At 68.3% G+C, this 86,301-nt stretch carries 81 protein-coding genes and 2 pseudogenes (1 of these 83 running past the window's edge); 29 read left to right on the top strand and 54 right to left on the bottom strand.

Annotation, left to right across the window (positions count from 1 at the left end):
• The first annotated feature begins 203 nt into the window (after positions 1-203).
• From EJO71_RS15825 to lptD, 4 genes are read left to right on the top strand one after another with little or no spacing between them, the layout of a single operon-like run.
• Positions 204-1,280: a hypothetical protein gene (locus EJO71_RS15825; RefSeq protein ID WP_125949176.1), complete on the top strand. Its 1,077-nt coding sequence runs from the start codon at positions 204-206 to the stop codon at positions 1,278-1,280.
• An 18-nt stretch (positions 1,281-1,298) separates the two neighbouring features.
• Entirely contained in the window at positions 1,299-2,060 is a 762-nt protein-coding gene (locus EJO71_RS15820) for a nuclease-related domain-containing protein (protein ID WP_125949177.1), read from the top strand.
• Between the two features lie 4 nt (positions 2,061-2,064).
• Positions 2,065-2,754: a response regulator transcription factor gene (locus EJO71_RS15815; protein WP_125949178.1), complete on the top strand. Its 690-nt coding sequence runs from the start codon at positions 2,065-2,067 to the stop codon at positions 2,752-2,754.
• 39 nt (positions 2,755-2,793) lie between these two features.
• Entirely contained in the window at positions 2,794-5,178 is a 2,385-nt protein-coding gene (gene lptD / locus EJO71_RS15810; RefSeq protein ID WP_125949179.1) for an LPS assembly protein LptD, read from the top strand.
• 16 nt (positions 5,179-5,194) lie between these two features.
• Here lptD and EJO71_RS15805 read toward each other — a convergent pair whose 3' ends face one another.
• The 12 genes from EJO71_RS15805 to nac all read right to left on the bottom strand — a co-directional run bounded on the left by EJO71_RS15805 (position 5,195) and on the right by nac (position 14,973).
• A complete protein-coding gene (locus EJO71_RS15805) occupies positions 5,195-6,037 on the bottom strand; it encodes an ABC transporter substrate-binding protein (protein WP_125949180.1) in 843 nt (280 codons plus the stop codon).
• 47 nt (positions 6,038-6,084) lie between these two features.
• Complete coding sequence (locus EJO71_RS15800) at positions 6,085-6,819, bottom strand: amino acid ABC transporter ATP-binding protein (protein WP_125949623.1); 735 nt, start codon at positions 6,817-6,819, stop codon at positions 6,085-6,087.
• 32 nt (positions 6,820-6,851) lie between these two features.
• Positions 6,852-7,610 carry an amino acid ABC transporter permease gene (locus tag EJO71_RS15795; RefSeq protein WP_125949181.1) on the bottom strand — a complete coding sequence of 253 codons (759 nt, stop codon included), beginning with the start codon at positions 7,608-7,610 and terminating at the stop codon, positions 6,852-6,854.
• Positions 7,611-7,625: 15 nt separating this feature from the next.
• Positions 7,626-8,327 (bottom strand): amino acid ABC transporter permease, encoded by a 702-nt coding sequence (locus tag EJO71_RS15790; RefSeq protein WP_125949182.1) that lies wholly within the window; start codon positions 8,325-8,327, stop codon positions 7,626-7,628.
• 45 nt (positions 8,328-8,372) lie between these two features.
• Positions 8,373-9,125, bottom strand: a complete 753-nt coding sequence (locus EJO71_RS15785; protein ID WP_125949183.1) for an SDR family oxidoreductase — start codon at positions 9,123-9,125, stop codon at positions 8,373-8,375.
• Between the two features lie 165 nt (positions 9,126-9,290).
• Entirely contained in the window at positions 9,291-10,055 is a 765-nt protein-coding gene (locus EJO71_RS15780; protein WP_125949184.1) for a 5-oxoprolinase subunit PxpA, read from the bottom strand.
• A gap of 22 nt (positions 10,056-10,077) precedes the next feature.
• On the bottom strand, positions 10,078-10,458 hold the full coding sequence (locus tag EJO71_RS15775; RefSeq protein ID WP_125949185.1) for an acetyl-CoA carboxylase biotin carboxyl carrier protein subunit: 381 nt from the start codon (positions 10,456-10,458) through the stop codon (positions 10,078-10,080).
• A 5-nt stretch (positions 10,459-10,463) separates the two neighbouring features.
• Positions 10,464-11,453: a biotin-dependent carboxyltransferase family protein gene (locus tag EJO71_RS15770; protein ID WP_125949186.1), complete on the bottom strand. Its 990-nt coding sequence runs from the start codon at positions 11,451-11,453 to the stop codon at positions 10,464-10,466.
• Positions 11,450-12,106 (bottom strand): 5-oxoprolinase subunit PxpB, encoded by a 657-nt coding sequence (pxpB, locus tag EJO71_RS15765; RefSeq protein ID WP_125949187.1) that lies wholly within the window; start codon positions 12,104-12,106, stop codon positions 11,450-11,452. The genes EJO71_RS15770 and pxpB overlap by 4 nt, the downstream gene beginning before the upstream one ends.
• The gene (gene accC / locus EJO71_RS15760; RefSeq protein WP_125949188.1) at positions 12,103-13,455 is read right to left on the bottom strand and encodes an acetyl-CoA carboxylase biotin carboxylase subunit; all 1,353 of its coding nucleotides are present in this window, start codon (positions 13,453-13,455) and stop codon (positions 12,103-12,105) included. The genes pxpB and accC overlap by 4 nt, the downstream gene beginning before the upstream one ends.
• 13 nt (positions 13,456-13,468) lie before the next feature.
• Complete coding sequence (locus EJO71_RS15755; protein WP_125949189.1) at positions 13,469-13,906, bottom strand: acetyl-CoA carboxylase biotin carboxyl carrier protein subunit; 438 nt, start codon at positions 13,904-13,906, stop codon at positions 13,469-13,471.
• A 128-nt stretch (positions 13,907-14,034) separates the two neighbouring features.
• A complete protein-coding gene (gene nac / locus EJO71_RS15750) occupies positions 14,035-14,973 on the bottom strand; it encodes a nitrogen assimilation transcriptional regulator NAC (RefSeq protein ID WP_093209927.1) in 939 nt (312 codons plus the stop codon).
• Between the two features lie 143 nt (positions 14,974-15,116).
• Here nac and EJO71_RS15745 point away from each other — a divergent pair, with 143 nt between their 5' ends.
• Together EJO71_RS15745 and EJO71_RS15740 are read left to right on the top strand one after the other, a co-directional pair.
• Complete coding sequence (locus EJO71_RS15745) at positions 15,117-16,355, top strand: aspartate transaminase (protein ID WP_125949190.1); 1,239 nt, start codon at positions 15,117-15,119, stop codon at positions 16,353-16,355.
• A gap of 24 nt (positions 16,356-16,379) precedes the next feature.
• The gene (locus EJO71_RS15740; RefSeq protein ID WP_125949191.1) at positions 16,380-17,051 is read left to right on the top strand and encodes an RraA family protein; all 672 of its coding nucleotides are present in this window, start codon (positions 16,380-16,382) and stop codon (positions 17,049-17,051) included.
• Between the two features lie 113 nt (positions 17,052-17,164).
• Here the strand turns inward: EJO71_RS15740 and EJO71_RS15730 are convergent, their stop codons facing one another.
• Positions 17,165-18,100: a LysR family transcriptional regulator gene (locus EJO71_RS15730; protein WP_125949192.1), complete on the bottom strand. Its 936-nt coding sequence runs from the start codon at positions 18,098-18,100 to the stop codon at positions 17,165-17,167.
• Positions 18,101-18,208: 108 nt separating this feature from the next.
• Between EJO71_RS15730 and EJO71_RS15725 the strand changes: the two genes are divergently transcribed.
• From EJO71_RS15725 to EJO71_RS15710, 4 genes are read left to right on the top strand one after another with little or no spacing between them, the layout of a single operon-like run.
• Positions 18,209-19,147 (top strand): dihydrodipicolinate synthase family protein, encoded by a 939-nt coding sequence (locus tag EJO71_RS15725; protein ID WP_125949193.1) that lies wholly within the window; start codon positions 18,209-18,211, stop codon positions 19,145-19,147.
• A 49-nt stretch (positions 19,148-19,196) separates the two neighbouring features.
• Positions 19,197-20,168, top strand: a complete 972-nt coding sequence (locus EJO71_RS15720) for a tripartite tricarboxylate transporter substrate binding protein (RefSeq protein ID WP_125949194.1) — start codon at positions 19,197-19,199, stop codon at positions 20,166-20,168.
• Positions 20,158-20,868, top strand: coding sequence for an SDR family oxidoreductase (locus tag EJO71_RS15715; protein WP_125949195.1), 711 nt, complete (start codon positions 20,158-20,160; stop codon positions 20,866-20,868). Before EJO71_RS15720 ends, EJO71_RS15715 begins: the two co-directional genes overlap by 11 nt.
• 33 nt (positions 20,869-20,901) lie before the next feature.
• The gene (locus EJO71_RS15710) at positions 20,902-22,068 is read left to right on the top strand and encodes a mandelate racemase/muconate lactonizing enzyme family protein (RefSeq protein ID WP_125949196.1); all 1,167 of its coding nucleotides are present in this window, start codon (positions 20,902-20,904) and stop codon (positions 22,066-22,068) included.
• A 114-nt stretch (positions 22,069-22,182) separates the two neighbouring features.
• Here the strand turns inward: EJO71_RS15710 and EJO71_RS15705 are convergent, their stop codons facing one another.
• Entirely contained in the window at positions 22,183-23,169 is a 987-nt protein-coding gene (locus tag EJO71_RS15705) for a tripartite tricarboxylate transporter substrate-binding protein (protein ID WP_125949197.1), read from the bottom strand.
• A 188-nt stretch (positions 23,170-23,357) separates the two neighbouring features.
• On the opposite strand from EJO71_RS15705, the gene EJO71_RS15700 reads away from it, so the two are divergent.
• A complete protein-coding gene (locus tag EJO71_RS15700; protein WP_125949198.1) occupies positions 23,358-23,906 on the top strand; it encodes a MarR family transcriptional regulator in 549 nt (182 codons plus the stop codon).
• Position 23,907: 1 nt separating this feature from the next.
• Here the strand turns inward: EJO71_RS15700 and EJO71_RS15695 are convergent, their stop codons facing one another.
• Positions 23,908-24,255, bottom strand: coding sequence for a FlxA-like family protein (locus tag EJO71_RS15695; protein WP_164546824.1), 348 nt, complete (start codon positions 24,253-24,255; stop codon positions 23,908-23,910).
• Between the two features lie 145 nt (positions 24,256-24,400).
• Between EJO71_RS15695 and EJO71_RS15690 the strand changes: the two genes are divergently transcribed.
• Positions 24,401-24,847 carry a universal stress protein gene (locus tag EJO71_RS15690; RefSeq protein WP_125949200.1) on the top strand — a complete coding sequence of 149 codons (447 nt, stop codon included), beginning with the start codon at positions 24,401-24,403 and terminating at the stop codon, positions 24,845-24,847.
• 232 nt (positions 24,848-25,079) lie between these two features.
• On the opposite strand, the gene EJO71_RS15685 is transcribed toward EJO71_RS15690, so the two are convergent.
• From EJO71_RS15685 to EJO71_RS15615, 16 genes are all read right to left on the bottom strand, one after another.
• A complete protein-coding gene (locus tag EJO71_RS15685; protein ID WP_125949201.1) occupies positions 25,080-25,928 on the bottom strand; it encodes a DUF1826 domain-containing protein in 849 nt (282 codons plus the stop codon).
• Positions 25,918-26,262 (bottom strand): hypothetical protein, encoded by a 345-nt coding sequence (locus EJO71_RS15680; protein ID WP_125949202.1) that lies wholly within the window; start codon positions 26,260-26,262, stop codon positions 25,918-25,920. Before EJO71_RS15680 ends, EJO71_RS15685 begins: the two co-directional genes overlap by 11 nt.
• Positions 26,263-26,682: 420 nt before the next feature.
• Positions 26,683-27,513, bottom strand: a complete 831-nt coding sequence (locus tag EJO71_RS15675; RefSeq protein ID WP_240651408.1) for a TorF family putative porin — start codon at positions 27,511-27,513, stop codon at positions 26,683-26,685.
• A gap of 193 nt (positions 27,514-27,706) precedes the next feature.
• Positions 27,707-28,399 carry a two-component system response regulator KdpE gene (gene kdpE / locus EJO71_RS15670; RefSeq protein ID WP_125949204.1) on the bottom strand — a complete coding sequence of 231 codons (693 nt, stop codon included), beginning with the start codon at positions 28,397-28,399 and terminating at the stop codon, positions 27,707-27,709.
• Between the two features lie 5 nt (positions 28,400-28,404).
• Complete coding sequence (locus tag EJO71_RS15665) at positions 28,405-31,143, bottom strand: DUF4118 domain-containing protein (RefSeq protein WP_125949205.1); 2,739 nt, start codon at positions 31,141-31,143, stop codon at positions 28,405-28,407.
• Between the two features lie 18 nt (positions 31,144-31,161).
• Entirely contained in the window at positions 31,162-31,332 is a 171-nt protein-coding gene (locus EJO71_RS34345) for a hypothetical protein (RefSeq protein WP_164546823.1), read from the bottom strand.
• A gap of 130 nt (positions 31,333-31,462) precedes the next feature.
• The gene (gene kdpC, locus EJO71_RS15660; protein ID WP_125949206.1) at positions 31,463-32,035 is read right to left on the bottom strand and encodes a potassium-transporting ATPase subunit KdpC; all 573 of its coding nucleotides are present in this window, start codon (positions 32,033-32,035) and stop codon (positions 31,463-31,465) included.
• A 13-nt stretch (positions 32,036-32,048) separates the two neighbouring features.
• The gene (gene kdpB / locus EJO71_RS15655) at positions 32,049-34,148 is read right to left on the bottom strand and encodes a potassium-transporting ATPase subunit KdpB (RefSeq protein ID WP_125949207.1); all 2,100 of its coding nucleotides are present in this window, start codon (positions 34,146-34,148) and stop codon (positions 32,049-32,051) included.
• A gap of 10 nt (positions 34,149-34,158) precedes the next feature.
• Positions 34,159-35,964: a potassium-transporting ATPase subunit KdpA gene (gene kdpA, locus EJO71_RS15650; RefSeq protein ID WP_125949208.1), complete on the bottom strand. Its 1,806-nt coding sequence runs from the start codon at positions 35,962-35,964 to the stop codon at positions 34,159-34,161.
• Positions 35,965-35,966: 2 nt separating this feature from the next.
• Entirely contained in the window at positions 35,967-36,065 is a 99-nt protein-coding gene (gene kdpF / locus EJO71_RS15645; RefSeq protein ID WP_125949209.1) for a K(+)-transporting ATPase subunit F, read from the bottom strand.
• Positions 36,066-36,428: 363 nt separating this feature from the next.
• On the bottom strand, positions 36,429-37,289 hold the full coding sequence (locus tag EJO71_RS15640) for an isocitrate lyase/PEP mutase family protein (RefSeq protein WP_125949210.1): 861 nt from the start codon (positions 37,287-37,289) through the stop codon (positions 36,429-36,431).
• A 23-nt stretch (positions 37,290-37,312) separates the two neighbouring features.
• On the bottom strand, positions 37,313-38,509 hold the full coding sequence (gene prpF / locus EJO71_RS15635) for a 2-methylaconitate cis-trans isomerase PrpF (RefSeq protein ID WP_125949211.1): 1,197 nt from the start codon (positions 38,507-38,509) through the stop codon (positions 37,313-37,315).
• A 22-nt stretch (positions 38,510-38,531) separates the two neighbouring features.
• Complete coding sequence (acnD, locus tag EJO71_RS15630; protein WP_125949212.1) at positions 38,532-41,156, bottom strand: Fe/S-dependent 2-methylisocitrate dehydratase AcnD; 2,625 nt, start codon at positions 41,154-41,156, stop codon at positions 38,532-38,534.
• A gap of 41 nt (positions 41,157-41,197) precedes the next feature.
• Complete coding sequence (locus EJO71_RS15625; RefSeq protein ID WP_125949213.1) at positions 41,198-42,181, bottom strand: tripartite tricarboxylate transporter substrate binding protein; 984 nt, start codon at positions 42,179-42,181, stop codon at positions 41,198-41,200.
• Positions 42,182-42,321: 140 nt separating this feature from the next.
• Complete coding sequence (gene prpC, locus EJO71_RS15620) at positions 42,322-43,485, bottom strand: 2-methylcitrate synthase (RefSeq protein ID WP_125949214.1); 1,164 nt, start codon at positions 43,483-43,485, stop codon at positions 42,322-42,324.
• A complete protein-coding gene (locus tag EJO71_RS15615) occupies positions 43,482-43,883 on the bottom strand; it encodes a hotdog domain-containing protein (protein ID WP_125949215.1) in 402 nt (133 codons plus the stop codon). Before EJO71_RS15615 ends, prpC begins: the two co-directional genes overlap by 4 nt.
• Before the next feature lie 144 nt (positions 43,884-44,027).
• On the opposite strand from EJO71_RS15615, the gene EJO71_RS15610 reads away from it, so the two are divergent.
• The gene (locus tag EJO71_RS15610) at positions 44,028-45,449 is read left to right on the top strand and encodes a short-chain fatty acyl-CoA regulator family protein (RefSeq protein WP_125949216.1); all 1,422 of its coding nucleotides are present in this window, start codon (positions 44,028-44,030) and stop codon (positions 45,447-45,449) included.
• Positions 45,450-45,458: 9 nt separating this feature from the next.
• Here EJO71_RS15610 and EJO71_RS15605 read toward each other — a convergent pair whose 3' ends face one another.
• Together EJO71_RS15605 and EJO71_RS15600 are read right to left on the bottom strand one after the other, a co-directional pair.
• Positions 45,459-47,009 (bottom strand): amidase family protein, encoded by a 1,551-nt coding sequence (locus EJO71_RS15605; protein ID WP_125949217.1) that lies wholly within the window; start codon positions 47,007-47,009, stop codon positions 45,459-45,461.
• On the bottom strand, positions 47,009-47,974 hold the full coding sequence (locus EJO71_RS15600) for a tripartite tricarboxylate transporter substrate binding protein (protein WP_240651409.1): 966 nt from the start codon (positions 47,972-47,974) through the stop codon (positions 47,009-47,011). Before EJO71_RS15600 ends, EJO71_RS15605 begins: the two co-directional genes overlap by 1 nt.
• Positions 47,975-48,172: 198 nt before the next feature.
• Here EJO71_RS15600 and EJO71_RS15595 point away from each other — a divergent pair, with 198 nt between their 5' ends.
• The gene (locus EJO71_RS15595) at positions 48,173-49,087 is read left to right on the top strand and encodes a LysR family transcriptional regulator (protein ID WP_125949219.1); all 915 of its coding nucleotides are present in this window, start codon (positions 48,173-48,175) and stop codon (positions 49,085-49,087) included.
• 4 nt (positions 49,088-49,091) lie between these two features.
• On the opposite strand, the gene EJO71_RS15590 is transcribed toward EJO71_RS15595, so the two are convergent.
• The 5 genes and pseudogenes from EJO71_RS15590 to EJO71_RS15575 form a co-directional block, all read right to left on the bottom strand.
• On the bottom strand, positions 49,092-50,327 hold the full coding sequence (locus EJO71_RS15590; RefSeq protein ID WP_125949220.1) for a dienelactone hydrolase family protein: 1,236 nt from the start codon (positions 50,325-50,327) through the stop codon (positions 49,092-49,094).
• Between the two features lie 43 nt (positions 50,328-50,370).
• Positions 50,371-50,895 (bottom strand): flavin reductase family protein, encoded by a 525-nt coding sequence (locus EJO71_RS34760; RefSeq protein WP_240651410.1) that lies wholly within the window; start codon positions 50,893-50,895, stop codon positions 50,371-50,373.
• Positions 50,890-52,104, bottom strand: a pseudogene (locus EJO71_RS35015) (styrene monooxygenase/indole monooxygenase family protein); the annotation flags it as partial. The pseudogene EJO71_RS35015 and the gene EJO71_RS34760, both read right to left, overlap by 6 nt.
• Before the next feature lie 14 nt (positions 52,105-52,118).
• Positions 52,119-53,357 (bottom strand): styrene monooxygenase/indole monooxygenase family protein, encoded by a 1,239-nt coding sequence (locus EJO71_RS15580; protein ID WP_125949222.1) that lies wholly within the window; start codon positions 53,355-53,357, stop codon positions 52,119-52,121.
• Positions 53,358-53,391: 34 nt separating this feature from the next.
• A complete protein-coding gene (locus EJO71_RS15575; RefSeq protein WP_125949223.1) occupies positions 53,392-54,183 on the bottom strand; it encodes an SDR family oxidoreductase in 792 nt (263 codons plus the stop codon).
• Between the two features lie 189 nt (positions 54,184-54,372).
• Between EJO71_RS15575 and EJO71_RS15570 the strand changes: the two genes are divergently transcribed.
• Complete coding sequence (locus tag EJO71_RS15570) at positions 54,373-55,380, top strand: AraC family transcriptional regulator (RefSeq protein WP_125949224.1); 1,008 nt, start codon at positions 54,373-54,375, stop codon at positions 55,378-55,380.
• 43 nt (positions 55,381-55,423) lie between these two features.
• Here EJO71_RS15570 and EJO71_RS15565 read toward each other — a convergent pair whose 3' ends face one another.
• From EJO71_RS15565 to EJO71_RS34750, 8 genes and pseudogenes are all read right to left on the bottom strand, one after another.
• A complete protein-coding gene (locus EJO71_RS15565) occupies positions 55,424-56,080 on the bottom strand; it encodes a Crp/Fnr family transcriptional regulator (RefSeq protein ID WP_125949225.1) in 657 nt (218 codons plus the stop codon).
• A gap of 53 nt (positions 56,081-56,133) precedes the next feature.
• The gene (locus EJO71_RS15560; protein ID WP_125949226.1) at positions 56,134-56,916 is read right to left on the bottom strand and encodes a Crp/Fnr family transcriptional regulator; all 783 of its coding nucleotides are present in this window, start codon (positions 56,914-56,916) and stop codon (positions 56,134-56,136) included.
• A 94-nt stretch (positions 56,917-57,010) separates the two neighbouring features.
• Positions 57,011-61,723 carry an S-layer family protein gene (locus tag EJO71_RS15555; RefSeq protein WP_125949227.1) on the bottom strand — a complete coding sequence of 1,571 codons (4,713 nt, stop codon included), beginning with the start codon at positions 61,721-61,723 and terminating at the stop codon, positions 57,011-57,013.
• Positions 61,724-61,817: 94 nt separating this feature from the next.
• On the bottom strand, positions 61,818-63,221 hold the full coding sequence (locus EJO71_RS15550; protein ID WP_125949228.1) for a CsgG/HfaB family protein: 1,404 nt from the start codon (positions 63,219-63,221) through the stop codon (positions 61,818-61,820).
• 28 nt (positions 63,222-63,249) lie between these two features.
• On the bottom strand, positions 63,250-63,792 hold the full coding sequence (locus EJO71_RS15545) for a hypothetical protein (protein ID WP_125949229.1): 543 nt from the start codon (positions 63,790-63,792) through the stop codon (positions 63,250-63,252).
• A 53-nt stretch (positions 63,793-63,845) separates the two neighbouring features.
• A complete protein-coding gene (locus tag EJO71_RS15540; protein WP_125949230.1) occupies positions 63,846-64,121 on the bottom strand; it encodes a hypothetical protein in 276 nt (91 codons plus the stop codon).
• Positions 64,118-65,563: an EAL domain-containing protein gene (locus EJO71_RS15535; RefSeq protein WP_125949231.1), complete on the bottom strand. Its 1,446-nt coding sequence runs from the start codon at positions 65,561-65,563 to the stop codon at positions 64,118-64,120. The genes EJO71_RS15540 and EJO71_RS15535 overlap by 4 nt, the downstream gene beginning before the upstream one ends.
• Positions 65,564-66,111: 548 nt before the next feature.
• Positions 66,112-66,261 (bottom strand): annotated as a pseudogene (locus EJO71_RS34750) (NAD-dependent dehydratase); the annotation flags it as partial.
• A 57-nt stretch (positions 66,262-66,318) separates the two neighbouring features.
• Here EJO71_RS34750 and EJO71_RS34955 point away from each other — a divergent pair.
• Positions 66,319-66,444 (top strand): hypothetical protein, encoded by a 126-nt coding sequence (locus EJO71_RS34955; RefSeq protein ID WP_276311661.1) that lies wholly within the window; start codon positions 66,319-66,321, stop codon positions 66,442-66,444.
• Between the two features lie 16 nt (positions 66,445-66,460).
• On the opposite strand, the gene EJO71_RS15520 is transcribed toward EJO71_RS34955, so the two are convergent.
• Positions 66,461-67,840 (bottom strand): heavy metal sensor histidine kinase, encoded by a 1,380-nt coding sequence (locus tag EJO71_RS15520; protein WP_171022543.1) that lies wholly within the window; start codon positions 67,838-67,840, stop codon positions 66,461-66,463.
• On the bottom strand, positions 67,837-68,520 hold the full coding sequence (locus tag EJO71_RS15515; protein WP_125949232.1) for a heavy metal response regulator transcription factor: 684 nt from the start codon (positions 68,518-68,520) through the stop codon (positions 67,837-67,839). Before EJO71_RS15515 ends, EJO71_RS15520 begins: the two co-directional genes overlap by 4 nt.
• Before the next feature lie 195 nt (positions 68,521-68,715).
• On the opposite strand from EJO71_RS15515, the gene EJO71_RS34950 reads away from it, so the two are divergent.
• The 10 genes from EJO71_RS34950 to EJO71_RS15470 all read left to right on the top strand — a co-directional run bounded on the left by EJO71_RS34950 (position 68,716) and on the right by EJO71_RS15470 (position 76,357).
• Positions 68,716-68,841, top strand: coding sequence for a hypothetical protein (locus tag EJO71_RS34950; protein WP_276311662.1), 126 nt, complete (start codon positions 68,716-68,718; stop codon positions 68,839-68,841).
• A 45-nt stretch (positions 68,842-68,886) separates the two neighbouring features.
• Complete coding sequence (locus EJO71_RS15510) at positions 68,887-69,315, top strand: hypothetical protein (protein ID WP_125949233.1); 429 nt, start codon at positions 68,887-68,889, stop codon at positions 69,313-69,315.
• 116 nt (positions 69,316-69,431) lie between these two features.
• Entirely contained in the window at positions 69,432-69,740 is a 309-nt protein-coding gene (locus EJO71_RS15505) for a hypothetical protein (protein WP_125949234.1), read from the top strand.
• A complete protein-coding gene (locus EJO71_RS15500; protein ID WP_125949235.1) occupies positions 69,737-71,155 on the top strand; it encodes a TolC family protein in 1,419 nt (472 codons plus the stop codon). Before EJO71_RS15505 ends, EJO71_RS15500 begins: the two co-directional genes overlap by 4 nt.
• A 30-nt stretch (positions 71,156-71,185) precedes the next feature.
• Positions 71,186-72,601, top strand: coding sequence for a copper oxidase (locus EJO71_RS15495; protein ID WP_125949236.1), 1,416 nt, complete (start codon positions 71,186-71,188; stop codon positions 72,599-72,601).
• A gap of 43 nt (positions 72,602-72,644) precedes the next feature.
• Complete coding sequence (locus tag EJO71_RS15490; protein ID WP_125949237.1) at positions 72,645-73,130, top strand: cupredoxin family protein; 486 nt, start codon at positions 72,645-72,647, stop codon at positions 73,128-73,130.
• Between the two features lie 36 nt (positions 73,131-73,166).
• The gene (locus EJO71_RS15485) at positions 73,167-73,502 is read left to right on the top strand and encodes a copper-binding protein (RefSeq protein WP_125949238.1); all 336 of its coding nucleotides are present in this window, start codon (positions 73,167-73,169) and stop codon (positions 73,500-73,502) included.
• Positions 73,503-73,549: 47 nt separating this feature from the next.
• The gene (locus EJO71_RS15480) at positions 73,550-73,750 is read left to right on the top strand and encodes a hypothetical protein (RefSeq protein ID WP_125949239.1); all 201 of its coding nucleotides are present in this window, start codon (positions 73,550-73,552) and stop codon (positions 73,748-73,750) included.
• A gap of 96 nt (positions 73,751-73,846) precedes the next feature.
• The gene (locus EJO71_RS15475; protein WP_125949240.1) at positions 73,847-74,038 is read left to right on the top strand and encodes a heavy-metal-associated domain-containing protein; all 192 of its coding nucleotides are present in this window, start codon (positions 73,847-73,849) and stop codon (positions 74,036-74,038) included.
• A gap of 54 nt (positions 74,039-74,092) precedes the next feature.
• Positions 74,093-76,357 carry a copper-translocating P-type ATPase gene (locus tag EJO71_RS15470; protein ID WP_125949241.1) on the top strand — a complete coding sequence of 755 codons (2,265 nt, stop codon included), beginning with the start codon at positions 74,093-74,095 and terminating at the stop codon, positions 76,355-76,357.
• Here the strand turns inward: EJO71_RS15470 and EJO71_RS15465 are convergent.
• The 5 genes from EJO71_RS15465 to EJO71_RS15445 all read right to left on the bottom strand — a co-directional run bounded on the left by EJO71_RS15465 (position 76,345) and on the right by EJO71_RS15445 (position 81,654).
• A complete protein-coding gene (locus EJO71_RS15465; RefSeq protein WP_164546825.1) occupies positions 76,345-77,571 on the bottom strand; it encodes a porin in 1,227 nt (408 codons plus the stop codon). The genes EJO71_RS15470 and EJO71_RS15465 overlap by 13 nt on opposite strands.
• Before the next feature lie 97 nt (positions 77,572-77,668).
• Positions 77,669-78,640, bottom strand: coding sequence for a quinone oxidoreductase (locus EJO71_RS15460; RefSeq protein ID WP_125949243.1), 972 nt, complete (start codon positions 78,638-78,640; stop codon positions 77,669-77,671).
• A 44-nt stretch (positions 78,641-78,684) separates the two neighbouring features.
• The gene (locus EJO71_RS15455; RefSeq protein ID WP_125949244.1) at positions 78,685-79,656 is read right to left on the bottom strand and encodes a tripartite tricarboxylate transporter substrate binding protein; all 972 of its coding nucleotides are present in this window, start codon (positions 79,654-79,656) and stop codon (positions 78,685-78,687) included.
• A 41-nt stretch (positions 79,657-79,697) separates the two neighbouring features.
• Positions 79,698-80,756 carry a 3-keto-5-aminohexanoate cleavage protein gene (locus tag EJO71_RS15450; RefSeq protein WP_125949245.1) on the bottom strand — a complete coding sequence of 353 codons (1,059 nt, stop codon included), beginning with the start codon at positions 80,754-80,756 and terminating at the stop codon, positions 79,698-79,700.
• Positions 80,757-80,805: 49 nt separating this feature from the next.
• Positions 80,806-81,654, bottom strand: coding sequence for a TauD/TfdA family dioxygenase (locus EJO71_RS15445; RefSeq protein ID WP_125949246.1), 849 nt, complete (start codon positions 81,652-81,654; stop codon positions 80,806-80,808).
• 226 nt (positions 81,655-81,880) lie between these two features.
• Between EJO71_RS15445 and EJO71_RS15440 the strand changes: the two genes are divergently transcribed.
• Positions 81,881-82,930, top strand: coding sequence for an AraC family transcriptional regulator (locus EJO71_RS15440; protein WP_125949247.1), 1,050 nt, complete (start codon positions 81,881-81,883; stop codon positions 82,928-82,930).
• A 37-nt stretch (positions 82,931-82,967) separates the two neighbouring features.
• Here the strand turns inward: EJO71_RS15440 and EJO71_RS15435 are convergent, their stop codons facing one another.
• Positions 82,968-83,615, bottom strand: coding sequence for a PAS domain-containing protein (locus EJO71_RS15435; RefSeq protein WP_125949248.1), 648 nt, complete (start codon positions 83,613-83,615; stop codon positions 82,968-82,970).
• A 135-nt stretch (positions 83,616-83,750) separates the two neighbouring features.
• Here EJO71_RS15435 and EJO71_RS15430 point away from each other — a divergent pair, with 135 nt between their 5' ends.
• Both EJO71_RS15430 and EJO71_RS15425 read left to right on the top strand, forming a co-directional pair.
• Entirely contained in the window at positions 83,751-85,493 is a 1,743-nt protein-coding gene (locus EJO71_RS15430; protein ID WP_125949249.1) for an ABC transporter permease subunit, read from the top strand.
• 2 nt (positions 85,494-85,495) lie between these two features.
• Positions 85,496-86,301, top strand: partial view of a nitrate/sulfonate/bicarbonate ABC transporter ATP-binding protein gene (locus EJO71_RS15425; protein WP_125949250.1) — the 5' portion only. 550 nt of this gene lie beyond the right edge of the window; the window shows 806 of its 1,356 coding nt (coding positions 1-806); the start codon lies at positions 85,496-85,498; its stop codon lies off the right edge, out of view.

Raw genomic sequence — 86,301 nt, 5'->3', positions numbered from 1 at the left:
TCAGGTCTGATGCGGCCGCTCGGTATCGACCGGCTGCATGCATGGTTTCGCCCAATTCGGGAGGAATTTGGTGGTTCGGCCGTGTCGCGCATGGAGTGTTGTGCGCGCACATCACACCCGTGTGCGGGGCTGTTGCACGGTCCTTCAAATTTCTCCCAGATCGCCTGAAAAGATCCGCTCATGACGAAGCTGGAGACCCTGGTGTGACGCGCTCACGAATCCTGATGGCGGCGCTGTGCGGCGCACTGGCCATCGCATGCGCCAGCACGAGCATCGCGATGGTCCATTCGACCTCGGTGCTCGCGGCAGGCATGTTCGTGGACCACAAGGCGCGCACGCGCGCGCAGGCCGACGCGGGCACGCAATCGTGGTGGGCCGGTTTCGAGGACCCGGCAATGAACGGGCTGATGGCTGCATCGCGCGGAAGCAATGCGGAAGCGGGCATTGCCGCGACGTACATCGCGCTCAAGGTAAAGACGCTGGAACTCGTCTACCTCGAGAACACGCGCGCGGCCGTCGAGCGGCAAGCTGCTCTTCTCAAGGGCAACGCGCTGCCGCACGACGACTTCGAAAAGCAGCTCGCACAACGCCAGGCCGGCGCGCAGGCCACCATCGGCAAGCTGCAGGCCCAGCGCGCGAGCTACATCGCATACCTGGCCAGGCAGTGCCGCATGTCGGAAGCCGCGCTCGAAGAGATGCTTGCCGACGCGCTGCAGGACAAGTCGTTGCCCCGCTTCGCGGCCGAGGTGCCACGCGAACTGCCGATGACGGTGCTTGCCAACAGGAACGACATCAACCTGGCGGCCGCGCTCTACGACGCCGATCCATCCGCGATGCCCACGGGCTCCATCGACGCGGCAGTCGACGAGGCGCAGGACATCGAAGTGCCCGGCAAGCCCCTCTACGCGCATGCGGTCGCGCAGGCACGCGAGCAGGTCGCCGAGGCGCTTCGCCGCCTGCAGATGCAGAGCGACATCGCCAACACAGCGTACGCGCGCGTCGTGAATGCGCGAGAGTCCTTCGAGGCGTCGAAGCTGCGCCGCGATCGTGGCGAGATTTCCGAAATGCAGCTCATGGAGGACTTCCAGGGCCTGCTGCTCGATCTGCACGTGCTGGCCGCGGCCAACGGCGAGCTGGCGCTCGCATGGGTCGTGCTCATGGGAAGCATCGGAAGCGGCGCATCGATCGACACCGTCGCCGACCTGCGGACCGGAGAGAGCGGGCAAGCCGATCAATTGCCGTTTCTGCACAATGTCTCCCGAAAGTTGCGCAATCCTTGAGTTCCGAAGGAGCCCTACATGACCACTGCCCTGCACAAAGTCCCGGCCCGCCCCGTGCTCACGCTGGCCGGCCACGGACACAAGAAGCCGGACCCCGCCGCGCCCGCGCGCCGCGTCTGCACCTCCCCGGAAAGCGAATCCGCGAGCAGCACCGCGACCGCGCTGGCGGTCCAGCAGCTCGCTGCCGCGTTCCAGCCCGCCTTCGGACGCATGCACGTGCTGCGCGACCTCGTCATCCCGATGTACGAAGGCAGCGCCGTCCCCACCGCCCGCTTCGACGTGGCGCTGGTGTGCGAGGCCGGCGTGTACCTGTTCGAGGTGAAGGGCTGGCGCAACGCCGTGGTGTATCGCAAGACCTCGGCCCACACGGTGCCGCGCTGGTTCCTGCGCCAGCACGGGCATTCGCTGGCGCGCGAGGTGAAAGACCCGGCCTGGCAGTGCGGCCGCAAGACCACCCACCTGCGCAGCCTGGTGCCGTCCGACCTGCGGGTGCAGTACTTCGTGCTGCTGCCCTTCGAGGGCGTCGAGCTCGAAGGCGTGATGCCCAGCGTCGTCATCACGCCGCAGGACCTGCCCTACATCGCGCGCGTGGCGCGCAACAACGGGCGTACCGACCAGGGCTACCCGATGCTCGACGCCGCCGGCATCGACGGCACGCTGCGGTTGTTGACCGACCTCCAGGGCGACCTGACGGTGGACGACCACATGAGGAACTGCCGCGACAGGGGCCCCCAGGCCCCGGCCGGGTCGCTGCACCCGGGCTCGCTGAAGCTGCAGTGAAGCGATGAGCCGCATCCTGCTGGTGGAGGAAGGAGACGACGCGGCCTCGATGCTGCGGGACGAACTGCACCGCGCCGGACACGAGGTCGAGCACATCGACGACGGCGCCGTCGCGCTGCACCGCATCCTCACCTCGCCGCCCGCGCTCACGCTGCTCGACGTCGAACTGCCGCACATCAGCGGCCTGCAGATCCTGGAGAAGATCCGCGCGCGCAGCGACCACCCGATCATCATGCTGACGGCGCTCGCGCAGGAGACCGACCGGCTGCGCGGCTTCGAGCTCGGCGCGGACGACTACGTGTGCAAGCCCTTCTCGCCGAGGGAAGTGGCCGTGCGCATCCACACGGTGCTGCGCCGCTATGCGCAGCGCCACCGCATCGCGCGGCCCGCCATGCCGATCACCTTCGGCGCCGTGCGCGGCTGCGCGATCCTCGACGGGCACTACCTGCCGCTGACGCGCCGCGAATCGCTGCTGCTGCGCGCGCTCTCGCAGGAGCCTGGGCGGGTGCTGACGCGCTCGAAGCTGCTCGAAGCCGCATTCCCCGAGGCGCTGGACGTCAACGAGCGCGTGGTCGACACGCACATCAAGAACCTCAGGAAGAAGCTGGCCACCGTCTCGGCCGCGCACGACTGGATCCGCTCCGTGTACGGCGTCGGCTTCGCATGGGAATCGCAGGCCAGGCAGGACGCCTGAGCGGACGCCGGCATCCTTTTCGGACATCTCTCTTCTCACATGAAACTACGCTGGCGCGGTTTTCCGCTGCCGCCGATGGTGCTGCTTTCGCTGCTCATGCTGCGCGCGCAGACGGCCACGGCACAGGATGCATGGATCGAGGCGCCGCTCACGCTGCGCCGCACGCCCGAGCTGGTCGAGACCATCCCGCCGGCCGAACGCGGCATGCGCCCGAGCATCGTCGACGGCGACCGGCTCAGCGGGCGCCCCGACCTCGAAGTAACGGTCGAGGGCAATGCCTCGCTGCGGCGCGGCGATACGCGCATCACCGCCGACCGGCTCGAGTACCAGCCGCCCGGCGACACGGCCACCGCCACCGGCAACGTGCACCTCAACCAGGCCGGCAACGTGTACGAGGGCCCCGAGCTGCACCTGAAGGTCGAGAGCTTCGAGGGCTTCTTCGACCACGTTCGCTACACGCTGCTGGCCAATGGCGGCCATGGCGAGGCCGAGCGCATCGACTTCGTCGATCCGAAGGTGTCGGTGGCGCGGCACGCCACCTACACCACCTGCCTGCGCGACAACCGTCCGGGCTGGATGCCCGCGTGGATGCTCACCGCGGTCGCCATGACCACCGACAGCGACACCAACCTGGCGACCGCCGCCGACGCGCAGATCACCTTCCTGGGCGTGACCACGCCTTCGATACCGTCGGTGAGCTTTCCGCTGAGCAACGCGCGGCAGACCGGCCTGCTGCCGCCGGTGATCGGCTACGACACCACCAACGGCTTCGAGTACCTGCAGCCCTGGTACTGGAACATCGCGCCCAACCGCGACCTCACGCTGTACCCGGAGCTCATGACCAGCCGCGGCATCAACGTCGGCACCGAGTTCCGCTACCTGGAGAAGGGCTACAACGGCCAGATCCGCGTCGACGAGATGCCCGCCGACAGCCTGCGCGACCGCAACCGCTGGGGCCTGTGGGCCAAGCACAACCAGCAGTTCGATCCCAAGCCCTTCGGGCTCGATTCGCTGAGCACCTCGTTCAACATCAACCGCGTGAGCGACGACGACTACTGGCGCGACTTCTCGCACTCGCCCACGCTGACCTCGCGCACGCTCACCAACGAGGTCGACCTCAACTGGAGCAAGGGCGACTGGAGCGGCCAGGCACGCACCCTCTCCTACCAGACGCTGCAGTACGCAGCCTCGCCGATCACGCCCTCGTACAACCGCGTGCCGCAGATCACGGCCAACTACAACAAGTACGACTGGCACGGCTTCGACGTGTCGGGCACGCTGGACTACTCGCGCTTCGAGGTCGACTCGGCCTACTCGCCCACGCTCAACGGCATCAAGCAGCCCAACGGCGAGCGCATGGTGGGCAACCTGCAGATCAGCCGGCCGTGGATCACGCCGGGCGGCTACGTGATTCCGAAGCTGCTGCTGCACACGGCCTCCTACCAGCTCGACTCGGCGCTGGCCAGCGGCGCGACCTCCATCAGCAGCGTGGTGCCGACCTTGAGCCTGGACAGCGGCCTGGTGTTCGAGCGCGACACCAGCCTGTTCGGACGCGCATGGCGCCAGACGCTGGAACCGCGCGCCTTCTACGTGCGCACGCCCTACCGCGACCAGAGCCAGCTGCCGGTGTACGACACGGCCGCCAACGACATCAGCTTCGCCACGCTGTACACCGAGAACGCGTTCTCGGGCAACGACCGCATCTCGGACACCAACACGCTGACCACGGGCGTGACCACGCGCCTGATCGATCCTGCAACCGGCGCCGAGTCGGCCCGCTTCGGCATCGCACAACGCTTCCGCTTCAGCGACCAGAACGTCACGCTGCCGGGCGGCACCGCCGTGACCGACCGCTCGGGCGACTTCATCCTCGGCGGGCAGGTGCACTGGAGCCCGAAATGGAGCGTGGACGGCCTGGCCCAGTACAACATGGACACCGGCAAGAGCACGCGCGACGCGCTCACCCTGCGCTTCACGCCCGCGCCGTACCACACGCTCACCGCCGCCGTCCGCTACCAGGCCGACAGCAGCACGACCGCGAATGACGGCACGAAGACGGTGGACTTCAACTGGCAGTGGCCGCTGAGCGAGCTGACGCGGGGACTCCTCGGCAACAAGTCGCCCTCGGACCCGGGGCGCTGGTATGCGGTGGGGCGGCTGAGCTACAGCCTGCACGACCGCGCGATGTCGGACAGCCTGATCGGCGCCGAATACAACGCCTGCTGCTGGGTGGGCCGCATCGTGCTCGAACGCCTCGTCTCGGGCCGCACCAGCCCCGACACGCGGCTGATGTTCCAGATCCAGTTCAACGGCTTCGGCAACATCGGATCGAACCCGACGAGCACGCTGCTGCAGAACATCCAGGGCTACCAGCCGTTGAACCCGCAGACGCCGGAACCGAGCCGCTTCACGAACTACGACTAGAGCGACCCAAGCCGGATCAGGGCAGCATCTCGAACTTGAGCTCGGCCAGCGGCGTGACCTTCTCCTCGCGCGTCATCTTGTACTCGGTGTTCGGGCCCAGCCACTTGGCCCAGATGCGGTCGAGCTCGCCCGATTTCTCCAGCGCATAGAGGGCGGCGTTCACCTTGGACAGCAGCACGGGCTCGTCCTTCTTCATGCCGATGCCCACGGGCTGCAGCACCATCGGGTCCTTGATCATCTTCAGCGCCACGCCTTCGGTCTTCGACTGGTTGACCAGCTTGGTGATGGTCATGGTGTTGGCGACCATGCCGACCGACTTGTTCTGCTGCACCGCCATGAAGGCCGAGCCCGTGTCCTGGAAGGTGACCGGCTCGGAGCCGTTCATCTTGATCGACAGCTCGGAAGTGGAGCCCTTGGTCGAGCTCAGGCGCTTGCCCTTGAAGTCGGCCTTGGCGGTGCCGGGGTCCGAAGCCTTCACGGCCAGCATCTCCTTGGCCACGTAGTACGGGTCGCTGAACTGGATCTGCTCGCCGCGGCTCTTGGTGTAGGCGAGATTGGCGACGGTCACGTCGACGCGGCCGAGCTTCACTTCGGGCACGCGGGCCTCCACCGACAGCGGCGTGACCTTTGCGGTGAGGCCCAGCTCCTTGGCCAGCGCGTTGCACAGGTCGACGTCGTGGCCCACCATCTCGCGCGTCTTGGGGTCGGGTGCGGCAAAGGGAGGAACGTCGGCGAAGGTGCCGCACCTGAGTTCCTTGCGCTGGCTGATGTCGCTCCACTGGTCGGCATGCGCCAGCAGGGACGCCGCGCTGAGACAGGCGCCGATGGTGGCGAGGCGGAAGACGGTCTTGTTCGACATGGTGGACTCCTGGGAGATTGCGAAGAGGTGAACGACGGGGACTGGACTCAGTGGGCGCGCAGGTCCGACAGGAAGCGCTGCGCGCGCGGATGCTGCGGGCTGCCGAAGAAAGTGGCGGGGTCGGCCTTCTCGAGGATGCGGCCCGCGTCCATGAACCAGACGCGGTCTGCCACCTCGCGGGCGAAGTTCATCTCGTGCGTGACGCACATCATGGTCATGCCGTCGTTGGCCAGCCCGCGCATCACCGACAGCACCTCGCCCACCATCTCGGGGTCGAGCGCGCTGGTGGGTTCGTCGAACAGCATGGCCGGCGGCTCCATCGCCAGCGCGCGAGCGATCGCCACGCGTTGCTGCTGCCCGCCCGAGAGCTGCGCCGGGTATGCGCCCGCCTTGTTCGACAGCCCGACGCGTTCGAGCAGCTGACCGGCCTTGGCCTTCGCATCGGCGCGCTTCACGCCGAGCACGCGCATCGGCGAGAGCATGATGTTCTCCATCACCGAAAGATGCGGGAACAGGTTGAAGCTCTGGAACACGAAGCCGATGCGGCTGCGCAGCTTGTTCAGCGCCGCGCTGCGCATGGGCGCATGGATGTCCTGGCCGTCGAAAAGCAGCTGCCCCGACTTCACTTCCTCCAGGCGGTTCACGGTGCGGATCAGCGTGGACTTTCCGGAACCCGAGGGACCGCAGACCACCACGACCTCGCCCTTCTTCACTTCGGCGTTGATGTCGGCCAGCGCCTGGTAGTCGCCGTACCACTTGTTGATGTTGGAGAACAGGATCATGGTGTCGTCCTTGGCGGGATATGGAGCGGGCGTCATGGCTGGGTCACCACCGGAGCCGGGAGCGGCACGCCGTCCTCGGCTGCCTTGGCCGGCGCGGCGCCGAGCCGCTTGTGCGCGATGCGCCGCTCCAGCCATTGCGCCAGTTGCGTCAGGCTGAAGCAGACCACGTAGTACGTCATCGCGAGGATGAAGAACACCTGGAAGGGCTTGGTCAGCAGCTGGTTGTTGATCTGGTTGGCCGCGAAGGTGAGTTCCTGCACGTTGATCACGTAGCCCAGCGTGGTCTCCTTGACGGTGGAGATGAACTGGCTCAGCATGCTCGGCAGCATGTTGTAGAGCGCCTGCGGCAGGATCACGAACCACATGGTGCCCAGGTGGCTGTGGCCCAGCGCGCGCGCCGCCTCGGTCTGCCCCTTCGGCAGGGCCTGGATGCCGGCGCGCACCACCTCCGAGAGATAGGCGCCTTCGTAGATCACCAGCGTGCACAGCATGGTGGTGAAGCCCGACACGTCGCGCCCGATGAGCAGCGGCACCAGGAAGTAGACCCACAGGATCACCATCAGCAGCGGCACGCCGCGCACCACGTACACCAGCACGGTGGCGGGCCAGCGCAGCAGGCGCCAGGGCGACAGCCGCGCCAGCGCGAGCAGCACCGACAGCGGAAAGGCCAGCACGATGCCCAGCACCGACAGAATGAGGGTGGCGACGATGCCGCCGAGCGGCCCGTTGGGATACTGGCCGACCAGCAGCAACAGCCAGTTGTCGCGGAGGATTTCGAAGACGCTGAACATGATGATGGCTCCCGCTTATCTCGCGCCCACGATGCGGTAGCGCCGCGACAGCCATCCGCCCACGGCCATGATGAGCAGCGAGCACACGAGGTAGAGCACCGTGGCCACGCTGTAGACCTCGAAGGTGCGGAAGCTCTGGCTCTCGATTTCCTTCACCGCGTGCGTCAGCTCGGCCACGCCGATGGCCATGGCCAGGCTGCTGTTCTTGAAGAGCGACACGCTGTGGTTGACCAGCGCCGGCACCGCGTTGCGGATGGCCTGCGGCAGCATCACGTGGCGCATCGAGCCGATGTAGCCGTGGCCGAGCGCGCGCGCGGCTTCGGCCTGGCCCGCCGGAATGGCGCGCAGGCCCGAGCGCATGTCCTCGCTGAAGTAGGCCGCCTGGCACAGCCCGAGCGCGACGATGGACAGGAGCCGCTCCGCGTTGTTGACCGACAGCCAGCCCTGCAGCGCATCGGGCAGCAGGCTGAAGATGCCGAAGTACCAGAACATGAGCTGCACCAGCGTGGGCACGTTGCGGTGATACGAGACATAGCCGGCCACGACGCGCTCGGCGATGCGGTTCGGCGTGAGCCGCACCACCAGCAGCACGACGGCCATGGTCATCGCCAGAAGCCAGGAGCCGGCCGCGATCCTCAGCGTCTCCAGCATGCCGTGCAGCAGCATGTCGCCGAACTCCGGCTTCAGCAGGATCGCCAGCAGGTCGAAATCTTTCATGCGCCGGTTCCTTTGCCTTGCCTGGATCGATTGCGTTCGCGCCGCTCAGGCCTGTGGCGCTTCGGGCCGCGTGGTCGAAAGGCCGCCGGGCACCTGCAGCGTCGGCGTGATTTCCATGTGGCCCACGTTCACCGCGATGGGCGCCGAGATGGCGAAGGCGATGGCGTTGGCGATGTCTTCCGCCTGCGGCAGCTCGAAGCCTTCGACGAAGCGCTTGTAGGTCTCTTCGGAATCGCCGTGCACGTGCGCGAAGATGTCGGTGGCCACGCGTCCCGGGCAGATCTCGGTGACGCGCACGCGCTTGCCGAAGCAGTCGATGCGCAGCTGGCGCGACAGCATGCTCACCGCCGCCTTGGTCGCGTGATAGGTGCTGTTGCCGCCGAAGTTGTAGGCCGCTGCAATGGAGCTGATGTTGACCACGTGGCCGCGATCGCGCGCCGCCATGCCGGGCACCACGAGCCGGCACAGGTGCAGCACGGCGCGCAGGTTGACGTCCACCAGCAGGTCGATGCCTTCGGCGTCGGCCTTGAGGATGGAGCCGGGCCGGTCCACGCCGGCGTTGTTGACCAGCACGTCGAACTCGACCTCCTTCGCGAGGCGGGTGATGCCGGCGAGGTCGCTCACGTCGATGGCGTGCGGAATGCAACCGGTGCGCGCGGCGAGGTCGGCCAGCTTGTCGGCGCTGCGCGCGAGCGCGTGCACCTTCAGTCCTTCCTTGCTCAGGCGCTCGACGACGGCGGCGCCGATGCCCGAGGAGGCTCCGGTCACCAGTGCGGTCTTGTAGTCGGAAAACGGCATGTCGGTTTCTTTCATCAGGTGGCAGATGGCTGCCTGGAATTCACTGTAGCCAGCGCCTGTTCGCGGCGCCAAGACGGATTGGCTGTGGAGCGATAAGCCCCCCTTATGTCGCCCGGCATCTGTGCATATGGCCAAGGGTAAGCACCATGTTCGTGCCCCGGCGCATCAGGCCGATTGCCTGGAGATGGGCACCACGCGCCCCGCTTGCTCGACCACCCCACGCACGGCGCGCGCCAGTTCGACGGCGCCGGGCGTGTCGCCGTGCAGCAGGATCGAATGCACGCGCATCGGGATCTTCCTGCCGGTGCTGCTGGTGACGGTGCCTTCCTCGAGAAGCTGACGCACGCGCGCCAGCACCGTGTCGCGCTCGTGGATGACGGCGCCGGGCAGCTTGCGCGGCACCAGCAGGCCGTCGTCGTCGCAGGCGCGGTCGGCGAGGAAGGTCCTGCGCACGCGCAGGCCGCAGCGCTCGGCCGCGCCCTCGATGGCGCGGCTGGCGGAGGTGCTGACGGTGAGCCAGGGATCGAAGTCGGCCACGGCGCGCACCAGCGGCTCGGCCAGCGCGGCGTCGGCGGCGGCCATGTTGCCGAGCGCACCGTGGAAGCTCATGTGCGTCATGCGATGGCCGGCGGTGCGGGCCATGCCGTCGAGCGCGCTGAGCTGGTAGAGCACGCAGGCCACCAGCTCCTTCGTCTCCATCTGCATCTGCCGGCGGCCGAAGCCCACCAGGTCGGGAAAGCCCACGTGCGCGCCCACGTCCACGCCGCGCTGGCGCGCCATGCGAACGGTGCGGTCCATGATGAGCGGGTCGCCGGCGTGGAAGCCGCAGGCCACGTTGGCGGAGGAGACGATGTCGAGCAGCGCTTCGTCCTCGCCCATGCGCCAGGGGCCGAAGCCTTCGCCGAGGTCTGCGTTCAGGTCGATGTCCATCGTGGTGTCCTTCTCTTGTTCGTCAAAGCGGGTGCAGCTCGAGCAGCGGCGTGCCGTAGCCGACGGCTGCGCCATCGGCCACATGGACGCCATCGACGATGCCGGCCTGCGGCGCGGCCACCGGCAGCAGCAGTGGGCCAATCTTCAGCAGGCCGACGGTCTGGCCGGCTTCCACGCGCGCGCCGATACGGACCAGCGGCACGGTCGCGAGCGGGTGGCCGTGCAGGAAGACGCCGAGCGAGGGGGCCTTGACCGGCACGGGCCCGACCTCTTCCTCCTCCGGCAGCTCGACGATCTCGTCGCCCCGGCGTTCGAGGCGCAGCGTGCCCTGCGGCGTGCGCAGCTCGAGCAGGCCGATGTCGGTGCCTTTCAGCCATGCGGTGAGTCGGGAAACGTCCTGCATGCCGGTCAGTTCCTGGCGGCGGGCGCGCCGCGATGCAGTTCCACCATGCGCGCCACCTTGTCGAGCCACGCCCGCACCTCGTCGAGCGCGTCCAGCGCCTCGTCCCAGGTGGTCTCGATGAAACGCACGCGGCTGCCGATGGGCGCCTGCCCGAGGCGCCACATGTCGGCCTCGATCACGGTGCCGAACTTGGGGTAGCCGCCCGAGGGCTGGGCGTCGCGCATCTGGATGATGGGCTGCCCGCTGTGCGGCACCTGGATCACGCCGGGCACGATGCCGTGGGAGCGCAACTCCATCGGCGCGATGGGCCGCAGCGCCTCGCCGTCGAGCCGGTAGCCGTAGCGGTCGCTCTGCGGCGTGATCTTCCATTCGCCGGCCCAGAAAGCCTCGCGCGAGGCCGGCTCGAAGGCCATGTACTCGGCGGCGGGCAGAACGCGCACGGCCGCGATGCCATCGCGCTCCAGCGGCAGCGCGAGCACGGGCGGCACGAGGCCGAAGCCGGTGCGGCATGCGCTGCCCGCGCCGGCGGCGCGAAGCAGGTCGCCCCGGCGCAGCGCGCGCCCCTCGTGGCCGCCGAAGGCGCCGCGCAGCTGGGTGCTGCGCGAGCCCAGCACCTCGGGCACGTCGATGCCGCCGGCCACGCACAGCACGGCGCGACTGCCGCGCTGCGCGCCGCCCTGCGGCAGGCCCAGCGTGAGCACTTGGCCGGCGCGCGCCTGGTGCACCCACCACGGCAGCAGGGGCTGGTCGTCGAGCCGGGCGGCGCAGTCGGCACCGGTGAGCGCGAAGGCGCAGTCCTCGTCGAAAAGGAGCTTGAACGGGAACACCGGAATCTCGACGGCAGCCGCGCCGAGCGCATTGCCCAGCAGCAGGTTGCCTGCGGCCAGCGCGAGGTTGTCCATGGCGCCCGAAGTGCCCACGCCCCAGCGCAGGCTGCCGGTGCGGCCCAGGTCCTGCACGGTGGCGAGCGCGGCGGACGAAAGGATCTCGATCATCGGACGATGCCCTCCACGCGGAAGCGGATCATGTCGCCCGGCTGCAGCATCGCGGGCGGGTCTTGCGCCGGGTCGAAGAACACCATCGAGGTGCTGCCGATGGTGTTCCAGCCGCTGGGGCCGGCCGATGCCGACACGCCCGTCTGCGCGCCGCCGATCGACACCGCGCCGCCCGGGATGCTCAGCACCGGCACCTTGCGCCGGGGCGTGGCGATGCGCGGGTCCATGCCGCCGAGATAGCAGTAGCCCGGGTGGCTGCCGAGCGCGTACACCGGGTAGAGCGGCGCGCTGTGCAGCTCGACGATGGCGTCGATGCCCAGGCCCGTGTGCGCCATCACGTCCGCCATGTGCGGGCCGCCTTCGCCGCCGTAGACCACCGGCAGCTCGACCACGCGGCCTTCGCGCGGCATGGCGGTGGCGGCGCTCCAGGCTTCGCACAGGCGCGCGCGCAACGCGTCGAGCTGGCGCGGCGCGCGCGTGAAGGTGAGCATCAGGTTGTTCATGCCCGGCACGGCCTCGCGCACCTCGGGCCAGGTCTCGGCCTCGTGCGCCAGCGCCCAGATGCGCTGCTGCGACGGCAGGTTCATGTCGCCGGGCGCCTCGAACAGCAGCGCGGTGGTGCCCAGGGGACTGATGGATGGTGCTGCGGTCACGCCGCGCTCCTTTGCTGTAGCCAGCGTTCGAGATGATGGATGTCGACACCGCCGGCGGCAAAGCCCTCGTCGCGCAGCAGCGCGCGGTGCAGCGGCACGTTGGTGGCGATGCCTTCCACGCGCGTCTCGGCCAGCGCGAGGCGCATGCGGTCGAGTGCGTCGGCGCGGCTGTCGCCGTGCACGACGAGCTTGGCGATCATCGAGTCGTAGTACGGCGGCACGCGGTAGCCGGCGCCCGCGTGCGAATCGACGCGCACGCCGAAGCCGCCGGGCACCTGCCAGCCGGTGATGCGGCCCGGCGCTGGCGCGAAGGTGTCGGGGTTCTCGGCGTTGATGCGGCACTCGATGGCATGGCCCTGGCAGCGCACGTCGGCCTGCACGATCGACAAACGCTCGCCGCGCACCATGCGCAGCTGCTGCTGCACGATGTCGATGCCGGCGGTCATCTCGGTCACCGGGTGCTCGACCTGCAGGCGCGTGTTCATCTCGATGAAATAGAAAGCGCCCTTCTCGTACAAGAACTCGAACGTGCCGACGCCGCAGTAGCCGATCTGCCGGCAGGCGGCCGCGCAGCGCTCGCCCACCTCGGCCATCAGCGCGTCGTCGATGCCCGGCGCGGGCGCTTCCTCGATCACCTTCTGGTGGCGGCGCTGCAGCGAGCAGTCGCGGCTGCCAAGCCATACGGCGTTGCCGTGGCTGTCGGCCAGCACCTGGATCTCGACATGGCGCGGATGCAGCAAAAACTTCTCGATGTAGACCTCGGGGTTGCCGAAGGCCTGTCGCGCCTCCTCGCGCGTGAGGGCCATGGCGTCGAGCAGCGCGGCCTCTTCGTGCACCACGCGCATGCCGCGACCGCCGCCGCCGCCTGCGGCCTTCACGATCACCGGATAGCCGATGTCGCGCGCCAGGGCCAGCACGGCGGCCGCGTCGTCCGGTAGCGCCTCGTCGGGGCCGGGCACGCAAGGCACGCCGGCCTTGCGCATCGCGCGCTTGGCCGAGACCTTGTCGCCCATGGTGCGGATGCAGGCTGCGCTGGGTCCGACGAACACGAGGCCGGCCTGCTCGACGCGCTCGGCGAAACCCGCGTTCTCCGAGAGAAAGCCGTAGCCGGGATGAATGGCTTGCGCCCCGCTCACCTCGGCGGCGAACAGGATGGCGGACTGGTTGAGATAGCTCAGGCCCGGTGCCGCCGGCCCGATGCACAGCGCCTGGTCGGCCTGCGCGACGTACATCGCCTCGCGGTCGGCCTCCGAGTACACGGCCACCGTGCGCAGGCCCAGGCCCCGGCAGGCGCGCTGGATGCGCAAGGCGATTTCGCCGCGGTTGGCAATGAGCACGGTGTCGAACATCGCGCCTGCCCTCTCATGCGAAGCGGAACAGGGGCTGCCCTGCTTCCACTTCCTGGCCCGATCGCACGAGCACCTGCTGCACAGCGCCTCCGCGGTCGGCGCGGACTTCGTTGAACATCTTCATCGCCTCGATCACGCACAGCAGCTGGCCGGCCTCGATAGCCTGCCCCGGTTGCACGAAGGGCGGTTCGCCGGGCGCGGGCTGCAGGTGCACCACGCCGAACAGCGGTGCAAGGCAGTCGGCGCTGGCGGGTGCCGGCGCCGCTGCTTCTTCTTCAACGGTTCCTCTCGCGGCCCTGCGCGCGGCGGCCGGCTTTCGCGCAGCGGGCGCGGCGCCCAGCGCGGACAGCCTCACCAGCCGCAGCGTGCTGCCGTTCTCGCTGTACTCCAGTTCCGCCAGGTCCGATGCGGCCAAAGCGTCGATGAGCGTCTTGATCTGTTCCTGCTTCATGCCGATGGCTGTGAGGGCCGACGCGCTCCGCGAACGCGTGACGGCATGCATGAAAGGTAACGGGCCGCGGGCCCGAAGCCAAAGACGGTTTGGCTGTGCCGGGATAAGAGCGGCTTATGACGCCGGCTTCAGGGCAGCGCGGCGATCTCTGGCTCGGGCGTCGACGCGACGGTGCCGGCCAGGTCGGCCACCAGTTCGAGCAGGATGTCCTTCACCGCCTGCGCGGGCTCCGACAGCGGCAGGTGGTCTGACTGGCACAGCGCCAGCGGCGCCTCGATGACCGGGTCGACGATGGGGAACTGCCATGCCCCGCAGCTCGCGACCACCTCGCGCGCCATCGACGCCGGCAGGATGGTCGCGCCCAGCCCGTCGGCAATGGCCGCCGTGAGAGTGAAGGCCGATTCGATCTCCGCCACCACGCGCGGCACCATACCCGCGCGCACGAAGGCCGCGTCCACCAGCTTGCGCACCACGTTGTAGGGGCGCGGCAAGAAGAGCTCGATGTCGCGCAGGTCGGCCAGCTTCACCGGCTGCGAGGGCGCGGGCATCGACGCCGGACCGACCAGAAAGAGCGGCTCCTTGAGCAGCGGCAGGAAAGTCAGCCCGTGGATGGCCTTGTCGCCGTACAGCACGGCCAGGTCCATGCGGCCGTTCATGATGAGCTCGCTCAGCGTGGTGCCGTAGTTCTCGTTCAGGTAGAGCAGGATGCCCGGGTGGCGCGCCCGCACGGTGCGCAGCAGCGGCAGCGACAGCGCCGACGCGGCCGTGCCGGGCGCGAGCCCCACCGACACCTGGCCCGAGAGCCCTTCGCCGGCCGCCTCCATGTCGACGCGGGCCTGCTCGCACTGGCGCAGGATGATCTGCGCATGGCGGTAGAGCACCTTGCCGGCCTCGGTGGGCGTCACGCCGCGCTTGGTGCGCACCAGCAGTTGCTGGCGCACCTCGCCTTCGAGCGTGGCCAGTTGCTGGCTCAGCGCGGGCTGGGCGATGAAAAGAACCTCGGCCGCCTGCGTAAGGCTTCCGATGTCCACGATCTTCACGAAATATTTGAGGCGTCGCAGGTTCACGCCTTGTCCCCAAGCAAAAGCCAAGCCTAGCACCGGGCCTGCGCGGCGGATATGGGTGCTCACCATGAGTCATAAGCTGCGCCTATACGACCAGTGCAATCTCGTCTTGGCCTCGCCGCTTCGATGTGCGTACCGTTCGGTCCATGCAAGCCACTACCTCCAGCGCTGACTCCAACGTTGCCTCCCGCATTGCCGCCCGCGTGCGGCGCATCAAGCCCTCGCCCAGCACCTCGGCCGCCGACCGCGCCAACGAACTGCGCAGGCAGGGCAAGTCGATCGTGAACCTCGTGGTGGGCGAGCCCGACTTCGACACGCCCGCCCACATCCGCCAGGCCGCGGCCGCCGCCATCGAGCGCGGCGCCACCCGCTACACACTGATGGCGGGCACCGTGGAACTGCGAGAGGCCATCGTCGCCAAGCTGGAGCGCGAGAACGGCCTGCGCTACGCGATGAACGAGATCATCGCCACCAGCGGCGCGAAGAGCGCGATCTACAACGCCTTCGCGATCACGCTGGAGCCGGGCGACGAGGTGATCATTCCCGCGCCGTACTGGGTGTCGTACCCCGACATGGTGCTGGCCTGCGAGGGCACGCCCGTCACCGTGCCCTGCCCCGAGGCGAACGGCTTCAAGCTGACGCCCGCGCAGCTCGAGGCCGCCATCACGCCGCGCACGCGCTGGTTGCTGATCAACTCGCCGAGCAATCCGACCGGCGCGAGCTACACGGCCGCCGAATACCGCGCGCTGGCCGAAGTGCTTGAACGCCATCCGCAGGTGATGGTGATGACCGACGAGATCTACGAGCACATCCGCTTCGACGACGAGCCGCTGCCGCACATCCTCGCCGTGGCGCCTTCGCTGCGCGATCGCACGCTGATCGTGAACGGCGTCTCCAAGACCTACGCGATGACGGGCTGGCGCATCGGCTACGCGGCCGGGCCGGTGGATCTCATCAAGGCGCTGGACACGCTGCTGTCGCAGTCCACCGGCAACTGCTGCTCGGTGAGCCAGGCGGCCGCTGCGGCAGCGCTGAATGGCGACCAGAGCTTCGTGACCGAGAGCGTGGCCGTGTACAGGCAGCGGCGCGACTGCACGCTGGCACTCGTCAACGCCATTCCCGGCCTGAGCTGTGCCACGCCGCCCGGCGCCTTCTACCTGTACATCAACTGCGGCGGCCTCATCAGCAAGACCACGCCGCAGGGCAAGCGCCTGGAAGAAGACGGCGACGTGGTGATGTACCTGCTCGAAAGCGAAGGCGTGGCCGTGGTCGCGGGCACGGCTTACGGCCTGTCGCCCTACTTCCGTCTTTCCATCGCCACTTCGATCGAGACGCTGGAAGAAGGCGGCAAGCGCATCGCGCGCGCCGTGGCCGCGCTGCGCTGAAGATTCAACGAAGAGGACAAGCCCATGCCCTACAAAGCCATCCGCAAGAACCCCTCGGCCCCGCAAGTAGCGCCGGCCATCCTCGCCGCGCTGCAGGACATCCCGGTCGCTGCGCTAAGCGACAACCTGCACCGCAATATCGGCAGCGTGGGCCTGCAGCCCTATCACCGCCCCGGCCACAAGACCATGGCGGGTACGGCCGTCACCGTGAAGACGCGCGGTGGCGACAACCTCACTCCCATGCGCGCCTTCGAGTTCTGCCGGCCCGGCGACGTGCTGGTGATCGATGCGGGCGGCGACGTCACCAACGCGGTCATCGGCGGCATCCTGTCGTTCTATACCGCGACCATCGGCACCGCGGGCCTGGTGCTCGACGGCGCGATCCGCGACGTGGCCGAGATCCGCGAGCGCGACTACCCGGTGTATGCGCGCGGCGTGAACCACCGCGGCCCGTACAAGGACGGCCCCGGCGAGATCAACGTGCCGGTGTCGGTGGGCGGCATGATCGTGAACCCGGGCGACATCGTGGTGGGCGACCAGGACGGTCTGCTGGCCTTCTCGCCCGACGAGGCCGAACTGCTGATCGAGAAGGCGCGCGCGCATCTGGAGACGGAAGCGCGCACCATCCAGGCGATGAAGGAAGGCCGGTGGGACCGCAGCTTCCTCGACGCGCTCGAAGCGCGCTGCATGAACTAGAACTCCCCTAGGCTTCGCGCACTTCGTGTCGCTGCGCCTACCCCCTCGCCGGGGGCGACACCTGCGGCCCGGCAAAGCCGGTTCCGCGGTGTCCCGCGAACAAGCGGTGCCAATCAGGCGGCTGAGGTGCTTTCGCTGACCAGCGCCCACAGCGCCTCGGCCACCGGCGCCATCTGCGCCTGCTGGCGGTACAGCCGGATGTCCACCGGCACGCGCCAGCCGCCCGCGCCGGCGTCCGTCAGCGCACCACTGCGCAGGTCGTCGGCCACCAGGCTCATCGGCAGCCACGCGAGGCCGCGGCCTTCTAGCGCCATGGTGCGCAGCAGCGCGGCATGGTGGGCCGTGAAGACGATCGACAGTGACGCGGCGAAGTCCTTGCCGAACTCGCTGTCCTGCATGGCCCGCATGATCCTGCCCAGCCCCGAGGCCTCGCTGTAGGCCAGCACGGCGGGCGACTGGCCGACGCCCAGCGCATGCAGCGGCGCGCCGCTCGCATCGGGCGCGCTCACAGGCACCAGCACGTCTTCGCTCAAACGCTGGACCGGGTAGCCGGTGTCGTCGAGCCGGCCCGGCGCGCCCGCGTGCCCATGGCACAGCACGAACTGCACGCGGCGCTGCAGCATCAGGTCTTCGCAGGCGTAGGAGCTGTCGGAAACGGTCTGGATCGGGCCCGTGCTCAGCCGCGATTCCACGCTGCCCAGCCAGCGCGGAAAGAAGGTCAGCGACAGCACATGCGTGGCGGCGAAGCTCAGGCTGGCGGCGTCGAGGTCGTGCGCGGCGCGGGCCTTGATGCGAGCGGCCTCGAGCCCGGCGAGCACTTCCTGCAGCAGCGGCTGAAAGCGCTTGCCCGCCGCCGTGAGCGCGGTGGGGTGCCCGCTGCGGTCGAACAGGTCGACACCCACCCACTCTTCCAGCGACCGGATGTGGCGGCTGAAGGCCGGCTGCGCGATGGAGCGCGCCTGCGCGGCACGCGAGAAATTGCCGGTCTCGGCGAGGGCCAGGAAATCTTCCAGCCATTCGAGGTCGAGCGGTCGATTGCCGGGGCCCATGCGCAGCGCGATTGAATAGTTGTATGCGATTCGAGTATTGGACGGCCCGCGCCCCGCCGGCAAAAGATGCACCCATTCCTGCAACTTGAACCATCACGGAGACACAGCATGCCTTCCATCGCGAATTATCGCGGGATCATCCCCGCCATTTCCTGCCCCTTCACGAACGACCACCGCATCGACGAGCCGGCGCTGCGCAAGCTGGCCTCGTGGCTGGTCGGTCATGACGGCGTGGTGGCGATCATGACCAACGGCCACACCGGCGAGGTGTTCTCGCTGACGCCTTCGGAGCGCGCCGAGGTGACGCGCATCGTCGCCGACGAGCTGCGCGGCCGCATGCCGGTAATTTCGTCGATCGTCTGCGAAGGACTGGCCGAGGCTGCCGAGCACGCCCGCGCCGCGCAGGCAGCAGGCGCGGTGGCGCTGGACGTGATGCCGCCGCACCACTGGCTGCGCTTCGGCTTCACGCCCGGCCACGCGCTGCAGTACTTCGAGGCCATCCACCGCGCCGCGCCGGAGCTGGACCTGGTCTGCCACGTGTATCCGGCATGGACGCGCGCCTCGTACTCGTCGCAACTGCTGGCCGAGCTGGCGCGCCTGCCCTACCTGCAGGCCTTCAAGGTGGGCCAGCGCGACATGAACAAGTACGCCCGCGACATCCAGGCGATCCGCGAGGCCGATGCCTCGAAGGCCATCCTCACCTGCCACGACGAATACCTGCTGGCCTCCATGGTCCAGGGCGTGGACGGCGCGCTGGTCGGCTTCGCGACCTTCATCCCGCAACTGATCATCGACCTGTGGAACGCGGTGAAGGCCGGCGACCTGAAGAAGGCGATGGCGGTGCAGGCGCTCATCACGCCGCTGAAAGATGCCGTGTACGGCGGCGGCGAACCCACCGGCGAGGCGCATGCGCGCATGAAGGGCGGCATGTACCTGGCCGGCGTGCTCGAGAACGCCACGGTGCGCCCGCCCACCGAGGCGCCGAGCGCGCGCGAGATGGACGCGCTGCGCGCGGCCGTCGAGCAAGCCGGGCTGTCGAAGCGCTGAGCCCACGGGCCATGGCGCCCGATCGAGAAAACACAAGGAGACAAGAGACATGCAACGCAAGCACTTCCTGCGCGCCACGCTGGCCGCCCTCGCGCTGGCCGCCGTATCGACCGCCGGCTTCGCCCAGAACTGGCCCAGCCGCCCGGTGCGCATGGTGATCCCGTTTCCGCCGGGCGGCACGCTCGACACCATCGGCCGCCTGCTGGCGCAGAAGCTCGGCGAGCAGACGGGCCAGACCTTCATCGTGGAGAACCGCGCGGGCGGCAACGGCGTGATCGGCGCGGACGTGGTGTCGAAGGCGCCGGCCGACGGCTACACGCTGCTGTTCAACGCCTCGACCTTCACCACCGCGCCGATGACCATGAAGTCGGTGCCGTACGAGGTGGTGCGCGACTTCACCCCGGTGGCGTTGGTGGCGAAGGCGCCGCTGTCGGTGGCCGTCAACAAGAACCTGCCGGTGAGCGACGTGAAGTCGCTCATCGCGTACGCCAAGGCGCACCCGGGCAAGATGACCTTCGCGGTGGGTTCCATCGGATCGGCCGGACATCTGTCGACCGAGCTGCTCAAGCGCGCGGGCGGCGGGCTCGACTACCTGATCGTGCCGTACAAGGGCACGGCGCCCGCGTTCCAGGACCTGATCGGCGGGCAGATCGACGGCTTCATCGACCCCATCCTAGGCTCGCTGCAGTATCACAAGAGCGGCATGCTGAAGGTGATCGCCGTGACCTCGGCCACGCGCGCCACCAGCCTGCCGAACGTGCCCACGGTGGGTGAAAGCATTCCGGGCTACGAGTTCTACAGCTGGTACGGCCTCTGGGGCCCGGCGAAACTGCCGCCGGCCATCACGCAGCGGCTGAACGCCGAGGTCAACAAGGCGCTGGGCACCGACATGCGCGAGACGCTGAATGCACAGGGCCTGCTGCTGACGCCGGGCAGCGTCGATGACTTCGCGAAGTTCCAGGCCGAAGACATGGCGCGCTCGAAGAAGATCATCGTGGAGGGCAACATCCATGTCGAATGAGGCCACCACGGCGCCGCATGCGGTGGTGACGGGCAGCAGCGGCGGCATCGGCCGCGCCATCGCCTCGCATCTGCTGGAAGCGGGCTGGCGCGTGAGCGGCGTCGACCTTGCACCGCCGACGCTTTCCTCCCACGCTGGTTTCACGCACGCAGCCGTGGACCTGTGCGACACCGGTGCCATCGCGCGCGCAGCCGCTGCACTCCAGGACGCCGATGCACTGGTGCACGCAGCCGGCGTGCTGCGCGTCGGTGAACTGGGCTCGCTCGACCACGCAGGCGGCGAGCTCATGTGGCGCCTGCACGTCGACGCGGCCACGCGCCTGGCCGACGCGCTCGTGCCCGCGATGGCCGCGCGCGGCAGGGGCCGTGTGGTGTTCGTCGGCAGTCGCGTCGCGCAGGGCCTGCCCGGTCGCGGCCAGTACGCCGCGACCAAGGCCGCGCTGATCGCGCTCGCGCGAAGCTGGGCGGCAGAGGTCGCGGCGCAGGGCGTGACCGTCAACGTGGTGTCGCCCGGCGCGACGCAGACCTCGATGCTGCAGGACCCGGCCCGCGCGGGCAGCGCGCCGCGCATGCCGCCGATCGGCCGGCTGATCCAGCCCGGGGAGATCGCCGCGCTCGTGGGCTTTCTTCTCTCGCCGCAGGCAGCGGCCATCACGGGGCAGGACGTCGCCATCTGCGGCGGCTCGTCGCTGCACCGCTGAATTTTTCACTCCCTCTCACCCCGGAACCCGACCATGAAAATCGTCAACATCCTCGAATCCACCCGCCCCATCAAGTCGGACATCCGCAACGCCTACATCGACTTCTCGAAGATGACCCTGAGCCTCGTGGCCGTGGTCACCGACGTGATCCGCGACGGCAAGCCCGTCGTCGGCTACGGCTTCAACTCCAATGGCCGCTACGGCCAGGGCGGCCTGATCCGCGAGCGCTTCCTGCCTCGCCTGCTGGAGGCCGAGCCCGCGTCGCTGCTCGACGAGACCGGCGACAACCTCGATCCGCACAGGATCTGGGCCCGCATGATGATCAACGAGAAGCCCGGCGGCCACGGCGAGCGCTCGGTGGCCGTGGGCACCATCGACATGGCCGTGTGGGACGCCACCGCCAAGATCGCAGGCAAGCCGCTCTACCAGCTGCTGGCCGAGCGCTACGGCACCGGCAAGCCCGACCCGCGCGTGTTCGTCTACGCGGCCGGCGGCTACTACTACCCCGGCAAGGGCCTCGAAGGCCTGCAGCGCGAGATGACCAGCTACCTGGAGCGCGGCTACTCGGTGGTGAAGATGAAGATCGGCGGCGCCTCGCTCGCCGAAGACTGCGAGCGCATCGAGTCGGTGCTGAAGATCCTCGGCCCCGGCCAGCAGCTCGCGGTGGACGCCAACGGCCGCTTCGACCTGCAGACGGCCGTCGACTACGGCCGCGCGCTATCGCAATACCCGCTCTTCTGGTACGAGGAAGCCGGCGACCCGCTCGACTACGAGCTGCAGGCCAAGCTCGGCGAGGTGTACGCCGGCCCGATGGCCACGGGCGAGAACCTCTTCTCGATGCAGGACGCGCGCAACCTCATCCGCCACGGCGGCATGCGCCCCGACCGCGACTGGCTGCAGTTCGACTGCGCGCTGAGCTACGGCCTCGTGGAGTACCTGCGCACGCTCGACATGCTGAAGGAGAACGGCTGGTCGCCCTCGCGCTGCATTCCGCACGGCGGCCACCAGATGTCGCTGGCCATCGCGGCCGGCCTCGGTCTCGGCGGCAACGAGAGCTACCCCGACCTGTTCCAGCCCTACGGCGGCTTCCCCGACGGCGTGAAGGTCGACAACGGCTACGTCACCCTGCCGCCGCTGCCCGGCATCGGCTTCGAAGGCAAAGCCGATCTCATCGCCGAGATGCGAGCCCTCGCCGCCTGAACAGGCCCGGTCCATTCGCAGGACACCGCGGAACCGGCTCCGCCGGGCCGCAGGTGTCGCCCCCGGCGAGGGGGTAGGCGAAGCGACACGAAGTGCGCGAAGCCTGGGGGAGTATCAAGGCTGGAAGCCTGAGCGGCGAACCACCGGCTCCCACTGCGCGCGATAGGTCTTCAGCATCTGCGCGGTCTCGGCCGCGTTGCTGACCACCGGCGTGATGAAGAGCGCGTCGGCCGCCTTCTGCAGGCCCGGGTCTTTCATGACGTCGCGGATCGAGTTGGCCAGCAACTGCACCCTGGCCGGCGCCATCGAGCTGGGCGCGAAGAAGGTGTTCCAGCCGTCGGCGTCGATCTTCATGCCGGCCTCGCGGAAGATCGGGATGTTGGGCGCGAAGCTCGCGCGCTTCTTGCCCGAGGTGGCGAGGATGCGGATCTTGCCGGCCACGTGCTGCGGATAGAGCGAGTCGAGCGTGTCGATGGCGATCGGCAGGCTGCCGCCGCTCAGGTCGGCCGCCAGCGGCGCCGAGCCGCCGTAGCCCTTGATCTGCGGCTGCACGCTAAGCGCGTCGCCCACCATCAGGCCGAAGAAGTGAGGCAGGCTGCCGGTGGCGGGCACGCCGAACACGGCCTCTTCCGGATGCGCCCAGAGCCGGCCCACCAGGAACATCGCTCGGTCGAGCTGGAGCTTCTGGCCGACCGCCAGCGCGAAGTCGTAGCTGCTGACCTGCGAGACGGGCACGAAGTCCTTGTCGGGGTCGTAGCCCGCGTCCTTGAACACCAGCGGCGCGACCACCATCACGGCGGGGTTGCCCAGCATCAGCACGTTCTGTCCTGCGGACGCGCGCTTCACTTCCTTGGCCGCGAGCCGTCCGCCCTCGCCCGGGCGGTTCTCCACGCTCACCGCGACGCCGAGCTTCGGCCCGAGCCGCTCGGCGATCAGCCGCGCGATGCGGTCGGTGCTGCCGCCCGGCGCGTAGCCGACCACGAGGGTGAGCGGCCCCCCGTCCAGCGCGGCGGGCGCCTGGGCGTGAGCCAGGGGAGCGCAGGCGGCAAGGGCCGTGGCTCCTGCCACGATGAGCTTGCGCCTGGAAAGAAGTGCGGGCATCGGATCTCCTGCGGACAGTGGTCGTGAACGGGAAGGCGCGGGTTTCACGGCGAAAATCGCGCGCCAAGACTGTTTCCGCTCGTTCAAATTTGTTACTGGTTTATACGTATGGGCAAACAGTTGATCTAATCCATCAACTGCCCGCCGAGGCGGGCGAACCACACTCCTCCGGTCCCTCCACCATCCGTATGCAACAAGCCTTTCCCGACGCAGGAGCGTTGCGCACGCCCCGTTCCCTGGACGACCTGCTGCTCTACCGCATGGCGCGCGCCGTGCGCGCGGGCAGCGGCATGGCGACGCGGCTGGTCGAGGGGGGCTTCGGCATCACGCGCCGCGAGTGGGGAATGATCGCCACGCTCGCGCAGGAGGGCGAGATGACCTCGTCGGCGCTGGCCGCGCACCTGCACCTGGACCGGGTGCGCACCTCGCGCGGGCTGCGCAGCCTGGTCGAGAAGAAACTGGTGCACCGGCGCCAGAACGCAGAGGACCGGCGCGAGGTGCATGTGCGGCTGAGCGCTTCGGGCCAGCAGCTGTTCGGCGGGCTGTTCCCTCGCATCGCCGGGCTCAACACCGAGCTGCTGGAAGGCATCGCGCCCGCGGACGTGGATGCCTTCCTGCGCTGCCTGCAACACCTGGAACAGCGCGGGGAACAGCTCCTCGCGCAAGGGGTGGTGGCGGAGAAGGCCGACCGGCGCTCCGGCGGCACGCGGCACCGGTGGCCCGAACGCGGGGGCTGAGTCAGGCCTCCACGTCCACGATGCCTCCGATGGAACCGTTGCGGCTGCCGTTGCCGGAGCGCTGCGAGGCAGTGGCGCTTTCTTCCATCGACGCCATGGCGCTCTTCTGGACGGCGCCCATGCGCAAGGCGTTCATCTGCTGCTGCAGCATGGCCAGCTGGGCCGCCAGCGCCTGAAGCTGCTGCTGGACCATCTTGCGCGCCTCGCCTTCGGGCGTGCTGAGCAGCAGGCCCTGCGTCTCCTTGATCTGCTTCTGCGTCGCCGTGATCTGGCGCTGGATCTTCGCGATCTCGGCGTTCACGTCGCCCCCGCTTCTCGCGCTGCCGGTTGCACCGATGGCATTCACCATTTCGATCCTCCTTGTCGTGTACGAGCACGAGTTATCGGCAGCCGGCGCGAAAAATGAAGGGTAGCCCGCCCCGGCTTGCATGGCCGCGATCGCGAACTAGACTGAAGTGTGGGCACCCGCGGTGCCGGGGGCCAAGGAGCCTGCCATGTACAAGCGTGTTCTTGTCGCAACCGACGGCTCGGCGCTGTCGGAGCAGGCGGTCAAGGCCGCCATCGACCTGGCCCTGCTGACCAATGCGGACCTGGTGAGCGTCACCGTCGCCCACATCGAGCCGGTCGGCTACTTCGAAGGCTCGATGATGCTGAGCCAGCGCGACATCCAGGAATCGCAGGCGCACACCGACCGGGCCGCGCAGCAGCTGGTCGACAGGGTGACGTCCACCGCGCTCGCCAAGGGCGTGCGCAGCGCCCAGGCCATCGTCATGCGGTCGAACCAGGTGGCCGAGGCCATCATCACGACAGCCAAGAACCAGCAGTGCGACCTGATCGTGATGGCCTCGCACGGACGCCGCAGCCTCGCGCGCCTGCTGATGGGCAGCGAGACGCTGCACGTGCTGACGCACTCGCACATTCCGGTGCTGGTGCTGCGCTGACGATCGCGCACCTGTTGCGGCGTGACCTTTCGCAGGCAGCCCATCAGCAGCTGGCTGGCCGGCGTCTGCGAACGGCCGTGCAGCGCGATGATGCCCACGGGCGGGAGTTCGATCGGCACGTCGATCTTCAGGACGCAGGGTTGAGCCGGGACCGGAACTTCTGCCGCGGACCGTACGCCGCAGTCAGGAAGAAGCGGAAATCGCGCGGGCGACTTCGGCCCGGAATGCGCCTTCATTGCTGCCGGCACCGGAAATCATCGTGAAGATGCGCACGCTCCTGGCGCAGTTCGCCGAGACGCAGCACGAAGCGATGCGACCAGGCGTTGCCCAATTGCGGCGAACGGTGCACAAGCCCCCGCTCACAGCCACCGGCATCCACGCTGCGGCCTTGCAGGAGCGCAACCGCCTGAAGCGGCATGCGCTCGAAAGGGCCTGCGAAGCCCTTCGGTGCCCGCAACGCCGCGCCTGCATGGCGGGATGCCACCCACTCCATGCCCAGGCCGCTGTAGCTGCACAGCAGATGCCGGCCGGCACATTCGGTGTGCCAGTCTTCATCGGCATCGCGGTCGCGGACCTGCAGCGCCAGATCCACCCGGGGGCTTCCGGTGATCAGCGCAAAGCGCGTGACCAGCATGTCGATGTCTGCCACGAGCGCATCCCGCTCGGGTCCGGCCGGCGTGCGCGACGCCTTGCATGCCGCGTGCAGCGCGGTTGCGGCATCGGCTGCGCGCAATTGCAGCCGGGCCGTGGGATGCCTGGCCAGGGGCAAGGCGTCCAGCCATGCCGCTATGGGTGCCTGCTGTGCGCGATTCCACAGCGCAAGGCTCACGCCCGGTTCGAGGATGCGCTCCAGCACATCGATCTCTTCGCCCAGCAGGACCTCCGGCGGCTGCCGAAGCCGCGATGCTTCCTGCCGGTTTGCCGGCGCAACCGGCTTCGCGGCGAAAGATCGCGAATCTGCCCGGGGTCTTGCGCCACCCGGAAGCCCCGACGGCGCAGCCCGGTTCGGGCAGCCGCGGACGAGCGTCCGGCCGGGAGCTATCGCCGAGTCGGCGAGCGCTCCCTCCAGTTCAGCCGCCATTGGCGATGCCGTAGCGCTGGAGATGTTCGCGCCAGCTCGTGAGGTGGCCTATTTCCCCATCGGGCGCGCATTCGAGAAGGCAGTGCATCACGCAGGCATAGCTCGCCAGCGGCAGGCGGATCAGGAGGCGGGCGCGCGGAGCGCCGCTCTCGCAGGTTGCATTCACGCGCATCAGGGGTTCGCAGCGCAATACGCCGGCGCCCTTGCATGCGGCGATGCCGCGCCGGACGCGGCACGCGTCCACCGATGGCACCGTGACATCGAGCACCTTGAAAGTCGTCTCGCACCTGGCACGCACGGTGCCTGCATATTCCCGATAAGCGGCGTAAGCCATGAAGTTCCTGCAATGGAAAAGAACACGCCCTCAGTATCGGGAGCGGCGTGTGAAAACGGTGTAAACAATGCAGCCGGAGATAGAAATGCCGCGTAAAAATCGCGGCTGGTACCCGGGCATTTGCGACTTGCAGGGGCGCGTTCACAAGGACTTCCGGAGCTTCACGGTGCGCCGCGACGATGCCCAGCCAGCGCGCCCCGCAATGGCCACAGGAAGCCAGCAGGATCCCGGCATCGCCACTGCTTTCAAGTCTTTCCTGTGCGGGATCGAGCAAGGGCGTGCCGCAGCAGGACCAATGCAGGCTCATGTCCGGCAAGGCGCGAGCCACCCGAACCCACGCCGCGGCGCGGAACCAGATCGTTTCTGCCGGAGGCATGGAATCCACGAAGGCACGCCATGGCGCGCCCGTCGCCTTCAGGTTCAGAGCGTCTTCGTCAACGTGAGGATGAAGCGCGTCTTGTTGGGTGAATATTGCTGTTGCGTGGAGAAGTAGCCGAAGTCGTACAGCGGTCCTGCCGCCGTGTTGTACGCGCTCTTCCTGTTCGCTCCCTGCACGGAACCGGTCAGCGACAGGCCTCCGCCGAAATCGTACGAAGCGCCGATGCTGTAGTCGACATAGCTCCTGTAGGGCGTGTTGTTCCGGATGTCGCTCGACAGGCTCGTGTAGCCGAGCGCGGCCTTCAGCGTGACCTTGGGCACGATCTCCTTGCTGTACGACAGGTTCAGGTAGCCGGTGTTGGTGCCCTTCAATCCCGAACCGGCCTTGTTGCCGGCAAAGTTGAAGTAGTCCTTCGACACCGTGTGCGAGTACTTGGCGGTGAACGAGCCGAGGGTTTCGTTGGCGTAGGTGCCCGCGACGTACAGCTCGGTGGTGTTGCCCGAGGAGTTGCCCGGGTAGATGTAGCTGAGCGCACCGACGTCCATGTCCAGCGGGCCGGCCTTGAACTTGTAGCCGCCGTACACGTCCATCTCGATGCTGTTGCCCTTGAGCCAGTTGACGCTGGAGTTCCAGTTGCCCACGTAGAAGCCGCTGTCGCCGAAGGCGTAGTCCAGGCCGCCCTGGATGGCGGGCTTGAAGCCCTTGGTCTTGGCGTAGTCGTTCTTGCCGATCATGTCCTGGTCCTGGCCACGGAACTTGTAGTTCGTGGTGATCGACACGTTGCCCGTCAGGTTCTGGGCGGGAGCTGCCGCAGACGCTGCTGCGGCGTCGGTCGTTGCAGTCTGCGCCAGGGCCGCGCCGGACGCGGTCAATGCGGCGACGAGTCCGAGCACGTGCTTCGCGGAGATGGTGGAGGTGGCCCGGCTGGGGATCTTTTTCATGAGGCAAGGTTGAGAAGAAACGGAAGCGCATAGCCTAGAAGTCGCCCCGTAAAAGCCTCGTAAAAAGTGATGCGGCGCGCATAAAGATTTCATCGCGGCCGCGCTTGCCGGGCACCGGCCAATGTCAGACAAACAGTCTGTAGCCCACCGCCGTCTCGGTCAGCAGATGGCGCGGCTGCGCAGGGTCGACTTCCAGCTTCTGGCGCAGGTGCCCCATGTAGATGCGCAGATAGTGGCTCTGCTCCGTATGCGCCGGTCCCCACACGGTGATCAGCAGCTGGCGTTGCGTCAGCACGCGTCCCGCGTTGGAGATCAGCACCGTCAGGAGACGGTATTCCGTCGGCGTGAGGTGCACTTCGGCACCGGCCCTTCGCACCAGCCGCGCGACGCGGTCGACCTCCACCTCGCCGAAGCGGAAGACGGACTCCGCCTCCTCGCTGCCGCCGATCGGGCGCGGCCGCCGCAGCGTGGCCCGCACGCGCGCGAGCAGCTCGCCGGCGCCGAAGGGCTTGGTAAGGTAGTCGTCGGCACCGGCATCCAGCGCCGTGATCTTGTCGGCCTCGCTGCTGCGTGCGGACAGCACGATGATCGGAACCGCCGACCATCGGCGCACGTCCTGGATGAGCGCAACGCCGTCGCCGTCCGGCAGCCCGAGATCGAGCACGAGCAGGTCGGGGCGGCGCGTTCCCGCAGCCGTCAGGCCTTCGCGCAGCGTGCCGGCCTCATGCACCTGCCAGCCTTCGGTTTCGAGCGCACCGCGCACGAACCGCCGGATCTGGGGTTCGTCTTCAATGACAACAGCAGTGTGGGAGGACATATCTTTCAGAGTTGAGCTTCCATGGACACGGGCGGAGCCCGCCGCGGCAACGTCACGACGAACTCCGCGCCACCGTCCCCTGCGTTCGAAGCGGTCACGTCGCCGCCATGCGCATTGACCACGGCCTTGCATATGGCAAGGCCCAGGCCGACGCCGGGCGTGGCGGACTCGGCCTGGCCGCGCGTGAACTTGTCGAACAGCGTCTGCTCGTGGCCCTTCACCACGGCCGGCAGGCCGGGGCCGTGGTCGCGCACGGTGAGCACTAGGGCGGCGTCGGTCACCTGCGCCGTCACCGCGATCGGCGGCGCACCGTACTTCGCCGCGTTTTCCAGAAGATTGACGAGCACGCGCTCGATGAGGACGGCATCGAACTCGACGAGCGGCAGATCCGCCGGCAGCACCGTCTGCACATGCACACCGGCCAGCGCGGCCTCGGCCGCCCGGATCGCGGACCCAAGGACCTCTTCCACCGATTGCCAGTCGCGGCGCAGGTTCACCGCGCCACCGGCAATGCCGCTTTCGAGGCGGGCCATGTCCAGCAGATTGCTGACCAGCGCGTGAAGCTGTCGCGCCTGCGAAACGATTGCCCGGGCCGCCTCCGCATGCTCTCCGGGCGGCAGCGTCTGCAGCGATTCGGCCAGCGCGATGAGCGCCGTGAGCGGCGTGCGCACGTCGTGCGAGATCGCACCGAGCAAGGCATTGCGCAGGCGCTCCGACTCCATTTCGACCACCGCCTGCTGCGCCACCTCGACGTAGTGCACGCGCTCCAGCGCGATGGCGATCTGCCGCGCGAGCGTCTCGAGCTGCTGCGCCTGCTCGGGAATCAGCAGCCAGCGGGGCTGTGCCGGCGACAGCGCCAGAACGCCCCGGACGCGCATCGGCGCGCGCAGCGGCACGTAGTGCCACGGCTGCGCCGCCAGCGTGGCGGTGGCCAGGCCAGCCGGCTGGCCCTGCCGGAACGACCAGTCGGCGACGGAGCCATCGAATCCGTCGGGCGATTGCGCCGGCATCACGAGACGGTCGTTTGCGTCCGTGACCAGCACCAGCGCTCGGCCGCCGAAATGACCTTCGACCGCCGCCGTGCCGAGTTCGACGACCTGCATGCTTTCGAGCGCCGCCGACAGCTCGCGGGTCAACTCGAACAGCGACTGCGCCCGCCGCTCGCGGCTGGCGGAAACGCCCGCGGCGAAGCGCAGCCCGGCGGTCAGTTGCCCCACCAGCAAGCCGACGGTGAGCATGACCGCGAAGGTCAGCACGTACTGCACGTCGCTCACCGCGAAAGAGAGACGCGGCGACACGAAGAAATAGTCGAAGGCCGCGACGTTGAGCAGTGCGGCCACGGCGGCCGGCCCTCGTCCGAACCACAGCGCGGCGCCGACGACGCCGAGCAGGAACAGCATCACGATGTTGGTCAGCTCGAGCACGTTCGACAGCGGCATCACGACCAGCGTGATGCCCACGCTGATCGCCGCGGTGAAGGCATAGCCGGGCCAGCGCGATCGCGGACGGTCGGTGTCATCCACGCTGTCGTCGGTTCGCCGGCCGGGGCGTGCATGGGCAAGGCGCCGCGAGCTTTCGGCCCGGGCCACTTCGACGATGTCGAGGCCCGGCGCATGCCGGGCGAGTTCGCGCGTCAGTGCGGCCGAAGGCCACCAGCGCTGCCAGCCGCCGGCCGGCTCGGCGCGCCCGACGACCAGCGTCGCGCAGTTGAGCCGCTGGGCTTGTGCCGCAAGCTCCACCGCGACATCGACGCCGGTCAGCACCGCGGTCACCGCGCCCAGTTCTTCCGCGAGCTTGAGCACGGCGAGGATGCGATCGCGCTCCGCGGCACCCAGCCGCTGCAGCCGGGGCGTCTCGACATACGCCGCATGCCAGCGCACGTTGAGCTGGCCCGCAAGCCGCGCAGCCGTGCGCACCGTCTGCGCCGCACCTTCATGCGGGCCGACGCACGCGAGGATCGCACCCGAGGTGTTCCAGGCCTGCAGGTCCCGGCCATGCCCGCCGGCGCCCGACTGCTCCACGCGCCAGCCGCGCACGTCGTCCTCCACGTGCTCGGCGGTGCGCCGCAGCGCGATCTCGCGCAACGCGATCAGGTTGCCCTTGCGGAAGAAGTTCTGCGCCGCGCGCTCGGCCTGCTGCGGCATGTAGACCTTGCCGGCCGCGAGCCGGGCCGTCAGCTCGTCGGGCGTGACGTCGACCAGCACCACCTCGTCGGCCTCGTCGAGCACGGTGTCGGGCACGGTCTCGTGCACGCGCACGCCGGTGATGGCGCCGACCGTGCCGTTGAGGCTTTCCAGATGCTGCACGTTGAGCGCGGACCACACCTCGATGCCCGCGGCCAGCAGCTCCTGCACGTCCTGCCAGCGCTTGGCGTGGCGCGAGCCGGGGGCGTTGGTGTGGGCCAGTTCGTCGACCAGCAGCACGGCGGGCTTGCGGGTCAATGCGGCGTCGAGGTCGAACTCGGCGAGGGTGCGGCCGCGGTAGTCCAGCTCGCGCAGCGGCAGTGCCTCCAGCCCCGCGAGCAGCGCGGCGGTTTCGCTGCGGCCGTGGGTCTCGACCACGCCGATCAGCACGTCGCGCCCCGCCGCGCGTTCGCGCTGCGCGGCGCTGAGCATCGCCCAGGTCTTGCCGACGCCCGCGCTGGCGCCGAAGTAGATGCGCAGCTTGCCGCGCTGGGCGCGCGCCTCGTCGCTGCGCAGTTGCGCAAGCAGGGCATCGGGGTCGGGACGCATGAAGTCTTGCATGGGCAACGCCGGCCGGGACTAGCGTTGCGCCGGATCCTTGCGCGGGGCGGCGTCATCCCTCTTCGGCTCCCGGCGCCTGGTGTCGTGCGAATGCCGGCGCGCGGTGCGGGACACGGCGAACCATGCAAAGCCCAGGGGAATGAACAGAACCGCCAACGCGCAGAGAACGTGGAACAGATCGATGGCCATGGCGCAGCCCTCACTCAGGAATCGCGCGCCTGCCAGCACCGGCTGGCATGGTCGCAGGGAACGGCAACGCCGGGGCCGTGGGAGGCCGGTGGCGCGTGGGCCGGTGCGGAGCAAGCCACCCCGATGCCCCTTACTTCGCCTTGTCGAGATCGATGTTCAGCGCGAGCACGTTGACGCGCGACTCGCCCAGGAAGCCCAGCAGCGGCTTCTGCGTGTTCCTGTCGATCAGCGACTGGACCTGGGTCAGGGTCAGGCCGCGCACGCGCGCCACGCGCGCCGCCTGGTACTGGGCGGCGGCCGGGCTGATGTCCGGATCGAGCCCGCTGGCCGAGGCCGTGACGAGGTCGACCGGCACCGGCGCCGTGTTGCCCGGATCGGCCGCGCGCAGCGCTTCCACGCGCGCCTTCACCGCATCGGTGAGCGCGGGGTTCAGCGGCCCCTGGTTCGAGCCGCCGGAGGCGCTCGCGTTGTAGGGCTGCGGCGCGGTGGCCGACGGGCGACCCCAGAAGTGCTTCGGATCGCTGAAGTTCTGGCCGATGAGCCTCGAGCCCACGGTCGTGCCGTCGAGCACGATCAGGCTGCCGTCCGCCTTCGCGGGGAACGCGGCCTTCGCCGCGCCGGTGACGGCCATGGGATAGATCAGGCCGGTGAGCGCGCTCAGCAGCACGAAGAGCACGAGCGCGGGACGAATGACGTTTTTCATGATGAAGTGCTCCTCAGATCAGATGGACGGCTACCAGCAGCCAGTCGATCAGCTTGATGCCGATGAAGGGGACGACCAGGCCGCCCAGGCCGTAGACGGCAAGGTTGCGGCGCAGCAGCGAGGCGGCGCCCACCGGCCGGTAGCGCACGCCCTTGAGCGCCAGCGGAATCAGGAACACGATCACCAGCGCGTTGAAGATCACCGCGCTCAGGATCGCCGACGACGGGCTCGCGAGCTGCATCACGTTGAGCGCGCCCAGCTGCGGATAGGTCGAGACGAAGATCGCCGGAATGATGGCGAAGTACTTCGCCACGTCGTTCGCGATCGAGAAGGTGGTGAGCGAGCCGCGCGTCATCAGCAGCGCCTTGCCGGTCTCCACCACCTCGAGCAGCTTGGTCGGGTTGGAGTCGAGGTCGACCATGTTGCCGGCCTCCTTCGCTGCCTGCGTGCCGCTGCCCATGGCCACGGCCACGTCGGCCTGCGCGAGCGCGGGGGCGTCGTTGGTGCCGTCGCCGGTCATGGCCACGAGCCGTCCTTCGGACTGGTACTGGCGGATCAGCGCGAGCTTGTCCTCTGGCGTGGCCTCGGCCAGGAAGTCGTCCACGCCGGCCTCGGCGGCGATGGCGGCGGCCGTGAGCTTGTTGTCGCCGGTGATCATCACCGTCTTGATGCCCATGCGGCGCAGCTCGGCGAAGCGCTCCTTGATGCCGGTCTTGACGATGTCCTTGAGCTCCACCATGCCGAGCACGCGGTTGCCCTCGGCCACGGCCAGCGGCGTGCTGCCGCGGCGTGCCGCTTCCTCGGCCGAGCGCAGCACCTCGGACGCCATCGTGCCGCCGAGCGCCTCGACATGACGGCGCACCGCGTCGACCGCGCCCTTGCGCATCTGGATCGGGTCGGCGTCCAGGCTGTTCGGCGCGGCCGGCAGGTCGGCACCGCTCATGCGGGTCTGCGCGGTGAAGGGCACGAAGTGCGCACCTTCGACGGGCGTGGCGTCCAGGCCGTCGCGGCGCGCGAGTTCGACGATGCTGCGCCCCTCGGGCGTCTCGTCGGCCAGCGATGCAAGCATGGCGGCGCGCGCGAGGCGGGCCTTGGTCACGCCGGGAGCCGGCAGGAAGGACGTGGCCTGGCGGTTGCCGTGCGTGATGGTGCCGGTCTTGTCGAGCAGCAGCACGTCGACGTCGCCGGCGGCTTCCACCGCGCGGCCCGAGGTGGCGATCACGTTGGCCTGCATCATGCGGCTCATGCCGGCCACGCCGATGGCCGACAGCAGGCCGCCGATGGTGGTCGGGATCAGGCACACCAGCAGCGCGACCAGCGCGGTGAGCGACACCACGGTGCCCGCATTGGACGCGCCGACGCTGAAGATCGAGAACGGCAGCAGCGTGGCGGTGACGATCAGGAAGACCAGCGTGAGAGCGACCAGCAGGATGGTGAGCGCGATCTCGTTCGGCGTCTTCTGGCGCTTGGCCGCCTCGACCATGGTGATCATGCGGTCGAGGAAGGATTCGCCCGGGTTCACCGAGACGCGCACCACCAGCCAGTCGGACAGCACGCGGGTGCCGCCGGTGACGGCCGAGAAGTCGCCGCCCGATTCGCGCACCACGGGCGCCGATTCGCCGGTGATGGCGCTTTCGTCGACCGAGGCCACGCCTTCGATGACTTCGCCGTCGAGCGGGATCACGTCGCCAGTCTCGACCAGCACGACGTCGCCCTTGCGCAGGTTGGGCGCCTGCTCCGGCAGCCACTGTGCACCGTGGTGCGGCTCATGCAGTTTCTTGGCCCAGGTGTCCTTGCGCAGGCCGCGCAGCGAGGCGGCCTGCGCCTTGCTGCGGCCTTCGGCCAGCGCTTCGGCGAAGTTCGCGAACAGCACGGTGAACCACAGCCAGATGGCCACGGCCAGCACGAAGGCGGGCTTCATGCCGGTGTCGCCCGGGAAGCTCAGCGCATGCACCCAGAGCACCGTCGTCAGGATGCTGCCGATGTAGACGATGAACATCACCGGGTTGCGCCACTGCACGCGCGGGCTCAGCTTGGTGACGGAGGCCCACAGCGCGGGCCGCAGCAGCGCGGCATCGAACAGCGAAAGGGAAGTATTGGTCTTGGTAGTCATGGTCCGGGCCTCACTTTGCCCACAGCATCAGGTGCTCGACGATCGGTCCGAGCGCGAGCGCCGGCACGTAGTTGAGCAAGCCCACCAGCAGCACGGTGCCGATCAGCAGCGTCACGAAGAGCGGCCCATGCGTGGGCATGGTGCCTGCCGTGACGGGAAGGCGCTTCTTGGCGGCGAGGGCACCGGCAATGGCCAGCACCGGCACGATCACGCCGAAGCGGCCGAACCACATCGCGACGGCCAGCAGCGCGTTGTAGAAGGGCGTGTTGGCCGACAGCCCCGCGAAGGCGCTGCCGTTGTTGTTGCCGGCCGAGGTCAGCGCATACAGGATTTCGGAGAAGCCGTGCGCGCCCGGGTTCGCGATGCCGGCCTTGCCGGCGTCCGCGATCACGGCCACCGCCGTACCGGCCAGCACCAGGATCGGCGTGACCAGGATCGCGATCGACGTCAGCTTCATCTCGTAGACCTCGATCTTCTTGCCGAGGTACTCTGGCGTGCGGCCGATCATCAGGCCCGCGATGAACACCGCCAGGATGGCGAAGATCAGCATGCTGTAGAGACCGGTGCCCACGCCGCCGAAGACCACCTCGCCGAGCTGCATCAGCACCATCGGAACCATGCCGCCGAGCGGGGTGAGCGAGTCGTGCATGGCGTTGACCGCGCCGCACGAGGCGGCCGTGGTGATGACGGCGAAGAGCGACGAGGCATCGATGCCGAAGCGCACCTCCTTGCCTTCCATGTTGCCGCCGCTTTGCAGCACGCCCGACAGCTGGTCCACGCCCAGCGGGGTCAGCAGCGGATTGCCGGCCTGCTCCGCGGGCGTGATGACCACCACGGCGACGACGAACATGACCGTCATCGCTGCGAGCACGGCCCAGCCCTGGCGCATGTCGCCCACCACGCGGCCGAAGGTGAAGCACAGCGCGGCCGGGATCAGGAAGATCGCGATCATCTGCAGCAGGTTGCTGAACGCCGTCGGGTTCTCGTACGGATGCGACGAGTTGGCGTTGAAGAAGCCGCCACCGTTGGTGCCCAGCATCTTGATGGCCTCCTGCGAAGCGACGGGGCCCATGGCGAGCGTCTGCGTCTTGGTGGTGGCGTCTTCCATCACCGGCTGGCCCTTCTCGTCCTTCAGGGGCTGGCCATCGGCGCCGTTCTTCGGCTGCTGGAAGGCGGTGGTCTCGAGCGTGCTCACTTCCTTGTAGCCGTCGAAGTTCTGGATCACGCCCTGGCCCGCGAGCAGCAGCGCGAGCACGAACGAGATCGGCACCAGCACCCACAGCGTGATGCGCGTGACGTCGGCCCAGAAGTTGCCGACGAAGCCCTTGCCGTCGGTGCGGCGCGCCGCGAAGCCACGCACCAGCGCGAACGCGACGGCGATGCCGGTGGCGGCGGAGAAGAAGTTCTGCACCGTGAGCCCGAGCATCTGCGTGAGATAGCTCATGGTGGACTCGCCGGCATAGCCCTGCCAGTTGGTGTTGGAGACGAAGCTCACGGCGGTGTTGAAGGCCGAGTCGGGCGACACGGCCGTCATGCCCGCCGGGTTGAGCGGCAGCCAGCCCTGCAGGCGCTGCAGCGCGTAGACGGCCAGTGCCCCGGTTGCATTGAATGCGAGCAGTGCAAAGGCGTAGCTGCGCCAGTGCATCGACTCCCCGGGCTGCGTGCCCGCGAGCTTGTAGAGCGGCGCCTCGACGCGCTGCATCCAGCGCGGAACGCGCTCGCCGCACAGCGCGGCGAGGAACTTGCCGATGGGCCAGGCCAGCATCAGCAAGACGACGAGATAGAGGGCCAGGAGCCCCCAGGCCGAGCTGTCCATGATCAGAACTCCTCGGCGCAGATGAGCGCGAACACGAGGTAGGCGAAAAGGATCACGGCAACAAGCCCGGCGAACCCATAGAGGACGTCGAGACCGATCATGACCGCTCTCCCTTGGGCGCATCGAGCTTGTACAGCCCGACCACCAGTTCGGCCATCACGACCCACATGGCCGCAATGGCGGCAATCCAAACGAAGTCCATTCATCACTCCTGCAAACGAAACGAGTAAGCAAGTCTCGGCAGGAGCGCGTAAAAACAGGGATAAATGTTGGGAGCGGCCTGTAAAAAAGATATAAAAATCCTGGCCGCGGCCAAGCAGGCGGCGTGGCTCCAGGCCCCTGGAGCTCTTCTTCGTCACGGCCGCGCGATGGCCGTCGCCGGCATCTGACGGCGATGCAGATGCCTGCTTCTTCAGGGCTCCATGCTCATCAATGACGACGAACAGGAAGCCATCGGGGAAGCGTCAGGTGTAGCGCTTTTCCAGCGCGTCCCACTCCGGCTTGCCGACGAGGCGCTGGCGCTCGGCGAAGGGCGTGACCAGTCCGCTGGATTCCTGCACTTCCTTCTCGTCGCGCAGCACCGTCAGCGCCTTCTGCATGCCCGCCACCGCGCCCTGCAGCGCGGCGTTGGCATAGAGGACGATGCCGTAGCCCAGCTCGCCGAGTTCTGTCGCGTTGAAGATCGGCGTCTTGCCGCCGATCACCATGTTCATGAGCTGCGGCCTGTCCAGGCGCTTCGGCAGCGCCCGCACCTCTTCCTCCTTGGTCACGGCTTCGACGAAGAGGATGTCGGCACCGGCCTCGGCGAATTTCTGCGCGCGCTCGACCGCTGCCTCGAAACCGTGGACGGCGGCCGCATCGGTGCGCGCCATGATCAGCAGGTCCTGGTCCTGGCGCGCGTCGACGGCGGCCTTGATCTTGCTCACGGCCTCCTCGGTGGAGATCACTTCCTTGCCCGAGAAATGGCCGCAGCGCTTGGGCGCCACCTGGTCCTCGAACTGGATGCAGTCGGCGCCGGCGCGCTCCAGCGTGCGGACCGTGTGGCGCACGTTCAGCGCATTGCCGAAGCCGGTGTCGGCATCGACGAGCAGCGGCACCGAGACCGCGTCGCGGATGCGCGCCGTGTGGTCCGCGATTTCCGCGAGGCCCATGAAGCCCTGGTCGGGCATGCCGAACCACATGTTGGTGACGCCGGCACCGGTGATGTAGATCGCCTTGAAGCCCAGGTCTTCGATGACCCTGGCGGACAGGGCGTTGAAGGCGCCCGGGACGATCAGCCCCCGGCGGGCCTCCGCGAGGGATTTGAGTTGCTTGCGGGTAGACATTCGGAGAACTTCCAATAGATCAGTCAGAAACTGTCGCCGGGCACGCGCACCCGGCCTTCCATCAGCACACGGGCGCTGCGGCTCATGAGGGCCTTGGTCACCACCCATTCGCCGTCGTCGGCCTTGCGGGCTTCGGCGCCGACGCGCAGCGTGCCCGAGGGATGGCCGAAGCGGACCGCACCGCGTTCGCCGCCGCCGGCCGCGAGGTTCACCAGCGTACCGGGAATGGCCGCGGCGGTGCCGATGGCGACTGCCGCGGTGCCCATCATCGCGTGGTGCAGCTTGCCCATCGACAGCGCGCGCACGAGCAGGTCGACGTCCGCCGCGCGCACTGCCTTGCCGCTGGAGGCGGTGTAGTCCTTCGGCGGTGCGACGAAGGCCACCTTGGGCGTGTGCTGGCGCCGTGCAGCTTCTGCGACGTCCTTGATGAGGCCCATCTTCAGCGCGCCGTGCGCGCGGATCGTCTCGAACATCGCGAGCGCCTTGGCGTCACCGTTGATCGCGTCCTGCAACTCGGTGCCGGTGTAGCCGATGTCGGCCGCGTTGACGAAGATGGTGGGAATGCCCGCGTTGATGAGCGTGGCCTTGAAGGTGCCGACGCCAGGAACCTCGAGGTCGTCGACCACCCTGCCGGTGGGGAACATCGCGCCGCCGCCGTCTCCATCGCCTTCGTCGGCAGGGTCGATGAACTCCAGCGCCACTTCCGCCGCCGGGAAGGTCACGCCGTCGAGCTCGAAGTCGCCGGTCTCCTGCACCTCGCCGCCGACGATCGGCACGTGGGACACGATGGTCTTGCCGATGTTGGCCTGCCAGATGCGCACCGTGCAGATGCCGTTCTCCGGCACGCGCGCCGGGTCGACCAGTCCTTGCGCGATGGCGAAGGGCCCGACGGCGGCCGACAGGTTGCCGCAGTTGCCGGACCAGTCGACGAAGGCGCTATCGATGGACACCTGGCCGAACAGGTAGTCGACGTCGTGGCCGGGCCGCGTGGAGCGCGAGAGGATCACGCTCTTGGAGGTGGACGAGGTCGCGCCGCCCATGCCGTCGATCTGCTTGGCGTAAGGGTCGGGGCTGCCGATCACGCGCAGCAGCAGCGCGTCGCGCACGGCTCCGGGCAAGCGCGCGCGCTCGGGCAGGTCCTGCAGGCGGAAGAACACGCCCTTGCTGGTGCCGCCGCGCATGTAGACGGCAGGAATCTTGATCTGGGAAACGGATGCCATGGCGATGGTGATGTGGGTTGTCTCAGGCCGCCGACTTGCTCTCGGCCAGGAAGTCTTGCGCAAAACGCTGCAGCACGCCGCCCGCCTCGTAGATGGACACTTCCTCGGCCGTGTCCAGCCGGCAGGTCACGGGCACCCGCAGGGCGTCGCCGCCCCTGCGGTGAACCAGCAGCGTCAGCCCGGCGCGCGGGGTGCGCTCGCCGATCACGTCGTAGGTCTCGGTGCCGTCCAGTCCCAGCGTGAGGCGCGTGGTGCCGGGCCTGAACTCCAGCGGCAGCACGCCCATGCCGATGAGGTTGGTGCGGTGGATGCGTTCGAAGCCCTCGGCCACCACCGTCTCCACGCCGGCCAGGCGCACGCCCTTGGCGGCCCAGTCGCGCGAGGAGCCCTGGCCGTAGTCGGCGCCGGCCACGATGATCAGCGGCTGCCGGCGGTCCAGGTAGGTCTCGATCGCCTCCCACATGCGCACCACCCTGCCCTCTGGCTCGATGCGCGCGAGCGATCCCTTCTTCTGCACGCCGTCGACCACCGCCATCTCGTTGACGAGCTGCGGATTCGCGAAGGTGGCGCGCATGGCCGTCAGGTGGTCGCCCCGGTGCGTAGCGTAGGAATTGAAGTCCTCCTCCGGCAAGCCCATCTTCGCGAGGTACTCGCCGGCGGCGCTGTCGGGCAGGATCGCGTTGGAAGGCGACAGGTGGTCGGTCGTGATGTTGTCCGGCAGCAGTGCCAGCGGTCGCATGCCGCGCAGCGTGCGCGGGTTGGCGGCCAGCGCCCCCACGCCTTCGCTGTCCCAGTAGGGCGGGCGGCGGATGTAGGTCGATTGCGGCCGCCAGTCGTATTGCGGGCTCGCCTTCTCGCCGCTGTCCGCATGGATCGCGAACATGGGCTCGTACACCTTGCGGAACATCTCGGGCCGCACGGAGGCTGCGACGATGGCGTCGATCTCCTCGTCGGACGGCCAGAGGTCGGCCAGGCGGATCTCCTTGCCCTCGACCACGCCGAGCATGTCGCGCTCGATGTCGAAGCGCATCGTGCCCGCAATGGCATACGCCACCACCAGCGGCGGCGATGCCAGGAAGGCCTGCTTCGCATAGGGATGGATGCGGCCGTCGAAGTTGCGGTTGCCCGAGAGCACAGCGGTGGCGTAGAGGTCGCGCTCGACGATCTCCTGCTGGATCTTCGGATCGAGCGCGCCCGACATGCCGTTGCAGGTGGTGCAGGCGAAGGCGACGATGCCGAAGCCGAGCTCTTCCAGCTCGGGCAGCAGGCCCGCATCGCGCAGGTAGAGCTCCACGGCCTTCGAGCCCGGCGCCAGCGAGGACTTGACCCAGGGCTTGCGCTGCAGGCCCAGCCGGTTGGCATTGCGCGCCAGCAGGCCGGCCGCGATCACGTTGCGCGGGTTCGATGTGTTGGTGCACGAGGTGATGGCCGCGATGATCACGGCGCCGTCGGGCATCAGGCCGGCGGCCTCCTGCTTGCGTGCCTCTGCCAGGCCGACGGCGATGTCGCGCTCGGCCAGCTGCGAAGTCGGCAGCCGCCGGTGCGGGTTGGAGGGGCCGGCCATGTTGCGCACCACGCTCGAGAGGTCGAAGCGCAGTACGCGTTCGTAGCTGGCGGTCGCGAGCGCGTCGGCCCAGAAGCCGGCAGTCTTCGCATAGGTCTCGACAAGCGCGACCTGCTCTTCCTCTCGGCCGGTGAGCCTCAGGTAGGCCAGCGTCTGCTCGTCCACGTAGAACAGCGCCGCGGTGGCGCCGTACTCGGGGCACATGTTGGAGATGGTGGCGCGGTCGCCGATGGTCAGGCTGCGGGCACCTTCGCCGAAGAACTCCAGGTAGGCGCCCACCACCTTCTCCTTGCGCAGGAACTCGGTGAGCGCCAGCACGATGTCGGTGGCCGTGATGCCGCTCTGGCGGCGGCCGGTGAGCTCCACGCCGACGATGTCGGGCAGCCGCATCCACGAGGCGCGGCCGAGCATCACGTTCTCGGCTTCGAGGCCGCCCACGCCCACCGCGATCACGCCGAGCGCATCGACGTGCGGCGTGTGGCTGTCGGTGCCCACGCAGGTGTCGGGAAAGGCCAGCCCGTCCTGCACGTAGACCACCGGCGACATCTTCTCCAGGTTGATCTGGTGCATGATGCCGTTGCCCGCCGGGATCACGTCGACGTTGGCGAAGGCGCGCTTCGTCCAGTCGATGAAATGGAAGCGGTCTTCGTTGCGGCGATCCTCGATCCGCCGGTTCTTCTCGAAGGCCTGCGGATCGAATCCACCGCACTCCACAGCCAGCGAATGGTCGACGATCAGCTGCACCGGCACCACCGGATTCACCTGCGCGGGGTCGCCGCCCTCGGCCGCTATCGCATCGCGCAGGCCCGCGAGATCGACCAGCGCGGTCTGGCCCAGGATGTCGTGGCAGACCACGCGCACCGGAAACCACGGAAAGTCACGGTCGCGGCGGCGTTCGACCAGCTGCAGAAGGCATTCGTCGAGGATGCCCGGGTCGCAGCGGCGCACCAGGTTCTCGGCATGCACGCGCGCGGTGTAGGGCAGCGTGCTCCAGGCGCCGGGGCGCAGTGCGTCGACGGCGGCCCGGGCATCGATGTAGTCCAGCGCGGTGCCGGGAAGCGGTTTTCGGAATCGTGGGTTCATCGTGACGAATCTGTCTGTGGGGCCGGCGTGCCGGCAAGGGCTCACTCGGAGCGGATGTCGTTGTCCTTCACGACCTTGGCATAGCGCGGAATCTCCGCGCGGATCAGTGCGCCGAACTGCTCCGACGTGCCGCCTGCCGGCGACACGCCGGTGGGGTCCAGCTTGGCGCCGAGCTCGGGTGCCTTCAGGCCAGTGGCCAGCGCGCCGTTGAGTTTTGCGAGCACGGCCGGCGGCACGCCCTTGGGCGCGACCAGCCCGTGCCAGGCCACCACGTCGTAGTCGGGCAGCCCGCCGGCCTCGGCGATCGAGGGAATGTCGGGGTACGCCTGCAGCCGCTGCGCGGTGGTGACAGCGAAGGCGCGCAGCCGGCCCGACTGCACGTGCGGCATCAGCGCCTCGGTGCCCGCGATCAGCATGTCGACGTTGCCCGCCACGAGGTCGGTCACCGCCGGCCCCGTGCCGCGGTACGGGATGTGCGTGGCCTTGACCTTCGCCATGCCGAACATGTACTCGCTCACGATGTGCAGGTGGCTGCCGTTGCCGGCGGAGGCGAAGGTCAGCTTGCCGGGGTTCTGGCGCGCGAAGGCCAGCAGCTCGCGCAGGTTCTTCGCCTGCACCTTCGCCGGGTTGACGCACAGCACGTAGGCGCCCTTGGAGAGCTGGATCACCGGGCTCATGTCGCCCACCGGGTCGAAGCGAAGCTTGTAGAGCGAGGGATTGACGGTGTAGCTGCCCGCCACCAGCAGCAGCGTGTAGCCGTCGGCCGGTGTGTGCAGCGCGTATTCGGTGCCGATGGTGCCGCCGGCGCCGGGCCGGTTGTCCACCACCACCGACTGGCCCAGCTGTTGGGTCAACACGTTCGCGGCGATGCGGGCGATGAAGTCGGAACCTCCGCCGGGCGCGAAGGGGCACACGATGCGCAGCGGCTTGGACGGAAAGGCTTCCTGGGCCCAGCCCGTGCGGGCGAGAGGCAATGCCAGCCCGGCCAGGGCGGCTGACGAAAAGGCGCGGCGATTCAGGGTCATGCGGTTTGTCTCCAGTGTTGTTGTCATGCGTCCCGCAACGGCGTGCCATCGCGGTGGCAGGCGCTAGTTTGCGCCTGTCCGGCAAACCCGCCTTGAACGCTCGGAGACTGCATGAACCCTGGACCGGCGAACTCCGCGCCTCAGGCGCGCGCCTCGATGGGCACGAAGGCCAGGTCCTCGGGACCGGTGTAGTTGGCGCTCGGCCGGATGATCTTGTTGTCGACGCGCTGCTCGATGATGTGCGCCGCCCAGCCCGAGGTGCGCGCGATGACGAACAGCGGCGTGAACATCGCCGTGGGCACGCCCATCATGTGATAGCTCACGGCGCTGAACCAGTCGAGATTGGGAAACATCTTCTTGGCCTCCCACATCACGCTCTCCAGCCGCTCGGCGATGTCGAACATCTTGGTCGAGCCGGCTTCCTGCGAGAGCGACTTCGCCACGCCCTTGATGACCACGTTGCGCGGGTCGCTCACGGTGTAGACCGGGTGGCCGAAGCCGATCACCACTTCCTTGGCCTCCACACGGCGGCGTATGTCGGCCTCGGCCTCGGCGGGCGAGTCGTAGCGCTTCTGGACCTCGAAGGCCACCTCGTTGGCGCCGCCGTGCTTGGGACCGCGCAGCGCGCCGATGGCGCCGGTGATGGCCGAGTACATGTCTGAGCCGGTGCCGGCCACCACGCGCGCGGTGAAGGTCGAGGCGTTGAACTCGTGCTCGGCGTAGAGGTTGAGCGAGGTGTGCATCGCGCGCTCCCAGATCGCCGGGGGCTTGCGGCCATGCAGCAGGTGCAGGAAGTGCGCGCCTATCGAGTCGTCGTCGGTCTCGACGTCGATGCGCCTGCCCTGCGTCGACCAGTGGTACCAGTACAGCAGCATCGAGCCCAGCGAAGCCATCAGCCGGTCGGCAATGTCGCGCGCGCCCGGCAGGTTGTGGTCTTCCTTCTCGGGAAGCATGCAACCCAGCGACGAGACGCCGGTGCGCATCACATCCATCGGATGCGCGCCGGCGGGCAGCTGTTCGAGCGCCTCCTTCAGGCTCGCGGGCAGGCCGCGCATCGACTTGAGCTTCGCCTTGTAGGCGCGCAGTTCCGCCGCCGTGGGCAGCTTGCCGTGCACCAGCAGATGCGCGACTTCCTCGAACTCGCAAACCTCGGCGATGTCGAGGATGTCGTAGCCGCGGTAGTGCAGGTCGTTGCCGGTGCGCCCGACGGTGCACAGCGCGGTGTTGCCGGCCGTGACGCCGGACAGGGCCACCGATTTCTTGGGCTTGATGCCGGGAGCCGTGGGGGTTGCGGTGTCGCTCATGCTTCTTCCTTTTCTGGATTCGGGTGTGCCTTTGGTATGCGCGTGGGCCGCCCGCCCTTGTCGACGGCGACCATCTCGAAGAAGGAGCGCAGCGCCTCGCGCGGCGCGTGCCCCAACTGCTCGAAGCTGCCGGTGACGCTGACCGTGAGCGAGCTGCGGCCCTGGCGGCTGACCCATGCGCGCAGCCGCAGCACGCTGCCGACCGGCACGGGCGCGAGGAACTGAGCGTCGCCGCAGCCGGCCATCACCACGTCGGCCTGGGCGAAGGCCCGCGCCGCCAGGAAGGCCGCCTTGGACATCAGCATCAGGGCGTTGCCGCCGAACAGCGTGCCGTAGTGGTTCGCATGCTCCGGGAACACGATTTCCGTGAGTTCGAGCGCCGTGTTCCGGTTTGTCATGGTTCGCAATTTACGCAAATGCGTGCCCATAATGAAGGACTGAATAAGCCAATCATTGCGAATGAAGAGCCGCTGTTTTGCAAATCTTGCGAATAGTCGAATTCCGCTTCCGCAGTACGGCGCGCTTTTCCAAGGAGCCACACGATGAGCAAGACCTTCATGGGCGTGCGCCTGCGCAAGCTGCGCGCCGAACGCGGCATGACGCAGGTGGCGCTGGCCCAGGCGCTGGGCCTGTCGCCCAGCTACCTGAACCAGCTGGAGCAGAACCAGCGGCCGCTCACCGTGGCCGTGCTGCTCAAGATCAGCCGCACGCTCGGCGTCGACGTGCAGCAGTTCTCGGAAGACGAGGAGGCCCGCCTCGTCTCGAGCATGCGCGATGCGCTGGCCGACAACCCCGGTGGAGAAGCCGTCGCGCTGCCCGAGTTGCGTGAGGTGGCCTCGCAGATGCCGGCCGTGGCACGTGCGCTGCTCGCGCTGCACCGCCGCCACCAGGAAGCGATGGAGCGCCTGGAGATCATGGCGACCGAACTCGGCGACGGACGCGGCGAGCTCACGAATGCCCGCCCCATGCCCTTCGAGGCCGTGCGCGACTTCTTCTTCGCCCACCAGAACCACTTCGAGGAACTGGACCTGCAGGCGGAAAGGCTTGCGGAAGAAGCGCGCGGCCACGGCGGCCCGCTGTCCGAATGGCTGCAGTCGCGGCTCCTGAAGCAGCACGGCGTGCGCGTGGTACCAACAGACGACGACGCCATCGACAGCCAGCGCCGCTACGACCCCGCCAGCCGCGTGCTGCGCCTGTCGGGCGGCCTGGAGCCCGGCCAGCAGTCGTTCCAGCTGGTGACCCAGCTGGCACTGCTGGAGCAGACGCAGCTGATCGAGTCATTGCTCGAAGGCGCCGGCTTCGACGACGCTCCGACGCACGCACTGGCCCGCATCGGACTGGCGAACTACTTCGCCAGTGCCCTGCTGCTGCCCTACGGCCCGTTCCTGAAAGCCGCGGAAACGCTGCGCTACGACATCGACCTGCTGGCGCGCCGCTTCGGCGTGGGCTTCGAGACGGTGTGCCATCGCCTCAGCTCCATGCAGCGGCCCGGCGCGCCGGGCGTGCCCTTCTTCTTCATTCGCGTGGACCGCGCGGGCAACATTTCGAAGCGGCAGTCGGCCACGCACTTCCACTTCTCGAAGACCGGTGGCACCTGCCCGCTGTGGAACGTGTACGAGGCCTTCGCGCAGCCCGGGCGCGTGCTGCGGCAGCTCGCGCGCATGCCCGACGGACGCACCTACCTGTGGGTGGCGCGCACGGTGTCGCACGGGCAGCGCGGCTTCGACTCGCCCAGCAAGACCTTCGCCATCGGCCTGGGCTGCGACATCCGGCATGCGCCGCGCCTGATCTATTCCAAGGGACTCGACCTGGCCGACCAGGACGTGCCCACGCCCATCGGCATGGGCTGCAAGGTGTGCGAGCGCGTGGCCTGCCCTCAGCGGGCGTTCCCGTTCATCGGCCGGGCGCTGGACGTGAACGAGAACGAAAGCCGGTTCACGCCCTACGCGGTGGCGGACGCGTAAGGCGCTGCCTCAGACGGCCGATACGGCGGCGGACGCGGCGAGGCGGCTGTCGCCGAAAACGGGCGGCGTCTTCACGATCGACTTCAGCGCCGGCTCGGCCGCGCGCAACGCGCTCAGGTCGGGAATCGGCCGGCACAGGCGCGGGTCGGACGCGAACGCCGCCTCCATCGCATGCGCCGCACCGAGCAGCTGGTGGTCGGCCCTGAATCCACCCACCACCTGCAGCCCGAAAGGCATGCCCGCGTGGTCGAGGCCGCAAGGCAGCGCAATCGCAGGATGCGTGGTCAGCGTGACCACGTAGGTCAGCGCCAGCCAGCGGTAGTAGTTGGCCTGCGGCTCGCCGTTGATGGCCGCTGCGTACAGCTGCGTCCATGGGAAGGGCGAGACGGGCGTGGTCGGCGACAGCACCAGGTCGTAGTCGGCGAAGGTCGCCTGGAAGCGCTTGAGAAGCCGCGTCTGCTCGGCCTGCGCCCAGGCGCTGTCGAGCAGGCTCATCTTCGCGCCCATCTCGTAGTTGGCGCGCGGGTTGGGGCCCAAGCTGTCCGGGTCTCGCTCGTAGGCCGCCTGCATGCCGGCCACGAAGGCCTCGGCGCGCAGCACGTCGAAGCAGCGGTGCGCCTCGCCCATGTCGAAGCTGACCTCGTCACAGCGGGCGAACAGGTGACGCATGGCTTCGATCTTCCGGCGGAAGGTGGTGCGGATGTCGTTGTCCACTGCGCAGGTGCCGAAGTCCTCGGTCCATGCCACGCGCAGCCTGCCAAGGTCGACGCGCTGCGGCGTGAGGAAGGACAGCGGGTCCAGCGGATAGCTCAGCGGATCGCCGGCGTTCATGCCTGCCGATGCCGCCAGCTGCAGGCAGGCTTCCTCCACGGTGCGGCCCATGGGGCCGACGACCGAGATGGGCGTCCAGCCCAGCGGCTTGCGCACGCTGGGTACGACACCCGGCGAAGGCCGGAAGCCCACCACGCCGCACTTGGCCGCGGGAATGCGCAGCGAGCCGCCGGTGTCGGAGCCGGTGCACACGGGCAGCATGTCGCAAGCCAGCGCGGCGGCCGAGCCGCCGGAAGAGCCGCCGGCATTCAGGTTCGGGTTGAAGGGGTTGCCGGTGGCGCCCCACACGTCGTTGCGCGAGTTGGCGCCGGCGCCCATCTCGGGCACGTTGGTCTTGCCCGCCACGATGGCACCCGCGCGGCGCAGGCGCGCCACGAGCTCGATGTCTTCCGTCGGCACGTGGTCGCGGTAGATCGGCGAGCCCCAGGTCGTGAGCAGCCCCTCGGTGGGCTCCAGGTCCTTCACGCCCATCGGCAGGCCGTGCAGCAGGCCGAGCGCATCGCCGCGCATCACGGCGCTTTCCGCCGCCTTGGCTTCGGCGCGCGCGCGCTCGAAGCAGGTGGCGGTCACCGCGTTGACGAAGGGGTTCACGCGCTCGATCCGAGCGATGCAGGCCTCGAGCAGTTCGACGGGCGAGACCTGTTTGCTGCCGATGAGGCGGCGCAGTTCGACGGCGGATTTCTCGACGAGCTCCGTGGCGGTGTCGTGCGCGGTTTTGGTGAAGCTCATCAGTCGGCGGTGATGTTGGCGCGGGCTGCGACGGCACGCATGATCGGCAGTTCGCGGTTGATCAGCTCGACGCTCGCAGCGGCGTTGCTGTAGCTCGGCTCCAGCCCCGCGGCCAGCAGCCTGGCCTTCGTCTCCGGATCGGCGATCGTCGCGGCCAGTGCCTTCTCCAGCCTTGCCTTCACGTCGGCGGGCACGCCCTTCGGTGCCGCGAGCATGAGCCAGGAATCCATGTCGACCTCGGCATAGCCGCTCTCGGCGAAGGTGGGCACCTCGGGCAGCAGCGCCGAGCGCCGCGCGGTGGTCAGCGCAATGGCCTTGATCTTGCCGCTCTTGAGCTGCGGGACGGCCGCGCTCACCGTGTCGATGCTGAACGGGATCTGCCCGCCCATCAGGTCGGTCATGGCCGGTGCACTGCCCTTGTAGGGCACGTGCGTCATCTTGAGGCCGGTGGCGTGCAGCATGGTTTCGCCCGCGAACTGCGCGGTGGTGCCAGTGCCAAAGGAACCATACGAATACTTGCCAGGCGAGGCCTTCACGTAGTCCACGAACTGCTTGACCGTCTGCACCGGCACCTCGCTGTTCGCCAGCAGGATCAGCGCGACGCGCCCGGCAATGCCGATCGGCTCGAAGCTCTTCACCGGGTCGTAGGGCAGGTTGCTGCGGATCGCGGGATTGACCGTGAAGGTGGAGCCCGAACTCAGCAGGAGCGTGTACCCGTCGGGTGCGGACTTCGCCACATAGCTTGCGCCGACCACGGTGCCGGCGCCGCCGCGGTTCTCGATCACCACCGGCTGCCCGAGCTCCTTGCCCAGGCGTTGCGCGATCACGCGGCCGTTGACGTCGGTGGCGCCGCCCGGCGGGAAGGGAATGACCAGCGTGACCGGGCGCACCGGAAAGCCCGTCTCCGCGGCAAGCGAAGCCAGCGGCACGATGCCAAGACCAAGGCTGCAGCAAAGCAAAGCCATGCGCGCTACGAACGGGAAGCGGTTCATCGGAACTCCTGGAATTTCGACTGGAAGACTGGGATTCGGGGAGAGAACCGCTTCATCCTAGGAGCGTCATGACGGTGTCACAAGCGCAATGTTTAGAATTCTTCGTTGCCGAATCGGCAATCGAGACACCCGGAACCCCATCCCTCCGAAGCCACGCAACAGGAGCCATTCATGCAGCTTCGCGCCTTGCAGGAAACCGCCGTGCGCTACTTTCTCGAGGTCGTGAAAACAGGCTCCGTGAAGGAGGCGGCTCTCAAGCTCAACGTGGCGCCCTCGGCGGTGAGCCGGCAGGTGGCAAGACTGGAGCGCGAGCTCGACACGCTGCTGTTCGAGCGCCATGCGCGCGGCATGGTGCCCAACGCCGCGGGTGAACTGCTGGCGGCTCACGCCAAGCGCGCGCAGCAGGACATCGAGCGGGTCGCGAACGACATCGCCGGACTGCGCGGCCTGCGCACCGGCCATGTGCGCGTGGCAAGCACCGAGGGCTTCGCCTTCGACTTCATTCCCAGGCTGATCGCGCAGTTCCGCCTCAAGCACGCGGGCATCCGCTTTCACCTGGAGGTCTGCGCGCCCGCCGACATCTCCAGGCTGGTGCGCGACGGCGAGACCGACGTGGGCATCACCCTCAGCGCCCTGCCCCAGCCAGGCATCGAGGTCGAGCTGCGACATCCCAGCCCCATCCTGGCCGTGATGGCCAAGGACCACCCGCTGGCCAGACAGCGGCAGCTTTCCCTCCGGCAGGTGGTCGCTTATCCGCTGGGGCTGCCGCAGGAAGACAGCTCCATCCGCCGCCTGCTCGATGCCAGCTGCTCGCGGCAGGAGCTGCGCTACGAACTGGCGATGTCCAGCAACCACGCGAATTCACTGCTGAGCTTCGCGGCGGCAGGTGGCGGCACCATCGCCTTCTATGGGCCGCTGTCGATCCGCACGCTGCTGCAGAGCAAGGCGCTGGTCGCCATTCCTTTGAAGGATCGCGAGATGCACGAGCGGCATCTCGCCATCGAGACAATGGCGGGCCGCTCGCTGCCCGCCGCGGGAAAGGCTTTCGTGCGATTCCTCGTCGATGCGGTGAAAGCCTCGGACTGAGCCCTCAGCGCTTCATCAGCGTATTCGACGGCAGCGTCTCGTCCAGCAGCTTGCGCGCCGTCTCCACGCCCGCCACCGGCAGCAGCTTCGCATCGAGCAGCCCCACCTGCACCAGCACGCTGGCCTGGTCCCAGTAGATGTGCTCGTGATAGAGCTTGTCACCTCGGAACTTGATGACGGCCAGCAGCGGAATCTCCACGCGCTTGCCCGTGGGCGCCACGCCCGGCAGCATCCACGGGATCTCGGTGGTGTGGGTGAAGCAGAACAGCATCTCGTCGACCACCTGCGTGGCGCCCACCGTGCGCGAGATCGGCACCAGCGAGGTGTCGGGCGGGTTGCTGTTGACGAAGTGGTTCGTATAGAACGCGTGCAGCGCCTTGTAGCCCACGCCGCCGGTCATCGTCGGGATGTGGTTGACGTAGGGCTCGGCCACCATGGTGGACATGGTGTCGTCGACGTTGCGGGTGCCGAACTCGTATTCGCAGTGCTTGTCCCACAGCGCGGGCAGGTCGTAGTGCGGGCCGATGGCGTCTTTCAGCGTGGCAATGCTGCGCTCGTGGGCCATCAGGGCCGAGGGCTTGTGGAAATGCTCGCCGCCGATGCGGGCGAAGGCGTGGTCCATGCCGGGGTAGACGTGCAGCGACACGCCGGGGCGGCCCTTGAGCGTGGAGACGATGCGCTCGCGTGCCTCCGGCGGGCAGAACTTGTCGAGCTCGGCGATGTGCAGCGTGAGCGGGCGCTTGATGTTGTCGGCCTCGTCGAGAGCGGCATCGATGCCCACGCCGTAGTAGCCGACGGCGACGTCCGCGTCGGTGCGGCAGGCGCTGAGGTAGGCCAGCTTGCCGCCGAGGCAGAAGCCGAGCACGCCGACCTTGGCGTCCTGCACTTCGGGCCGACCGCGCAAGGCGGTGATGGAGGCTTGCATGTCCTCCATGCCCTTGGCCTCGTCGAAGCCCTGGTAGAGGGCGAAGGCACGCTGCCAGTCTTCCGGCGAGTAGCCGAGCTGCACGCCGGGCTCCTGCCGCCAGAACAGGTCGGGCACGAGCACCACGTAGCCCTCCTCGGCGTAGTAGTCGGCCACCTCGCGCATCGTGGCGTTCACGCCGAAGATCTCCTGCGCGAGCACCAGACCGGGGCCGCTGCCCGAGCGTGGCACGGCGAGATAGCCGCTGAAGCTGCCGCTTCCATCGGTGGCCTGGATGCGGATCTGGTGCGCGCCGTCGTGGGCTTTCTGCTGCATGTGAATTGCTCCGTTCATTGAATGGGTGGTGCGGGTCGCGTACTCATTGCACGCATTCCGGATGTCGCGTCGTCACCTGGTAGTAGCCCGAGTGAAAGACCAGCGGCTCGCCGTCGAAGCGCTCGTAGCGCTCGACCTCGCCGATGAAGATGAGGTGGTCGCCGCCGTCGTACTGCTTCACGTTGCGGCACACGAAGCGTGCGATGACGCCGTTGAGCAGCGGCACGCCGGCCGCACCCTCGCAGCAGTCCACCCCGCCGAACTTGTCCGGCTGCGGCGTGGAGAACTGCCGCGACAGGTGATGCTGGTTCGCCGCCAGCACGTTGATCGCGAAGTGGCTGGCGCCAGTGAAGTCGCCCACGCTCGGTGCCTGCCGCGCCAGGCTCCAGAGCACCAGCGGCGGATCGAGCGACACCGACGAGAACGAGTTGGCGGTCATGCCCACGCGGCGGCCATCGATGGCCCGCGTCGTGATGACGGTGACGCCGGTGCTGAACTGCCCGAGCGCCTTGCGGAAGTCGCGCCGGTCGAAGCGGTCGACGGCCGCCTCGCGCGCCCGCTCCTCCAGGAAGCGGTCTGCCTCCGTGGCATCGAACCACCAGGGCGCGAACGCGCGCGGGTCGTCGAAGCCGTTGACGATGGTGCCCGCCACCGCGGGCATGTGGGTGGCGCTCTGCAACAGCTTCTGCAGATGCGGCCGGGGCGGCGCGAGCAGGCTGTTGGTCCAGTCGGTGGCCCAGCGGGCATAGCCTTCCCAGTAGCGGTCGAAGGTCTGCTGCATCCATTCGGCGTCGAAGGGCGCATCGCCGTTCTCGAGGATGCGCTTCAGGTAGATGTCGGCGCACTTGGCGGCGTTGTTGGAGCCTTGCCCCGTGATCGGGTCGTTGAGCACGATCGCATCGGCCAGGCCCAGCACCTTGCGCCCCGAAGGCAGCGTCGCCACCGGCTTGCGCACCACCGGCGTGAAGCGGCCCGAGAGAACGCCGTTGTCGTCGGTCAGTTCGATGTCGGTGCATCGCTCGGCTTCCCACGGCAGGAAGGTTTCCAGGATCCGCTTGCTGCGCGCGAGGTGCTCCCGCGGCGTCTCCACGTCTTCCCAGCAATCCATCGGACCGCCGGGCACGCCTTCGAACACCATGATCTCGCAGGGGCCGGTCGTGGTCAGCGCCGGGAACACGAAGTATTCGCCCACGCCGGGAATGAGGTTGAAGCACACGCGCGCATGCGGCCGGGTGGGCTTCATTCCCTTCACGTAGGTCAGTGCCAGCGCGCGCTGCGGCTGGTCGTATGGAGAACGCGCCTCGTCGCGCTCGAAGAGCTTCGAGATCTCGCCCTTGCCGCTCGCGACGACCACGAGGTCGTTCGATTGCGCGCAGGCTTCCAGTTCGTCGAGCCCCACGTCCTGCAGCACCAGCCTGCCGCCGCGCTTCTCGAACTCGATCATCCAGGCGGGTATCTTGAGTCGCTGGTCCACCGACTGCGCGGGCCCGTCGAGCCTCGCGCTCCATTCGATGGCCTTGCCGCCCTCCGGATTGCGCACCGTCATGCCGATGCCCTCCACCAGCGGACATTCGTCGGCCCACCAGTCCAGCCCCAGCTCGCGTTCGGTCTGCAGCGCGGTCTCGAACATGCACTGGCTGGACATCACCGGCCCATCGAAGATGTCCCGCGCACTGCGGTTCGAATACACCGTCACCTCGTGTCCCGCGCGCAGCAGTCCCAGCGCGAGCTGCATGCCGGACTGCCCGGCGCCGACGATGGCCACGCGTCGCTTCATGCTTTCGCTCCGGCTTATGCGACGGCCGCGCAGGTCTCGATGTAGCGCCCGGCTTCATCCGGATCGGCGAACCACGGGAAGTAGGTGCGCGGATCGTCGAAGCCGTTGGCGAACGCACTGGCCAGCGGCGGCATCGCGCCGGCGGCGCCGAGCAGGTTGAGCACATGGGGCGGCGGCGGTGCCAGCAGCATGTTGGTCCACTGCGTGACCCATTGCGCGTAGCCGAACCAGTAGCGGTCGAAGGTCTGCTGCATCCAGGCCGCATCGGCCGCGCCGTCGCCGCGCGCGAGGATGCTCCTGAGATACGTGTCGGCGCACTTGGCCGCGTTGTTCGAGCCCTGCCCCGTGATCGGGTCGTTGAGCACCACCACGTCGGCCAGGCCCAGCACCTTGCGGCCCGAAGGCAGCGTCGCCACCGGCTTGCGCACGGTCGGCGCGAAGCGGCCCGCGAGGATGCCGTTGTCGTCGGTGAGTTCGATGTCCCTGCAGCGCTCGGCTTCCCAAGGCGTGAAGGCGTCGAGGATCCACTTGCTGCGCGCGAGGTGCTCCTGCGGCGTCTTCACGTCGGCCCAGCAATCCATCGGGCCGCCGGGCACGCCCTCGAACACCATGATCTCGCACGGGCCCGTGGTGGTCAGCGCCGGGAACACGAAATACTCGCCCACGCCGGGAATCAGGTTGAAGCACACGGCCGAGTGCGGCTCGCGCGGCGTCATGCCCTTCACGTAGGTCAGCGCCAGTGCACGCTGGGGCTTGTCGTAGGTGGACTTGTGGGTGTCGCGCTCGAAGAGCTTCGAGATCTCGCCCTTGCCGCTGGCCACCAGCGTGAGATCGTGGCTCTGGGTGCAGGTCTCCAGCTCGTCGATGCCCGCGTCCTTGAAGACCAGCTCGCCGCCCTTCTTCCTGAATTCGTCCATCCAGGCCGGGATCTTCACGCGCTGGTCGACCGACTGCGCGCTCGAATTCAGCCGCGCGACCCAGTCGATGACTTTGGCACCCTTCTGCTCGGGATGCGGCACGGCGAGCCCGATGCCGTCCACCGTGGGACATACGCTCGCCCAGTGGTCCAGGCCCAGGTCGCGCTCGATTTGTAGCGAGGTGTGGAACATGCACTGGCTGGACATGACCTTGCCCTGGCGGATGTCCTCGCCCGTGCGGTTGCTGAACATCGTGACCTCGTAGCCTGCGGCGAGCAGTCCGAGACCCAGTTGCAGGCCCGACTGGCCCGCGCCGACGATGGCGATTCGTTTCATTGCTTGTACTCCTCGATGCTCCGATGAGAGCGGGTCAGTCCATCAACCTGGGAATGGCGGGCACGGCCTGTTCGGGGCCCATGGCGGAGTAGCCGCCGTCCACCGCGTAGTCGGCACCGGTCACGAAGCTCGCGTGGTCGGAGCAAAGGAAAAGCACCACCTGCGCCACCTCGTCGGGATCGCCGACGCGCCCGAGCAGATGGAAGGGAGCGGCCACGCGATCCGTCTTGGCCCGGTCACCGTTTGTGAGCTGGTTCATCACGGCCGACCAGGTCCAGCCCGGCGAGACGCTGTTCACGCGGATGCGGTCGGGTGCCAGGTCCATCGCCATGTTGCGCGTGAGCTGCGCCATCGCGGCCTTGCTCACCGGGTAGAGCCAGCGGCCCGTCTGGGCCACGCTCGACGAGATGCTCGTGAAATTCACCACCGCCCCGCCACCCGCGGCCACCATGTGCGGATGCACGGCCTGCAGCATCGCCACAGCGCTCGCCACGTTCACGTTGAACGAGGTGAGCCAGTCGGCGCGCGGCGACTTGAAGCCGTCGTCCACGTAGGAGCAGGCCAGGTTGACGAGAAAGTGCACGCCGCCGTGGCGCGCGGCCGCTTCCGCCACGCAGGCCTTCACCTGCGCGTCGTCGGTGATGTCGGTGCGCACGAAGCGCGCGCCGGCGCCCAGCGAATCGGCCAGCGGCTGGCCGTTGCCGGCATCGATGTCGGCGATGACGACCTTCACGCCGGCCGCGTGCAGCGCACGCACCACGCCGGCGCCTATCAGCGTGGAACCACCGGTGACGATGGCGCTCCTGCCTTCGAGTCCCTTGAACATGACGCTTGCTCTCCTCGGTTGATCGAACATCGGACAACAGGCCAGGGCGGCCTGTGGAGCGAACGTTAGAGGCAGGGAGGCTCTCGGCGAGTCCCGCAAACGCAGGCCATGTCCCTGGCGCGCAGTTTTCTTGCGAGGGGTGGCCCGAATTGTGGGCGGGGACGGTTTTTGCTAGGGTGCCTTCGCCCCATGGAAACCGCCACGACCCCACTGCCGCTGCAGCGCTATCGGCTTTTCGAGAGCCACGACATGGACGAGGCTCGTGAAAGCGTGGCCCGCGTGTTCTGCCCGCACGGGCTGGTCATGCTGAGGCCCCGCACCGAACTCGACGCCTGCCATCACAGCGCACGGCTGCACCGGGACGTGAGCCTCAACTACGTGCAGTACGGCCCCGGCGTGCAGATCGACCCGGGCTACCTGCAGGATTTCTTCCTGTTGCAGATTCCGTTGCGCGGAGGCGCCGAAATCCGTTGCGGCGCGCAGCATGTGGACGCGACACCCCGCCTGGCCTCGCTGCCCTCGCCCACCGAACTGCTGTCGATGCGCTGGGCCGACGACAGCCCGCACCTGATCGTGCGGCTGGCGCGCCCCGCGCTGCTCTCGCGGCTCGAATCCTTGCTCCAGGCGCCCGTCGGAAAGCCGCTGGTGTTCGATCTCGGCGTGCCGCTCGACAACCCCACGCTCGCGCCGCTGGTGCATTTCATCGACTACCTGCGGCTCACGCTCGATGCCGGCAATGCGCTGCAACCCGGCGGCCCGCTGGCGGAGCACGCCGAGGCGTACCTGATGGCCAGCCTGCTGATGTCGGCGGGGCACAACCATTCCCGCGCCCTTGCCGGAGACAGCCAGCGGCGCAGCCTGCTGCCGCGTGCGGTCCGCAAGGCTCAGGAGTACATGGAGGCGCATGCCGACCAGCCTCTGTCGCTGGCCGACGTATGCCGCGAAGTCGGGTGCAGCGCGCGGGCCTTGCAGCTGGCCTTCCGCCAGCATGCGGGACAGGGACCGATGGAGTTCCTGCGCGAGACCCGGCTCGACAGGGTGCGCGCCGAGTTGCGGGCGTCAGCCGGCGTCAACGGAGCCGGCGTGCGCGAAGTGGCTCAGAAGTACGGTTTTCTTCATCTGGGGCATTTCGCGGCGCAGTACCGTGCGCGCTTCGGCGAACGGCCGTCGGACACCCTGTCGTTGCGCGGCCATTGACGGGCTACTGAAGCCGTTCCGGCAGCGGGCCGGAACTCGCGCGCTACGCAAAATCGGTCTCGACGAAATCCTCAGTCACGTGAATGCCGTCTTCGTCGCGGCGCACGAGGCCGCGGCTCTCCATGGTGCGCATGATCTTGTTGACCATTTCGCGCGAGAGCCCCGAGTAGGAGGCGATCACCGATTGCGTGATGCGCTTGTCGTACCCGCCGGGGCCGACCGGCGCCAGCCGGGTGAGCTGGTACAGCACGCGCATCACCAGGTCTTCGGCGGGCAGCACGGAGATGTGGCGGAACTGGTCGCGCAGCACGTTCATGCGCTTCATCGTGAGCCCCAGCAGGCCCAGCGCGACTTCGGGGTGCCGCACGCAGAGGCTGCGCATCCTCGCGATGGGCATCAGGTACACCGAGGAGGGCAAGGTGGCGATCAGCGTCTGCTTCGACCTGTAGCTGTCTTCCCTGATCGAGAGGTCGAAGAAGAAGTCGTTCTGCCCTATGAGCTCCGTCGTCATCTCGGAGCCTTCGGCATGGCCGGGCGTGACCACGTGCAGCAGACCGCTCGCGACGCAATAGATCTGGTCGGTCGATTCGCCGGCCGTCAGCACGACTTCGTTGCGCTTGTAGGAACGGGGCCGGCTGCATTCGGCGAGTGCCGCGCGTTCCGCTGGCGGAAGGGCCGCCATCAGTGGATGCAGGTACATGACTGCATGATGCGCACCCGTGCCGATCGGCGAAACACATAAACATGGGGGTATCAGTCTCCTCCGGGATCGTGCCCCCTGCGCGTGCGCAGCGAATCGAGGAGTTGCGGCGGCAGCAGCGGCTCGATCTGCTGCGGCACGGCATCGGGAAGACTGTGGCTCGCGGGCAGCAGCTCGCCGAAGTCGGTGGCGGCGAAGTCGGGCGACACGTGCACGCCGCCCTCGTCGCGGCGCACGAGGCCGCGGCTTTCCATGGCGCGCATGGTCTTGTTGACCACCTCGCGTGAAAGGCCCGAGTAGGAGGCGATCACCGATTGCGTGATGCGCTTGTCGTATCCGCCGGTGCTTGCCGGCGCGAGCAGCGTGAGCTGGTGCAGCACTCGGATCACCAGGTCTTCGGCCGACAGCGCTGAAATGCGGCGTAGTTGACTTCTGACGATGGTCATGCGCTTCATCGCCAGCCCGAGCAGGCCCATGGCCACCTCGGGGTGCGCGGCGCACAGGTGCCGCATGGCGGTCACCGGCACGAGATAGACGACCGAGGGCAATGCGGCAACCAGTGTCTGCAGGGCCTGGTAGCTGTCCTGCGCAAGGGAAGGACCCATGAAGAAGTCGTCCTGCCGGATGAAGTCGGTGGTGACGTCGGCGACTTGCGCGCTGGCCTTTCCGTGGACGACCACGCGCAGCAGTCCGCTGGCCACGCAGTAGATGCGGTCGGTCCAGGTGTCGGCGGCGAGCACTGTCTCGTTGCGCCTGAAGGAGCGCAGCTCGCAGCTCTGGACAAGCGCCTCGCGCTCGGCGGGAGGCACATTGGCAATGAGGGGATGCAGGTACATGGCTTGTCCCGGCCATGCAGCCATGCACGCTGCCCTGGCGGAAAAAGCCCCGGCGGGCGCGAAGGCGCTCGCCGGGGCGTGGGTGGCGCGCCGGTCAGCGCGCCGAAGCGATGGTCGACACCGCGGAGTTGCCCACCGCGGTCGCCGTCACCTGGTTGCCGGCCGCGCGCAGCGTGCTGCCCGTGGTGGCGCCGGTGACGCCCACGCCGTAGTTCACGCCGGTCGCGGTCGCGACGATGGTGCCGCTGTTGGTCTGGTAGTTCGCCACCGCCACAGTCGGACGGTTCGCCACCGTGGCCGCGACGGTCACGGCATTGGTGGCCGTGTTGCCGTAGGCCTGCGCAGCGACGGTGTTGTTCGTCAGTGCGGCGGTGCCGTTCGTCAGTCCGGGCGCGGTGCCGGCGGTCACGCCGTTGAGCGCGACCTGGTACGTGCCCGTGGCGCTGGCCGTCACGTTGCCGCTGTTGCCCTGCGTGTTCAGCAGCGCAGCCGTGGCCTGCGTGACGACGCCCGCCGTGCTGCCCGCGACCGGTGCGGCCGCGGCGTAGCCGCTGCCTGCCGACACGTTCAGCGCGTTGGTGGCTGCGTTGCCGCGTGCCAGCGCCGTGGTGCTGTTGCCGTCGATCGTGATGCCGCTGTTCAGCGCCGCCGGCGTGGCCGGGCTGGTGCCTTCGAGCTTGAACGTGGCCGAGGTCGAGGCGCTTGCCGTCACTGCCGCGCTGCTGAGCTGCAGGTTGTTCAGGCCCGCGCTCGCACCCTGCACCGCGGTGCCGTTGAGCGCCACGCTGTTGTCGGCGCGATTGGCCGAGGCTTCGGCGGTCGTGCTGTTGCCGCTGATGGTCGCCGTGCTGTTGACCAGGCCCGTCGTGGCCGCGGCCGTCTGGTCCTGGTTGTACAGGCGCGTGGTCGCGGTGCTGCTCACCGAGGTCGTTGCCACCTGCGTGTTGTTCAGCACGTGGTCGCCGGTGGCAGTGCCCTGCACCAGCACCGCGTTGCCTGGCTCGCCGGCCGGCGTCAGGTTGGAAGCCTTCACGCTCAGGGTGTTGGTCACGTCGTTGATCACGCCGAGCGACGTGTTCTTGTTGCGCGACAGATCCACCGACGACGCAGAGACCGCGCCCGGCGCGTACAGCTCGAGGTCCGAAGCCGCGGAGACGGCTGCGTTGCTCGACTGCGACGACGACAGTGCCGAGGTGCTCGCGACGTTGGTGCCGCTCAGGCTCAGGCTGTTGGCGGCGGTGTTGGCCACGGCGGTGCCGCGCTGGCTGTTGTCGGAAACGCTCAGCGCCGAACCCGAGATGGCCGCGCCGGCTGCGGCGTCGACGGCGAAGGTGCCGTAGACGCTGGTCGACAGCGTGGGCGAACCCGTGACCTGCTGCACGTTCGACACGGTGTGGTCGGCCTGCGCGCCGATGCCGGCACCACCCAGGCTGCCCGCGCTGGCGGTGATCGCGCCGCCCGAGGCGATCGTGTTGCCTGTGATCGCGGCACTGTTGGTGGCGCTGTTGCCGGTGACGGCGGCGCTGCTGCTGTTGCCGTTGACGGAAAGCTGCGAGCCTGTGATGTTGCCGCCGACTGCGACCGTGACGCCGCCCTGGTTCGGAATGGCGGCGACGGCCGGCGTGCCCGGGATCGTGGCGCCGAACCCTACCGGGGAGCCCGTCTGCAGCTGGCTGTAGGTCGCGACCGAGACCGGTCCCAGGATGGACGCGGGTGCCGTCAGCATGCCGGCGGTGGCACCGCTGCCCACGCTCCAGCCGTGGGTGGTCAGGTAGTTGATCTCGGCCTGCGTGAGGCTGGAGACCTGTACGCCCAGCACGCCGCTGGTGATCGTCGTGGTGTTGCCGACGGTGTTGCCGCCGAGCACGTCGGTGTCGATCACGTGGGCGTTGTAGCTGAACGGCACCGAGGGCGACGCGGGCGTTCCCGGCGTGCCGGCCTGGCCCGCCAGCGCCTCGATGGCTGCGCTGGTCGTCTGCACGTTCTGCACGGCGCTGGAGGTCGACAGGCCGTTGCCCGCGAGCGTCAGGCCGTTGACGGCGCTGTTGCTCGTGGCGGCGGCGCTGGCGCTGTTGCCGTTCGAGGCCACGCTCGAGCCGGTGACGTTGCCACCGATCTGCGTGCGGATCTGCGAGGCGCTCGCGCCCGGTCCGGTGCCGTTGCGCAGCGAAGCGCTCAGGCTGCCCGAGCCGTTCTGCACGCTCTGCACGCTGAAGGCCGCGTCGGTCGTCGCGGTGGTGCCGTCGTTCACGGCGCGCGGCTGTGCGGTGACGGTGGCCAGCGTGTTGCCCGACACGTCGAGCGTGTTGCCGCCGGCGCGGTTGCCGTAGGCCAGGGCCTGCAGCTGGTTGCCGGAGGTCGCGACCGTCGATGCGGCGACGTTGTCCTCGATGGCCGTGGAGACGACGTTGCCGCCCGGCACCGAAGCGGTGATGGTCGCGCCGTTCACGTTCTGCACGCTGGTGACATTGCCCACGGCAGCCGCGCCGGCCACGGTGGTGCCAGTGCCCAGCGCCAGCTTGGCGGCGTTGGTGACGTCGTTGCCGTAGGCGGCGCCGACGAGGGCGTTGCCCTGGTTCGAGACGGCGCTGCGGGTGACGTTGCCTTCGATCAGCACGGTCTGCGAGCCGACCGGTCCGAGGCCGCGACCGTCGGCCACGGCGCTGACGGCACCGGCCACCGACTGGTTGCTCAGCACGCCGTAGGCGGCATTGACGGTGGCAGTGCCGGCGGCGGGCGTCGCCACCGAGGCGGGCGTTGCCGACACGGGCACGCTCGAGCTGTTGGCGGTCACGTTCAGGCTGTTGGCGCCCGAGTTGCCGTAGGCCACGGCGCGCTGGAGGTTGTTCGTCAGCGCGACGGTGCTGTCGGTGGTGTGCGTGCCGAGATAGGCACCAGCCACGGAGCTCGTCAGCTGTGCATTGACCGGCGAATTCGCATCCACGACCTGGACGCTCGCCACGCCGGCGCCCGCACCGACGGTCGTGCCGGTCAGCGACAGCGCGTTGTTGGCACCGTTGCTCACGGCAACCGCCTCTTGCGTGTTGCCGCCCACGGTGAAGGTGCTGCCGTGGATGGTGTCGCCACCGGTGCCGCGCGAATCGGCCATCAGGCCGATGACGGAGCCCACGGTCTGGGCGGTGACCGGGGCGGCGTAGTTGCCCTGCAGGTTGGTCACCGTGGCTGCGCCCGCGGCCGAGACGTTCCCGTCGGGCAGGCTGCCGCCGGTGAGCACCGCATTGCCGCCGGACAGCGGCAGCGCGTTCGCCTCGAGCGCGAGGCTCTGGCTCGCGTTGCTGCCATAGGCCGTCGCGGCGGAGCGGTTGCCCGACACCGAGACCGAGCTCGCGTTGTTGGTGCCGTCCTCCGCGCCCGTGAATGCGGCGATGAAGGTCGGGCCCGAGATGGCGTTCACGCCGCCGTTGTAGTTGCTTTGCTGGTTGGCCAGGGCCGCGCTGGCAGTGAACGAGGCGGCGCCCTTTCCGCTGACGATCGCATTCGATGCGGCATTGCCGGTTGCCGAGGCGGTGACCGCGTTGTTCGCGACGGTGACGGTTCCGCCGTCCACCGACTGCACGGCGGCGCCGATGCCCGAGGCCTGCGTGGCTGCGCTGAGCGAGACGCCCACGTTGCCCTGGCTGTTCGACACGGCCAGGTCGGCTGCGACCGAGCTCGACAGGCTGCCTGCGTTGTAGGCGCTGGTGTTGGAGGTCGGGCCGCCCGAGCCGGTGACCGACACGCCGTCGGCCAGCACGATGCGGTTGCCGGCCGTGCCGGTGGTGGCGCCCAGGGCTTCATTGCCGGTGGCGCTGCTGGAAATGGTGTTGCCCTGCACCGACAGCGAGCCCTGGAGCGTGTTGGTGCCGCCCGCGGTGTTGCTGCCGATGGAAGCGACGATGCCGTTGCCGTTGGCCGAAGCCGTGTGCGTCACAGCCTCGGTCGACTGGTTCAGCTGCTGGTTGGCGACGACGGCCGAGCCGGTGAAGGCCGGCGCGCCGCCCGACTGGACGCTGGCCGTGTTGCTGGCCGTGTTGCCCTTGAGCGAGGCGGAGACGGTGTTGCCGTCGAGTACCGGTGCTGCGTTGACGGCGTTGGCGCCGTCGGCGGTCAGCGTGAGCGTCACGCTGTTGCCGCTTGCCGCGGCGGTCGAGGCCGCGCCGGTGCCGCGCTGCACGGAATTGACGACCAGGCTGCCCTGCGCCGTCACGCTGCCGCCGGCGGGCGTGTAGTTCACCGAGATCGATCCCGGGCTGGTCGAGGCGTAGTCGACGGGCACCGTGCCCGCGATGGTCGACGAGCCGCTGTTGAGCGTGGTGTTCGCCGCAATGGTGTTGTTCGTGTTGACAGCGCCGCCGCTGGCGAAGCCGTCGAGGTCGACCTTCACCGTGTTGCCGGTGGCGCTGCTCGAGACCACCGCGCTGTTGGTCTGCACGCCGAGCGAGGCCGCGCCTTCGGTGGGCGTCGCGCCCGTGCCGCCGGTGAGCGACAGGTCGATCGCGTTGACGAAGGCATTGCCGGTGGCGTTCGCCTTCACCGCGTTCTGCGTGACCGTGTTGCTGTTGCCGGTCTGCGGGCCGCCGGTCGTGATGTCGATGGTGGTGCCGGCGGCCGTGGCGCTCACAGGCAGCACCTTGTCCTGCACCGACTGCACGCTCTGGTAGGCCGTGGTGTTGACCGCCACTGGCGTGACGCTCGTTTCGGCGGCTTGCGCGCCGCCGGCCACGAGCGTGGCCAGCACGGCCATGCCGATGCTGCTGAGCGGTGCGCCGTTGACGCGGCTGCCCGGGTTCTTGCGATTCTTCTGCATGCTCTTCCTTTGATGATCTGAAAAAAGACTGACTCGATGGATTGCGGACTGGCGGAATGCCACTGTTTTGCGATGAAGACCTTGTGTGTCCCGGTTACTTCCCTCCGGTTGCGTTCTCCTCACGGACCGGACGGGCCGGCCCACCCCTCACCGCGCCCTGGACGCGGAGCTTTGCGATCTCCTGCAGGCCGGGGCCGTCGCGATGGATCGACGTGTCCGCCTTGTCCGGGCGCCATGTGACGCTGATGCCGCCGGGCGCCAGGCCGCGCGACGCGAGCGCCGTCGTGACCACGCCGATGCGCTGGTCGGTGAGCAGGTCGCGCTTGCCGGCGTCCCAGTTCTCGGTGTCGCGCGCGACCAGCACGACCTCGGTGGGTGCCTTGGCGGCGGCCGCCGCGATCTGGTCGATGAGGTTCAGCGTGCCGCCGGTGAGCGCGGCCGCGCCGAACTCGAAGGGGATCTGCACGCTCGAGCCCGTCAGGCTCGCGCCGGTCTGGCTGGCCGCGTTGACCGCCTCGCCCTGCTGCACCGGCGCACCGGCCGAGTCCACGAGCGGGTTCGGCACCTTGCGCAGCTCCTCCGCGGGCGTGAGGCTCAGGTCGTTGGCCATGCGCATGCCCAGGCAGGGGTTGGGATCGACCTTCGACACCGCGGCCACGAGGCGCACGACGCCCTCTTCCAGCGCGGCGCGCACGCCCATCTGCACCGGCTCCTGGCCCTTGGCGCCGACGTCGATGTCCCACAGCTTGCTGCCGAAGAATCGGAAGACGTTGAAGCCGACCTCGTAGCCGTTGAACTGCTTCGTCAGGCTGACGGTCTTCACGATCATCAGCGACCTGGTGTCGACGATGCGCAGGTCGATGCCCACCGACTGGCTGAAGGTGCGCGCCTTCACGCCCACCTGGTTCACGCCGATCTCGGCGCCGCCCGAGTTGATGTTGTAGTTGAGCTCGGTGATGCCGCCGACGATGAAGTAGTCGGACTTGCTGATCGAGCCGCCGAAGTACGGCAGCCACGGCACCGCCTGGCCGCCGTTCGGGCCTGCGAGCTGGTGCGTTCGGCCGTCGCCGAGCTGGCGGCGGTCGGCATAGCCGAGTTCGCGCTCGGCGATGACCGGATCGAAGCGCTCGGCCACCTGCACCGCGCCGCCGAGCTTGCCCAGCGCCGAATACACCATGAGCGCGCCGCCCTGCGTGATGGCGTTGCCTTCGTTGATGCTGTACTTGCCGGTGTAGTCCTTCACGTCGCCCACGGTGACGACGATGGGCGGCCGCTGCATGGCGGCCACGTGGTCGCCGAAGCAGGCGAGCACCGCCTCCATGGGCGTGACGTTCTGGCGCACGGCGGGGCCGAGGACCACGGGCGCCTCCTTCGGCGCCATCTGCTGCTGCGGCGCGACGACGCAGCCGGCCAGGCTCATGACGGCGGCCGCCGCGGCCAGCCCGCGCGACGCGGCTTTGCCGCGCGGCAACGCGCGGATCGACTTGAATGTGATCATTCCTCTTTCTTCCCTGTCTGTTTGGGTGTCAGTTGAGCGCGCCGAATGCGCAGGCCGAGCTGCCGCTGATGCTTGCGCTCTGGCTGCCGGTGTTGGTCTGGTTGGAGTTCAGGGCCTGGCTCGACCAGCCCTGCACGTTGCTGGTGGTGGAGCCGATCACCGCCGAGCCGACCGCGCCGCTGTTGGCCTGGCCGGTGCTCACCGTGCCGGTGCCGCCGACGCCGGTGCTCGAGTTGCCGGTGGAGTTGGCCGCTGCGCCGCTGGTGCCGGGCGAATTGGCGGTGGTGCTGTTGGTGCCCTGGTTGCCCTGCGCGGTCGAGGTGACGTCGCAGTTGTACTGCTTGCCGATGTAGTTGTTGGTGGTGTAGTTGGCCGCGCCGTACGAGCCGGCTTTCTTGCGCTGGATCATGTCCTGCACCGCGGCCTGGTTGGCCTTGTCGGCGGAAGACTGGAACTGCCACGCGGCGTTCTCTCCGACGTTGTTGGCCAGCGCGCATGCGCCTGTGACGGCCAGCAGGCCGGACAGTGCGACGCGCGCGGCCCTGGAAACCCTGGTGATTTGAATAAGCATGAAAGTCCTACGAAACGGAAATGGGGAACGTGGGAATCGGATGCGCGCTGCGATCACGCGCGCATCGCCCTTCGGATCGGCGCGGTGAACGAAGGCCACGCGAGCAGTTCGGCGCCCTCTTTCCCGGCCGGTGCGAGCGGCTGGCCGGGGGCGTGCAGCGCGGCCTCGAGCGCGCGGTACTGCGCAGCGGCGATCAGGTCGCTTTCGCTCGCGCCCGGCTGGGGCGCGTCGCACTGCTGCATCAGCTCCTGCACGGCGCGCTGCAGGACGAGAAGATCGGTGCTCAGCCGCGCGAGGCGCAGCTGGATCTCGGCAGGCAGGAGCGTCATGGCCGGCCTCCGTCCAGGTCCGCGCCTGCGTCATCGACGACGTCGTTGCCGGCAGGGGATCCCGCGCGCACATACCGCTCGGCGCCGCGCACGCCGAAGCCCTGCAGCCATTGAGCCCCGGCCATCGACGCGATGTGCAGGTCGTCGTCGCGCTCGATGCCGTCGACGACCACGTGCGACGCGAGATGCGCGCACAGGGACAGCATGTCGCGCAGGCACTCGCGGCCGAAAGCGCTTTCGCGCGCACGCCGCAGCAAGGCGGCATCGAGCTTGACGATGTCCGGCCGGCAGGCCTGAACGGCGGCGAGGTTGTCGGCTCCGCCGCCGAAATCGCGGATGGCGATGCGGCAGCCGCGCAACTGCAGCTGCACGCAGAAGTCCCGCGCCGCCTCGAAGTCCTGCAGCGCGACGCTGTTCGCGATCTCGATCACCAGCCGCGAGGCCAGCGCAGGCTCCTTGTCGAGCACCGCGAGCAGCGAGGCCCACCAGTGATCGACCTGGATGCCCTGCGCCGAGATGCTCACGCCGATCTGCACGGAAGACCGCATCCGCAGCGCGGCGACGGCGCGCCGCATCACGGTGCGGTCGAATGCGCGCGTGAGGCCGAGGCGCTGCAGGCAGGGCATGAACACCTCGGGCTCCAGCAGCGCCGGCTCGCCCTGCCTCGATGCGATGCGCGCGCGGCCTTCGCGGTAGAGCACGGTCGCGGCGCTGCCGGACTGAACGACCGGCCGCCAGGAGAACGACAGCTCCTCGCTGCGCAGGGCCTCGCTCAGGCGAACCGCCATGTCCATGTCGGAGCGGTAGAGCTGCCGCCAGCCGTCGGCCCGGCTCTCGCGCGAGTCGGGAAAGGGCTGGGCGGTCCAGAGCGTCAGTTCGATCTCCGACGCGCCGAGCTGCTCGGGCGGGCACACCTCGATCCAGTCCGCATGCAGCTGCACCAGCGCGGCGATGCCCCCTGCGCGCACCGGCTCGGCGCCGAGCACCGCCAGCAGCGTCTCGATGGGGCGGCTCGCGCGTCGCATCGTGCCCGGCAGCTCGCGCGGCGCGCGGCCATCGAAGGTCGCGCACTCGAAGGCTTCGTTGTGCCAGACCAGAAAGCAGTCGTCCCGCAGGCGAGCCATGTCGGACGGCGGGGACACGACGAAGTTGGCGCAGAGCCGGCGCTGGATCTCGAGGCTGGCGGCGGATGCGAAGTCCTGCCCGTACGCTTCGGCAAGCAGCGGAAGGTTCGCGACGAACACGAAGGCGCAGGCCCTGCGCGTCGCCGGATGGCCCGCGGGTGCTCCCGGCGCCGCATGGGCATGTGCACCGGCCACGGCTGGCGCGGCAGGCTCCGCGCGCAGGCCATGCAGGCACACACCCGTCGAAGCACGCGGAGCCCATGCAGCGGGCCGGTGCGCGCTTGAAGGCCAGGCAGTCAGTGCTGAGATAGCAGCCATTGCATCCTCGATCGAAATTTCTTCCCGAACCCAGTGAGGGAGAACAGGCCACCTCTTCTTGCGGCAACAGCTCTCCATCTCGCGCAGCGGCGCGAGATAAAAACGACAGGCGAAAAATCTCCGGACGAGCGCAAGCCGCCACGCACGGCCCCGTCGAGGGGCTATCGGCAAGCAGCTGTCGGGTCGCGGAAAGCGGCCGCGCAACTCACGGCTTCATGCCGTGGAATGCGCGACGAAAACTAGGAGTGCGGCATGAGCGTGGCCTTCGATGTGACGGGGCCACGCGCTCGTGCGGCGTACCCTCGAGTCGCTTCGAGCGGCTCGTACGTTCGGAAGAACGAGGGTATGCAGGCCATCAGTGCAAGCTCCGTAAGACGTTTGTGAAACAAAATGAATACTACGGATTGCAGTAGTTCTTGGCATTCGCTTTCGAATCGCGGATGTGTGCCAGTTCACATTTGTCAACAGCTGATACGAAAGATGGCAATGCTGCTCCCATCAATATGGGAGGCGTCGGGATGACCGCTCGAACGCCGCAGCGCAGCGGCTCAGTTGCTCTCCGATTCCTGTCGGATCAGGGCCAGGCCTTCGCGGTATGTGGTTACCCCGAACCCGGGGAACCTGCGCTTGAACTTCGTGGAGTCGAAGAGGTTTTCCTGTTCGTAGCGGGGCAGCAGTTCGCCGATCTCGCGCAGTGGGAGCACGGCACACTGCAGGCGCAGCTCGCGCAAAGCAAGGATCAGCTGGTCGAGCTGATGACGCAGATCGAAGCGAAGCCGGACGACATGAGCTGCGCGGTCAACGCGAAGCGGGTGCTGTCTGGAATGCGGCTGACTTCCGCAAAAAAGGCCGGAGCCTCCAGGGCTTCCCGTCGCGGCTGACCTGCCCGGCTGACGGCTATGCCGCCGCCCCGTCCCGCTCGCCGGACCTCATCGAGAAGCCGATCTCCGTCACGCCCGAGCGGGACGTGGCGTACGTACGGCCTCCATGCATTCGCGCGATGGCTGCCACGATCGCCAACCCGAGCCCGTGATGCTCCGAAGAATCTGTGCGCGAGGGCTCGGCACGGAAGAAGCGCTTGAAGAGCTGGGGCAGCAGCTCGGGCGCAATGGGTGCGCCGCTGTTGGCGACCTTGATCCACACGCCGTCCTCGTGCGTGTCGATCACCACCGCGATGGCCGAGCCGGGGGTCGCATACCGGCTCGCATTGCTCAGCAGGTTCGACAGTGCCCGCCGCACCAGCCCTGCGTCGATGCCGATGTGCGCATCGCCGCTGACATGCACCTTCAGCCCCGCGTCTTCGAGCGTGGCCTCATGAAAGTCGAGCACCGTGCGCACCTGGTCGGCGAGGCTCACCGGCGTCGAGCGGCGCGCCACCGTGCCGCGGTCCGCCTTCGACAGGAACAGCATGTCGATCACGATGGCGGACACGCGCCTGGCCTCTTCCAGCGCCGACAGCATGGCGTCGTTCAGCTCCTCGATGGTCCGGGGCCGCGCAAGTTCGACTTCCACCATGCCGATCAGGTTGGCCAGCGGCGTGCGCAGCTCGTGCGCGACGTCGGCATTGAAGGACTCCAGCTGCTGGTAGGCCTGCTCCGCGCGATCGAGCACGGCGTTGAACTGCGCCACCCACGGGGTGATCTCGGATGCATAGGGCGACGGATCGATGCGCCGGCCCGGCGCCGTGGGGCCGGTGGCGGCGGTTTCACCGATCAGCTTCTTCAACGGCTTGAGGCCGCGGCGGACCAGCAGCGCGCCGGTCAGCGCGATCGTTCCGGCACCCAGCACGACGGCGCCCAGCAGGGTCCATGCAAGCCGGGCGAGGATGCGTGAATCGTCCTGCACGTCGAGGCCCAGCTGCAGGTGCATGACGGCGTCTCCAGGCCGTGCCTGCTGTTCCTGCGTCGGCATCCACATCCATTGCGCGGCCGGCCTGCCGGGCCTGCTCGAATAGACGATCTCATCGCCGCGGCGCAGCACCAGGCTGATTTCCGCATGGGTCGAGAAGAAGTCGTCGAGCTTGTGGCGCAGCCCGTCGCGCCCCGGCTCGTCGCGCGACTCCTCGATGAGGTGCCTGATCAGCTCCGACTGGCGTTCGAACTCGCTGGATTGCTTGACCTGGAAGCTCCACGCCGTGACCGCGTAGATCGCGATGCAGACAAGGCTCAGGCCGATGAACGCCTGCGCCGCGAACCAGCGGGACAGCGAAGCCTGTATGGACCCCGTGCCTTCATGAACGGACAACGGCACAGGCAGCGCATCGGCAGCGGCGTTCACGACGCGCTTTCCTGCCGGCTCTCCAGCACGTACCCCATGCCGCGCACCGTGTGCAGCAGCTTCTCCTCGAAGGGATCGTCGATCTTGCCGCGCAGCCGCCGGATGGCCACTTCGACGATGTTGGTCTCGCTGTCGAAGTTCATGTCCCACACCTGATCCGCCAGCTGCGTGCGCGAGAGCACGTTGCCCTGCCTTCGCATGAGCAGGGTGAGCAGCGCGAACTCCTTGGCGGTCAGGTCGAGCCGCTGTCCGTTGCGCGAAGCCTTGCGCGCGGTCACGTCCAGGGTCAGGTCCCTGAGCGCGAACACGGAAACCTCATGCAGCTTGCCGCGGCGCAGCAGTGCCTGGATGCGTGCGAGCAGTTCGGAGAAGGCGAAGGGCTTGGAGAGGTAGTCGTCCGCGCCGCTCTGCAGTCCGCGCACGCGGTCCGCAACCTCGTCACGGGCGGTGAGCATCAGCACCGGCATCGAGCGGGTCTTGCGGACCGCATCGAGCACCGCGAAGCCGTCGATGCCGGGCAGCATCACGTCGAGTACCAGCAGGTCGTAGCTGCCGTCGAGCGCAAGGTTGCGACCCTCGATACCTGTGCGCGCGAGGTCGACCACGAAGCCGCTCTCGCAGAGCCCCTTCACGAGGTAGTCGCCCAGCTTCTGTTCGTCTTCGATGACCAGGATTCGCATCGCCTGATGCTACGGCGCGGGCTCGCTCGCGTGGATTACTTCTTTGTAATCCATCTGGTGGCTGACTGGCGGACTGGCTTCATAGAGTGCATGCACGCCAGCCGGTTGACTGGTGTCGCCGGCCCGGCATCCGATGCCGGTGCATTCGATGCAGCAGCTCGCGCAGTCGGGCAATTCCCTGGAAGAAGACCTGTCATGAAGAACCGCCGAAAGATGCTCCCGCTGGCACTCGCGGCTGCGGCCTGCGCCGCGGCACCCGGCGCACCGCTGCAGGCGCCCGGGGGCGAAGCAGGCAAGGCTCGCGCACAGGCACGGTCCTGAAGCTGGGTCACCGCCCGACACGCCGTCACATTCAAGACTCGCCACATGCACCGGGTTCGCCTGTTCGTCCTCTGGATCATGATGTTCGCTGTGCCTTTCCAGGGCTACGCGGCGGCATCCATGGTCTTCTGCGGACCCGGTCACGCAGGCTCGGCGACGGAGATGTCCGCCGACCAGTCCGGTGCGCACGGCGATGCCCCGCATCCGCATTCGGCGGATGAACCCGGCGACCACCATCACGAAACGGCACAGGCCGCCAAGCCGCCCGCGAAAGGCGACACCGCCAAGGCCGCGGGCGCCGGACCCGACGCCATGCACAAGTGCGGCACATGCGGCGCCTGCCATGCCACGGCACTGACCAGCACGCTGGAGCTGGCCGTCTTCCACGACCTCCCCCGCGCCGACCTTGCGGAGCCCGCCATCGCGGTGGCCACGCTCGCGCCGCGCGTCCTCGACAGGCCTCCTCGCGCCTAACGCGTTCGCACGCCCGTGATTCGCTTCACGGGTGATCGCGAACGCTCATGCATCGCCTGCGTCGTGCCGTTTCCGGCAGCTGCGACGCACTCCGTTCATGAACTTGCGAGGACCCCATGTTCCATTCATCGCCAGCCCGTTGGCTGGCCCTTTTCCCCGCCGTGGCGGCCATGGCCGCGGCGGCACAGCCCGCGCCGCCGCCGGTACTGACCTACAGATCGGCACTCGAAGGCTACAGGCCCTTCACCGACGAGAAAGCCATTCCCTGGAAGGAAGCCAACGAGACGGTCTACCGCCGCGGTGGCTGGCAGGCCTATGCCAAGGAAGCGTCGGGCGCCGGCGCATCCGAAGCCGCGTCGCCAAAGCCGGCAACGCACCCGGCCGGTCATTCGATGCCGATGCCCGCCCGGAAGGAGCAGCCATGAAGCGCGCGCTGCGCCTGACGGCCATCGCGCTGGCGGCCGCCTTTCTCGCCGGTTGCGCGTCGGTCGGCATCGACGATGCCTTGAACGACACCAATGCCGGAGCACGACAGTTCACCGGCGGCAAGCTCGAACTCAGCCGCACGCAGGAGCAGCGCGATCGCCGCGCCGCATTGACGCAGGAGCTGCTTTCGAAGCCGCTGTCGCAAGACGACACGGTGCAGCTCGCGCTGGCCAACAGCCCCTCCGTGCAGGCCCTCGTTGCCCAGAGCTGGGGCGACCTTGCCGCGGCCAACCAGAGCAGCCGGCTGCCCAACCCGATCTTCACCTTCGAACGCATGCGCCTGAACAGCGAACTCGAACTGGGGCGCCTGCTGTCCTTCGGGCTGGTGGATCTCATCCTGCTGCCGCAGCGCCTGTCGATCTCGAAGAGCCAGGCCAACCAGGCAAAGCTCCAGCTGACCGGTGCCGTGGTGGACCAGGTGACGCAGGTCAGGCAGGCATGGGTTCGCGCGGTCGCCGCGCAGCAGACACTGAAATACGCCGAGCAGGTCAACAGGTCTGCGCAAGCCAGCGCCGAACTCGCGCGCCGGATGCAGCTGATCGGCAACTTCAGCAAGCTGCAGCGGGCGCGCCAGCAGGTCTTCTACGCCGACGCGACCACCCAGCTCGCATCAGCGCAGCATGCGACCACCGCGGCGCGCGAGGAACTGGTCCGCATCCTGGGCCTGGACGATGCACAAGCCGCCAGGCTGGCGTTGCCCGAGCGGCTGCCCGAGTTGCCGAAAACGCCCCGCGAGGCAAAGGAAGTCGCCGCCACCGCGACCGAGCAGCGCCTCGACGTGCAGCTCGCGCGCGCCCAGCTCGACGTGGCCGGCAAGTCGCAGGGCATCAACCTGCTGTCGACCTTCATCGACGTGGAAGTGGGCGGGCGCCGCGACACGGTGTTCGACAACGCGGAAGGCACGAAGAGCACGCGCCGCGGCTTCGAGCTCGACATCCGCCTGCCGCTGTTCGACTGGGGATCGGCGCAGCGCGACGCGCTGAACGCGCAGTCGCTCGCAGCGGCCAACCGCTACGACGCCACCGTGCGCGGCGCGGCCTCGCAACTGCGCGAGGGCTACTCGGCCTACCGCACGGCCTACGACATCGCGCGCCACTACCGCGACGAGATCGTGCCGCTGCGCCAGGCCATGGCCGACGAGAACGTGCTTCGCTACAACGGAATGCTGATCGGCGTGTTCGAGCTGCTGGCCGAGGCGCGCGACCAGATCTCCGGCGTGACCAACGCCATCAACGCCCAGCAGCAGTTCTGGCTGGCCGACGCCGCACTGGCCGCATCGGTGATGGGCAAGCCCACGTCCACGGGCATCGCGGCGGCCGGCGCGGAAGGCGCCTCCGCCGGCGCTGCTCATTGACCCCTCGGGCACTTCAACCGATCCAACGACATGACCAACAGACGCAACTTCCTCAGCGGCGCCGGTGCCATCACGGGCGCCATCGCGGCCGCCAGCGTGAGCAAGGTGGCTATGGCCGCCCTGCCCGAGCCCGTTTCGCAGACCTCGCCGGACACGATGCCGCCACTGGCCCCTTCGAGCGGACGCCCCTACAACCCCGTGGTCACGCTCAACGGCTGGACGCTGCCCTGGCGCATGAACAACGGCGTGAAGGAGTTCCACCTCGTCGCCGAGCCCGTGGTGCGCGAGATGGCGCCCGGCTTCAAGGCCAATCTCTGGGGCTACAACGGCCAGTCGCCAGGGCCCACCATCGAAGTGGTCGAAGGCGACCGCGTGCGCATCTTCGTGACCAACAAGCTGCCCGAGCACACCAGCATCCACTGGCACGGCCAGCGCCTGCCCAACGGCATGGACGGCGTGGCGGGCCTGAACCAGCCGCCGATCCGCCCGGGCAAGACCTTCGTCTACGAGTTCACCGCACGCAGGCCCGGCACCTTCATGTACCACCCGCACGCCGACGAGATGGTGCAGATGGCGATGGGGATGATGGGCTTCTGGGTCACGCACCCGAAGGCCGATCATCCGCTCATCGAGAAGGTCGACCGCGACTTCGTGTTCCTGCTCAACGCCTACGACGTCGAGCCCGGAAGCGCCACGCCGAAGATCATGACGATGCTGGACTTCAACCTGTGGTCCTGGAACAGCCGCATCTTCCCCGGCATCGACTCGCTCAACGTGCGGCTCAACGACAGGGTGCGCATCCGCGTCGGCAACCTGACGATGACGAACCACCCGATCCACCTGCACGGGCACGAGTTCCTGGTGACGGGCACCGACGGCGGGCCGACCTTCAAGTCGTCGCGGCAGTACGAGGTGACCACCGACGTGGCCGTCGGCCAGATGCGGCAGATCGAGTTCCTGGCCGACGAGGAAGGCGACTGGGCCTTCCACTGCCACAAGAGCCATCACACGATGAACGCCATGGGCCACGACGTGCCGACCATGATCGGCCTCGACCACAAGGACGTGGCCCGGCAGATCTCCAGCCTGGTGCCCGACTACATGGTGATGGGCGAACGCGGCATGGCCGACATGGCCGAGATGGAAATGCCGATCCCGGACAACACCGCGCGAATGATGACCGGCGAAGGCCCGTTCGGCTCGGTCGAGATGGGCGGCATGTTCAGCGTGGTCAAGGTGCGCAGGGACCAGAAGCCCGGCGACTACTCGAACCCCGGCTGGTTCAAGCACCCCAAGGGCACCGTCGCCTACGAGCTCGACGGCACGCCGCCGGCGCCCCCGCGCCAGCGCAGCGCCGGGGCCGCCGCCATGCCCGCGAAAGACATGCCCGCGAAGAACATCGAAGTCCAGGTTCGCAAGCCGGGCCGCGGCCATGCCGGGCACTGAATTTTTCTCCCTCCCCTCCAACCTCCACTCTCAAAGGAAAGACATGAAACACACCCTCCGCAGCTCCGCATTCGCGACCCTGCTGGCACTGGCCGCGGCCGGTGCCTCCGCTTCAGGCACGCACGCCGGCGGCCACGGCCCCGACGAGGCCGTCGGCAAACCCGGCGTGGCCTCCAAGGTGACGCGCACCATCAACGTCGACATGACCGACAGCATGCGCTTCACGCCCGCGGACATCACCGTCAGGCAGGGCGAGACCGTGCGCTTCGTGGTGAAGAACTCGGGCCAGGTCAAGCACGAGCTCGTGCTCGGCACCGAGAAGGAGCTCAAGGAGCATTACGAGGCGATGAAGAAGAACCCCGAGATGGAACACGCCGACCCGAACATGGTGACCCTGGCCGGCGGCAAGACCGGCGAGATCGTCTGGCAGTTCACCAAGGCCGGCAAGGTCGACTTCGGGTGCCTGCAACCGGGCCACTACGACCTGGGCATGAAGGGGGCCGTGACGGTCTCCAAGGCCGGCAAGTAAAGGCGCGCGCCGCCCGACCATCATCAGGAGACCCGCATGTCGAATGCCCGCCTTGCATTCCTGGCGCTCGCCGCCGCCCTCTCGTTCGCCGGCCCGGCCGGTGCGCAATCCACCCAACCCTCAGCCGAAGCCCCGGCCGCCGCCGCCACGGAGCTTGCCGAAGGCGAGATCCGCAAGATCGACAAGGACAACAGGAAGCTCACGATCAGGCACGGCCCGCTGAAGAACCTCGACATGCCCGGCATGACCATGGTGTTCGGCGTCAAGGACGACGCCATGCTCGACAAGGTCGAGGTGGGCTCCAAGGTCCGCTTCGAGGCGGAGAAGATCGACGGCAGGATCGTCGTCACCAAGCTCGAAGCCACGCGCTGAGCCTCGGCGGCCACGCCGCATCGGCGCAACACGACGCGGAACGCATCATGTACGTGACCGGACGCTGGGTCTCGCAGAACGTGGTGGGCACCATGTTCGCGGCCTGGCTGATCGGCGTGGCCGTCTTCCTCTGCATCCTTTTCTGGCAGCTGCGCCGGCGACGCGGCAAGACGGGCGGCGTGCCCCGGGCATCCCCGCGCGCCCGAAAGTGCCGCGCTGCCCGGCGCCGCCGCCGGAAGGGCCGCTGAAGCGGTCCTGCCTCTCCTGCAGTTTTTTTCGCTTGACCTTCACACGATGTCAACCTTCACACTGGCGGCATCAACACCAAAGAAGGAGCGATTCACATGCAAGAGTTCGAAATCCAGTCGATGACCTGCGGCGGCTGCGCAAGCCGCGTCACACAGGCGATCCGCAAGCTCGACGCGCAGGCGAAGATCGAGATCGACGTGCCGGCTCGCAAGGTACGCGTCGAAACCGGCGAAGACCGCGCGAACGTCGCCGCAGCCCTGGCCGAGGCGGGATACCCGCCCAGGTAACCGGCGCTTTCGCGCCACCAGCCGCCTACCTGCTTTTCCCGTCGGAGAAACCGCATGAACGACACCACCACCGGCCAGGCACACCAGCATCAACATCATCACCACCACGATCACCACGCGTCGCACGGGCATGCCCCGGCGGCGGTGGCCGATCATGCCGCCGGGACCATCTACACCTGCCCCATGCACCCGGAGATCCGCCAGGACCACCCGGGCAACTGCCCCAAGTGCGGCATGACGCTGGAGCCGGTGATGCCGACGCTGGACGAGGGCGAAGACCCCGAGCTGGGCGACTTCAAGCGGCGCTTCTTCTGGACGCTGCCGCTCACCATCGTCGTCACCGTGCTCGCGATGGCCGGGCATCGGCTGCAATGGTTCGAGATGGGCACGCAGAGCTGGATCGAGCTCGTGCTCACCACGCCGATCGTGCTGTGGGCCGGCTGGCCCTTCTTCGTGCGGGCCGCGCAGTCGGTGGCCAACAGGAGCCCGAACATGTGGACCCTGATCGGCCTGGGAACGGCCGCGGCCTTCGTCTACAGCGTGGTGGCCACCGTCGCGCCGGGTGTGTTTCCCGCGTCGTTCGTCTCCATGGGGCGGGTCTCGGTGTACTTCGAAGCCGCGGCGGTGATCATCTCCCTCACCCTGCTCGGCCAGATCCTCGAGCTGAAGGCCCGCTCGCAGACCTCCGCGGCCATCAAGTCGCTGCTGGGCCTAGCGCCCAAGACCGCGCGACGCATCGAGGCCGACGGGACCGAGAAGGACGTGCCGATCGGCCATGTGCATGTGGGCGACAGGCTGCGCGTGCGGCCCGGCGAGAAGGTGCCGGTTGACGGCGTGGTGGTCGAGGGCGCAAGCGCCGTCGATGAATCCATGCTGACGGGCGAGCCCTTGCCGGTGACCAAGCGCGCCGGCGACAAGCTCATCGGCGCGACGCTGAACACCAGCGGCGCACTGGTGATGCAGTCGGAGAAGGTCGGCTCGCAGACCGTGCTCGCGGGCATCGTGCAGATGGTGGCCCAGGCCCAGCGCTCCCGCGCGCCGATGCAGCGCATGGCCGACAAGGTGGCCGGCTACTTCGTGATGACCGTCATCGGCATCGCCGTGCTGACCTTCTTCGCCTGGGGGTTCTTCGGCCCCGAGCCGAGCTGGGTCTACGGTCTCATCAACGCGGTGGCCGTGCTCATCATCGCCTGCCCCTGCGCGCTGGGCCTCGCCACGCCGATGTCGATCATGGTGGCGACCGGCAAGGCCGCCACGCAGGGCGTGCTGTTCCGCGATGCGGCCGCCATCGAGAACTTCCGCAAGGTCGACACGCTCATCGTCGACAAGACCGGAACGCTGACGGAAGGCCGCCCGGCGTTCGAGCGCGCGGTGGCCGCAGCCGGCTTTACTGACGAAGAGGTGCTGCGCCTTGCCGCGAGCCTGGACCAGGGCAGCGAGCATCCCCTGGCAGACGCCATCGTGCGGGCGGCGCGCGAGCGCAACCTTGCGCTGGCCACGCCGGAAGAATTCGAGTCCGCCAGCGGCATCGGGGTCAGCGGTCGCGTGGAAGGGCGAAAGCTCGCACTAGGCAACACCGCGCTGATGGAACAGTTGGGCGTGGCCGTGGACGCCATCAAGCCGCAGGCCGAGGCGATGCGCGCCGAGGGGGCCAGCGTGATGTTCCTCGCCGTCGACGGACAGCTCGCGGGGCTGCTCTCGGTGTCGGACCCGGTCAAGGCCACCACGATGGAGGCGCTGGCCGTGCTCAAGGCATCGGGCCTGCGGATCATCATGGCCACGGGCGACGGCGCGACCACCGCCCGGGCAGTGGCGGCAAGGCTGGGCATCGACGAGGTTCATGGCGAGGTCAAGCCGGCCGACAAGCTCGCGCTGGTCGACAGGCTGCAACGCGAAGGCCGCGTCGTCGCCATGGCCGGCGATGGCATCAACGACGCGCCGGCGCTCGCCAAGGCCGACGTCGGGATCGCGATGGGAACCGGCACCGACGTGGCGATGAACAGCGCGCAGGTCACGCTGGTGAAGGGCGACCTGCGCGGCATCGCGCAGGCGCGCGTCGTCTCCGAGCAGACCATCGCCAACATGAAGCAGAACCTGGGCTTCGCGTTCCTCTACAACGCGCTCGGCGTGCCGCTGGCGGCCGGCGTGCTGTTCCCGTTCACCGGCTGGCTGCTCTCGCCGATGATCGCTGCGCTGGCGATGAGCCTGAGCTCGGCATCGGTCATCACCAACGCGCTGCGTTTGCGGGGCGGCGGAAGCGGCGCGCATGGTCACGGACGCGCGGGGCATGAAGCCGTCCCCGCCTCTCAGAAGGCGTGACGGATGCCGAAGTCGTAGCCCATCGCACTGCGCGGCTCCATGCCGCCGGTGGTGACGTAGGCAGCCTGCGGAAAGATCGCCGGCAGGCTCACCACCAGCGGCGTGACGCCCATCACCGTCGGGTTGTTGTGGCCGTTGCGGATGCCGATGCGCGCCACCGTCGCGTACAGCGCGGTGCGCTTCGACAGGTTGTGCACGTAGCCCAGCGCCAGCTTGTCGACCGAGGCATCGCTGTTCGGCAGGCCGTTGCCATTCTTGAAATTCACGCGTGCGAACGACGCGCGGATCACGCCCGGCCCCACCGGCACGTTCACGCCGGCGACGAAGCCGTCGTAGCGGTCTGTGGAGCGCGTGCCGAAGAGCCCGGCGTTGTCGCGCGCGTCGCGCACGCTCGACCATTCGCCGAAGACCTTCACCGCGCCGAAGTCGTAGGAGGCGCCGAGGTTCAGGCTCTTGATCTTCTCGCCGGCAGGCGCGGCGCTGACGAGCGTGCTCTCGCCGTAGCCCAGCGCCACGTCGGCCGGGCCACTGGCCCATCCCACGCGTGCTCCTGCATAGCGGCCGCGCCCTGATGCGCTGTCGGGCGTGCCGCTCACCTTCACGTTCTCGTGGAAGGCGTACTGGACCTGGCCATAGAAGCCGCCGAGCCCCGGCGGCAGGAAGTAGCTCACGGCGTTGCTGGTGCGCAGGTAGCTGTCGGTGCCGGCGGAGAGTCCGCCGTTGAGCAGGCCCCCGGTGGCCAGCGCCCGCGAGGCGGCGATGTTGCTGTTGACCACCGCGATCAGGTTGGTGCCCACGCCGTTGACGGAGAAGGGGTCGAACACGGCGTCGTTCCAGAACGACGCCGTGTAGTCGCGGCCCAGGCGCAGTTCGCCGAAGGGCCCCGACAGGCTGAGCGTGGAGCGGCGGCCGAAATTCGCGATGCCGCCGCCCGTGTCGTTGGACAGCGGCGCTTCCAGCCAGAACCCCGCCGACAGGCCACCGCCCAGGTCTTCCGTGCCGCGAAAGCCCAGCCGGCTCGATGCATAGCCCGAGGGCGACAGCACCGTCTGGCTCTGCGTCACCTGCCGGGGCAGCGTGGGGCCCCAGGACCGGCTCTTCGTGCTGTAGTGGCTGACGCCGGCGTCGATGACGCCGAACACGGTGATCGACGATTGCGCCGCGACGCCGCCGGAGGCGGCAAGCACGGACAACGCCAGCATTGTTCTTTTCATGGACATGTTCTCCTCACGTGGACCAGGTGGATCGCGACGGGCGCGGTGGAACACCCCGGTGCTTCGAGAGCACCGGGGAATCAGGGAACCGGGGGCTTCAGGGAATCAGGACGGTCGATCCGGTCGTCCTGCGGGACTCGAGCGCGCGATGCGCCTGCGCCGCGTCGGCGAGCGCGAAGCTCTGCTGCGGCTCGCTGACGATGCGCCCGGCCAGCACGTGGTCGAACAGCTCGCGAGCCATGTCGAGCATGTGGGCGCGCGGGTGGATGTAGTGCACCATCGCCGGCCGCGTCATCCAGATGGAGCCCTTGGCCGCGAGCAGCTGCGAGTCCACCACCACGGGGCCCGACGAAGTGCCGTTGCTGACCAGCGTGCCGCGCGGCTGCAGGCAGTCGAGCGAATCCATCAGCGTGTCCTTGCCCACCGAGTCGTAGACCACCGGCACGCCCCGGCCCTCGGTGATCTCGCGTACGCGCTGGGCGATGTTCTCGCGCGAGGTCACGATGGTGTGCGCGCAACCGTTCGCCCGGGCGAGCGCCGCTTTCTCGTCGCTGCTGACGGTGCCGATCATCGTCACGCCCAGCGCGCGCGCCCACTGGCAGGCGATCAGACCCACGCCGCCGGCGGCCGCGTGGTACAGGATGGTCTCGCCGCCCTTGAGCGGATAGACCTGGCGGAACAGGTACTGCGCCGTCATGCCCTTCATCATCAATGTGGCGGCGGTACGGTCGGAGATGCCCTCGGGCAGCGGGATCAGCACGTCGGCCGGCATCACGCGAGCCTGCGAGTAGGCGCCCTGCGGGCCGAGCAGATAGCCGACGCGATCGCCGGGCCGGACCTCCGTCACGCCCGGCCCGACCGCCTCCACCACGCCCACCGCGTCGGACCCCAGCCCGTTGGGCAGCGCCAGCGGATAGCGGCCGGTGCGGAAGTAGATGTCGATGAAGTTGACCGCGATGAAGCTGTGGCGCACGCGCGCCTGCCCGGGACCGGGGTCGCCGACCTCGACGTCCTCGAGCCGCAGTACTTCGGGGCCGCCGGTTTCATGGAAGCGGATGGCTTTGGCCATGTGATCTCTCCTCGTTTTCCTGTTTGTCGGCGCTGTGCCCCGGCTCAGTTCAGCCTGATGTCGTAGCTCTTGACGATCCCGGCGTTGCGGGTGAACTCCTCCTGCAGCTCGATCTGCGCCTGCGCGGGCGTGCGCTCCGCCATCGGCTCGAAGCCGGCGTTGGACGCGCTCGCGCGCACCGCCGGGTTGGCCGCGACCTTCTGCAGCGCCGCGTGGATCTTCTCGACCAGCGGAGCCGGCATCTGCGACGAGGCGATCACGCCGGTCCAGTTGCCGAAGTCCAGCGCCGGATAGCCCAGTTCCGCGAAAGTGGGCACGCCGGGAAACTCCGGCAGGCGGGCCTTGCTCGCAACAGCCAGCAGCCTCACCTTGCCCGCGGCGATCAGCGGCCTGGACGTGACCGCGCCGTCGAACATCAGCGGCACCTGCCCGCCCATCACCTGCGCCAGCGCAGGGGCGGAGCCGGGATACGGAACGTGCTGCATGTCCAGCCCCGCCGCCTTGTTCAGGATGGCGCCGGCGTACTGCGACGCCGTGCCCGCGCTGTAGGAGGCGTAGGACAGCTGGCCCGGATGCGCCTTCACGTAGGCGATGGCCTCCTTCGCGTCCTTGGCCGGGAACTGGGGCGAGGCGATGAAGAGCATCGACGAGCGCGCGATCAGCGCGACGGGCTTCACGTCCTTCAGCGGATCGAAGCCGCCCTTGAGCACGTGCGGCACCTCGGTGAGCACGTTGCTGGCGGTCATCATCAGCGTCTGGCCGTCGGCCGGCTGCGACAGCATGTACTTGACGGCGATGGCTCCGCCCGCGCCCGGCTTGTTCTCGACCACCACCGGCTGGCCGATGTCGCGCGAGAGCTGGTCGCCCACGATGCGCGCGAGCACGTCGATGGTCCCACCCGGCGGCGCCGGGACGATCATCTTCACGGGTTTGTCGGTGTAAGCGGATGCCCACGGCGAGCCCAGCGCGGCCGTGGCGGCGACGAGCATGGCGGCAAGATGAGAGAGACGCGGCATGGCTGCTCCGGTGATCGGTGAAATCGGGGGAATCCGGGAAATCAGGCCGCCTTGCGCAGGAAACCCTGCTGGCCGCCGTTGCGGTTGGGTGCGAAGCCGTTGGCCAGCAGCGTCTCTTCCACCGAGTCGTAGAACACGCCGATCTTCGAGATCTCGCGCGCCTGCTGCGCAGTTGCGATCGGGCGGCCGAACTCGCGCGAGATGCGGACCAGCTGTTCGACCTGCGCTGCCGTGCCGATCTTGGCCGTGCGCGACTGGTTCCACAGGTTGTCCTCGGTGCCGCAGCGCACGTGCAGGCCCATGGCAATGCCCATCATGTTCACTGGCAGCACGTTGAGCACGGAGCTTTCCACGGTGAGCACTGCGCCATCCGGAACCGCGCGCACGAAGTTGGCCAGGCTGTAGATGTTCGGCGCGTCCATGCCGCCGCCGATGGCCACCCAGTTCATCACCAGCGGGCCCTTGTAGATGCCCCGGCGCATCAGCCGCTCGACCGACTCGAAGCTGTTGATGTTGTAGCACTGGAAGGCGCTCTGGATGCCCGCTGCCGTGAGGCGGCGGATGTGCTCCTCGGCCCAGCCCGGCTGCGCCGGCACCGTCATTTCCTTGTAGGCGTTGAAGACGGCCGGGTCTTCCATCGAGGTGCCTCGGATGTCCCGTGCATCGAACTGCTCGAGGATGTTCATCTGCGAGGTGTTGATGGTCACCGTGACCTGGTCGGGCTTGGGATCGAGTTCGGCCAGCATGTGGCGCGTGTCGTCCGAGAGCCACTTGGCGGCGGCGCCTTCGGTCTCCGGCGCGAAGCTGATGGAGCCGCCCACCTGGATGATCATCTCCGGCACGCGTGCCCGCACGCCGGAGATCAGCTCGTTGAACTTCGACAGCCGCTTGCTGCCCTTGCCGTCGAGTTCGCGCACATGCAGGTGCAGCACGGTGGCGCCGGCGTTGTAGCAGTCCACCGCCTTCTGGATCTGCTCTTCCATCGTCACGGCGATCTCGCCGGGGAAGTCGGAGGGCAGCCAGGAGGGCGCGTAGGGCGCGGCGGTGATGATCAGCGGCTGCTGGTTTTCGGGGAACAGGTGACCGTCGAGAAAGTTCATCGGGAGCTCCGTGGGAATTGCGGAAGAAGAAAAAGAGGAAGCGGGGAGATCAGAAAGTCGGCGTGCCGACGATGCCGGCGCGCTCCATCTTTCGGTGGCAGGGCGGGTAGTCCATCACCGCGTAGTGCTGCGTGGCGCGGTTGTCCCAGATCGCCACGCTGTCGGGCTGCCAGCGCCAGCGCACCTGGTATTCGGGAATCGCGGCCTGGCTGATGAGGTACTGCAGCAGCGACGACGCGCCCTGCGTGAAGTCCTGTCCGTAGCGCACGTTGGCGGGCGTGTGGAAGTTCGTGAAGTGCGTGGTGAAGCCGTTGACGAACAGCACCCGCTCGCCGGTCTCGGGATGGGTGCGCACCACCGGATGCTCCGCGTCGGGGTACTGGGCCTTGAGCGCGAGGCGCTTCTCGATCGGCATCGCCGCGCCGAAGGTGCATTCGATGCTGTGGCGGGCGCGCAGCGGGGCGATCAGCTCCTTCACGTGCTCGGGCAGCCGCTCGTAGGCCATCGCCATGTTGGCCCACATGGTGTCGCCGCCGACGGGCGGGCATTCGACGCAGCGCAGCACGCAACCCATCGGCGGCGCCTCGCGCCAGGTGGCGTCGGTGTGCCAGCTGTTCTCGTAGCGGTCGTTGGGCGCGTCGGGCGTCTTGTAGATGCGCACCAGGCCCGGGTGCTCCGGGTCGCTGCCTGCGACGGGGTGGTCTTCGAGCTCGCCGAAGCGCCGCGCGAAAGCCACGTGCTGCGCCCGGCTGATCTTCTGATCGCGCAGGAACAGCACCTTGTGCCGCAGCAGCAGCGCCCTGATTTCCGCGAACAGGTCGTCATTCTGTGCCGCATCGGCCAGGCTGACTCCGACGAGCTGGGCGCCGATGGCGCAGGTCAACGGTTCGATCCGCATGTCTTGTCTCCATGTGGGCCGGCGGCAATCCGCGGCCGGGCCCGCGGAAGCTGTTGTCGTCGTGCTTTTCTTTTGTCTTGCCTGTCCCCTGGCTCACGGGCACCGGCGTAGGGGAAATGTAGGAGTGCGAGCCCAGCCGCGCTTTGCATTTGGTGCCATTCGCTTTGCATTTGATGCCAGAATCCCGGGCACTCAAGGCACTCGAGCACTTGTGGAAAGGCCCGTCATGACGGCACTGGTGCGCGCCGCCTCGCTGACGAACTTCGCGGAGGTTGCGCAGGAACTCGGCCACGACCCCGGCGCGGCATTGCGCAGGGCCGGGCTGCGCGCGCAACTCATCCGGGAGCCCGACCAGCTGATCGAGGCCGATCGCGTGGCCCGCCTGCTGGAGGACGCGGCGAGCCAGACCGGTTGCGAGTCCTTCGGGCTGCGCATCGCGGCGCGGCGGCAGCTCTCGAACTTCGGCATGGTCAGCCTGCTGCTCATGCACCAGCCGACGCTGCGGCAGGTGCTGCTCACGCTGATCGAGCACCTGCACCTGCTCAACGAGCAACTGGCCATCCAGGTGGAGGACGTCGGCAGCATGGTCGTGCTGCGCGAGGAGCTGGCCGTGTCGGTGCCCTCGCGGCAGTCCATCGAACTCGCGATCGGCGTGCTCTACCGGATGTGCGAGGCACTGCTGAGGGACCGCTGGCAGCCCGCCAGCGTGAGCTTTGCCCACGAACCGCCCACCGATCCGGCGTTTCACCGCCGCTTCTTCAAATGCCGCATCGAGTTCGACGGCGGCTTCAACGGGCTGGTGTGCCGCGCGGCGGACCTGGACGTGCCCAACCCCGGAGCCGACCCGGTGCTCGCCGCCTACGCCCGCAAGCTGATCGCGGCGTTACCCGACGATCGCCAGCGCTCGATCGACCAGGAGGTGCGCAAGGCCATCTACCTCATGCTGCCGGCGGGGCGCGCCACCTGCAAGTCGGTGGCGATGGGGCTGGGGATGAGCATGCGCACCCTGCAGCGTGAGCTCGACGCGCGCAAGCTGACTTTCAAGCAGCTGATCAACGACGTCCGGCAGGAACTCGCCCGCCGCTATGTGGCCAACAGCCGCTACAGCCTGGGCGAGGTGGCCGCGCTGCTGGGCTACAGCACGCACAGCGCGTTCACGCGATGGTTCGGCGCACAGTTCGGTTGCTCGCCGGAAGCGTGGCGTGGGAGCCGTCCGGATCCATCGGAGCGTCGTGCCGGCAGACACGGCAAGCATGGGAAAAGCACAGCCAGGTGAATCCGTCGTGCCCGCAACCTGGCCGCGAGCCGAAGCCTCAGCCCGCCTGAAGAGACTGCACCAGGCGCACCACCTCGAACTGCCGGCGGCAGCCCGTCTTGCGCATCAGGTTCTTGAGATGGCTGCGCGCGGTATGCGGCGTGCAGCGCTGGAGAGCCGCGAAGTCGAGCACCGTATTCCCTGCGGCCAGGCTTGCGGCGAGCCTGGCTTCCGTCGCCGTCAATCCCAGCTGGTCCGCGATCACATGCGACGCCGCGAAAGAAGCGGACTGCGAGGCCACGATGAACACCAGTGCCAACGGGACCGAGCGGGGTGATGCGAGAGGATGGTTGGCCTTCAACGGAAGCACCGAAACAAGCATCGGCGGCCCTTCCCCGAGCGGCATTCGGAATCCGCCGCCGACAGCCGTGCTCCGCCCCGGGGCGCACACGTTCCGCACGAGTTGCTCCAACCTGTCCTGCACGTCCGCCTGCGTGAACTGCCAGCATCCGCACACCATGCGGCACGGCCCCGAGGATGCGCAGAGACTTTCCGCGCGACGGTTGACGTACTGCACGCGGCAGTGCTGGTCGAGCACCGCGATGGCCTGGGGCAGACTTTCCAGCGCCGACAGGCCGATGGCCGCATGGTTCGCGAGTTGCCCCGCACGATCTACGGGGGAGTGAGCGAGAGTCGGCAGTGACATTGAGACCTTGGACCGGAATACCTGAACGAGTGGCGATCCTAGGGACGATGTCTTCCACGCGCATTGGACTAAAGTCCAATGCACCGCCAACCTGTGAACCGCCGGCAGCCCCCGCCGGCAGGAGTTGCCGCCCACATGAAGAGCACCGCCCCGCAGCTCGCCGTCGTCGAAGAACGCCGCACGTTCGGCTGGGTCGATGCGCTGGTCATGCTGACCTTGCTGGGCCTGTTGTGGAGCGCGCTGCACTTCGGCAAGGGCATGCTCGTGCATTTCGATCCGGCCGCGGTGCCGCAGGTCGACAGCTCGCCGGGCCTGATTCCGTACTACGCGGGCCGCACGCTGATGCGCATGTGGATCGCCTTCGGCTTCTCGCTCTTCTTCGCCATTGCCGTGGGCTACCTGGCGGCAAAGAACCGGGCTGCGCGCGCCGTCATCCTGCCGGCCCTCGACGTGCTGCAGTCGGTGCCGGTCCTGGGGTTCCTGTCGGCAACGGTTGCCGGGTTCATGGCACTGTTTCCCGGCAGCCTGCTCGGCGTCGAGTGCGCGGCGATCTTTGCCATCTTCACCGGGCAGGTATGGAACATGGCCTTCGGGTTCTATCACTCGATGGTCACCGTGCCCACCGACATGCAGGAGGCCGCCTCCACCTGCGGCCTGAACCGCTGGCAGCGCTTCAGGACGGTGGAGCTGCCGGCATCGGCGCACAGCCTGATCTGGAACTCGATGATGTCCTTCGGCGGCGGCTGGTTCTTCGTCGCGCAGAGCGAGGCCATCAGCGTGATGAACAAGGACATCAGGCTGCCGGGCCTGGGCTCGTACATGGTGCAGGCGATCTCCGACGGCGACAGCTCTGCCGCGCTGTGGGCGGTGCTGGCCATGATCGCGCTGATCCTGGCCAGCGACCAGCTCGTCTGGCGTCCGCTGCTGGCATGGGCGAACAAGTTCAAGATCGAGCTGACGGAGTCGACGACCCCGGCGACCTCGTGGGTCTACGACCTGCTGCGCGGCGCCTACCTGTTCACCTGGATCAGCGAGCGTGTCTGGCACCCCCTGCTCGACAGGATGTTCCAGGCGCGCGCGCCGATGGCGCGGGTGCCGCTGCGGCTCAAGGCCTTGTGGAAGAAGCTGCTGTGGCGCGTGGCGGGCATCCTGCTTGCCATCTGGATCGGCATCGAGCTTCTCCGGGCCGTGGCGGCCGCCACCGCCGCGCTGCACGGCGCGCTGTCCCTGTCCGACCTTGGCCACATCGTCTGGCTCGGCTTCCTCACGGCCTTGCGCGTCGCCGCGATGACGGTGCTGGCCACGCTGATCTGGACACCGGTGGGCGTGTGGATCGGCTTCCAGCCGCGCGTTGCGCGATTCGCCCAGCCGCTCGCGCAGATCGGCGCGTCGTTTCCGGTGAACATGACCTTCCCGATCGTCGTCGGCTTCTTCGTGGCCAGCCACGTCAGCCTCAACTGGGGCAGCATCCTGCTCATTGCCATGGGCACGCAGTGGTACATCCTGTTCAACGTGATCGCCGGCGCCATGGCGATACCGAACGACCTGAAGGAAGCCGCGCGCGTCTACGGCCTGCGCCGCTGGAGCCTCTGGCGCACCCTGATCCTGCCGGCGATCTTCCCGTTCTGGGTGACGGGCGCCTGCACCGCGGCCGGAGGCGCGTGGAACGCCAGCATCGTGGCCGAACTCGCCACGTGGGGCGGTACGAGCCTGCAGGCCGATGGCCTGGGTGCGTACATCGCCACGGTCACGAAGGCGGGCGACACGCCGCTGATCATCGCGAGCATCGGCGTGATGTCGATCTTCGTCGTGCTGATGAACAAGCTCATCTGGCGCCGGCTGTACGCCTTTGCAGAGCGCCGATTCAGACTGGATTGAACATGAACACCCCCGCGCCCTCCAGGGAGCCGAAGCAGTCCGTGCCGGTGGCCGAGCTCTGCGCCGTCACCAAGACCTTCATGACCGCCGGCAACCACGAGCTCAAGGTGCTAGACAACATCGACCTCGCCGTGAGCGAGGGCGAGTTCCTGGCGCTGCTGGGGCAGTCCGGCTCGGGCAAGTCGACCATCCTGCGCTGCCTCACGGGCCTGATCGAGCCGAGTTCGGGCCGGGCTCTGGCCAACGGCAAGTCGCTCAGCGGCGTGAATCCCGAAGCGTCGGTGGTCTTCCAGACCTTCGCGCTCTATCCGTGGCTCACGGTCGAGCAGAACGTGGCGGTGGGGCTGATGTCGAGAAAGATCGGCCGCGCCGAGCGCGACGCGGCCGTCGACCGGGCGATCGAGCTGATCGGACTGGGCAACTACCACTCGGCTTTTCCGCGCGAGCTGTCCGGAGGCATGAGGCAGCGGGTGGGCATTGCGCGTGCGCTGGTCTCGCGGCCCAAGCTGCTGTGCCTGGACGAGGCCTTCAGCGCGCTGGACGTGCTGACCGCGGAGAACCTGCGGCAGGAGCTGATCGGCCTGTGGCGCGACCCGGGCGGCGACCTGAGTTCAGTCTTCATGGTCACGCACAACATCGAGGAGGCGGTGGAGATGGCCACGCGCATCGTGGTCGTGTTTCCGCGCCCGGGGCGCATCGGCCTCGTGCTGGAGAACAGGCTGCCCTATCCGCGCGACGCCAGGGACCCCGAGTTCCAGCGGCTGGTGAACGTGATCCATGAATGCATCACCACGATGACGCTGCCCGA

Source organism: Variovorax sp. 679 (genome assembly GCF_003952185.1).
GTDB lineage: Bacteria > Pseudomonadota > Gammaproteobacteria > Burkholderiales > Burkholderiaceae_C > Variovorax.
The sequence above is the reverse complement of the archived record's forward strand: the minus strand, read 5'-3'. Positions and strand labels throughout refer to the sequence as shown.

What these genes read in the sequence shown, in the direction of transcription:
- EJO71_RS15820 (WP_125949177.1), top strand. Translation starts at nt 1,299, where the DNA reads ATGACCACTGCCCTGCACAAAGTCCCGGCCCGCCCCGTGCTCACGCTG.
- EJO71_RS15815 (WP_125949178.1), top strand. Translation starts at nt 2,065, where the DNA reads ATGAGCCGCATCCTGCTGGTGGAGGAAGGAGACGACGCGGCCTCGATG.
- lptD (WP_125949179.1), top strand. Translation starts at nt 2,794, where the DNA reads ATGAAACTACGCTGGCGCGGTTTTCCGCTGCCGCCGATGGTGCTGCTT.
- EJO71_RS15805 (WP_125949180.1), bottom strand. Translation starts at nt 6,037, where the DNA reads ATGTCGAACAAGACCGTCTTCCGCCTCGCCACCATCGGCGCCTGTCTC.
- EJO71_RS15800 (WP_125949623.1), bottom strand. Translation starts at nt 6,819, where the DNA reads ATGATCCTGTTCTCCAACATCAACAAGTGGTACGGCGACTACCAGGCG.
- EJO71_RS15795 (WP_125949181.1), bottom strand. Translation starts at nt 7,610, where the DNA reads ATGTTCAGCGTCTTCGAAATCCTCCGCGACAACTGGCTGTTGCTGCTG.
- EJO71_RS15790 (WP_125949182.1), bottom strand. Translation starts at nt 8,327, where the DNA reads ATGAAAGATTTCGACCTGCTGGCGATCCTGCTGAAGCCGGAGTTCGGC.
- EJO71_RS15785 (WP_125949183.1), bottom strand. Translation starts at nt 9,125, where the DNA reads ATGCCGTTTTCCGACTACAAGACCGCACTGGTGACCGGAGCCTCCTCG.
- EJO71_RS15780 (WP_125949184.1), bottom strand. Translation starts at nt 10,055, where the DNA reads ATGGACATCGACCTGAACGCAGACCTCGGCGAAGGCTTCGGCCCCTGG.
- EJO71_RS15775 (WP_125949185.1), bottom strand. Translation starts at nt 10,458, where the DNA reads ATGCAGGACGTTTCCCGACTCACCGCATGGCTGAAAGGCACCGACATC.
- EJO71_RS15770 (WP_125949186.1), bottom strand. Translation starts at nt 11,453, where the DNA reads ATGATCGAGATCCTTTCGTCCGCCGCGCTCGCCACCGTGCAGGACCTG.
- accC (WP_125949188.1), bottom strand. Translation starts at nt 13,455, where the DNA reads ATGTTCGACACCGTGCTCATTGCCAACCGCGGCGAAATCGCCTTGCGC.
- EJO71_RS15755 (WP_125949189.1), bottom strand. Translation starts at nt 13,906, where the DNA reads ATGAAGCAGGAACAGATCAAGACGCTCATCGACGCTTTGGCCGCATCG.
- EJO71_RS15745 (WP_125949190.1), top strand. Translation starts at nt 15,117, where the DNA reads ATGCAAGCCACTACCTCCAGCGCTGACTCCAACGTTGCCTCCCGCATT.
- EJO71_RS15740 (WP_125949191.1), top strand. Translation starts at nt 16,380, where the DNA reads ATGCCCTACAAAGCCATCCGCAAGAACCCCTCGGCCCCGCAAGTAGCG.
- EJO71_RS15730 (WP_125949192.1), bottom strand. Translation starts at nt 18,100, where the DNA reads ATGGGCCCCGGCAATCGACCGCTCGACCTCGAATGGCTGGAAGATTTC.
- EJO71_RS15725 (WP_125949193.1), top strand. Translation starts at nt 18,209, where the DNA reads ATGCCTTCCATCGCGAATTATCGCGGGATCATCCCCGCCATTTCCTGC.
- EJO71_RS15720 (WP_125949194.1), top strand. Translation starts at nt 19,197, where the DNA reads ATGCAACGCAAGCACTTCCTGCGCGCCACGCTGGCCGCCCTCGCGCTG.
- EJO71_RS15715 (WP_125949195.1), top strand. Translation starts at nt 20,158, where the DNA reads ATGTCGAATGAGGCCACCACGGCGCCGCATGCGGTGGTGACGGGCAGC.
- EJO71_RS15710 (WP_125949196.1), top strand. Translation starts at nt 20,902, where the DNA reads ATGAAAATCGTCAACATCCTCGAATCCACCCGCCCCATCAAGTCGGAC.
- EJO71_RS15705 (WP_125949197.1), bottom strand. Translation starts at nt 23,169, where the DNA reads ATGCCCGCACTTCTTTCCAGGCGCAAGCTCATCGTGGCAGGAGCCACG.
- EJO71_RS15700 (WP_125949198.1), top strand. Translation starts at nt 23,358, where the DNA reads ATGCAACAAGCCTTTCCCGACGCAGGAGCGTTGCGCACGCCCCGTTCC.
- EJO71_RS15695 (WP_164546824.1), bottom strand. Translation starts at nt 24,255, where the DNA reads ATGGTGAATGCCATCGGTGCAACCGGCAGCGCGAGAAGCGGGGGCGAC.
- EJO71_RS15690 (WP_125949200.1), top strand. Translation starts at nt 24,401, where the DNA reads ATGTACAAGCGTGTTCTTGTCGCAACCGACGGCTCGGCGCTGTCGGAG.
- EJO71_RS15685 (WP_125949201.1), bottom strand. Translation starts at nt 25,928, where the DNA reads ATGGCGGCTGAACTGGAGGGAGCGCTCGCCGACTCGGCGATAGCTCCC.
- EJO71_RS15680 (WP_125949202.1), bottom strand. Translation starts at nt 26,262, where the DNA reads ATGGCTTACGCCGCTTATCGGGAATATGCAGGCACCGTGCGTGCCAGG.
- kdpE (WP_125949204.1), bottom strand. Translation starts at nt 28,399, where the DNA reads ATGTCCTCCCACACTGCTGTTGTCATTGAAGACGAACCCCAGATCCGG.
- EJO71_RS15665 (WP_125949205.1), bottom strand. Translation starts at nt 31,143, where the DNA reads ATGCAAGACTTCATGCGTCCCGACCCCGATGCCCTGCTTGCGCAACTG.
- EJO71_RS34345 (WP_164546823.1), bottom strand. Translation starts at nt 31,332, where the DNA reads ATGGCCATCGATCTGTTCCACGTTCTCTGCGCGTTGGCGGTTCTGTTC.
- kdpC (WP_125949206.1), bottom strand. Translation starts at nt 32,035, where the DNA reads ATGAAAAACGTCATTCGTCCCGCGCTCGTGCTCTTCGTGCTGCTGAGC.
- kdpB (WP_125949207.1), bottom strand. Translation starts at nt 34,148, where the DNA reads ATGACTACCAAGACCAATACTTCCCTTTCGCTGTTCGATGCCGCGCTG.
- kdpA (WP_125949208.1), bottom strand. Translation starts at nt 35,964, where the DNA reads ATGGACAGCTCGGCCTGGGGGCTCCTGGCCCTCTATCTCGTCGTCTTG.
- kdpF (WP_125949209.1), bottom strand. Translation starts at nt 36,065, where the DNA reads ATGATCGGTCTCGACGTCCTCTATGGGTTCGCCGGGCTTGTTGCCGTG.
- EJO71_RS15640 (WP_125949210.1), bottom strand. Translation starts at nt 37,289, where the DNA reads ATGTCTACCCGCAAGCAACTCAAATCCCTCGCGGAGGCCCGCCGGGGG.
- prpF (WP_125949211.1), bottom strand. Translation starts at nt 38,509, where the DNA reads ATGGCATCCGTTTCCCAGATCAAGATTCCTGCCGTCTACATGCGCGGC.
- acnD (WP_125949212.1), bottom strand. Translation starts at nt 41,156, where the DNA reads ATGAACCCACGATTCCGAAAACCGCTTCCCGGCACCGCGCTGGACTAC.
- EJO71_RS15625 (WP_125949213.1), bottom strand. Translation starts at nt 42,181, where the DNA reads ATGACCCTGAATCGCCGCGCCTTTTCGTCAGCCGCCCTGGCCGGGCTG.
- prpC (WP_125949214.1), bottom strand. Translation starts at nt 43,485, where the DNA reads ATGAGCGACACCGCAACCCCCACGGCTCCCGGCATCAAGCCCAAGAAA.
- EJO71_RS15615 (WP_125949215.1), bottom strand. Translation starts at nt 43,883, where the DNA reads ATGACAAACCGGAACACGGCGCTCGAACTCACGGAAATCGTGTTCCCG.
- EJO71_RS15610 (WP_125949216.1), top strand. Translation starts at nt 44,028, where the DNA reads ATGAGCAAGACCTTCATGGGCGTGCGCCTGCGCAAGCTGCGCGCCGAA.
- EJO71_RS15605 (WP_125949217.1), bottom strand. Translation starts at nt 47,009, where the DNA reads ATGAGCTTCACCAAAACCGCGCACGACACCGCCACGGAGCTCGTCGAG.
- EJO71_RS15600 (WP_240651409.1), bottom strand. Translation starts at nt 47,974, where the DNA reads ATGGCTTTGCTTTGCTGCAGCCTTGGTCTTGGCATCGTGCCGCTGGCT.
- EJO71_RS15595 (WP_125949219.1), top strand. Translation starts at nt 48,173, where the DNA reads ATGCAGCTTCGCGCCTTGCAGGAAACCGCCGTGCGCTACTTTCTCGAG.
- EJO71_RS15590 (WP_125949220.1), bottom strand. Translation starts at nt 50,327, where the DNA reads ATGCAGCAGAAAGCCCACGACGGCGCGCACCAGATCCGCATCCAGGCC.
- EJO71_RS15580 (WP_125949222.1), bottom strand. Translation starts at nt 53,357, where the DNA reads ATGAAACGAATCGCCATCGTCGGCGCGGGCCAGTCGGGCCTGCAACTG.
- EJO71_RS15575 (WP_125949223.1), bottom strand. Translation starts at nt 54,183, where the DNA reads ATGTTCAAGGGACTCGAAGGCAGGAGCGCCATCGTCACCGGTGGTTCC.
- EJO71_RS15570 (WP_125949224.1), top strand. Translation starts at nt 54,373, where the DNA reads ATGGAAACCGCCACGACCCCACTGCCGCTGCAGCGCTATCGGCTTTTC.
- EJO71_RS15565 (WP_125949225.1), bottom strand. Translation starts at nt 56,080, where the DNA reads ATGTACCTGCATCCACTGATGGCGGCCCTTCCGCCAGCGGAACGCGCG.
- EJO71_RS15560 (WP_125949226.1), bottom strand. Translation starts at nt 56,916, where the DNA reads ATGTACCTGCATCCCCTCATTGCCAATGTGCCTCCCGCCGAGCGCGAG.
- EJO71_RS15555 (WP_125949227.1), bottom strand. Translation starts at nt 61,723, where the DNA reads ATGCAGAAGAATCGCAAGAACCCGGGCAGCCGCGTCAACGGCGCACCG.
- EJO71_RS15550 (WP_125949228.1), bottom strand. Translation starts at nt 63,221, where the DNA reads ATGATCACATTCAAGTCGATCCGCGCGTTGCCGCGCGGCAAAGCCGCG.
- EJO71_RS15545 (WP_125949229.1), bottom strand. Translation starts at nt 63,792, where the DNA reads ATGCTTATTCAAATCACCAGGGTTTCCAGGGCCGCGCGCGTCGCACTG.
- EJO71_RS15540 (WP_125949230.1), bottom strand. Translation starts at nt 64,121, where the DNA reads ATGACGCTCCTGCCTGCCGAGATCCAGCTGCGCCTCGCGCGGCTGAGC.
- EJO71_RS15535 (WP_125949231.1), bottom strand. Translation starts at nt 65,563, where the DNA reads ATGGCTGCTATCTCAGCACTGACTGCCTGGCCTTCAAGCGCGCACCGG.
- EJO71_RS34955 (WP_276311661.1), top strand. Translation starts at nt 66,319, where the DNA reads ATGACGCAGATCGAAGCGAAGCCGGACGACATGAGCTGCGCGGTCAAC.
- EJO71_RS15515 (WP_125949232.1), bottom strand. Translation starts at nt 68,520, where the DNA reads ATGCGAATCCTGGTCATCGAAGACGAACAGAAGCTGGGCGACTACCTC.
- EJO71_RS34950 (WP_276311662.1), top strand. Translation starts at nt 68,716, where the DNA reads ATGAAGAACCGCCGAAAGATGCTCCCGCTGGCACTCGCGGCTGCGGCC.
- EJO71_RS15510 (WP_125949233.1), top strand. Translation starts at nt 68,887, where the DNA reads ATGCACCGGGTTCGCCTGTTCGTCCTCTGGATCATGATGTTCGCTGTG.
- EJO71_RS15505 (WP_125949234.1), top strand. Translation starts at nt 69,432, where the DNA reads ATGTTCCATTCATCGCCAGCCCGTTGGCTGGCCCTTTTCCCCGCCGTG.
- EJO71_RS15500 (WP_125949235.1), top strand. Translation starts at nt 69,737, where the DNA reads ATGAAGCGCGCGCTGCGCCTGACGGCCATCGCGCTGGCGGCCGCCTTT.
- EJO71_RS15495 (WP_125949236.1), top strand. Translation starts at nt 71,186, where the DNA reads ATGACCAACAGACGCAACTTCCTCAGCGGCGCCGGTGCCATCACGGGC.
- EJO71_RS15490 (WP_125949237.1), top strand. Translation starts at nt 72,645, where the DNA reads ATGAAACACACCCTCCGCAGCTCCGCATTCGCGACCCTGCTGGCACTG.
- EJO71_RS15485 (WP_125949238.1), top strand. Translation starts at nt 73,167, where the DNA reads ATGTCGAATGCCCGCCTTGCATTCCTGGCGCTCGCCGCCGCCCTCTCG.
- EJO71_RS15480 (WP_125949239.1), top strand. Translation starts at nt 73,550, where the DNA reads ATGTACGTGACCGGACGCTGGGTCTCGCAGAACGTGGTGGGCACCATG.
- EJO71_RS15475 (WP_125949240.1), top strand. Translation starts at nt 73,847, where the DNA reads ATGCAAGAGTTCGAAATCCAGTCGATGACCTGCGGCGGCTGCGCAAGC.
- EJO71_RS15470 (WP_125949241.1), top strand. Translation starts at nt 74,093, where the DNA reads ATGAACGACACCACCACCGGCCAGGCACACCAGCATCAACATCATCAC.
- EJO71_RS15465 (WP_164546825.1), bottom strand. Translation starts at nt 77,571, where the DNA reads ATGAAAAGAACAATGCTGGCGTTGTCCGTGCTTGCCGCCTCCGGCGGC.
- EJO71_RS15460 (WP_125949243.1), bottom strand. Translation starts at nt 78,640, where the DNA reads ATGGCCAAAGCCATCCGCTTCCATGAAACCGGCGGCCCCGAAGTACTG.
- EJO71_RS15455 (WP_125949244.1), bottom strand. Translation starts at nt 79,656, where the DNA reads ATGCCGCGTCTCTCTCATCTTGCCGCCATGCTCGTCGCCGCCACGGCC.
- EJO71_RS15450 (WP_125949245.1), bottom strand. Translation starts at nt 80,756, where the DNA reads ATGAACTTTCTCGACGGTCACCTGTTCCCCGAAAACCAGCAGCCGCTG.
- EJO71_RS15445 (WP_125949246.1), bottom strand. Translation starts at nt 81,654, where the DNA reads ATGCGGATCGAACCGTTGACCTGCGCCATCGGCGCCCAGCTCGTCGGA.
- EJO71_RS15440 (WP_125949247.1), top strand. Translation starts at nt 81,881, where the DNA reads ATGACGGCACTGGTGCGCGCCGCCTCGCTGACGAACTTCGCGGAGGTT.
- EJO71_RS15435 (WP_125949248.1), bottom strand. Translation starts at nt 83,615, where the DNA reads ATGTCACTGCCGACTCTCGCTCACTCCCCCGTAGATCGTGCGGGGCAA.
- EJO71_RS15430 (WP_125949249.1), top strand. Translation starts at nt 83,751, where the DNA reads ATGAAGAGCACCGCCCCGCAGCTCGCCGTCGTCGAAGAACGCCGCACG.